98 protein-coding genes and 1 pseudogene (1 of these 99 cut by a window edge) are annotated in these 115,033 nt (G+C 71.5%); 69 read left to right on the plus strand and 30 right to left on the minus strand.

Annotated elements, in window-relative coordinates:
• Both H9Y04_RS32895 and H9Y04_RS32900 read right to left on the minus strand, forming a co-directional pair.
• Positions 1-371, minus strand: a pseudogene (locus H9Y04_RS32895) ((4Fe-4S)-binding protein); the annotation flags it as partial.
• Positions 368-1,174 carry a (Fe-S)-binding protein gene (locus H9Y04_RS32900; protein WP_187817791.1) on the minus strand — a complete coding sequence of 269 codons (807 nt, stop codon included), beginning with the start codon at positions 1,172-1,174 and terminating at the stop codon, positions 368-370. The pseudogene H9Y04_RS32895 and the gene H9Y04_RS32900, both read right to left, overlap by 4 nt.
• 121 nt (positions 1,175-1,295) lie before the next feature.
• Here H9Y04_RS32900 and H9Y04_RS32905 point away from each other — a divergent pair, with 121 nt between their 5' ends.
• The 5 genes from H9Y04_RS32905 to H9Y04_RS32925 all read left to right on the plus strand — a co-directional run bounded on the left by H9Y04_RS32905 (position 1,296) and on the right by H9Y04_RS32925 (position 5,656).
• A complete protein-coding gene (locus tag H9Y04_RS32905; RefSeq protein WP_438818183.1) occupies positions 1,296-1,667 on the plus strand; it encodes an ArsR/SmtB family transcription factor in 372 nt (123 codons plus the stop codon).
• A complete protein-coding gene (locus tag H9Y04_RS32910; RefSeq protein WP_187817792.1) occupies positions 1,660-2,313 on the plus strand; it encodes an SRPBCC family protein in 654 nt (217 codons plus the stop codon). Before H9Y04_RS32905 ends, H9Y04_RS32910 begins: the two co-directional genes overlap by 8 nt.
• Positions 2,314-2,420: 107 nt before the next feature.
• Positions 2,421-3,152 (plus strand): PIG-L deacetylase family protein, encoded by a 732-nt coding sequence (locus H9Y04_RS32915; protein WP_187817793.1) that lies wholly within the window; start codon positions 2,421-2,423, stop codon positions 3,150-3,152.
• Between the two features lie 112 nt (positions 3,153-3,264).
• Positions 3,265-4,098 carry an enoyl-CoA hydratase/isomerase family protein gene (locus H9Y04_RS32920; protein ID WP_187817794.1) on the plus strand — a complete coding sequence of 278 codons (834 nt, stop codon included), beginning with the start codon at positions 3,265-3,267 and terminating at the stop codon, positions 4,096-4,098.
• Positions 4,099-4,168: 70 nt separating this feature from the next.
• Positions 4,169-5,656 carry a GMC oxidoreductase gene (locus H9Y04_RS32925; protein WP_187817795.1) on the plus strand — a complete coding sequence of 496 codons (1,488 nt, stop codon included), beginning with the start codon at positions 4,169-4,171 and terminating at the stop codon, positions 5,654-5,656.
• A 123-nt stretch (positions 5,657-5,779) separates the two neighbouring features.
• Here H9Y04_RS32925 and H9Y04_RS32930 read toward each other — a convergent pair whose 3' ends face one another.
• On the minus strand, positions 5,780-6,565 hold the full coding sequence (locus H9Y04_RS32930) for an SDR family NAD(P)-dependent oxidoreductase (protein WP_187817796.1): 786 nt from the start codon (positions 6,563-6,565) through the stop codon (positions 5,780-5,782).
• Between the two features lie 137 nt (positions 6,566-6,702).
• On the opposite strand from H9Y04_RS32930, the gene H9Y04_RS32935 reads away from it, so the two are divergent.
• Positions 6,703-7,338, plus strand: coding sequence for a TetR/AcrR family transcriptional regulator (locus tag H9Y04_RS32935; protein ID WP_187817996.1), 636 nt, complete (start codon positions 6,703-6,705; stop codon positions 7,336-7,338).
• Between the two features lie 49 nt (positions 7,339-7,387).
• On the opposite strand, the gene H9Y04_RS32940 is transcribed toward H9Y04_RS32935, so the two are convergent.
• Both H9Y04_RS32940 and H9Y04_RS32945 read right to left on the minus strand, forming a co-directional pair.
• Positions 7,388-8,284, minus strand: a complete 897-nt coding sequence (locus H9Y04_RS32940; protein WP_187817797.1) for an SDR family oxidoreductase — start codon at positions 8,282-8,284, stop codon at positions 7,388-7,390.
• 55 nt (positions 8,285-8,339) lie between these two features.
• Positions 8,340-9,290, minus strand: a complete 951-nt coding sequence (locus tag H9Y04_RS32945) for an NAD(P)/FAD-dependent oxidoreductase (protein ID WP_187817798.1) — start codon at positions 9,288-9,290, stop codon at positions 8,340-8,342.
• Positions 9,291-9,379: 89 nt separating this feature from the next.
• On the opposite strand from H9Y04_RS32945, the gene H9Y04_RS32950 reads away from it, so the two are divergent.
• The 13 genes from H9Y04_RS32950 (at position 9,380) to H9Y04_RS33010 (ending at position 25,075) form a co-directional block, all read left to right on the plus strand.
• Complete coding sequence (locus tag H9Y04_RS32950; protein ID WP_187817799.1) at positions 9,380-9,997, plus strand: helix-turn-helix domain-containing protein; 618 nt, start codon at positions 9,380-9,382, stop codon at positions 9,995-9,997.
• A 91-nt stretch (positions 9,998-10,088) separates the two neighbouring features.
• Positions 10,089-11,057: an NADPH:quinone oxidoreductase family protein gene (locus H9Y04_RS32955; RefSeq protein ID WP_187817800.1), complete on the plus strand. Its 969-nt coding sequence runs from the start codon at positions 10,089-10,091 to the stop codon at positions 11,055-11,057.
• The gene (locus tag H9Y04_RS32960; protein WP_187817801.1) at positions 11,054-12,235 is read left to right on the plus strand and encodes an acyl-CoA dehydrogenase family protein; all 1,182 of its coding nucleotides are present in this window, start codon (positions 11,054-11,056) and stop codon (positions 12,233-12,235) included. The genes H9Y04_RS32955 and H9Y04_RS32960 overlap by 4 nt, the downstream gene beginning before the upstream one ends.
• Entirely contained in the window at positions 12,232-13,323 is a 1,092-nt protein-coding gene (locus H9Y04_RS32965; RefSeq protein WP_187817802.1) for an acyl-CoA dehydrogenase family protein, read from the plus strand. The genes H9Y04_RS32960 and H9Y04_RS32965 overlap by 4 nt, the downstream gene beginning before the upstream one ends.
• A 53-nt stretch (positions 13,324-13,376) precedes the next feature.
• Positions 13,377-16,112 (plus strand): AAA family ATPase, encoded by a 2,736-nt coding sequence (locus H9Y04_RS32970; protein ID WP_187817803.1) that lies wholly within the window; start codon positions 13,377-13,379, stop codon positions 16,110-16,112.
• A gap of 183 nt (positions 16,113-16,295) precedes the next feature.
• Positions 16,296-18,050, plus strand: coding sequence for a putative Ig domain-containing protein (locus H9Y04_RS32975; RefSeq protein ID WP_308801384.1), 1,755 nt, complete (start codon positions 16,296-16,298; stop codon positions 18,048-18,050).
• Positions 18,051-18,218: 168 nt separating this feature from the next.
• The gene (locus H9Y04_RS32980) at positions 18,219-19,820 is read left to right on the plus strand and encodes an ABC transporter substrate-binding protein (protein ID WP_187817805.1); all 1,602 of its coding nucleotides are present in this window, start codon (positions 18,219-18,221) and stop codon (positions 19,818-19,820) included.
• 23 nt (positions 19,821-19,843) lie between these two features.
• Positions 19,844-20,809, plus strand: a complete 966-nt coding sequence (locus H9Y04_RS32985) for an ABC transporter permease (protein ID WP_187817998.1) — start codon at positions 19,844-19,846, stop codon at positions 20,807-20,809.
• Positions 20,802-21,677, plus strand: coding sequence for an ABC transporter permease (locus H9Y04_RS32990; RefSeq protein WP_187817806.1), 876 nt, complete (start codon positions 20,802-20,804; stop codon positions 21,675-21,677). Before H9Y04_RS32985 ends, H9Y04_RS32990 begins: the two co-directional genes overlap by 8 nt.
• A gap of 62 nt (positions 21,678-21,739) precedes the next feature.
• Positions 21,740-22,789 (plus strand): ABC transporter ATP-binding protein, encoded by a 1,050-nt coding sequence (locus tag H9Y04_RS32995; RefSeq protein ID WP_187817997.1) that lies wholly within the window; start codon positions 21,740-21,742, stop codon positions 22,787-22,789.
• The gene (locus H9Y04_RS33000) at positions 22,782-23,438 is read left to right on the plus strand and encodes an ABC transporter ATP-binding protein (RefSeq protein WP_187817807.1); all 657 of its coding nucleotides are present in this window, start codon (positions 22,782-22,784) and stop codon (positions 23,436-23,438) included. Before H9Y04_RS32995 ends, H9Y04_RS33000 begins: the two co-directional genes overlap by 8 nt.
• 423 nt (positions 23,439-23,861) lie before the next feature.
• Positions 23,862-24,725: a phosphatidylinositol-specific phospholipase C/glycerophosphodiester phosphodiesterase family protein gene (locus tag H9Y04_RS33005; RefSeq protein ID WP_187817808.1), complete on the plus strand. Its 864-nt coding sequence runs from the start codon at positions 23,862-23,864 to the stop codon at positions 24,723-24,725.
• 155 nt (positions 24,726-24,880) lie between these two features.
• Positions 24,881-25,075: a hypothetical protein gene (locus tag H9Y04_RS33010; protein ID WP_165334980.1), complete on the plus strand. Its 195-nt coding sequence runs from the start codon at positions 24,881-24,883 to the stop codon at positions 25,073-25,075.
• 9 nt (positions 25,076-25,084) lie between these two features.
• Here the strand turns inward: H9Y04_RS33010 and H9Y04_RS33015 are convergent, their stop codons facing one another.
• Positions 25,085-25,444, minus strand: a complete 360-nt coding sequence (locus H9Y04_RS33015; RefSeq protein WP_187817809.1) for a DUF779 domain-containing protein — start codon at positions 25,442-25,444, stop codon at positions 25,085-25,087.
• Positions 25,445-25,698: 254 nt separating this feature from the next.
• Here H9Y04_RS33015 and H9Y04_RS33020 point away from each other — a divergent pair, with 254 nt between their 5' ends.
• From H9Y04_RS33020 to H9Y04_RS33035, 4 genes are all read left to right on the plus strand, one after another.
• Positions 25,699-27,018 (plus strand): hypothetical protein, encoded by a 1,320-nt coding sequence (locus tag H9Y04_RS33020; RefSeq protein WP_187817810.1) that lies wholly within the window; start codon positions 25,699-25,701, stop codon positions 27,016-27,018.
• Positions 27,019-27,082: 64 nt separating this feature from the next.
• Positions 27,083-28,309: an AAA family ATPase gene (locus H9Y04_RS33025; RefSeq protein ID WP_187817811.1), complete on the plus strand. Its 1,227-nt coding sequence runs from the start codon at positions 27,083-27,085 to the stop codon at positions 28,307-28,309.
• Positions 28,306-29,535, plus strand: coding sequence for a vWA domain-containing protein (locus H9Y04_RS33030; RefSeq protein WP_187817812.1), 1,230 nt, complete (start codon positions 28,306-28,308; stop codon positions 29,533-29,535). The genes H9Y04_RS33025 and H9Y04_RS33030 overlap by 4 nt, the downstream gene beginning before the upstream one ends.
• An 80-nt stretch (positions 29,536-29,615) precedes the next feature.
• Entirely contained in the window at positions 29,616-30,554 is a 939-nt protein-coding gene (locus H9Y04_RS33035; protein WP_187817813.1) for a GNAT family N-acetyltransferase, read from the plus strand.
• 32 nt (positions 30,555-30,586) lie between these two features.
• Here the strand turns inward: H9Y04_RS33035 and ppk2 are convergent, their stop codons facing one another.
• The 3 genes from ppk2 to H9Y04_RS33050 all read right to left on the minus strand — a co-directional run bounded on the left by ppk2 (position 30,587) and on the right by H9Y04_RS33050 (position 35,074).
• Positions 30,587-31,390, minus strand: coding sequence for a polyphosphate kinase 2 (gene ppk2 / locus H9Y04_RS33040; protein WP_187817814.1), 804 nt, complete (start codon positions 31,388-31,390; stop codon positions 30,587-30,589).
• 94 nt (positions 31,391-31,484) lie between these two features.
• A complete protein-coding gene (locus H9Y04_RS33045; RefSeq protein ID WP_187817815.1) occupies positions 31,485-33,326 on the minus strand; it encodes an ABC transporter ATP-binding protein in 1,842 nt (613 codons plus the stop codon).
• Complete coding sequence (locus tag H9Y04_RS33050; protein WP_187817816.1) at positions 33,323-35,074, minus strand: ABC transporter ATP-binding protein; 1,752 nt, start codon at positions 35,072-35,074, stop codon at positions 33,323-33,325. Before H9Y04_RS33050 ends, H9Y04_RS33045 begins: the two co-directional genes overlap by 4 nt.
• Positions 35,075-35,338: 264 nt before the next feature.
• On the opposite strand from H9Y04_RS33050, the gene H9Y04_RS33055 reads away from it, so the two are divergent.
• The 3 genes from H9Y04_RS33055 to H9Y04_RS33065 all read left to right on the plus strand — a co-directional run bounded on the left by H9Y04_RS33055 (position 35,339) and on the right by H9Y04_RS33065 (position 38,705).
• Complete coding sequence (locus tag H9Y04_RS33055; protein ID WP_187817817.1) at positions 35,339-36,604, plus strand: amidohydrolase family protein; 1,266 nt, start codon at positions 35,339-35,341, stop codon at positions 36,602-36,604.
• Between the two features lie 44 nt (positions 36,605-36,648).
• Entirely contained in the window at positions 36,649-37,983 is a 1,335-nt protein-coding gene (locus H9Y04_RS33060) for an amidohydrolase family protein (protein ID WP_187817818.1), read from the plus strand.
• A 62-nt stretch (positions 37,984-38,045) separates the two neighbouring features.
• Positions 38,046-38,705, plus strand: coding sequence for an ATP-dependent endonuclease (locus H9Y04_RS33065; RefSeq protein WP_187817819.1), 660 nt, complete (start codon positions 38,046-38,048; stop codon positions 38,703-38,705).
• A gap of 21 nt (positions 38,706-38,726) precedes the next feature.
• On the opposite strand, the gene H9Y04_RS33070 is transcribed toward H9Y04_RS33065, so the two are convergent.
• Positions 38,727-39,593 carry an endonuclease/exonuclease/phosphatase family protein gene (locus H9Y04_RS33070; protein ID WP_187817820.1) on the minus strand — a complete coding sequence of 289 codons (867 nt, stop codon included), beginning with the start codon at positions 39,591-39,593 and terminating at the stop codon, positions 38,727-38,729.
• Positions 39,594-39,959: 366 nt separating this feature from the next.
• Between H9Y04_RS33070 and H9Y04_RS33075 the strand changes: the two genes are divergently transcribed.
• From H9Y04_RS33075 to xdhC, 3 genes are read left to right on the plus strand one after another with little or no spacing between them, the layout of a single operon-like run.
• Positions 39,960-41,423: a xanthine dehydrogenase small subunit gene (locus H9Y04_RS33075; RefSeq protein WP_187817821.1), complete on the plus strand. Its 1,464-nt coding sequence runs from the start codon at positions 39,960-39,962 to the stop codon at positions 41,421-41,423.
• Positions 41,420-43,792: a xanthine dehydrogenase molybdopterin binding subunit gene (xdhB, locus tag H9Y04_RS33080; RefSeq protein ID WP_187817822.1), complete on the plus strand. Its 2,373-nt coding sequence runs from the start codon at positions 41,420-41,422 to the stop codon at positions 43,790-43,792. The genes H9Y04_RS33075 and xdhB overlap by 4 nt, the downstream gene beginning before the upstream one ends.
• 1 nt (position 43,793) lies before the next feature.
• Entirely contained in the window at positions 43,794-44,606 is an 813-nt protein-coding gene (gene xdhC / locus H9Y04_RS33085) for a xanthine dehydrogenase accessory protein XdhC (protein WP_187817823.1), read from the plus strand.
• 171 nt (positions 44,607-44,777) lie between these two features.
• On the opposite strand, the gene H9Y04_RS33090 is transcribed toward xdhC, so the two are convergent.
• Positions 44,778-45,938: an MFS transporter gene (locus H9Y04_RS33090; protein WP_187817999.1), complete on the minus strand. Its 1,161-nt coding sequence runs from the start codon at positions 45,936-45,938 to the stop codon at positions 44,778-44,780.
• A 339-nt stretch (positions 45,939-46,277) separates the two neighbouring features.
• On the opposite strand from H9Y04_RS33090, the gene H9Y04_RS33095 reads away from it, so the two are divergent.
• The 7 genes from H9Y04_RS33095 (at position 46,278) to H9Y04_RS33125 (ending at position 56,213) form a co-directional block, all read left to right on the plus strand.
• A complete protein-coding gene (locus H9Y04_RS33095) occupies positions 46,278-49,958 on the plus strand; it encodes a nitrate reductase subunit alpha (RefSeq protein ID WP_187817824.1) in 3,681 nt (1,226 codons plus the stop codon).
• Positions 49,958-51,652: a nitrate reductase subunit beta gene (gene narH / locus H9Y04_RS33100; protein ID WP_187817825.1), complete on the plus strand. Its 1,695-nt coding sequence runs from the start codon at positions 49,958-49,960 to the stop codon at positions 51,650-51,652. The genes H9Y04_RS33095 and narH overlap by 1 nt, the downstream gene beginning before the upstream one ends.
• Complete coding sequence (narJ, locus tag H9Y04_RS33105) at positions 51,649-52,278, plus strand: nitrate reductase molybdenum cofactor assembly chaperone (RefSeq protein WP_187817826.1); 630 nt, start codon at positions 51,649-51,651, stop codon at positions 52,276-52,278. The genes narH and narJ overlap by 4 nt, the downstream gene beginning before the upstream one ends.
• Positions 52,275-53,096 carry a respiratory nitrate reductase subunit gamma gene (narI, locus tag H9Y04_RS33110; RefSeq protein WP_187817827.1) on the plus strand — a complete coding sequence of 274 codons (822 nt, stop codon included), beginning with the start codon at positions 52,275-52,277 and terminating at the stop codon, positions 53,094-53,096. The genes narJ and narI overlap by 4 nt, the downstream gene beginning before the upstream one ends.
• Entirely contained in the window at positions 53,069-54,064 is a 996-nt protein-coding gene (locus tag H9Y04_RS33115; protein WP_187817828.1) for an Acg family FMN-binding oxidoreductase, read from the plus strand. The genes narI and H9Y04_RS33115 overlap by 28 nt, the downstream gene beginning before the upstream one ends.
• Before the next feature lie 194 nt (positions 54,065-54,258).
• On the plus strand, positions 54,259-55,233 hold the full coding sequence (locus H9Y04_RS33120) for an Acg family FMN-binding oxidoreductase (RefSeq protein WP_187817829.1): 975 nt from the start codon (positions 54,259-54,261) through the stop codon (positions 55,231-55,233).
• 173 nt (positions 55,234-55,406) lie between these two features.
• A complete protein-coding gene (locus H9Y04_RS33125; RefSeq protein WP_187817830.1) occupies positions 55,407-56,213 on the plus strand; it encodes a universal stress protein in 807 nt (268 codons plus the stop codon).
• A gap of 57 nt (positions 56,214-56,270) precedes the next feature.
• Here H9Y04_RS33125 and fabV read toward each other — a convergent pair whose 3' ends face one another.
• The 5 genes from fabV to H9Y04_RS33150 all read right to left on the minus strand — a co-directional run bounded on the left by fabV (position 56,271) and on the right by H9Y04_RS33150 (position 62,837).
• A complete protein-coding gene (gene fabV, locus H9Y04_RS33130) occupies positions 56,271-57,470 on the minus strand; it encodes an enoyl-[acyl-carrier-protein] reductase FabV (protein WP_187817831.1) in 1,200 nt (399 codons plus the stop codon).
• Between the two features lie 183 nt (positions 57,471-57,653).
• Positions 57,654-60,068 (minus strand): glycoside hydrolase family 65 protein, encoded by a 2,415-nt coding sequence (locus tag H9Y04_RS33135; protein WP_187817832.1) that lies wholly within the window; start codon positions 60,066-60,068, stop codon positions 57,654-57,656.
• Entirely contained in the window at positions 60,065-60,808 is a 744-nt protein-coding gene (locus tag H9Y04_RS33140; protein WP_187817833.1) for an HAD family hydrolase, read from the minus strand. Before H9Y04_RS33140 ends, H9Y04_RS33135 begins: the two co-directional genes overlap by 4 nt.
• A 54-nt stretch (positions 60,809-60,862) precedes the next feature.
• On the minus strand, positions 60,863-61,768 hold the full coding sequence (locus H9Y04_RS33145) for a universal stress protein (RefSeq protein WP_187817834.1): 906 nt from the start codon (positions 61,766-61,768) through the stop codon (positions 60,863-60,865).
• 16 nt (positions 61,769-61,784) lie between these two features.
• On the minus strand, positions 61,785-62,837 hold the full coding sequence (locus H9Y04_RS33150) for an Acg family FMN-binding oxidoreductase (protein WP_236071795.1): 1,053 nt from the start codon (positions 62,835-62,837) through the stop codon (positions 61,785-61,787).
• A gap of 194 nt (positions 62,838-63,031) precedes the next feature.
• Between H9Y04_RS33150 and H9Y04_RS33155 the strand changes: the two genes are divergently transcribed.
• From H9Y04_RS33155 to H9Y04_RS33170, 4 genes are all read left to right on the plus strand, one after another.
• Positions 63,032-63,532, plus strand: coding sequence for a universal stress protein (locus tag H9Y04_RS33155; protein WP_187817835.1), 501 nt, complete (start codon positions 63,032-63,034; stop codon positions 63,530-63,532).
• Positions 63,533-63,652: 120 nt separating this feature from the next.
• Positions 63,653-63,790 carry a hypothetical protein gene (locus tag H9Y04_RS33160; RefSeq protein ID WP_187817836.1) on the plus strand — a complete coding sequence of 46 codons (138 nt, stop codon included), beginning with the start codon at positions 63,653-63,655 and terminating at the stop codon, positions 63,788-63,790.
• 161 nt (positions 63,791-63,951) lie between these two features.
• The gene (locus H9Y04_RS33165; RefSeq protein ID WP_187817837.1) at positions 63,952-64,827 is read left to right on the plus strand and encodes a universal stress protein; all 876 of its coding nucleotides are present in this window, start codon (positions 63,952-63,954) and stop codon (positions 64,825-64,827) included.
• A 138-nt stretch (positions 64,828-64,965) separates the two neighbouring features.
• On the plus strand, positions 64,966-65,391 hold the full coding sequence (locus H9Y04_RS33170) for an Hsp20/alpha crystallin family protein (protein WP_187817838.1): 426 nt from the start codon (positions 64,966-64,968) through the stop codon (positions 65,389-65,391).
• A 156-nt stretch (positions 65,392-65,547) separates the two neighbouring features.
• On the opposite strand, the gene H9Y04_RS33175 is transcribed toward H9Y04_RS33170, so the two are convergent.
• The 4 genes from H9Y04_RS33175 to H9Y04_RS33190 form a co-directional block, all read right to left on the minus strand.
• The gene (locus tag H9Y04_RS33175; protein ID WP_187817839.1) at positions 65,548-65,997 is read right to left on the minus strand and encodes a cyclic nucleotide-binding domain-containing protein; all 450 of its coding nucleotides are present in this window, start codon (positions 65,995-65,997) and stop codon (positions 65,548-65,550) included.
• A gap of 64 nt (positions 65,998-66,061) precedes the next feature.
• Positions 66,062-66,649 carry an Rv1733c family protein gene (locus H9Y04_RS33180; protein ID WP_187817840.1) on the minus strand — a complete coding sequence of 196 codons (588 nt, stop codon included), beginning with the start codon at positions 66,647-66,649 and terminating at the stop codon, positions 66,062-66,064.
• Positions 66,650-66,655: 6 nt separating this feature from the next.
• On the minus strand, positions 66,656-67,174 hold the full coding sequence (locus H9Y04_RS33185; protein WP_187817841.1) for a flavodoxin domain-containing protein: 519 nt from the start codon (positions 67,172-67,174) through the stop codon (positions 66,656-66,658).
• A gap of 57 nt (positions 67,175-67,231) precedes the next feature.
• The gene (locus H9Y04_RS33190) at positions 67,232-67,957 is read right to left on the minus strand and encodes a CBS domain-containing protein (protein WP_187817842.1); all 726 of its coding nucleotides are present in this window, start codon (positions 67,955-67,957) and stop codon (positions 67,232-67,234) included.
• A gap of 446 nt (positions 67,958-68,403) precedes the next feature.
• Between H9Y04_RS33190 and H9Y04_RS33195 the strand changes: the two genes are divergently transcribed.
• The 3 genes from H9Y04_RS33195 to H9Y04_RS33205 all read left to right on the plus strand — a co-directional run bounded on the left by H9Y04_RS33195 (position 68,404) and on the right by H9Y04_RS33205 (position 70,262).
• On the plus strand, positions 68,404-68,613 hold the full coding sequence (locus H9Y04_RS33195) for a hypothetical protein (RefSeq protein WP_187817843.1): 210 nt from the start codon (positions 68,404-68,406) through the stop codon (positions 68,611-68,613).
• A 254-nt stretch (positions 68,614-68,867) separates the two neighbouring features.
• Positions 68,868-69,860 (plus strand): serine/threonine-protein kinase, encoded by a 993-nt coding sequence (locus tag H9Y04_RS33200; protein WP_187817844.1) that lies wholly within the window; start codon positions 68,868-68,870, stop codon positions 69,858-69,860.
• A 9-nt stretch (positions 69,861-69,869) separates the two neighbouring features.
• On the plus strand, positions 69,870-70,262 hold the full coding sequence (locus H9Y04_RS33205) for a roadblock/LC7 domain-containing protein (RefSeq protein WP_187817845.1): 393 nt from the start codon (positions 69,870-69,872) through the stop codon (positions 70,260-70,262).
• Between the two features lie 87 nt (positions 70,263-70,349).
• On the opposite strand, the gene H9Y04_RS33210 is transcribed toward H9Y04_RS33205, so the two are convergent.
• The 6 genes from H9Y04_RS33210 to H9Y04_RS33235 form a co-directional block, all read right to left on the minus strand.
• Positions 70,350-70,724 carry a hypothetical protein gene (locus H9Y04_RS33210; RefSeq protein WP_187817846.1) on the minus strand — a complete coding sequence of 125 codons (375 nt, stop codon included), beginning with the start codon at positions 70,722-70,724 and terminating at the stop codon, positions 70,350-70,352.
• Positions 70,725-70,774: 50 nt separating this feature from the next.
• A complete protein-coding gene (locus tag H9Y04_RS33215; protein WP_187817847.1) occupies positions 70,775-71,173 on the minus strand; it encodes a roadblock/LC7 domain-containing protein in 399 nt (132 codons plus the stop codon).
• A 76-nt stretch (positions 71,174-71,249) separates the two neighbouring features.
• Complete coding sequence (locus tag H9Y04_RS33220) at positions 71,250-72,062, minus strand: transcriptional regulator (RefSeq protein WP_187817848.1); 813 nt, start codon at positions 72,060-72,062, stop codon at positions 71,250-71,252.
• Positions 72,059-72,469, minus strand: coding sequence for a hypothetical protein (locus H9Y04_RS33225; RefSeq protein ID WP_187817849.1), 411 nt, complete (start codon positions 72,467-72,469; stop codon positions 72,059-72,061). Before H9Y04_RS33225 ends, H9Y04_RS33220 begins: the two co-directional genes overlap by 4 nt.
• A gap of 377 nt (positions 72,470-72,846) precedes the next feature.
• Positions 72,847-73,692, minus strand: a complete 846-nt coding sequence (locus H9Y04_RS33230; RefSeq protein ID WP_308801402.1) for an RNA-binding protein — start codon at positions 73,690-73,692, stop codon at positions 72,847-72,849.
• Between the two features lie 129 nt (positions 73,693-73,821).
• On the minus strand, positions 73,822-74,691 hold the full coding sequence (locus H9Y04_RS33235) for a hypothetical protein (RefSeq protein ID WP_187817851.1): 870 nt from the start codon (positions 74,689-74,691) through the stop codon (positions 73,822-73,824).
• A gap of 493 nt (positions 74,692-75,184) precedes the next feature.
• Between H9Y04_RS33235 and H9Y04_RS33240 the strand changes: the two genes are divergently transcribed.
• From H9Y04_RS33240 to H9Y04_RS33345, 22 genes are all read left to right on the plus strand, one after another.
• Positions 75,185-75,955 carry a class I SAM-dependent methyltransferase gene (locus H9Y04_RS33240; protein ID WP_187817852.1) on the plus strand — a complete coding sequence of 257 codons (771 nt, stop codon included), beginning with the start codon at positions 75,185-75,187 and terminating at the stop codon, positions 75,953-75,955.
• 523 nt (positions 75,956-76,478) lie between these two features.
• A complete protein-coding gene (locus tag H9Y04_RS33245; RefSeq protein ID WP_308801404.1) occupies positions 76,479-77,906 on the plus strand; it encodes a sugar transferase in 1,428 nt (475 codons plus the stop codon).
• Positions 77,907-77,995: 89 nt separating this feature from the next.
• On the plus strand, positions 77,996-79,312 hold the full coding sequence (locus H9Y04_RS33250) for a nucleotide sugar dehydrogenase (protein ID WP_187817854.1): 1,317 nt from the start codon (positions 77,996-77,998) through the stop codon (positions 79,310-79,312).
• Positions 79,302-80,564: a glycosyltransferase family 4 protein gene (locus tag H9Y04_RS33255; RefSeq protein ID WP_187817855.1), complete on the plus strand. Its 1,263-nt coding sequence runs from the start codon at positions 79,302-79,304 to the stop codon at positions 80,562-80,564. Before H9Y04_RS33250 ends, H9Y04_RS33255 begins: the two co-directional genes overlap by 11 nt.
• Positions 80,561-81,904 (plus strand): Wzz/FepE/Etk N-terminal domain-containing protein, encoded by a 1,344-nt coding sequence (locus H9Y04_RS33260; RefSeq protein ID WP_187817856.1) that lies wholly within the window; start codon positions 80,561-80,563, stop codon positions 81,902-81,904. The genes H9Y04_RS33255 and H9Y04_RS33260 overlap by 4 nt, the downstream gene beginning before the upstream one ends.
• Positions 81,901-83,424: a Wzz/FepE/Etk N-terminal domain-containing protein gene (locus H9Y04_RS33265; protein WP_187817857.1), complete on the plus strand. Its 1,524-nt coding sequence runs from the start codon at positions 81,901-81,903 to the stop codon at positions 83,422-83,424. Before H9Y04_RS33260 ends, H9Y04_RS33265 begins: the two co-directional genes overlap by 4 nt.
• Before the next feature lie 3 nt (positions 83,425-83,427).
• Positions 83,428-85,350 carry an asparagine synthase (glutamine-hydrolyzing) gene (gene asnB / locus H9Y04_RS33270; protein WP_187817858.1) on the plus strand — a complete coding sequence of 641 codons (1,923 nt, stop codon included), beginning with the start codon at positions 83,428-83,430 and terminating at the stop codon, positions 85,348-85,350.
• Between the two features lie 19 nt (positions 85,351-85,369).
• A complete protein-coding gene (locus tag H9Y04_RS33275; RefSeq protein WP_187817859.1) occupies positions 85,370-87,547 on the plus strand; it encodes a bi-domain-containing oxidoreductase in 2,178 nt (725 codons plus the stop codon).
• Positions 87,544-89,505 carry a heparinase II/III family protein gene (locus H9Y04_RS33280; protein WP_187817860.1) on the plus strand — a complete coding sequence of 654 codons (1,962 nt, stop codon included), beginning with the start codon at positions 87,544-87,546 and terminating at the stop codon, positions 89,503-89,505. Before H9Y04_RS33275 ends, H9Y04_RS33280 begins: the two co-directional genes overlap by 4 nt.
• 12 nt (positions 89,506-89,517) lie before the next feature.
• Complete coding sequence (locus H9Y04_RS33285; RefSeq protein WP_187817861.1) at positions 89,518-91,062, plus strand: right-handed parallel beta-helix repeat-containing protein; 1,545 nt, start codon at positions 89,518-89,520, stop codon at positions 91,060-91,062.
• Between the two features lies 1 nt (position 91,063).
• A complete protein-coding gene (locus H9Y04_RS33290; protein ID WP_187817862.1) occupies positions 91,064-92,302 on the plus strand; it encodes an O-antigen ligase family protein in 1,239 nt (412 codons plus the stop codon).
• A gap of 2 nt (positions 92,303-92,304) precedes the next feature.
• Positions 92,305-93,501 (plus strand): glycosyltransferase, encoded by a 1,197-nt coding sequence (locus tag H9Y04_RS33295; protein WP_187818001.1) that lies wholly within the window; start codon positions 92,305-92,307, stop codon positions 93,499-93,501.
• Positions 93,502-94,737: a class I SAM-dependent methyltransferase gene (locus H9Y04_RS33300; protein ID WP_187817863.1), complete on the plus strand. Its 1,236-nt coding sequence runs from the start codon at positions 93,502-93,504 to the stop codon at positions 94,735-94,737.
• A gap of 30 nt (positions 94,738-94,767) precedes the next feature.
• Positions 94,768-95,562, plus strand: coding sequence for a glycosyltransferase family protein (locus H9Y04_RS33305; protein WP_187817864.1), 795 nt, complete (start codon positions 94,768-94,770; stop codon positions 95,560-95,562).
• Positions 95,559-96,227: a PIG-L deacetylase family protein gene (locus H9Y04_RS33310; protein ID WP_187817865.1), complete on the plus strand. Its 669-nt coding sequence runs from the start codon at positions 95,559-95,561 to the stop codon at positions 96,225-96,227. Before H9Y04_RS33305 ends, H9Y04_RS33310 begins: the two co-directional genes overlap by 4 nt.
• 3 nt (positions 96,228-96,230) lie before the next feature.
• Positions 96,231-97,256: an NAD-dependent epimerase/dehydratase family protein gene (locus H9Y04_RS33315; protein WP_187817866.1), complete on the plus strand. Its 1,026-nt coding sequence runs from the start codon at positions 96,231-96,233 to the stop codon at positions 97,254-97,256.
• Positions 97,253-98,533: a DUF4910 domain-containing protein gene (locus H9Y04_RS33320; RefSeq protein ID WP_187817867.1), complete on the plus strand. Its 1,281-nt coding sequence runs from the start codon at positions 97,253-97,255 to the stop codon at positions 98,531-98,533. Before H9Y04_RS33315 ends, H9Y04_RS33320 begins: the two co-directional genes overlap by 4 nt.
• Positions 98,530-99,858, plus strand: a complete 1,329-nt coding sequence (locus H9Y04_RS33325; RefSeq protein ID WP_187817868.1) for an MATE family efflux transporter — start codon at positions 98,530-98,532, stop codon at positions 99,856-99,858. Before H9Y04_RS33320 ends, H9Y04_RS33325 begins: the two co-directional genes overlap by 4 nt.
• On the plus strand, positions 99,855-100,799 hold the full coding sequence (locus H9Y04_RS33330; protein WP_187817869.1) for a glycosyltransferase family 2 protein: 945 nt from the start codon (positions 99,855-99,857) through the stop codon (positions 100,797-100,799). Before H9Y04_RS33325 ends, H9Y04_RS33330 begins: the two co-directional genes overlap by 4 nt.
• The gene (locus H9Y04_RS33335) at positions 100,796-102,013 is read left to right on the plus strand and encodes a polysaccharide pyruvyl transferase family protein (RefSeq protein ID WP_187817870.1); all 1,218 of its coding nucleotides are present in this window, start codon (positions 100,796-100,798) and stop codon (positions 102,011-102,013) included. The genes H9Y04_RS33330 and H9Y04_RS33335 overlap by 4 nt, the downstream gene beginning before the upstream one ends.
• On the plus strand, positions 102,010-102,603 hold the full coding sequence (gene rfbC, locus H9Y04_RS33340) for a dTDP-4-dehydrorhamnose 3,5-epimerase (protein WP_187817871.1): 594 nt from the start codon (positions 102,010-102,012) through the stop codon (positions 102,601-102,603). Before H9Y04_RS33335 ends, rfbC begins: the two co-directional genes overlap by 4 nt.
• A gap of 7 nt (positions 102,604-102,610) precedes the next feature.
• Positions 102,611-103,936: a glutamate-1-semialdehyde 2,1-aminomutase gene (locus tag H9Y04_RS33345; protein WP_187817872.1), complete on the plus strand. Its 1,326-nt coding sequence runs from the start codon at positions 102,611-102,613 to the stop codon at positions 103,934-103,936.
• 27 nt (positions 103,937-103,963) lie between these two features.
• On the opposite strand, the gene H9Y04_RS33350 is transcribed toward H9Y04_RS33345, so the two are convergent.
• From H9Y04_RS33350 to H9Y04_RS33360, 3 genes are all read right to left on the minus strand, one after another.
• Positions 103,964-104,644: a phosphatase PAP2 family protein gene (locus H9Y04_RS33350; protein ID WP_308801413.1), complete on the minus strand. Its 681-nt coding sequence runs from the start codon at positions 104,642-104,644 to the stop codon at positions 103,964-103,966.
• A gap of 129 nt (positions 104,645-104,773) precedes the next feature.
• On the minus strand, positions 104,774-105,181 hold the full coding sequence (locus H9Y04_RS33355) for a DUF2795 domain-containing protein (protein ID WP_187817873.1): 408 nt from the start codon (positions 105,179-105,181) through the stop codon (positions 104,774-104,776).
• 73 nt (positions 105,182-105,254) lie between these two features.
• On the minus strand, positions 105,255-106,172 hold the full coding sequence (locus H9Y04_RS33360; protein ID WP_187817874.1) for a LysR family transcriptional regulator: 918 nt from the start codon (positions 106,170-106,172) through the stop codon (positions 105,255-105,257).
• An 84-nt stretch (positions 106,173-106,256) separates the two neighbouring features.
• On the opposite strand from H9Y04_RS33360, the gene H9Y04_RS33365 reads away from it, so the two are divergent.
• Positions 106,257-107,489, plus strand: a complete 1,233-nt coding sequence (locus tag H9Y04_RS33365) for an MFS transporter (protein WP_187817875.1) — start codon at positions 106,257-106,259, stop codon at positions 107,487-107,489.
• Positions 107,490-107,532: 43 nt separating this feature from the next.
• A complete protein-coding gene (locus H9Y04_RS33370) occupies positions 107,533-108,348 on the plus strand; it encodes an LLM class flavin-dependent oxidoreductase (protein ID WP_187817876.1) in 816 nt (271 codons plus the stop codon).
• 43 nt (positions 108,349-108,391) lie between these two features.
• On the opposite strand, the gene H9Y04_RS33375 is transcribed toward H9Y04_RS33370, so the two are convergent.
• Positions 108,392-112,729 carry a discoidin domain-containing protein gene (locus tag H9Y04_RS33375; RefSeq protein ID WP_187817877.1) on the minus strand — a complete coding sequence of 1,446 codons (4,338 nt, stop codon included), beginning with the start codon at positions 112,727-112,729 and terminating at the stop codon, positions 108,392-108,394.
• Between the two features lie 231 nt (positions 112,730-112,960).
• Between H9Y04_RS33375 and H9Y04_RS33380 the strand changes: the two genes are divergently transcribed.
• A complete protein-coding gene (locus H9Y04_RS33380) occupies positions 112,961-113,521 on the plus strand; it encodes a PadR family transcriptional regulator (protein ID WP_187817878.1) in 561 nt (186 codons plus the stop codon).
• Positions 113,522-113,614: 93 nt separating this feature from the next.
• Positions 113,615-115,033 carry the 5' portion of an acyl-CoA dehydrogenase family protein gene (locus H9Y04_RS33385; RefSeq protein WP_187817879.1) on the plus strand. The gene runs 306 nt beyond the window's last position, so 1,419 of the gene's 1,725 nt are visible here — the first part of the coding sequence; it begins with the start codon at positions 113,615-113,617; its stop codon lies off the right edge, out of view.

Raw genomic sequence — 115,033 nt, forward strand, 5'->3', positions numbered from 1 at the left:
TTGAGGCCGATCTCCTGGGTGGCCATCGACTTGACCTTGACGACCTCACGCTCACCCGTGGCGCGCACGAGGTCCGTCACGATCCGGTTGGCTTCGTCCGCATCCGTGGCCCAGTGCACGGTGCCGCCCGCCGCGGTGACGGCGGCCTCCAACTGCACGAGGTAGGCGTCGAGATGGCGCAGCGTGTGGTCCTTGATCTGTTTGCCGGCCTCGCGCAGTTCGGCCCAGTCGTCGAGTTCGGCCACCGCCTTCGCCCGCTTGTCGCGGATGGTGTGCGTGGCGTGCCGGAGATTCGCCCGGAGCGTTCGGTCCGCGACCGCCTCGTGCGCGGCCTCGGGAAAGGCCGGCATGCCGACGAAGGTCCCGCTCATGCCGCATTCCCCTCGGTCTCGGCTGCGATTTCGGTTGTGTCGTCGTTTTCGGTCGCGCCGTCGTATTCGGTGCGCGCCAGGATCTCCGCGATATGCACAGGTCTGATCTCCGTACGCAGCCGGGTCATCGTGCCGCCGATGTGCATCAGGCAGGAGTTGTCCGCCGCGCAGAGGCGGTCGGCGCCCGTGGACTCGGCGTTGCGGACCTTGTCCAGGCCCATGGCCGCCGACACATCGGGGTTCTTCACGGCGAAGGTGCCGCCGAAGCCGCAGCACTCCTCGGCGCCGGGCAGCTCCACCAGCTCCAGTCCCTTGACCGCTTCCAGCAGCCTGCGCGGGCGGTCGCCCAGGCCGAGCGAGCGAAGGCCGTGGCAGGTCGGGTGGTACGTCACCTTGTGCGGGTAGTACGCGCCCACGTCGACCACACCGAGCACATCGATCAAGAACTCGGTGAGTTCGTAGGTCTTGGGGATCACCGGGGCCAGGACCCGCGACAGTTCCCCGCCCCGGCCCTCCGCCGCGGCCCGCTCGCCGAGCCGTGGATACAGCTCGCGGACCATCGCCGCGCACGAGCCGGACGGCGTGACGATCGCCTCGTAGGAGCCGAAGACATCGGAGTAATGCCGGGCCAACGGCTCGGCCTGATGGCGATAGCCCGTGTTGTAGTGAGCCTGCCCGCAACAGGTCTGCGCCATCGGGAAATCCACCTCGACGCCCAGTCTGGTCAGGAGTTTGACCACATCCCGGCCGGTATCGGGATAGAGCGTGTCGTTGACGCACGTCAGGAACAGAGCGACACGCATCGCGACTCCTCATCGGTCGGTCATCGGATGGATGCAGCGTACGCGCCGACCCGCCGCTCCGGGAGGCTCGATGCTTTATAGGAGTTGACTTATATAAGCGGTGGGTGGCAGCCTGAGGGCCGTGCACGCTTTCGATGTTCTGGGCGACCCGGTCCGGCGCCGCATCCTGGAGCTGCTCGCCGAGGGCGAGCGGAGCTCGGGCGAGGTGACGGCCTCCATCCGTGAGGAGTTCGGCATCTCGCAGCCCGCTGTGTCCCAGCATCTGCGGGTGCTGCGCGAGAGTGGATTCACCACCGTGCGTGCCGAAGGAACGCGGCGCCTGTACGCCGTGGACACGGGTCCGCTCCAGGAAGTGGACGCCTGGCTCGAGCGCTTCCGGGGCTTCTGGGAGCAGCGGCTCGATGCGCTCGGCACCGAACTCGCGCGGGGTAAGCGGGCCAGGCGACGATCCGGGCAACGGGACAGCAAATCGAGGGAGAGCTCCGATGAATGAAATCGCCGACCGTATCAACGCCATGCGGCGCGCTGTACGGGATGCCGACACCCCCAAGGGGCGGGGTCGCGCGATCGTGCTCAGCCGGGTCTACGACGCCGGAATCGAGGACGTATGGGAGGCGTGCACCGATCCGGAGCGCGTCGGCCGCTGGTTCCTGCCCGTGACAGGGGAGTTGAAGCCGGGCGGCTCCTATCAGCTGGAGGGCAACGCGGGCGGGGAGATCCTGCGCTGCGAGCAGCCGCGGCTGCTGAGGGTGAGCTGGATCTACGGCCCGCAGCAGGAGGACGGCTTCAGCGAGGTCGAAGTCCGGCTCACGCCCGAGGGCGAGGACCGTACGCGGTTCGAGCTGGAGCACATCGCGATCGTGCCGGCGGAGTTCTGGGACCAGTTCGGGCCCGGGGCCACCGGTGTCGGCTGGGATCTCGGTCTCGTGGGCCTGGAGATGTTCCTCGCGCAGGGCGCGTCCTTCGACCGGGCCGAGGCCCAGGCATGGAGCGAATCGGCCGAGGCGGGCGAGCTGATGACGGCCAGCAGCGAGGCCTGGCGCCTGGCGAACGTGGCGTACGGGGAATCGGCGGAGGTCGCGGACGCGATGGCGCAGGCGACGACGCGGTTCTACGTCCCCGGGCCGGACGGCGGCTGACGGGCGCGGCGACTCGGTCGGGCGCCGGTTTGCGATGCCGGCCCGGGGCCGCGATACCGGCCGTATGGCCTATCCCCTTGTCGGTGGCGGCCGTTAGATTTGCGGGCATGACCGAACAGCTCACTCCCATGCCCGAGGACTGGCAGCGCGCACTCGCCGTTGTCGCCCACCCCGACGACCTGGAGTACGGCTGTGCCGGAGCCGTCGCCGGCTGGACGGACGGCGGCCGGGAGGTCGTCTATCTGCTCGCGTCCCGCGGCGAGGCCGGGATCGACACCCTCGAGCCGGAGAAGTGCGCCCCGCTGCGTGAGCAGGAGCAGTTGGCCAGCGCCGCCGTCGTGGGCGTCGGCACGGTGGAGTTCCTCGACCATGCCGACGGTGTCATCGAATACGGCACCGCACTGCGCCGCGACATCGCCGCCGCGATCCGCCGTCACAAGCCCGAGCTGGTGATCACCCTCAACCACCGGGAGAGCTTCGGCGGGCGTTTCCTCAACTCGGCCGACCACCGGGCCGTGGGTCAGGCGGCCATCGACGCCGTCGCGGACGCGGGCAACCGCTGGATCTTCCCCGAGCTGGTGAAGGAGGGCCTCGCCCCGTGGAACGGGGTGCGGTGGATCGCCATCGCCGGTTCCGAGCGGGCCACGCACGCGGTCGACGCCGGGCCCGGGTTCGAGCGCTCGGTGCGCTCGTTGCTCGAACACCGTGCGTACATCGAGGCGTTGACGGACGAGGACCCCGAGGCGTACGTGCGCGGATTCCTGACCATGACCAGCGAGATGAACGCAGAGCGGTTCGGCGGCAAGCCCGCGGTGGCGTTCGAGGTCTTCGCGCTCTGAGCCGGCGCCCGCTGCGGAGAGCTGCAGAGCGCGGCCCCTTGAGAGCACCCCCTTCAAAGCACAGCCCCCGCCCCCTACTCTGACGCGACGTCAGAAACGGTAGGGGGCGCGGATGATCGACACCACCGGTACGGAGATCGCCGAGGGCGAGGAGCGGCTGCGCCTCGACATAGAGGACGGACTCGGCATCCTCACGCTCTGCCGCCCGGACAAGCTCAACGCCTGGAGCTGGGAGTCGACCCGCCAGCTCGGCCTGTTCGCCGACCGGATCCGCTTCGACGACTCCATCAGGGCGGTCCTGCTGCGCGCGGAAGGCCGGGCCTTCTGCGCGGGCATCGATGTCACCGCGCCCGGCGGAGCGATCACCGGACGGTCGGGAGCCGAACGCACCCGCAACTACTACGAGGGCATCCGCTGGGTGCACGAGCGGATGCGCGTCTTCGCCGGTCTGCCCCAGCCGGTCGTCGCCGCCGTCCAGGGCTACTGCCTGGGCTTCGGCTTCGAGCTCGCACTGATGGCGGACATCCGCGTGGCCGCGGACGACGCGGTGTTCGCGCTGCCCGAGGCGCAGATCGGCGTGGCGGTGGACGCGGGCGGCGATCTGCGGATCGCCAGGGATGCGGGCGCAGGCTGGGCCAAGTTCCTCGCGCTGACAGGCCGGCGGATCGACGCGGCCACGGCGGAGCGGCTGCGGCTGCTCCAAATGGTCACCCCGGTGCAGGATTTGGAGAAGACGGCTCGGTCGCTCGCCGCGGAGATCGCGGCCAATGCGCCGCTCGCCGTGCAGGGCATCAAGCGCGATATCGACCTCTTCGCGGACGCGGGCCTGACCGAGGCCCTCGAACGCACGGCCTTCGCGGCCGCCCTCACGCTCACCTCGGAGGACTCGCGGGAGGGATACACGGCGAAGGCGGCGCGGCGGGCCGCCGAGTTCGAGGGGAAATAGACCAGATTTGTTACCTTTCGTCCGCATCCGTGGCCCTGCTACCGGGGCCGCCCGACTCCGGAGCGGACCAATGTCATCTGCCTCTCTACGTCCGTACGGACGCCGCGAACTCTTCGGTCTGGCGGCGGGCGGCACCCTCGCCGGACTCGCCGCGGCCGTGCTCCCCGCATCGGACCGCGCGGCCGCCGCGACCGCACGCCGGACCCACTTCCGCGCCGTCGTCATCGGCTCCGGCTTCGGTGGCGCGGTGGCGGCGCTGCGGCTGGGGCAGGCCGGGGTGGACACGCTGGTCCTGGAGCGGGGGACCGACGGCGGGCCCGGGCCCGACGGGGGAGTCGAGCACCATCTGGAGTCGGGTCTCGACATGCTCGCCGGCGTGACGGTCGGCGGTGGCTCGGTCGGCTACTTCGGCATCACCGTGGCACCCCAGCGCCCCTACTTCGAGCGCCTGTACCCGAAGGGCCTGCGCTACGACGAGCTCGCCCGCACATGGTTCCCGCTCGCCCGCCGTATGCTCCGCGCCTCCGCGATGCCGCGCGACATCTACGACGCGGCCCCGTACACGCATGTGCGCTCCTGGGACACCCGGGTGCGGCGCGCGGGATTCACCCCGTACGGACTCGGCGCGGCTTTCAACTGGCAGGCGGTACGCGACGAACTCGACGGCCGTACCCGCTCCGTGGTGACCGCCGGCGATCCGGTCGGCGCCACCACCACGGGGGCCAAACTGACCCTGCGCCAGACCTATCTGCCTGCCGCGCTCGCCACCGGCCGGGTGCAACTGCGCGCCCGTCACGAGGTCGTCGGCATCACCCGCTCCCGGCGGGGCTACGAGCTCCAGGTGCGCCGGCTCGCCCCGGACGGCGGCGTGCTCGCCACCGAGGCCGTCACCTGCGAGCTCCTGTTCCTCGCGGCCGGCACCCTCGGGACCAACCGGCTGCTCGTGGCCGCCCGCGAGACCGGTGCGCTGCCCGAACTGCCCGCCGGGATCGGCAGCGGATTCGGGGACAACGGCGACCAGTTCACCGGCTGCGTCATCCCCGTCGCGCAGTCAGGGCCCACGCAGGGCGCGCCGATCGCCTCGATGACGCGGCTGCACGACGAGTTCGAGCTGCCGCTCCTCCTCGAATGCGGCCACTTCCCGCCCGCCGGTGACCGGGCTCTGTCGGTGTCGTTCGCGATGACGGTCGACACGGACCACCGCGGCACCTTCCGCTACGACCCGGCCACGCGAGCGGTCCGGCTGACCGACTGGTCCACGGAGAAGACCGCGGCGGCCCGTCGCTCCGCCCTCGCCGCCACGGCCCGGATCGCCGAGGCGACCCCGGGCTGTGTCCCGCTGCCGGACCTCTCGCCGCTGCTGCCCACGGCCCACCCGCTCGGTGGCTGCGAGATCGGCCGGGTCACCGACCTGGAGGGCCGGGTGCGCGGGATGAAGGGCCTGTACGTCATGGACTCGACCCTGCTCCCCGGCAACGCGGCCGGCGCCAACCCGTCGCTCACGATCACGGCTCTCGCCGAACGGGCGCTGGCGGGCATCGTCCGCGCGGGTGGCTGAGGGATCTCCCGTAACGCTCCTTGCGGAGCCGCCCCGGCGCTGACCGCAAGCCCCGTATTGCCTTGCCGCTCAAGCGGCGATGTCGGCTCAAGCGGCGATGTCGATTCAATCTGTGATGCCGGTTCAGGCTGCGATGCCGGCTTCGGGCCGGAGTGCGGGACCGAGCAGCAGCCCGCCGTCCAGGACGAACTCCGCGCCCGTGGCGAAAGCCGCGTCCCGGGAGGTGATGAAGAGCAACAGGCGGGTGATCTCCGAGGGTTCGGCGAGGCGGGGGATGGCGAAGGGGTCGGGCGAGTAGAAGTCGGCGATGGGTGCCTGGCCCGCGACCGTGGGTTCGTTGATCAGCGGTGTGGAGACGACGCCGGGGTGGATGGAGTTGACCCGGATGTTGTCCCGCCCCAGCTCCAGCGCGGCCGTCTTGGTCAGGCCGCGTACGGCCCACTTGCTGGCGGTGTAGGGGGCGTAGCAGGCCGTGCCGCCGTGGGCCATGGTCGAGGCGATGTTGACGATGGTGCCGCCACCGCCCCTGCGCATGGACGGAACCACGGCCCTGATGCCGAGGAACTGGCCGGTGACGTTGACGCCGAAGGTGTGCTCCCAGGTGCGGAGTTCGGTGTGCTCGATGGGGGCCGCCGGGTTCTGGACGCCCGCGTTGTTCACCAGGATGGTGACCGGCCCGAAGTGGTCCTCGACTTCTTGTATCGCCGCCGCCCAGTCGTCCTCGCTGGTGACATCCAGGTGGACGGACAGCGCCCTGCTGCCGAGCCGGGCGGCGAGATCTGCGCAGGCGTCGTCGCGGCCGGCGACGACGACATTCGCCCCCTCGTCGTGGTAGCCCCGCACATGGCTGCTTCCCATGCCCCCGCTGCCGCCTGTGACGAGGACGGTCTGACCCTCGAAACGTCCCATGACGCATCCTTCCTGGACTGATAATGATGGTGAGCTGAGTGACTCACCTCTTCACTCAAGGTAGGAGCAGGGGTGGAGGTGAGTCAAGTGACTCACCTCGCCGTGAGAGGCATACTGGGGGTATGACGGGACAGGGAGTGACGGCACAGCCGTCGGAGTACCACCGGCGCGTGGCGGCGCAGAAGCGGACGGCCATCGTCGAGGCGGCGACGAAGCTGTTCCTCGACTCCGGCTACGACGGCACTTCGCTGGCCCGCATCGCCGAGGCTGCCGGAGTGTCGCGTGCGACGCTGTTCAAGCAGTTCGCCACGAAGGCGGCCCTGTTCGAGGCGATCGTCACCGAACACTGGAAGGCCGACGACGAGGCCCCCCTCCCCGAGCCGGGGAACCTCCGCGCAGGGCTCGAGGCCATCGGGCGCCGATACGTGGCGCTGCTCACCCGGCCCGGCATGGCCGCCCTCTTCCGCATCGTCATCGCCGAGGTGCCCCGCTTCCCGGAGCTCGGCGAGACCCAGTTCAAGCTCGGCAAGATGCCCTACTTCGAATCGGTCCGCCGCTACCTGGCAGCGGAGAACGCCGCTGGTACGGCACGACTCGACGATGCGGAGATGGCGGCGACCCAATTCCTGGGAATGATCTCCAACTATGTGTTCTGGCCGCGGATGCTGCTCGCACACTGGGAGCCCGACGACGCTGCCGTCGCCGACGCGGTCGACCAAGCGGTGCTGACCATGCTCGCGCGATACGGAGTGCCCGGGAGCCGGGGCGCCTGAGACAGCCCTCGGGCGCCGGTGAGCACATGCCAGGCGCCGACGAACACCGCTAGCTTCCGTCGAACGGTCCGCGCCCCAACTGCTCCCGTATCGGCACCACTTCAGGCGTCACGAGGTCGCGGCGCTGCCAGTTCGCGCCGTCCACCACCAGTGTGTGTCCGCTGATGAAGCGGGCGTACGGCGAGGCCAGGAAGGTCGCCGCCCAGCCGAGTTCACGGGGCGCGCCCACCCGCAGCGCGGGCTGGCGGACGTCCGCGGCGCGCACGCGGTCGAGGTTCGCGCGGATGTCGGCCGTCATGTCCTCGTGCGGCATGAGGCCGGGCACCAGGCCGTTGACCTGGATTCCGTACGGCCCCCACTCGACGGCCAGGGTCTCGACCAGGTTCTTCACGCCGGCCTTCGCCGCCGCGCTGTGTGCGTAGCCGGGGCCGCCGGTCCAGGCGTAGGAGGCGCCGACGTTGACGATCGAGCCCGGTGTGCGGGCGCCGAGGTGGCGGCGGCCGAACTCGCGGGACATGAAGTACGTGCCGTTGAGGGTGATGTCGACGACTGTGCGCCAGGCGTTCGGGGACATGTCCTCGGCGGGGACCGGAAAGTTGGCGGCGGCGTTGTTGATGAGGACCTGGGGCAGGCCGTAGGCGTCCTCGGCGAGGTCGAAGACCTCGGCGATGCGGTCCGGGTCGCGGATGTCGCACTCGGCGGTCAGCACGCGACCGCCGAGTGCGGAGAGGTGGTGCTCGGCCGCCTTGAGGTGCTCCTGCTTGCGGCCGGCGATCACCAAGTCGGCGCCCAGGCGGGCGAATTCGGTGGCGATGGCCTTTCCCAGGCCGGTGCCGCCCCCGGTGACCAGGACGGCTACGCCGTCGTACGTCCCTGGGGGCAGGGCGCCGGCACCGGGTGGGGGCGGGGCGGGGAGGCCGGGGGTGGGCGCGTCGTCGTCCGTCATGGCGCATCGATACACCTGGGGCGTGCAATGTTCCATAGGCGGCCGGGTGGTCGGCTCAGGCGCCTCGGTCGGCCAGATCGTCGAAGACCAGCTCCGCGTTGATGAGGGTGGCTGCTCGGTAGCCGGCGCTCGCCGAGTTGACGACCATCTCCGCAGGTCCCATCGCATTGCCCACGATCCAGACGCCGGGGATGCCGCTGCGGCCCACCTCGTCGACGGCGGGGAACGGGCCGAACGGGGTCTGGTTGAGGGCGTCGCCCGTCAGGTCGGGGAGCATGTCGGTGCGGGGGACGGGGCGGGTCGCCGTGAAGAGCACGTCCCGGGCGAAGAACTCGCCGCTTGCCAGGCGTACGCCCGTCAACCGGTCGTTCTCGACGACGACTTCGGCCACCTCGCCGGACACCACCCGTACGCCCGCGGCCTTCAGCTGCTGCCACTGTTCGTCGGGCAGCTCGGTGACCTGGTGCAGGAAGAGCGTCACGTCCTTGGACCACTGGGTGACGAGCAGCGCCTGGTGGGCGCCCATCTCGGGGCGTGCGATCACTCCGAAGGCCCGGCCGCGCACCTCGTAACCATGGCAGTAAGGGCAGTGCAGGACGTCATGGCCCCAGCGGGCCGCCAGACCGGGGATGTCCGGGAGCTCGTCGACCAGGCCGGTGGCGATCACCACGCGCCGTGCGTGCACCACGGTGCCGTCGGCGAGCGTCACATCGACCTCGCCCCCGGTGTCCGGCGCGACCTTCTCCACCCGTGCGGAGACGATCTCACCGCCGTACGACTCCACTTCGGAGCGTCCGATCTCGAGGAACTCGGCGGGCGGCATCCCGTCCCGGGACAGATAGCCGTGCATGTGGGCGGCGGGGGCGTTGCGCGGTTCGCCCGCGTCGATCACGAGGACGCTGCGCAGGCTGCGCCCCAGGCCGAGGGCCGCGCTCAGGCCCGCCGTACCGCCCCCGACGACCACCACGTCGTACGACTGCCGCTGTGCCTCGGTGCTTCGGGTCATCTTGACCACCTCCGCTGCAAGCGTGCGGGGAGTACGGCAGAATGGGCAAGTGTTGTTGCTGTAATGGCAAAGGGTGAGAGGAGGCGGCGATGCCGGAGCACTCCGAGGGCGAAGGCGCCGAGGAGATGGACGTGGTGCTTGCCGAGGTGGGGGCGCGGCTGCGGAGTATTCGCAAGGAGCGGGGGGCCACCCTGGCCGGTCTCTCCGAGAGCACCGGGATCTCCGTGAGTACGTTGTCGCGGCTCGAATCGGGCCACCGCAAACCGAGCCTCGAACTGCTGCTTCCCATCGCCCGTGCGCACCAGGTGCCGCTCGACGAACTCGTCGGCGCCCCCGAGGTCGGCGATCCGCGGGTGCGCTCGAAGCCGATCGTGCGGCACAACCGGACGCATCTGTCGCTCGGGGGCCAGCCCGGCGGGCTCCAGGCGTACAAGGTCATCATCGAGGCGCCCGACCCCAAGCACGAGCACGCCGAACAGCGCACGCACGAGGGCTACGAGTGGCTGTACATCATCTCCGGCAAGCTGCGCCTGAAGCTGGCCCATCACGATGTGGTGCTCGGACCGGGTGAGGCGGCCGAGTTCGATACGCGGGTGCCGCACTGGTTCGACGCGGTGGACGGTCCCGTGGAGATGCTCAGCCTGTTCGGGCCGCAGGGCGAGCGGATGCATGTCCGGGCCAAACCGAAGCGGGCTTCGCAGGACTGACGTGGAAAGTACTCGCCGGGCCGTTCCCAGGGGGCAAGCGACCGCTTAGTATGCGCGGGAGACTTGTTCACCCCCTCTGTGGAGGCCCCGCATGCAGGCATGGCGAGTGCACGAGACCGGTGAGCCGGGCGAGGTGATGCGGCTCGACGAGGTGGCCACGCCCACCCCCGGCGAGGGGCAGCTGCTCGTCAAGGTGCGGGCCGCCAACATCAACTTCCCGGATGCGCTGCTTTGCCGGGGCCAGTACCAGGTCCGGCCGCCGCTGCCGTTCACGCCCGGCGTCGAGATATGCGCCGAGACCGAGGACGGCCGCCGGATCATCGCCAACCCTGCGCTGCCGTACGGCGGTTTCGCCGAATACGCCCTCGTGGACAAGGCCGCGGTGCTGCCCGCCCCCGATGCCCTCGACGACGCCGAGGCCGCGGCGCTGCACATCGGCTACCAGACCGGCTGGTTCGGACTGCACCGCCGGGCCCGTATCCAGGCGGGCGAGACGCTGCTCGTGCACGCCGCCGCCGGTGGTGTCGGCAGCGCGGCCGTACAGCTCGGCAAGGCGGCCGGTGCGCGCGTGATCGGCGTCGTCGGCGGGCCCGGCAAGGCCCGCGTCGCCGACGAGCTCGGCTGCGACGTGGTGATCGACCGGCGCAGCGAGAATGTGATCGCCGCGGTCAAGGAGGCCACCGGCGGCCGCGGCGCGGATGTGGTCTACGACCCCGTGGGCGGTGAGGCGTACGCCCAGTCGACGAAGTGCGTGGCATTCGAGGGCCGGATCCTGATCGTCGGATTCGCCAGCGGCGCGGTGCCTTCGCCCGGGCTCAACCACGCGCTCATCAAGAACTACTCGATCGTGGGCCTGCACTGGGGCCTGTACAACACCAAGGACCCGGCGGCGGTGCTCCGTTGCCACGAGCAGCTCACCGAACTGGCCGCCAAGGGTGCGATCAAGCCGCTGATCAGTGAGCGTGTGCCGCTCTCGCAGGCGGCCGCCGCGGTGCAGCGGGTCGCCGACGGGGTCACCACCGGCCGAGTGGCCGTCGTACCGGAAGGGGCGCAGGCGTGAGCGACGCAGCCGAACTGATCAGCCGTACGAAGGAGTTGCTCGCCGCGCACCCGCCGGCGACCACCGCGCGCGAGGACTTCCTCAAGGCTCGCTTCGACGCGGGGCTCGCCTGGGTGCACTATCCCGAAGGCCTCGGCGGCCTGGGCGCGCCGCGGGCGCTGCAGGCCGTCGTGGACGCCGAGCTGGAGGCCGCGGGCGCGCCCGACAACGATCCCAAGCGGATCGGCATCGGGCTCGGCATGGCGGCGCCGACGGTCCTTGCGTTCGGCACCGACGAGCAGAAGCAGCGTTTCCTCGGGCCGCTGTGGCGCGGCGAGGAGGTCTGGTGCCAGCTGTTCAGCGAGCCGGGCGCGGGCTCGGACCTCGCGGCGCTCGGCACGCGTGCCGTGCGGGACGGCGACGACTGGATCGTCACGGGCCAGAAGGTGTGGACGTCGAACGCGCACAACGCGCGCTGGGCCATCCTGATCGCCCGGACCGACCCGGACCTGCCCAAGCACCGCGGCATCACGTACTTCGTGTGCGATATGACCGACCCCGGTGTCGAGGTGCGGCCGCTGCGGCAGATCACCGGCGAGGCCGAGTTCAACGAGGTGTTCCTCACCGACGTCCGGATCCCCGACGCCCACCGGCTCGGCGAGGTCGGCGAAGGCTGGAAGGTCGCGCAGACCACGCTGATGAACGAGCGGGTCGCCATCGGCGGCATGCGCCTGCCGCGCGAGGGCGGCATGATCGGCCCGGTCGCCGCCACCTGGCGCGAGCGGCCCGAGCTGCGCACCCGCGATCTGCACCAGCGTCTGGTCCGGCTGTGGATCGAGGCCGAGGTCGCGCGGATCACCGGCGAACGCCTTCGCCAGCAGCTGGTGGCAGGGCACCCCGGGCCCGAGGGCTCCGGTATGAAGCTCACCTTCGCGCGCCTCAATCAGGAGATCAGCGGCCTGGAGGTGGAACTGCTGGGCGACGAGGGCCTGTTGTACGACGACTGGACGATGCGCCGGCCGGACACCGTGGACTTCGTGGGCCGCGACGCCGGCTACCGCTATCTGCGCTCCAAGGGCAACAGCATCGAGGGCGGCACCAGCGAGGTGCTGCTCAACATCGTGGCCGAGCGCGTCCTCGGCCTGCCTTCGGAACCGCGCACCGACAAGGACATCGCCTGGAAGGATCTGGCCCGATGAGCGATCTGCTGTACTCGGAGACCGAGGACGAGCTCCGTTCGGCGGTCCGCTCGTTGCTCACCGACCGCTGCGACGCGGCGCAGGTCATCGCCCGCGCCGAATCCGACCAACCGCACGACCACGACCTGTGGAAGACCCTTGCCGCGGACATGGGCCTCGCGGGTCTGCTCGTCCCCGAGTCCCTCGGCGGGCAGGGCGCTTCGGCCCGGGAAACGGCCGTGGTCCTGGAGGAGTTGGGCCGCTTCGTCGCGCCGGTGCCGTATCTCAGCAGCGCGGTGATCGCCACGGAGGCGCTGCTCGGCTGCGGTTCACCGGCCGCCGACGAGCTCCTCAAGGGGCTTGCCTCCGGGCGCTCCATCGGTGTGCTCGCGCTGCCCCTGTCGACGGCGCCTTCCACCTCGTACGTACAGGTCGACGAGGCGGACGGCAGGCTCACGGGCCGGATCGCGGCCGTGGCGGACGCGGCGGCGGCCGATGTGCTGCTCGTCGTCGCGGGGAGCGGGCTCTACGCGGTGGACACCACGGCCGAAGGGGTCTCGGTCAGCGCCCGGACGCCGCTGGACCTGACCCGCCCGCTGTCGGTCGTCACGCTGGAGTCGGCCCCGGGCCGTCTCCTCGCCGCGGACGCCGGTGCGGCGGTCCGCCGGGGCCTCACCGCCGGCGCGGCGCTGCTCGCATCCGAGCAACTCGGGCTCGCGGACTGGTGCTTGACGGAGACGGTCGCGTATCTGAAGACCCGCCACCAGTTCAACCGCCCGGTGGGCTCGTTCCAGTCCGTCAAGCACCGCCTTGCGGAGCTCTGGCTGGAGACGGTGCACGCCAGGGCCGCCGCCCGCAACGCGGCGGACGCGCTGGCCACGGGTTCCGAGGACGCCCCGCTCGCCGCCGCACTGGCGCAGGCGTATTGCGCGCCGGTCGCGGTGCACGCAGCGGAGGAAGCGCTGCAGATGCACGGCGGCATCGGGATGACCTGGGAGCACCCGGTGCACCTGTACCTCAAGCGCGCCAAGTCGGACGCGATCGCGCTGGGTGCGGCAGGGGTGCATCAGGAGGCGGTGGCCGAACTGGTGGATCTGCAGGCACCCTGAGCCGACGCGGCGTACCCTCCCCGTGCCGGTCGGCAGGGGGAGGGCAGCGGCGCATGGTGAGAGTGGGAACGCGGGACGAGGGCGGGCGTGCCGACCTGGCCGGGGCCGTACTGGAACGGGAAGGCACGCTGCTCGTCACCGGCCCGCCGGGCAGCGGCAAGAGCACGCTCCTCGCTGCGCTCGCCGACCGTGCGACGGCGCGGGGCGGCAGCGTCCTGCGGCTGTGCCCGCAGCCCCCGGACCGCGACGTGCCGTTCGCCGTGGTCGCCGAACTGCTCCGGACGCTGGGAGGACTCCCTTGCACGGAGCGACTCCCCGTACCGCAGCGGCAAGCCGTCGACCGTGTGCTGCGGCGGCATGAGGCGCCCTCGCAGGACGGGCCCGATCCGCTCGCCGTACGCCTCGCGCTCGGCGAGATCCTGGCGGCCGCCGCGCCCACGCTGATCGTCCTCGACAACGCCCACTGTGCGGACCCGGCCGGCGCGGGCGCCCTCGCCTGCCTCCCGTCGCTGCCGGTTGCGGTGGTCGCGGCCTGCCCCGATGCCGAGGGCAGTCCTGAATTCCTCGCCGGGGCACCGCAGTTCACGCCCGCGCCGCTCGCCGTCGACGAGGTGGCCGCGCTGCTCGCGGTCCGTGACCTGCCCGCCCGTCTCGCGGGCCGTGTGCACCGCGCGGGCGGCGGCAACCCGCGGATCACGCTGGACATCGTGCACGCGCTCGCCGCGCTGCCCGCGACTCCGCACACACTCGACGAACTCCCTTTGCCTGCGCGGGTTCGGACCATGGCCCGGCAACGGCTCGACGTCCTTCCGCCGCAGACGCGGCACGTGCTCCTGTCCGCCGCGCTCGCGGACCGGCCGACACCCGCACTGCTGCGCCGCAGCACCGGGCGCGATGTCGAGGACGAGATCCGCACGGCCACCCAGGCCGGTCTCCTCCGCGCCGACGGCGGTGAACTCCGCTTCACCGCCGAGGTGTTCGCCGCGCAGCTCCGCGACGACAGCAGCTGGGCCGACCGCTCGGCGGCGCACCGGTCCCTGACGGGCGCCGTGACCGATCCCGTCGCAGCCGCCTTCCACCGTGCCCTGGCCACCGACGACATCGACGCGGGACTCGCCGCCGACCTGGAAGGCGCCGCGCGCACGGCGCGTGCGCGCGGCGACCGGAGCCGGGCGGCCGAGCTGTCGCTCCTGGCCGCCCGCCGCACCCCGCCCGCGCCGCACGGGGATGCCCAACAGGCCGATGCCGTACGGAGATTCGTCGCCGCGGCCGTCGACGCGGGACGGGCCGGGCGGGTCGACCTCGCCCGGCGGGCCGCCGACGAGGTACTCGGTCATGCGACCGACGCGGCGGAGCGGGTCCGCTCCCTGCTCGCGATCCTCGACGCGGCCGGGCAGGCCCTGGACGACCTGGACGAGGTCTTCGCGCGGGCGACGGGCGAAGCCGCGGGCGATCCGGCCCTCCTTGCCGCCGTGGAACTGCGGCTGGCCTGGAAGGCCAATCTCTGCGACGGGGACCCTGTACGTGCCAGGGCCGCGGCCGCGCGGGCCGCGGCACTCGCCGGCCGGGGCGGGGACCCCAGGCTCGCGGCCATGGCGCTCACCATGCAGGCCCGGCTGGAGCGCATCCTCGGAGACCCCGGTGCCGAAGCCACCCTGGAGCGCGCCTTGGCCGCGCCCGTGCCACCCGAGCCCGACGGGCTGCGCAACCAGCCGCGCTACCTCCGGATCCGGCACGACCTGTTCGACGACCGGCTCGACCGGGCGCGCGACGGACTTCTCGCCTTGCTGCCGGTGGCCGAACGGTCGGGCGAGACCGAGGACTTGGTCGAGGTGCTGCGCAGTCTGGCCGAGACGGAGACCCGCGCGGGCCGGTGCGCGCCGGCTCTGCGGTACGCCGACCGCGTGCTGCGGATCACCGCCGAGGCCGGGATCTCGCCCGGACCCTCCTGGTACTCGGCCGCCTTCGCCGAAGCGGCGGGCGGCAGCTTCGAACGGGCCCGCGCCTACGCGGTCCGCGGCGCACGGGCCTCCGAGGAGGAACACGACCAGGTGTTCCTCTCCCGCAACCTCCATGTACTCGGCCTGGTCCAGCTGGTCACCGGCAGCGCGGCCGACGCCGTGGAGAACCTGCGCCGGGTGCGGGCGGCCGAGACCGCACAGCAGGTCGCCGACCCTTCCCTGCTGCGCTGGCCGGGCGATCTCGCGGAAGCGCTGGCGCTCGCCGGAAACGGCCCGCAGGCGGAGGAACTGATCGGCCAATACGGTTCCGTGGCAAGGGAGTTGGGTCGCTCCAGCGCCCTCGGCGGTCTCGACCGGGCGCGTGCGGTGCTCCTGACGCTGCGCGGAGAATCCGAACCGGCGGCAGTGCTCCTGGGGGAGACCGCGGCGCGGTTCGAAGGCCTCGGGCTGCCGCTGGAACAGGGCCGCTGCCTGTGGCTGCTCTCCCGCACCCGGCTGCGGCAGCGGCGCAGAGCCGCGGCACGGCAGGCGCTCGCCGATGCCCTCGAGCTGTTCGACGGCGCGGCCGCGCATGCCTGGTCGGAGCTGGTGCGCGAGGCGCTGGACCGGCTCGACGCGGGCGGTGTCGTACGGGCTTCGGCCGATGGACTGACCACTGCAGAGGAGCAGTTGGCGGGTGTGGTGGCCGAAGGGGCCAGCAACCGGGAGGCGGCGGCGCGGCTGCACCTGAGCGTGAAGACGGTGGAGACGATGCTCACGCGCATCTACCGCAAACTCGGGGTCCAGTCACGGGCCCAGCTGGCGGCGACGCGGGCCGTCCGGCCCTGAAGCCGCACCGGCCCCCGCCGTGTGCAAGGGATTCCTCTCATGCTCCGGGGCCGGTACGGGGAGCAGGCTGCAGTCGTGCGCCTGGCGTGTCTGCGTCAAGAACTGCGCGGCCTCCCCACGCTCGGGCGCACCCCTCCGCACGCGCCGGGCTCCACCCCGGCCCGACCCCGAGAGGATCCGCCCGTGAGCCACCGCCATGGCAGCACACGTGATCGCAGAACACGGCGCCCCCGTACGTCCGTTGCCTGGGGAGCGGCGGCCGCCGGGCTGCTCCTCACGCTCGGCGCCCTCCAGCACTCCGCCCAGGCGCAACCCGCACCGCCGAGTCCCGATCCGGCCCTTGTCGAGGCCGTCCAGCGCGATCTGGGGCTCACCCGGCAGCAGGCCGGGCAGCGGCTCGCCGGGGAAGCCGCTGCCGGCCGCACCGCGACGGCTCTGCGCGGACAGCTCGGCGATCGGCTCGCCGGACTCTGGTTCGACGCCGAAACCGGCCGGCTCGTCGCCGCCGTGACCGATGCCGCCGACGCCGACGCGGTGCGCGCGGCGGGAGCCGGTGTCCATATGGCCGAGCACTCCGCCGCCGAACTCGACGCCGTAGCCCGCCAGATCACCCGGCTCGTCGGCAACGGCAAGGAGGGTGTGCGCAGTTGGGGCGTCGACGTGCGCGCCAATCAGGTCCGGGTGGAGGTGGGCAAGGGCGCGGACGCGCGGTTCCTGAAGACCCTCGGCGTCTTCGGGGACAGGGTGCGCGTGGAGACCGGGGCCGACACCCCGCGCCAGCAGGGCGGCGAGGTGGCCGGCGGCGAGAAGTGGGTGCCCGGCAGCGAGAGTCCCTGCTCCATCGGCTTCTCGGTGACCCGCTCCGGCGGCGCGAAGGCCTTCGTGACCGCCGGGCACTGCGCCAATGACGCCAACCAGCCCGCGTACGGCAAGGACGGCACCCGGCTCGGCACTTCCAACAAGGGCGGCACCGGCAGCTACAACAACCGCGAGGGCGACTTCGGCATCGTCGACGTCGACCAGGCCGGCTGGAGTCTGAGCGGCAGGGTCGAGGGCTACGGCCAGGCCGACGTCACGCTCACGGGCTCGCAGGAGGCCGTCGTGGGCACCCTGGTCTGCCGCTCGGGCCAGACCAGCCAGTACCGCTGCGGGGAAGTGACGCAGGTGAACCAGTCCGTGGACTACGGCAACGTCGTCATCGACGGCCTGTCGTACACCGACGCATGCTCGGCCGGCGGCGACTCCGGCGGCTCGTACGTCACCGCCTCGGGCGGCAAGGCAGTCGGCATCCACTCCGGGGGCGGCAGCAACACCTGCGGCAGCTCCGGGGAGACCTTCACGATCTTCCAGCCGGTGAACGAGGCGCTGAGCAAGTTCTCCGCCGCCCTCGTCACGGGCGCCCCGCAGCCCGGCGAGGTGACCGTCGCGGCCGTCTCCGACCGGCACACCGCGGTCGGGCAGCGGGCCGAGGTCGCGAACAGCGCCGAGGGCGGTACGGCCCCGTACACCTGGAGCGCCGGCGGTCTGCCCGCCGGGCTCGCCATCGACAGGTCCACCGGCACGATCTCCGGTGCGGCGAGCGCGGAAGGGGTCTCGAAGGTGACGGTCACGGCGACCGACAGCGCCGGCAAGTCCGGCTCCACGAGCTTCACCTGGACCGTCGGCGACACGGGTGGCGGTGAGCTGTCGCTGCAGAACCCGGGCGGCCAGACCGCCTATCTCGGCAAGCCGGTCGACCTCCAGGTCGTCGCGTCCGGCGGCACCGGCACCCGTACCTTCACGGCCGTCGGTCTGCCGGCCGGTCTGAGCATCGACCGCGCGTCGGGTCGTATCACCGGAGCGCCCACGCGGTGGGGCTCGACCACCAGCCGGATCACGGTGACCGACGGGGCGGGCCGAAGCGCGTCCGCGGACGTCACCTGGTTCATCTTCTTCTGACCGTCTGCTCCGTCCGGCCAGCTGATCCCTCTGATCCGTCGGGGCCAGCTCATCCAGCGGATCCGGACCGCGCCCGCCGTACGGCCCGCAGTACTGACCCACCTCTTACATGCGGCATACTTGCGAACCGTTCGCAATAACTGTCGATCTTGAACAGGGGTGTGGGGCATGAGGGCCGCAGCGATACGGGGAGCGGGCGCACTGGCGGCGACCGCCGTACTGGCGGTCGCCGCCTCGGCCTGTTCGGCGCCGGCCGAGGGCGGTTCCGGCATCGCCGGCGCCGGGGACTCGGCCGTCGTCGGGATCGCGTACGAGCCCGACACGCTCAGCCCGCTGCTCGGCTACGGCAAGGACGGCAACGCCAAGGTCTACGACGGCCTGCTCACGCACGACGCGGACATGAAGCTCAAGCCCGCGCTCGCGGCCGAGCTGCCGAAGAAGAGCGCCGACGGGCTCACGTACACCTTCAAGCTGCGCGACGGGGTCGAGTTCAGCGACGGCAAGCCGTTCACGGCCAAGGACGTCGTCTACACGTACGAGACGATCCTCGACGAGAAGACCAACAACGCGTACAAGAGCGAGCTCGACGCCCTGAAGAGCGTCGAGGCCAAGGGGGACGACGAGGTCGTCTTCACGCTCAAGTACCCGTACGCGCCCTTCGCCGAGCGCACCGTGCAGGCCATCGCGCCCGAGCACATCGGCGCCGAGCAGGACGTGAACACCGGCGACCTCACGACCAAGCCCGTCGGCACCGGGCCGTACACGCTGGTGAAGTGGTCCAAGGGCGAGAAGCTCACCTTCAAGGCCAACCCCCGCTACTGGGGCGGCGAGCCGAAGGTCAAGAACTTCACCATGGCCGTCATCAAGGACGACGACGTGCGCGCCACCCGGCTGCGCAGCGGTGACCTCGACGGCGCGATCCTGCCGCCGAACCTCGCCGAGACCTTCAAGAACGACAGCGGCCGCAAGACCTACGAGGCGACCAGCTTCGACTACCGCGTCGTGACGCTGCCGACCGGCAACAAGGTCGCGGGCGACACGGACATCCGCCGCGCCCTCGACGTCGCCGTGGACCGCAAGGCCATGGTCGACGCGATCCTCGACGGCGCCGGCAAGGAGGCCTACGGGCCCGTGCCGACGGACAGCGAGTGGTTCACGAAGGGCACCGAACGCGCCCATGACCTGAAGCGGGCCGAGAAGATCCTCGACGAGGCCGGCTGGAAGAAGGGCTCCGACGGGATCCGCGAGAAGGACGGCGTCCGTGCCTCCTTCCCGCTCTGGTACGTCTCCGGCGACAAGCTCCGCCAGGACCACGCCCTCGCCTACGCCTCCGACGCCAAGAAGGCCGGTGTCGAGATCAAGGTGCAGGCCGGCACCTGGGAGGTCATCCAGCCGCGGATGGACCGCGACGCGGTGCTCGCCGGCGGCGGCGCGCCCGCCGACCCCGACTTCGACCAGTACGCGATGCTCCACTCGAAGTTCGTCGGCGGCAACGACTTCAACAACATGGGCGACTACGACAACCCGGCCGTCGACAAGGCGCTCAAGGAAGGCCGTACGACCGACGACGCGGCCGGGCGGAAGGCCGCGTACGACACCGTCCAGCGCGAGCTGGTGAAGGACCCCGGCTACACCTTCCTCACCCACATCGACCACGTGTACGTCGTGAACGACACGTTCGGGCAGCTCAGCACCCAGGTCGAGCCGCACGACCACGGCTTCGCGACCGGTCCCTGGTGGAACGTCGAGGACTGGCAGCCGAAGAAGTGACCTCCCGTATCCCCTGGGCGCCGATGGCGCGCATGGCGGGGCGGCGGGCGCTGTTCGCCGTCCCCGTCCTGCTCGCCGTCACGTTCGGCGTGTTCGCCATCGCCGCCGCCTCGCCCTTCGACCCCGTGAAGGCCTACGCCGGTACGGGCGGCCTGACGGCCTCCGAGCAGACCCTTGACCAGCTGCGCGCCAACCTCGGCGTCGACCAGCCGCTGATCACGCGCTGGTGGGACTGGCTGACCGGCGCGCTCGGCGGTGACTTCGGCGAATCGATGGTGATGCGCCAGCCCGTCGGGCAGGTGATCGGGGAACGGCTCGGCTGGTCCGTCCTGCTCGCCGCGACCGCGTTCCTGCTCGCCATCCTCATCGGGACGACGCTCGGTGTGCTCGCCGCGCGCCGCCCCGGCGGCTGGCTCGACCGCGCCGTCACCTCCCTCGCGTACGGACTCGAGGCCGCCCCGCCGTTCTGGCTCGGGCTGCTCGCGGTGTGGTTCTTCGCCCTGAAGCTCGGGGTCCTTCCGGCCGGCGGTCTCACCGACACCGGCTCGACCGTGGTCAGCGCGGGACAGGTGGCCACTCATCTGGTGCTGCCCGCCTGCGTCCTTGCCGTATCGCAGCTGCCGTGGTTCGTCCTGTACGTACGGCAGAGCGTCGGCGACGCCCTGGAGGAGGACCCCGTACGCGGGGCGCGTGCGCGCGGACTCGCCGAGCGGACCGTGCTGCTCGGGCACGCGTTGCGCTCCGGACTCCTTCCGGTGCTCACGCTGATCGGGTCGCGGGTGCCCGAACTCATCACCGGGGCGCTCCTGGTGGAGACCGTCTTCAGCTGGCCCGGAATCGCCGCCGCCACCGTCGAGGCGGCGACCTCCGTGGACTTCCCGCTGCTCGCCGCGCTCACCGTGCTCGCCACGGCCGCGGTGCTGCTCGGCAATCTCGTCGCGGACCTGCTCTACGGGCTCGCCGATCCGAGGGTGGGTTTCGATGGCTGAGATCACTGAGCCCGCTTGGCGGGCACGGGGTGTGCGCCGTCGCTCCACCCGCACCTGGCGTATCCGCACCTCCGCGGTGATCACGCTTGCCGTGGGGCTCGCCGTGCTGCTCGTGCCGCCGCTCGTGCAGCTCGACGAGCAGGCCGTGGACCTCGCCGCCAAGCTGCAACCGCCGTCCCTCGCCCACCCGTTCGGCACCGACGACGTGGGCCGTGACCTGCTCCTGCGCTGTGTCTACGGGCTGCGGGTCTCGCTGCTCGTCGGACTGGTCGCGGCGGTCGTGGCCACCGTGATCGGGACCGCCGTCGGTGCGGCCGCAGGCGCCTTCGGAGGGCGCGTCGACCGGCTGGTGATGCGGCTCGTCGACCTGTTCTCCTCCGTGCCGCACCTGCTGCTCGGGATCTTCATCGTGGCGATGTTCCGGCCCGGGGTCTGGCCCGTGGTGATCTCGGTGGCGCTGACGCACTGGCTGTCGACGGCCCGTATCGTGCGCGCCGAAGTCCTCTCGCTGCGCGCGCGTCCGTATGTCGACGCGGCGATCTCCGGCGGCGCCTCGCGCGTGCGGGTGGCGGTGCGGCATCTGCTTCCGGGCGTCCTTCCGCAGGCCGGACTCGCGGCCGTCCTGATGGTGCCGCACGCCGTCTGGCACGAGTCCGCGCTGTCCTTCCTCGGCCTCGGACTGCCCACCCACCAGGCCAGTCTCGGCACCCTCGTCCAGTCCGCGCGCGGCTCGCTGCTCGCGGGGGACTGGTGGCCGACGCTCTTCCCCGGCCTGTTCATCATCGTGCCGACCCTCGCGATCGCGGGGCTCGCGGGCGCGTGGCGGGAGCGGCTGAATCCGCGCCGGCGATCGGAGTTGATGCTGTGACCACGTCCGAGGCGGGGGCCCCGCCTGTGCTCGATGTACGAGGGCTTTCGGTGCGCTTCCGGATGCGCGGCGGGCGGTACATCCGGGCCGTCACCGACGCCCGCTTCAGCCTGGCCGCCGGTGAACGGCTCGCGCTCGTGGGGGAGTCGGGGTGCGGCAAGTCCGTGCTCGCCTCCGCGCTGCTCGGACTGCTGCCCGAGAACGCCGAGACGGCGGGGTCCGCGGTCCTGAGCGACGAGACGGATCTGCTCGCCGCCGACGAACGGACCCTCGCGCGCGCGATACGGGGCCGCAAGGTCGGGCTCGTCCCGCAGTCGCCCGCGGCGCACCTCACGCCCGTGCGGACGGTCAGCTCCCAACTGGAGGAGACCGTACGGGAGTTGCTGCGCACGCCTCGGTCTTCGCTGCGCGCGGCGGCCGAAGAGGCGGCCGAGCGGGCCGCCTTTCCCGTGGACCACCTCGACCGCCACCCGCACGAGCTGTCCGGCGGACTCGCCCAGCGCGCGGCCACCGCGCTCGCCCTGATCGGCGATGCCCCGCTGCTGCTTGCCGACGAGCCCACCACCGGACTCGACCGCGACCTCGTCGAGCGCACCGTCGACGAACTCGCCCGGCACACCGGCGCGTCCCGCGCCCTCCTGATGATCACGCACGATCTGGCGGCGGCCGAGCGGATCGCCGACCGGATCGCCGTGATGTACGCGGGCCGGATCGTCGAGATCGCCGACGCCGAGGACTTCTTCGGCACCCGCGGCCCCCGCCACCCGTACGCCCGGGGTCTGCTGGACGCCCTGCCCGAGCGGAACTTCATCCCCATCCCCGGGACGCCGCCCGAGCTGGGGGCGCTGCCCGAAGGGTGCGCGTACGCCGAGCGGTGCCCGCGGGCGAGCTCGGAGTGCGGGGCGCAGCCGGTGCTTGTGGGTGGGGTGGCCTGCCATCACTCGGAGGCTGGCGTCGGTGCCGCGGGGGCTGAGGGCGGTGCGGCGGGGGCTGACGGCGGTGTGGCGGAGGCTGACGGCGGTGCGGCGGGGGCTGCCGTCGGCGCCGCGGAGTCCAGGGAGCCCAGGGAGCCCAGGGAGCCTATGGAGTCCATGGAGGCCGGACATGCTTGAGCTGGACGCGATCACCGCCGGGTATGAGCGCGGCAAGCCCGTCATCGCCGGTATTTCCCTGACCGTGCAGCCCGGCGAGTCCGTCGGACTCCTGGGCCCCAGCGGCTGCGGCAAGTCCACCCTCGCCCGGGTCGCGGCGCTCCTGCACCGCCCCGACGCCGGACGCGTCGTGATCGACGGGACGGAGGCGGGCGGCTGGCGCCACCGCGCGCCGCGTGCGCAGCGGACGGCCTTCGGCGTGGTCTTCCAGCAGCCCAGGCTGTCCGCCGATCCGCGCCTCACGCTCGCCGATCTGATCGCCGAGCCGCTGCGGGCGAACGGGCGGTCCGGTGAACCAGCGGACAAGGTGCGGGAGTTCGCCGCACGCGTCGGCCTCACCGAGGACCTCCTCGGCCGCCGCCCGCACGAGGTCAGCGACGGCCAGCTGCAACGTGCCTGCGTGGCGCGCGCGTTGATCCTCCGCCCGCGCTGGCTCGTCTGCGACGAGATGACCGCGATGCTGGACGCCTCCACCACGGCCGCCCTCGTCCACGCCGTGGAGTCCTACCGCACCGAAACCGGCGCGGGCCTCCTCGCCGTGGGCCACGACCGCGTCCTCCTGAACCGCTGGTGTGACCGGACGGTCGACTGGTCCACGCTGGCGTCCTGAGTTCGACGCTCATCGCATGTCGGTCCGCTCGGGCATGATCGGCTCCTACCGGACTGTGCGATGGGGTGGTGTGACGTGGACGGGTGGCGGACCGATCTGGCGTTCGAGACGTGCAGGGCCTTGGTGGAGGGGGCCGAGCTGTCCTCGTTCGTGGGCGGGCCGCATGACGTGCGACATGCGGACAGCCGCCGCGCTCGCGATCCCGTTCTCGGCTGGGTCTGCCTGCCCACGGAGGCGCTCGCCCGATTCCTCTCGCGCCGAGGCAGAACGGCAGGCTGAGCGTCTGTTCCCGAACTGGCGCGAGGAGCTCGGCCTCGGCGCCCGCGAAGGGAAGGTTCGGCCAACTCCCGGCAACGTACTGCCCTTTGAGCCGGACCTGACCGCATACTCGGTCCCGCCCGTACACCGTTCCGGGAGGCAGACATGGCCCTGCACGTCACCCGCCGCACCGCCGTCACCACGTTCGCCGCCGCTGCCGTGGGGGCGGTCGCCGTTCCCTCGTCCGCGGGGGCGACCGGCGGACGGCCGCACAGAAAGCCGCTGCGGCGCGTCCACGCGCACAACGACTATCTGCACACCCGTCCGCTGCTCGACGCACTCGACCACCGCTTCACCAGCGTCGAGGCGGACATCTTCCTCGTGAACGGCGAACTTCTCGTCGCCCACGACCCGGTGGACCTCGACCCGGCCCGCACCCTCGCCTCGCTGTATCTCGAGCCGCTCGCCGAGCGGGTGCGCAGGAACCACGGGTCCGTGTACCGCGGACACCGGCGCCCGGTGCAGCTGCTCATCGACATCAAGGCCGACGGGGTGGCCACGTACGCGGAGCTGCACCGCCAACTGCACCGCTACCGGCACCTGTTCACCACGTACGCGCACGGGAAGGTGCGTCCGGGCGCCGTCACCGCGGTGATCTCCGGGGACCGGTCCGCGCGGGCGCCGATGGAGGCGCAGCAGGTGCGGTACGCGTTCTACGACGGCCGGCTCGCCGACCTCGGGGGGCCCGCGCCCGCCTCGCTCATCCCGCTCATCAGCGACAACTGGAACAACCACTTCACCTGGCGCGGCGCGGGACCGATGCCCACCGCCGAACGGGACAAGCTGCACCAGATCGTCGCCACCGCGCACAGCAGGGGGCAGCGCGTGCGCTTCTGGGCCACGCCCGATCTGCCCGGACCTGAGCGCGGGGCCGTCTGGCTCGAGCTGATCGCCGCCGACGCCGACCACCTCAACACCGATGATCTGGTCGCGCTCGAAGCCTTCCTGGACGCCTACGACCGGCGCTGAACCGGCTCCTGCCGAGGTCCCTGGGTGACCGTCACTCCCCGTCAACACACGTTCGGAGGACATGTCAGTCGGCCGGACGGCGCCCGCGTCACGCGACACTTGCGGCGAAAACGCCGCGGAGTTGACGTGGCGCAGGCGCGTAGGGAGTCCGGACGATGGCCATTTCGGTGTCAGTTGTACTGCTGCTGCTCATCCTCGCGATCGTGTTCCTGCGCAACGGTGCGCTGAAGATCACGCACGCCCTGGTCTGTGTCCTGCTCGGCTTCTATCTCGCCAGCACGAGCATGGCGCCGACCATCCAGAACGGGCTCACGGCCACCGCGAACATCGTGAGCAACCTCAACCCCTGACACTGCCGGTCAGGTGCCGAGCATCCGGGACCTGATCAGGAACCGGACTCCTTCCGGCGCCTCGAGTGAGAACCCGCCGCCCCGGCCCGCGACCACATCCACGATCAGCCGGGTGTGCTTCCACGCCTCGTACTGGCTCTTGGACATCCAGAACCCGATCGGCTCGTCCACCTTCTCGACGGCGAGCGAGGCGAGCAGCACATCGGAGTCGCCGGTGCGGAACTCGCCGGCCGGGTAGCACATCGGCGAACTGCCGTCACAGCAGCCGCCGGACTGGTGGAACATCAGCGGACCGTGCGTCGCACTCAGCTTCTGCAACAGCTCGGTGGCCGCGGGGGTGAGCTCCACCCGGGGAGCTTCCGTGGTCATGGGGGCCTCCTTCGGCCTGCGTCCGGCACTCCTGCGCCTTCGTCCGGAGTTCCTGAGCTTTCGTCGTGTGTCCGTGGCGACGGGCGTGCTCACCGCCTCAGTCTTGCCGCTGCTGCCCCGACTGGCCATGCGCGGCCCGGAGTTAATTCGCTGTCGCCCCGGCGGAGGCTGTGGCTATGCTCGGCGACGATGACGACCTACGCAGCTCACACAGTGGGCAGATGGGAGGTCCGGTCGTCGCAAGGTGAGTGCTGATGCTCCCTGCGACCGAGGCCCGGACCTCAGCCGCGACCGGCGACGACCGGCTCGCGCTCTGGCTGCGCGTGCGCGAGTTCGCCGTGCCGCCCACCATGATCGACACCGCCACCGTCCGCCGCGAGGCCGGGGACTGGGCGGGTGCCTGCGCCGCGGCACGGGTCGATGTCGATCTCGATCCGCGCGACCTCGCCCGTACGTACGGGGATGAGCTCGCGCGGCGACTCCGCAGCGATCTGCGGTACTTCGCGCCCGACCTGCTGCGCTGGCACATGCCGCGCGTCGGTCCCGACGGACTGCTGCGGCCCGGCGTCACGAGTGCGCTCGCGCGCTACGAGACGGGGGATCCGCGCCGTCCGCTCCACCTGGTGGTGCGGACGCCGCCCGCGTGGGCCGACGCCGGGCAGCGGATCAGTCTCACCGTGTGGGACGGGGCGCTGTCGGGCGGGCCCGCGCATCCGCATCCACGGCCCAGTCCGCGCTTCCGCTTCGATCTGCACCGGCATCTGTGGGATGCGCGCAGGGCGGGGGAGTTGGCGGAGCGGGCCGGCAGCGGCGGGTGCGCACCGGACGCGGAGCCGCACTGGGCCGTGGACCGCTGGGCCGTCGAGGCGCGGCTCGTGCGCGAGGCGGAAGGTCTTGCGCCCGACGGCCTTGCCGGTGTCCGGGTGGGCGGCGGGCGGTGCCTCGCGTTCGACACCCGCGAGGGGTGCGTCGTGCAGGCTTCGGGTCACTTCCCGCTGCTGCCCGACGCGGCCACCTGGGTGCCCCCCGACCGTGAACTCCTGCGGGCCGGACTGATCGACGGGGACCGGCTGCATCCGCTGGTGGCCGAGGCGCTGGGCGTACGGGCTCCCCAGTCCGCTGCCGTACGGGAGTCCGCGGGGCACACGCACCTCGTCGACTGCCGTGGGGAACGCCATCGCGTCGCGCTCGTCGACGGAGTCCTCTCACCCCTCGACCACGAACCCGCCGAGATCCACCGGGAGTCCCTGCTCGCGGCGCTCGGCGGGCCACCGATGCCCTGTCTGCAGGTCATCGACGAGGCCCACCGCGATCCCGTATCCCTCCCCGGCATCCGCGAACGGCTGGCGCACGGCGACTACACCGGAGCCCTCGACGTCGTCGAGGACCTGCTCGGGCGTGACGCCCGCCTGGGCGAAGGGCCGCTCCGTGACGCCCTGGAGACGGCGGTGAGCCGGCGCATCGACCACGGCCTCTACCGGTCGGGGCTCGGCGAGCCGGGCGGGTCCGGCACCAAGGTCCTCAAGAAGCCCAGGTCCGTGCGCAGTCACCCGCGCCAGGCGCCGGCCCGCTGAAACACGATGTCGCGCCTGCGCAGCACATCAGTAGCCACTCCACACAAACGAAAGGTGATCACACTTGGACACTGCCGTCAGCACCCCTCAACTCGACGTCGCCGAGGACCTGTTGGGCCTCCTGCGCGCCACCACCACCGAACCCCGCACCGACACCCAGCTCGAAGCGCTCACCCTCGCGGTCGCCGCCGACCTGCCCGTGCTGCTCTGGGGCGAGCCGGGCATCGGCAAGACGGCCGCGCTCACTCAGCTCGCCGAGGCCCTCGAACTCCCTCTGACCACCGTGATCGCGAGCGTGCACGAGCCCTCCGACTTCGCCGGGCTGCCCATCATCGGCGAGGATCCCGCGCGCCAGGGTGTGCCGATGGCGCCGCCGGACTGGGCCGTACGGCTTGTACGGGCCGGCAAGGGGCTCCTGTTCCTCGACGAGCTGTCCACCGCGGCGCCCGCCGTGCAGGCCGCACTGTTGCGGGTGGTCCTCGAACGGCGCATCGGAGCCCTGCAGTTGCCGCCCGGCGTACGGATCGTGGCGGCGGCCAACCCCCGCTCCTCGGCCGCCGACGGCTGGGAGCTGAGCGCACCGCTCGCCAACCGGTTCGTCCATCTGCAGTGGGCGCACGAGCAGGACGTCGTCGTCCGCGGCCTCGGCGGCACCTGGCCGCGCGCCACCCTGCCGAAGCTGGATCCCCGGCGTCTTGCGGAGTCCGTGGACTTCGCGCGCCGCGCCGTCTGCGGGCTGCTCGCGGCGCGCGCCGCCCTGGTGCACCAGCTGCCGGGCAACGAGACCCGGCGTGGCGGTGCCTGGCCCTCGCCGCGCAGCTGGGACATGACCCTGCGCCTGGTCGCCTTCGCGACGGCCGCCGACGCATCCCGCGAGGTGCTCTCGCTGCTCGTCCGGGGAGCCGTCGGCGACGGGCCCGGGTTCGAACTCCTCGCCAGTCTGGACCGGATGGACCTGCCCGACCCCGAAGACCTGCTCGCCGATCCGGCGGCGGCCGAGCTGCCCGACCGCGGCGATCTGCGTCAGGCGGTGCTCGACTCGGTGGTCGCGGCGGTCAGGGCACGACCGGAACGGGAGCGCTGGGACGCGGCCTGGAAGCTGCTCGTGCGCGCCCTGGAGACGGGAGCGCCCGACCTGGTGGTCGTACCGGCCAGTACCCTGGCTTCGCTGCGGCGCGAGGACTGGGACGTGCCGGACGCCATCGAGCAACTGGCCGGGGTGGTCACCGTGGCACGCAACGCCGATCAGGCGGCGGCGCGGGTCAAGTCGACCGCGGGGGTGGGGCGTTGACGGCGGATCCGCTTGTCCTCGACACCGAGAAGCTCTACGCCGCGCGCCTGCAGGCGGTCCGCGCCCGCCCGTATCTCGCGACCGCGCTCTTCGCGCTGCACGTCGTCGAGTCCCGTCAGGTCCCCACCATGGGCGTCGACCGGCACTGGCGCTGCTATGCGTCGCCTGCCTTCGTGGAGCGCACCCCGGTCGAGGATCTGGCCTCGGTGTGGGTGCACGAGGTCTCGCACCTGCTGCGCGACCACCACCGGCGCAGCGACCGGTACGCCCGCAAGCACGGGCTGAGCGGCGGTGCCGAACGGCTGCGGATGAACATCGCTGCGGACTGCGAGATCAACGACGACGCGTTCGGCAACGGGCTCAAGGTCCCCCAGGGAGCGGTGCACCCGAACGTGCTGGGTCTGGACAACGGCCGCCTCATGGAGGAGTACCTGGGGCAGTTCCGCCTCAGCAGGTTCACCGAGGCGTACGCCTGGCTGGACTGCGGCAGCGGAGCCGACGGAAGCGAACGGCCCTGGGACCTGGGGCCCGACGGCGCCCACGGGCTGAGCGAACAGGAGCGTGAGCTCGTACGGTTCCGGGTCGCGCAGGGGATCACGGGCCGGCCGGGCCGGGCGTCCGCCGCCTGGAAGCGGTGGGCCGAGGAGGCCTTCCAGACGCCGCAGCCATGGCGGGAGCTGCTCGGCGCCGCGATCCGCTCGGCCGCGTCCGCACCGGGGGTGGGGGAGGACTACACGTACGGCAGACCCGCCCGGCGTTCGGCGAGCCTGCCCGGGATCATCCTGCCGAGCCTGCGCCGCAGGCCGCCGCGGGTGAGCGTCGTGATCGACACCTCCGCCTCGGTCAGCGACGCCGAACTCGGCGCCGCGCTCATCGAAGTCGCCGCGATCTCCCAGACGGTGGGCGGCCGCCGCGACCTGGTCACCGTGGTGCCCTGCGACTCGGCCGCGCATCTGGTCCACCCGCTGTGCCGCGGTGAGGGCATCCCGCTGCTCGGCGGCGGCGGTACGGATCTGCGGGCGGGCTTCGCGAAGGCGCTGCGCGCCAAGGCGCGCCCCGATGTGATCGTCGCGCTCACCGACGGCCAGACCCCGTGGCCCAAGGAGCGCCCTCCGGCCCGTACCGTCGTCGGTCTCTTCCCTCGTGCGCCCCTGTACGACGAGGAGAACCCGGACTATGTACCGGATCCGGTGCCGGACTGGGCGAGGGTGGTGGAGATCGGGTAGGGGCGGGCCGGGGGTTGCGGCGGGTGCGGCCCGGAAAAACTGCGTTGCGCGAGCTCCGCGCCAACCCCGACAGTGGCTCCATGACGACGCTCACTGTGCGACCGGCAACGTACGACGACGCCGAGGCCGTGTGCACGCTGCTCAACGATGTCGACGAGATCGAGAGCGGCCGTCGCGAGACGGGCGTGACCGAGATCCTCGCCGACTGGAAGCACCCCGAGGTGGATCTCGCACGGGACTCCTGGCTCCTGTTCGAGGGCGAACGGCTCGTCGGCTACGGCCTGTTGTGGGACGAGTCGGCCGGCGAGCGGATCGACATCGACCTCTATCTGCTGCCGGGCCGCACCGACGGCGCCCGTACGCTCCTGGAGCGGATGGAGGTCCGCGCCGTCGAGTGCGCGGCCCGCAACGGCGCCCGGCGGGCGGTCGTGCACCAGGGTCTGCACATCTCGACGAATGTGGACACCGCGGTGCTGCACGAGCGCGGCTGGCGGACCGTGCGCCGCTATCACGTCATGGAGCGCCCGCTCAGCGCCGACACCGACCGTCTGCCTCGGGCGCCGGAGGGGGTCTGTCTGCGCCCCTGCCGCACCGAGGACGACCGCCGGCGCGCGCATGCGCTGCTCCAGGAGGCGTTCACCGACCACTACGACTTCCACCCGCGGACGTACGAGCAGTGGCTGCACGACATCGACGCGGAGAACGTCGACTGGTCACTTGTGTGGATCGCCCGGATCGAGGGCCAGGGCGACGTCGCGATCCTGCGTACCCGCAACGACCGCGCCACCATGGGCTGGATCGGCAACCTCGGCGTGGTCGACGCGGCCCGCGGCCGGGGCCTCGGCGGCTATCTGCTGCGCTACGCCTTCGCGTACTACGCGGCCCTCGGACGCGACACGATCGGCCTCGGCGTCGACACGGACAACAGCTCCGGCGCCCTCGCCCTGTACGAACGCCACGGCATGACGCTCGACTCCGCCGTGGACACCTGGGAGCTGATCCTGCCCGTGCGCGGCTGATCCGCTGAACTCCCTCCAGTGAAATGGGCAGTTCAGAGATTCGCCGTGTGATCCGGGACGTACATCTGCAGATCGCGCGGCGGCCGCTGGTAGCCGGTCGACGGCGGCCGCTTCGGCAGTTCGAGCACGGGCGGTGGTACGTCGCGGTACGGCAGAGTGCTGAGCAGGTGGGCGATCGTGTTCAGGCGTGCCCGCCGCTTGTCGTCGCTGCCGACCACGTACCAGGGCGCTTCCGGGATGTCCGTGTGCACGAGCATCTCGTCCTTGGCCCGTGAGTACGCCTCCCAGCGCGTGATCGACTCCAGGTCCATCGGCGACAGCTTCCAGCGGCGCAGCGGATCCTCGAGGCGGCGCCGGAAGCGCTCCTGCTGTTCGGTGTCGCTCACGGAGAACCAGTACTTGCGCAGCAGGATCCCGTCCTCCACGAGCAGCCGCTCGAAGATCGGGCACTGGTGCAGGAAGCGCTGGTACTCCTGCTTGGTGCAGTAGCCCATCACATGCTCCACGCCGGCGCGGTTGTACCAGCTGCGGTCGAACAGGACGATCTCCCCGGCGGCCGGCAGATGCTCGACGTACCGCTGGAAGTACCACTGGGTGCTCTGGCGTTCGGTCGGCTTCGGCAGCGCCGCGATCCGGGCGACGCGGGGGTTGAGATGCTCGGCGACCCGCTTGATCGTGCCGCCCTTGCCCGCCGCGTCGCGCCCTTCGAAGACGACGACGAGCCGGGCGCCCTCGGCCCGCACCCACTCCTGCACCTTCACCAACTCGGTCTGCAGGCGCAGGAGTTCCTTCTCGTACGTCTTGCGCGGCAGCGGCGCCGCTTTCTCCTTGGACACGTCCAACCCCGCCCCCGACTTCGGCACGGCCGCCCGCGTCGGGCGCCGAACAGCACGCTACAGGCGCACGCCCCCGCTCACACCTGTGTGTGGTCTAGGCCGACTCCCGCGTTCCCGACCATGCGGCCCAGAGCCGCGCGTACGGGCCGCCCGCGTCCTTGAGCTGCTCGTGCGGTCCCGACTCCACGACGCGTCCGTGCTCCATCACGACGACCCGGTCCGCCGTCGCGGCCTGGGTGAGGCGGTGGGCGACGATCAGTGCCGTACGGCCTTCGAGCGCGGCCCGTGAGGACTGTTCGAGCAGCCGTGCGCCGGCGCTGCCCGCCTCCGCGGTCGCCTCGTCCAGGACGGCGATCAGCGGGTCCGCCAACACCAGGCGGGCGAGCGCCAGTTGCTGCGCCTTCGCCGCGTCCAGGCTGTGCGCACCCTCGCCGACCACCGTGTCCAGGCCGTCGGGAAGAGCTTCGGCCCAGGTGAGGGCCTCGACCGTGGAGAGCGCAGCGCGCAGCTCCTCATCCGTCGCGTCGGGCTTGGCGAGCCGCAGATCCTCGGCGAGCGTGCCCGCGAACACATGCAGCTCCTGCGATACGAGGACAGCGCCGGGCCGGCCGTTCGCACCGGCCGGCATCGTGACCTCCCCGCGCGTCGGGCGCTGCACACCGGCCAGGATGCGGGCCAGCGTGGATTTACCCGCGCCACTGGTGCCGACCAGGGCCACATGCTCGCCCTCGTGCAGATCGAGATCGACGTCGTGCAGCACGGGCGAGGCCTCGCCGTACGCGTGCGAGATGCCGCGCACATGCACGAACGCGTCCTCGCTGCGCCCCGTGGCCGGACCGTCCGTCTCGTCCGGCAGATCGGTCACCCCGACGAGGCGGGCCAGGCCCGCGGTCGCCGACTGGGCGTCGTCGAGCAGCACCAGGGCCGCGTTGATGGGACCGAAGAGATTGTGGAAGTAGAGCGCGGCCGCCGTCGCCGTACCGATCGAGACGGTGTCCTCGCGCACCAGGACCAGACCCGCGAACAGCACACCCACCAGGCCGATGTACTCGCCGATGTGCAGCCGCCCGTAGAAACCGAGGACGAGGCGCACCCCGCGCTTGCTGAGCTCGACCGCCGCATGCGAGCGCTTCTCGACACGCTGCGTGTGGTCGTCCTCCAGGAGATGGCCGCGCACCGTGTCGGCGCCGCCGATGGTCTCCAGGAGCTGTTGCTGCTGTGCGCCGGTCGCGATGCGCTGCTGCGCGTACAGCGGGACCGCCTTGCGCACGTACCAGCGCGCGGTCCAGGCCTGCACCGGCACGGCGAGCAGCGCGGCTACCAGGAAGCGCCAGTCGAGCACCGCGAGCGCGATCAGCGTGAGGACGATCGTCAGGGTGGCGCGGGCGAGTTCGGGCAGCGCGGACCGCACGGCCTCGGACACCCGGGACACATCCCCCGTGACGCGGGCCGTCAGATCGCCGGAACCTGCACGCTCGATACGGTCGGCGGGCAGGGCGAGCGCCCGTTCGACGAACCGTTCTCGCAGCCGCGCGAGCACCGACTCGCCGAGCCTTGCCACCATCCCCAGACCGAGCGCGGTCGAGGCGCCCTGCACCAGGGCGACCACCACGAGCAGGACGACGGGCAGGGTCAGCACGCCGGTCGACACGGAGCCGCGGCGCGCGCCTTCGGCGACGAGGTCCACGATCCGGCCGAGCAGCGGCTGCATGAGCAGGCCGACACCGGTCGCGGCCACCAGGACCAGAGCCGAGCGAACCGCGAGGCCCCGGTCGGGGCGCAGGAGTTCCAGGGCGGCGGCGCGCGTACGGCGGCCGGTCGCCACAGGCAGCAGCTCGGCGGCGGAGGCCGCGTGCGCGGCGCTCTCGCCATCCGTTTCGGGCTGCCCGTTCTGTTCGTCCCGGGCGGTCTTCTTGAGATCCGGCGTGGTGGTCATGCCAGTACCGCCGTCCGGTAGCGAGGGCTGCGTTGGACAAGTTCTTCGTGGCGGGCCTCGTCGGCGATCCGTCCGCCGTCGATCAGGACCACGCGGTCGGCGACGGCGAGGAGCGCCGGGCTGCTGGTGACGAGGACGGTCGTACGGCCCCGTCGCACCTCGCGGATCCCGGAGGCGATACGGGCCTCGGTGGCCGCGTCGATCGCGGTGGTCGGGTCGTGCACGACGAGCACCTCGCGGTCGGCGGCGAGCGCACGGGCGAGCGCCACGCGCTGGCGCTGGCCGCCGGAGAGCGAACGGCCACGCTCGCCGACGGGAGCGTTCATGCCGCCGGGCACGGAGGCGGCGACCTCGTCGGCCGCGGCGGCGGCCGTCGCGGCCTCGTGGGCGGCGCCTCCGGCGGCGGTGATGTTCTCCTCGATCGACCCGGTGAACAGGTCGGCCGCGTGCTCGGCGACGAGGATCCGCGAGCGCAGCTCACGCGGCGACAGGGCGGTGAAGGGGACGCCGTGCAGAGCGAGGCGCCCCTGGTCGGGGTCGGTGTGGCGGGCCAGGCAGCGGACGAGTGTGTCGGCGTGCGCGGGGTCGGTGACGACGACGCCGAGGAACTCGCCGGGGGAGACGGTGAGTTCGAGGTCCTGGAGGCCCCCGTGGGTGAGGGCGGTGAGGCTGAGGGCGGCGGCGGGCTCGTCGGCGGGGGCGCCCTGCGCGGGGATCTCGGCGTGGTCGGCTGTGCCGCCCGGGGCCGGGAGAACCTCGCCCCCGGCGGTGTCGGCGATGCCGCCCGGTGCCGAGAGCACCTCGCCGACCCGTCCCGCCGAGGCCCGCGACCGTGCCACGTCCGCGGCCACCCAGGCCACGGTGTGCAGCGGTCCCGGCAGGAACAGGGCGAGGCCCACCGCGGCCACCAGCTCGCCGAGCCCGATCGCGTCGGTGAGGACGAGATGACCGCCGACGAGCGCGACCAGGGCGATGAAGATTCCGGTGAGGGCCTGCATCATGCCGGTCTGTACGGCCTCGGCCCGCGCCGCCCGCACCGTCGCGTCCAGCGCGGCCCGGCTGGTGTGCCGGTACCGCTCGGAAGCCGCGCGCTGGGCGCCGAGGCCCTGGAGCACCCGTACACCCGCGACGAGGTCGGCAGCGACGCCCGACGCATGGGCGGCGCGCTCCTGCTCGGCATGACTGCGGTGTTCCAGGGGGCGGGCCAGAAGCTGGCCGAGTCCCATCAGGACCGGAGTGCCGAGCAGGATCAGGAGGCCCAGCGGAACGGAGGCGCGAAGCAGCAGCACCGCGCCCGCCGCCAGACCGACGACCGCGCCGAAGCCGATCGGCAGGGAGAACGTGACGCCGCCGGCCCGCCGCGCGTCCTCGGTGGTGACGGAGACCAGGGCGCCGGGCGGCCGGCCGCGCTCGGCGCCGCCGTACGGATCGAGCACGCGGCGGATCAGGCGCATCCGCAGGGTGTGCCCCGCGTGCTCCTTGGCGTACTCGGCCGTGCGCGCGCCCAGCTGGAAGCCGCCGGACAGGAAGACATAGACAACCGCGAGGATCAGCGCCCACCGGCCGAACGAGGCGAGGTCCGGCTCGACGATGGCGCGGTCCACGAAGAACCCGATGAGGACGGGGATCAGCGCCTCGCCGATCTGGTGCGAGGCATTGAGCGCACAGGCCGCGATCACGCGGCGCCGCTCGCCCTTGATCACTGTGCGCAGCACTTCACGCCCGTCGCGCCGCGCGGCGTCCCGCATGTCTCTCTCCCCACCAGGCCGTTTCCCAAGCCAGGTAAGGCTAACTTGACCGGCCTCGGGGAGGGAGAGTGGTCGGCGGGTCCGTGATCGGTCGACCAGTCCGGCGCAGTTTGTATACCACTTGGCCGGTGACATTGGCCGCGCATCGGTCGAATGTGCAGCTGTGATGAGGATTTCGATGCGTCGCGGTTACACCCTTGATCGGGTTCTTCGATTTGGTATACAAAAATTGAGTCGCGTCCCCGACCTTCCCAGGAGCCCCCGATGTGCGTGGAAGCCGCCCCGCCGCCCTCCAGCCGGATGACCCGTCGCGGGGTGCTCGCCGCGGCCGCTGCCCTCGCCGGCACCGCGGCGGCGGTGACCCCGGCCGCGGCCGCGTCGACGGGCGGCGGTTCCCCCCGCGGTGGCGACCTCGTCGTCGAAGGCGGCACGCTGCTCGACCCGGCCACGGGTGAGGTCACCGAGGACGCCGTGGTGGTCATCGAGAACGGGACCGTCCGAGCGGCCGGTGCCCGCCGCGACATCACCGTGCCTTCGGGTGCGCAGGTAGTCGAGGCCCACGGGAAGTGGATCCTGCCGGGGCTCGTGGACGCCCATATCCACCTCAACACCGCCACCGAGGCGCGCGACGCCGTACGGCAGGGCGCGACCAGCGCCCGCAGCGGTTCGACCAACTTCTACCAGGACATCGCGGTACGGGAGCTGGCCCGCCAGGCGCCCGCCCTGGCACCCCGCCTGAAGGCGGCGGGCGTCTTCGTCACGCCCGACCTCGGCGACACGGTGCTCGCCGACCCGGACCTGACCGGGCTCGCCCGCCTGAAGGACGGGGTGCGCTCCGCCGAGGCGCTGCGCCGCGTCATCGAGGTGAATCTCGCCCGCGGCGCCGACGTGATCAAGACCCGGGTCAACGAGCGCGCCGGACTGCCCGAGCAGGACCCGCTCGCCCAGGTCTACTCGTACGAGCAGCTGCGGGAGATCGTCACCGCGGCGCGTCGCGGCGGCAAGGGCGTGCTGTGCCACAGCTATGCCGAGCAGGGCTGCCACGACGCGGTGACCGCCGGCATCCGCTCCCTCGAACACGGCGTGTTCGTCGGCGAACGCACCCTCGCCGAAATGCGCCGCAGGGGTACGTACTTCACGCCCACCCTCTCCGCGATCGCGGGCCTGGCCGAGTCCTCGGACCCGGTGCTCGCCGAGCGCGGCCGCACCTATCTGCCGGTACTCAAGCGGGCCGTGCTCGCCGCGCACGAGCGGGGTGTGCCGCTGGCCGCGGGCACCGACTCGTCGGGCGGCAGGGTCAAGCCCATCGGCCGCGAGATCGAGCTGATGCACTCCGCGGGCCTGTCCCCGCTCGACGCGATCCGTACCGCCACGACCGGCGCGGCCCGGCTGCTCGGCCTCGAGCGCACGGTGGGCCGGCTCGCGCGGGGCTTCGCCGGCGACGTGGTGATCGCCGACGGCGATCCGCTGGCCGACGTGACCGTGCTCAAGCAGCCGGTCCGGGTGGTACGGGCGGGCATCGCGCTCTGAGCGGCCCACCCGCCTTCTTTGCACCTCTCTACTCAAGGAGCCCGATGAACCCCTCGCCCACCTCTGCCGTCTCGCGCCGCAACGTCCTCGCCGGCGCGGCCGCCCTCGCGGGATCCGCCACGGTGGCCGGCGCCGCGGCCGTACCCGCACAGGCCGCCGGGCGCGCAGGCGCACAGGACGGCCACGGCGGCCACGACGGCAGCACGGTCGTCTTCCGCGACGTCCGCCCGTTCGGCACCGGCAAGTCCGTGGACCTCGTCGTCGAGAACGGCAAGATCTCCGGCAAGCCCGCGCCGCGCGGCGCCAAGGTCGTCGAGGGCCGCGGCCGCGCCGTGCTGCCCTCGCTGATCGACGCGCACATCCACCCCGACAAGACCACCTGGGGCGGCTCGTGGGTCACGCGCAAGCCGGCGAGCGGGATCGCCGAGTACGTCGCGCAGGACGTGGAGCTGTACAAGAGCCAGACCCGTTCGCTCGCCGAGCGCGCGTACGGACTGATGAGCCACGCCGTGACCCGCGGCACCCGCGGCATGCGCGCACACGCGGATGTCGCCCCCGCGTACGGCCTCGAAGGAGTCGAAGGGCTGCGATCCGCGCGTGAGCGGCTCCGGCACGCGCTCGACGTGCAAATCGTCGGCTTCCCGCAGCACGGCGTGATCCGTACGCCGGGCACCGTCGAACTCCTGGAGGAGGCCGCGCGCACCGGCGCCGTCGACTTCATCGGCGGAATCGACCCGGGCGGCTTCGACCAGGCTCCCGTGGAACAGCTCGACGTGGTCTTCGGTATCGCGGACCGGCACGGCGTCGGCCTCGACATCCATCTGCACGACCGCGGCGAGCGGGGCCTGGCGGCGCTGCGCGGCATCATCGAGCGCACCCGCGCGCTCTCCCTGCAGAACAAGGTCACCGTCAGCCATGTCTTCTGCCTGCCCGAGCTCGACGACCGTCAACTCGGAGTCTTCGGCGAGCAGTTGGGAGAGCTCGGTATCTCCCTGACCACCGTGGCCCCGTCCGCCCAGCAGGTGCTGCCGATCAAGAAGCTGCGGGAGTACGGGGTGCACGTCGGCCTCGGCTCCGACGGCATCCGGGACTCGTGGAGCCCGTTCGGCAACGCGGACATGTTCGACCGCGCCCACAAGATGGGCTGGGTCACCGACGTACGCCTCGACGACGAGCTGACCGAGTGCTTCACCGCGGCCGCCGACGGCGGCGCCGACGTCATGGGTCTGCCGCACGCCGACCTCGCCCCCGGCGCCCCGGCCGACTTCGTCGTACTGCGTGCCGAGTGCGTTCCGCAGGTGGTCGTCGACACCCCGGCCCGTGAACTCGTCGTGCACGGCGGCGTGATCGTGGCGCGGGACGGCGAGCTCGTCCGCTAGCCCTCGTACCGGCAGGGAAATTGCCTTGCCACCTCCGGTGATCGCCCTGCGAGACTGACCTCATGGACGACATGGGGAAGTTCCGCCGGGCGGTCACCGAGTGGGCCGCGCGCCGGACGGGGGCGGCGCAGTCCGCGGTGGAGGCCGCGGAGCTGACGGCCCGCATCGGTGTGCGCACCGTCGTCCTGGTCGAGGGGGACAGCGATGTGCGCGCCCTCGACGCCCTCGCGGCCCGGCGCGGCCGTGACCTCGCCGCGGAGGCCGTCGCGGTGCTGCCGCTCGGCGGCGCGACGAACATCGGGCACTTCCTCAGGGTGTGCGGGCCCAAGGGCCTGGGCTTCACCCCCGTCGGCCTGTGCGACGTCGGCGAGATGGGGCACTTCCAACGGGCCCTGGAGCGCGAGGGTTTCGGCGCCGCGCACTCCCGCGAGGACCTGGAATCCCTCGGCTACTACATCTGCGACGCGGACCTGGAGGACGAGCTGATCCGCGCGCTCGGACCCCTCGGCGTCGAGCAAGTCATCGCGTCCGAGGACGAGTTGCGCCCCTTCCGCACCTTCCAGAACCAGCCCTTCCAGCGCCCGCGCACCATAGAGCAGCAGCTGCGCCGCTTCATGGGCACCCACGCCGGACGCAAGGCCCAGTACGCCAAGGCCATGGTGGAGTCCCTCGACCTCGACCGCACCCCGCGCCCGCTGGAGCGCCTGCTCGCGCGCGTGTAGCCCAGGTGCTCGGCCCGGCTCCTAGCGCGTGGTGTGCGGCCGGTTCAGGTCCACGTCCGCGTGCACGAGGTCGTGGTCCGACCATGCGGACCGGTGCACGCCCTGGTCGACCGGTGCGATGCCCCGTACGAAGGTGTAGTCGAACTTGCTCATCCAGTCCGTCGTCGTCTCGCACTGCCCCTCGGAGGCCGACGGGTGGCACTGCGGGTCGCCGTCCTCGGCCAGCTTCCACATCGCGTCGAGCTCGGGCGAGGACGGCACGGCGTTGAAGTCGCCCAGGACGATGGCCCGTTCATGCGGGGCGACGGCCTTGGCGAGCACGGCAGCCTGCTGCGCGCGGACCTCCGCCTGCTGGCGCTGCGCGAGATGCGTGGCGAACACCCGGACCGGCTTGCCGCCCACCTCGGTGGTGACCGCCATGTACCCGCGGTCCTCGGAACCGCCGTCGGGATACTCGACCCGCACCCTGTCCGTCATCGGGGCCGCCGACAGAATCGCCTGACCGTAGCCGCCCGGGTCCCAGGGGGCGCCGCCGCAGCGGTTCCAGCTGGTCAGGACCGAGCCGTACTCGACGTGGTACTTCAGCCCGTGCAGATACTCGAGGTGGTCCCTGATCGCCTCGACATCCCTTACGCAGGCTTCCTGCAGGGCGACCACCTGCGGCGCGAACCGCGCGATGTCGGCCGCGCGCCCGACGTTGAACCCGCTGTCATTGCACGGATTGCAGATGTTCCAGGTCGCGATGCGGTTCGGCACGATGTCGCGCACGGCGTCGGGAGACAGCGGCTTCTGGGCGAGTGTGCCTCCCGGAGCGCTCGGGCCGACCACTGCCGCACACACGAGCACCACGGCCGCCGCGAGCCAGCGCACGCCTGTTCCGCTCACCATCGCCTCCCGTAAGGAGATGCCGGGCTTCCTCCGACGCCTCTCGTACAAGGCTATGCGACCGGCCCGCTCTTGACCGGTGCGGCCCACACCTACTACTTTCCGTTCCTCACTGACCTACGAGCAACGCGAAGGAGGCGACCCGCGGATGAACACCTGCTCCGCTCTCGGTCGCCTCGCCCAGTGCTTCGGCTGGCTGCCGGGTCAGATCGCCCACGGCTGCTGAATCAGCCGCTTTTTCCCTTTGCTCCGGTATGCCCTGAGTGCATGCCGTTCTGCGCCCACCCCTCGTGAGCGGGCCCGAGACGCGTCCACCGCTCGTGCGCGGCGCGTCCACCCACAGAAGACCCACTGGAATTGGCGAACTCGATGAAGCGACCGACCATCACGGTCAACGGGACAGAAACCCCGATCGCCCCGGCCGCACCCCACACCACGGCCCTCGACCTGCTGCGCGAGCGCGGCCTGACCGGGACGAAGGAGGGCTGCGCCGAAGGCGAGTGCGGCGCCTGTTCCGTCCTGGTGGCGCGCCCCGGCGTGGACAAGCCCACCGACTGGGTGGCCGTCAACGCCTGCCTCGTGCCGGCCGCGGCGCTCGACGGCCAGGAGGTCATCACCTCCGAAGGCCTCGCCACGGCCGGCGCCCCCGGCACCCCGGCCGCCCTGCACCCCGTACAGGAGGAGATGGCGTCCCGCGGCGGCTCCCAGTGCGGCTACTGCACCCCGGGTTTTGTGTGCAGCATGGCCGCCGAGTACTACCGGCCCGGCCGCTGCGAGCACGCACCGGGCGAAGCCGAGGCCGACGCCGAGCACGGTCCGAACGGCTTCGACCTGCACGCCCTGAGCGGCAACCTGTGCCGGTGCACCGGCTACCGCCCGATCCGTGACGCCGCGTACGCCGTCGGCGCGCCCGCCGACGAAGACCCGCTCGCCCGGCGCCGCGAGCAGGCACCGCCCGCCCCCGTGGCCACCGAGTACGCGCAGGACGACCGGAGCTTCGTACGGAAGAACACCCTGGCCGAGACGCTGCGGCTGCTGCGGGAGCGGCCGGACGCGACCGTGGTCGCGGGTTCCACCGACTGGGGCGTGGAGGTGAACATCCGCTCCCGCAGGGCGGATTGCGTCATCGCCGTCGACCGGCTGCCCGAACTGCGCGAGCTGCACGTCACCGACGACCGCATCGAGCTCGGCGCCGCGCTGACCCTCACCGAGATCGAGCGCAGGCTCGACTGCGAAGTGCCGCTGCTCGCCGAGCTGTTCCCGCAGTTCGCCTCCCGTCTCATCCGCAACGGAGCCACCCTCGGCGGCAACCTCGGCACCGGTTCGCCGATCGGTGACAGCCCGCCGGTCCTGCTCGCCCTGGAGGCGACGCTGCTGCTCGCCGACGCCGACGGCGAGCGCGAGGTACCGCTCGCCGACTACTTCACGGGCTACCGGCAGAGCGTGCGCCGCCCCGGCGAACTCATCCGGGCCGTCCGCATCCCGCGGCCCCTGTCGCCCGTCACCGCCTTCCACAAGATCGCCAAGCGGCGGTTCGACGACATCTCCAGCGTCGCGGTCGCCTTCGCGCTCGACGTCGAGGACGGTGTCGTACGCAAGGCGCGCATCGGACTCGGCGGAGTGGCCGCCACCCCGATCCGCGCGCTCGCCACCGAGGCCGCACTCGAAGGCCTGCCCTGGACGGCCGACACCGTCGACGCCGCCGCCCGCGTCCTGCGCGGCGAGGGCACGCCGATGGACGACCACCGCGCCAGCGCCCTCTACCGCAGCGCGATGCTCGGCCAGAGCCTGAAGAAGCTGTACGCACAGACCACGGAGGCCGCGCAGTCATGAGCCATCTGTCCGAGCGCCCCGAGAAGGCCGTCGTCGGTGCGTCGATGCCGCACGAGAGCGCCTACCAGCACGTCACCGGCACCGCGCTCTACACCGACGACCTGGTGCACCGCACCAAGGACGTCCTGCACGCCTACCCCGTTCAGGTCATGAAGACCCACGGCCGGATCACCGCGCTGCGCACCGCGCCCGCCCTCGAAGTGCCCGGTGTCGTACGGGTGTTGACCGGCGCGGACGTTCCCGGTGTCAACGACGCCGGCATGAAGCACGACGAGCCGCTGTTCCCGGACACGGTCATGTTCCACGGCCACGCCGTCGCCTGGGTCCTCGGCGAGACCCTGGAGGCCGCCCGGCTCGGCGCGGCAGCCGTCGAGGTCGAACTCGACGAACTGCCCTCCGTGATCACCCTGGACGAGGCGATCGCCGCCGGAAGCTTCCACGGCGCACGCCCCGTGATGGTGACCGGCGACATCGACGCGGGCTTCGCGGACTCCGCACACGTCTTCAGCGGGGAGTTCCAGTTCTCCGACCAGGAGCACTTCTACCTGGAGACACACGCTGCCCTCGCCTACGTCGACGAGGCCGAGCAGATCTTCGTGCAGAGCAGCACCCAGCACCCCTCCGAGACCCAGGAGATCGTCGCGCACGTCCTCGGCCTGCACAGCCACGAGGTGACCGTGCAGTGTCTGCGGATGGGCGGCGGCTTCGGCGGCAAGGAGATGCAGCCGCACGGCTTCGCGGCGATCGCCGCGCTCGGCGCGAGGCTCACCGGCCGTCCGGTCCGCCTGCGCCTGAACCGCACCCAGGACCTCACCATGTCCGGCAAGCGGCACGGCTTCCACGCCCAGTGGAAGATCGGCTTCGACACGGAAGGCCGTATCCAGGCCCTCGACGCCACGCTGACCTCGGACGGCGGCTGGAGCCTCGACCTGTCCGAACCGGTCACGGCCCGCGCGCTGTGCCACATCGACAACACGTACTGGATCCCCCATGCCCGTGTCGCCGGCCGGATCGCCAAGACCAACAAGGTCTCCAACACCGCCTTCCGCGGCTTCGGCGGACCCCAGGGCATGCTCGTGATCGAGGACATCATGGGCCGCTGCGCCCCGCTGCTCGGCCTCGACCCGACGGAGCTGCGCGAGCGGAACTTCTACCGCCCGGGCCAGGGCCAGACCACCCCGTACGGGCAGACCGTCACCCAGCCCGAGCGGATCTCCGTGGTCTGGGACAAGGTCAAGGAGAACGCGGGCTTCGAGGAGCGCCGGCGCGAGATCGCCGCGTTCAACGCGGCGCATCCGCACACCAAGCGAGGCCTCGCCCTCACCGGCATCAAGTTCGGCATCTCCTTCAACCTCACCGCCTTCAACCAGGGCGGCGCCCTCGTCCTGATCTACAAGGACGGCTCCGTCCTGATCAACCACGGCGGCACCGAGATGGGCCAGGGCCTGCACACCAAGATGCTCCAGGTCGCCGCCACCACCCTCGGTATCCCCCTGCACAAGGTCAGGCTCGCCCCGACCCGTACCGACAAGGTGCCCAACACCTCCGCCACCGCCGCCAGTTCGGGTGCGGACCTGAACGGCGCCGCGGTCAAGAACGCCTGTGAGCAGCTGCGGGAGCGGCTCCTCCAGGTGGCCGCGAGTCAGCTCGGATCGAACGCCTCCGATGTGCGGATCGTCGAGGGCGTCGCCCGCACCCTGGGCAGCGACAAGGAGCTCGCCTGGGACGATCTGGTGCGCACCGCGTACTTCCAGCGGGTGCAGCTGTCGGCGGCCGGGTTCTACCGGACCGAGGGCCTGCACTGGGACGCCCAGGCGTTCCAGGGCTCGCCGTTCAAGTACTTCTCCTACGGTGCAGCTGCGGCCGAGGTGGAGGTGGACGGTTTCACCGGCGCGTACCGGATCCGGCGCGTGGACATCGTGCACGACGTCGGCGACAGCCTCTCGCCGATGATCGACATCGGCCAGGTCGAGGGCGGGTTCGTGCAGGGCGCGGGCTGGCTGACCCTGGAGGACATGCGCTGGGACGCCGGCGACGGGCCGGGCCGCGGGCGGCTGCTCACGCAGGCGGCGAGCACGTACAAGCTGCCGAGCTTCTCGGAGATGCCCGAGGAGTTCCACGTCACTCTTCTGGAGAACGCCACCGAGGAGGGTGCGGTCTACGGCTCGAAGGCGGTGGGGGAGCCGCCGCTGATGCTGGCGTTCTGCGTGCGTGAGGCGCTGCGGCATGCGGCGGCCGCGTTCGGGCCCGACGGTGCCGAGGTGGAACTCGCCTCGCCCGCCACGCCGGAGGCGGTGTATTGGGCGGTCGAGAGCGCCCGTCTGAGCGGATCGACCGCTCTCGACGCCGAACTGGTCACCGGTGCCTGACATGACGTGGATCGCCGCGGTCACGCGGTTGCGGGAACGCCGGGAGCCCGGCGTGCTCGTGACCGTGGCGACCGTGCGCGGCCACGCTCCGCGCGAGGCCGGCGCGAAGCTCGTGGTGGGGGAGCGGGAGACCTGGGGCTCGATCGGCGGCGGCAATGTGGAGGCCGTGTCGATCGACCGGGCAAGGGAGTTGGTCGCCTCGGGCGCCGCGGAGCCCGAGCTGATGGACTTCGCGCTCAACGACAAGGTCACCAACCGGCACGGTGTGCAGTGCTGCGGCGGCACCGTCCAGGTGCTTTTCGAACCCCTGCCGGTGGTACGGGCCGTGGCGGTCTTCGGCGTCGGGCACGTGGGGCTCGAACTGGCCCGCATCCTGGCCCGTCAGGACCTCGACCTGCACCTGATCGACAGCCGTGCCGAGCTGCTCGCCGAGGAACGGCTCGGCGTCCTGGCGGACTCGGTGGCACGGGTGCACGTCCATCACACCCCGCTGCTTCCCGAGGAGGTGCTCGCCGAACTGCCGCCCGGCACCCATGTCTTGATCATGACGCATGACCACGCCGAGGACGCCGCGTTGTGCGACGCCGCTCTGCGGACCGGGCATCTCGGTACCGTCGGGCTGATCGGCTCGGCCGCCAAGTGGGCGCGCTTCCGCAAGCGCCTGTCCACCGAGGGCGGCCACGACGACACCGCCATCGACCGCATCAAGACCCCGATCGGCCTCGCCGACATCGGCGGCAAGGACCCGGCGACGATCGCGGTGAGCGTGGCGGCGGATCTGCTGCGCACGTTCGAGGGGGCGGGCGGCGGGTGATGCGCTGCTGACGGCGGCGGTGCGTCACCTGGTGGCGTACCGCCGCCGTCACTTTTCGTTGTGCCGCGTCACGTGGTGGCGTACCGCGGTTGCTCCCCGTTGTGCCGCGTCACGTGGTGGCGTACCGCGGTTGCTCCTGTTCGTGCCGTGCCACCTGGTGGCGTACCGCGCCTACTCCCCGCCGTGCCCAGCCACCCGCCTGCGTACCGCGGTCACGGTGAAGACCAGGGACGCGGCGGCGGTCGCGGACAGGAGCAGGAAACCGGTCGTGTAGTCCTGGGCGGCGCTGTACGCGGCGCCCATCACCAGTGGCGGGAAGAATCCGCCCAGACCGCCCGCCGCGCCCACGAGGCCCGTCACCGCGCCCACCTGCTCGGCCGGCACGAGCCGGGCGACGAGCGCGAAGACCGCGCCGGTGGCGGCGCCCAGAGCCGTGGCCATGCCGAGGAACGCGAGCGTGCCCAGCGGGTTGAGGTCCGGCTCCAGGGCCGCGAGCAGCGCCAGCGCGGTCACGGCCGCGTAGGAGCACGCAAGCACCGGTACGGGGTGCACGCGGTCCGAGAGCCAGCCGCCGACCGGCCGCATCGCGACGGCGAGCAGTACGAACCCGGCGGTGCGCAGGGCTGCGTCGGAGCGGCCGAGTCCGTGGGCGTTCGTGAGGTAGGTGGGCAGGTAGACGCTGAAGGCGACGAAACCGCCGAAGGCCACCGCGTACAGGAACGAGAGGTGCCGCGTGGCCGGCAGGCGGAGCGTGGCCAGGCTGCGCGCCCACAGCGATCCGGTGGTGACGGCCCGGCCCGGGCGGTCCCGCAGCAGCACATGAGCGCCCACGGCGTACGCGGCCAGCGCCACGGCCACCACGTCGAAGGGGAAGCTGCGGCCCACCGCGTCCGACAGCTGCACCGTGGTGAAGGCGGAGACGGCGGTACCGCCCATGCCGATGCCGAAGATCCCCAGCGCGAGGCCGCGTCGCTCGGGCGGATACCAGGAGTTGACGAAGGGCACGCCGATCGCGAACGTCGTGCCGCCCAGGCCCAGGAAGAAGCCGCCGGCCAGGACCTCGGGCAGCGAATCGGCGACATGGCCGAGATACAGCACCGGAAGGATGGTCAGCGCCGCGACGAGCGGGAACATCCGGCGCGCGCCCAGACGGTCCGTCAGCGCGCCCACGGGGATCCGGCCGAGCGAGCCGACGACGACCGGCACGGCCACGATCAGCGACTGCTGGAACGACGTGAGGTCCAGTTCCTTGCGGAGCGTCGACCCGAGCGGTGAGAGCAGCGCCCAGGCCCAGAACGTCACGGTGAAGCCGGCGGTGGCCAGGGCCAGCATGCGGACCTGCCCAGCGGTGGCCGGTGGTGTGGCGGGCGGCGATGCGGGACCCGAGACCAGGGACATGGCGGTGCTCCTTCCTGGATGCACGGCCATGCTCGGGTAACGGATCAGGGCCCGGCAGGGGCCGAGCGGGGGCGAGAGGGCGGGACCATCGGGCCCAACCGCGGGACTGACCGGGCCAATTGCGGCGCCGGACGACGATGTGGGCTTGAACGAGGGCTGTGCGGACCCGTGGGTGCGAGTAGCTTCGCCAACCGGGTACCCCGTGTCAGGCGCGCGGCGCCGGCCGCCGCCGCGCCGTGCCAATCCGGCCCATGCAGCTTTGAGGTGTCGCTCGTGGCAGACAGCACACAATTCCCCACCGGTTCCGGACACTCGGCGGCTGACGCACTCCTGCGCGCCGGAAGGTTCTTCACGCCCGGCGAAGTGTCCGACGACGGACGGGCGTTGTTCCGCGAGGGCGGACGCGAGGGCGATGTCTTCTACCGGGACCGGTGGAGCCACGACAAGGTGGTGCGCTCCACGCACGGCGTGAACTGCACCGGTTCGTGCTCGTGGAAGGTGTACGTCAAGGACGGGATCATCACCTGGGAGAGCCAGGAGACCGACTATCCGTCGGTCGGCCCCGACTCGCCCGAGTACGAGCCGCGAGGCTGCCCCCGGGGCGCCGCGTTCTCCTGGTACACCTACTCGCCGACCCGAATCCGTTTCCCCTACGCGCGCGGGGTGTTGGTCGAGCAGTACCGCGAGGCCAAGCGGCGGCTCGGCGATCCGGTGCTCGCCTGGGCCGACATCCAGAGCGACCCCGAAAGGCGCCGCGCCTACCAGCGGGCGCGCGGCAAGGGCGGGCACGTACGGGTGCGCTGGGACGAGGCCGTCGAGATGATCGCCGCCGCGCATGTGCACACGATCAGGGCCTGGGGCCCCGACCGGATCGCCGGGTTCTCGCCGATCCCGGCGATGTCGATGGTGTCGCACGCGGTCGGGTCCCGCTTCGTCGAGCTCGTCGGCGGCTGCATGACCTCGTTCTACGACTGGTACGCCGACCTGCCCGTCGCCTCACCCCAGGTCTTCGGCGACCAGACCGACGTGCCCGAGTCGGGCGACTGGTGGAACGCTGCGTATCTGCTGATGTGGGGCTCGAACGTCCCCGTGACCCGGACCCCCGACGCGCACTGGATGGCCGAGGCCCGCTACAAGGGCCAGAAGGTGGTCGTGGTCTCCCCGGACTACGCGGACAACACCAAGTTCGCCGACGAGTGGCTGCCCGCGCAGCCGGGCACGGACGGCGCCCTGGCGATGGCCATGGGCCAGGTGATCCTGCGCGAGTGCTTCGTCGAGCGCCGCGTGCCGTTCTTCGTCGATTACGTACGCCAGTACACGGACCTGCCGTTCCTGGTCACCCTGGCGGAACGCGAAGGGGGCTTCGTGCCGGGCAAGTTCCTGCGCGCGTGCGACCTCGGGGACACGGTGGAGGGCGCCGAGTGGAAGACGGTGCTGCTCGACGGGCGGACCGGTGAACCTGTTGTGCCGAAGGGCACGATGGGGGAGCGCTGGACGGAGTCCGGCAAGGGGCGGTGGAACCTCGAACTCGGCGATATCAGCCCGCAGTTGACGCTGTACGGAGAGGAAGGCGCCGAACCCGTCGAAGTGCTGCTGCCGCGGTTCGACGAGCCCGAGGCGGGCGTGCTCAGGCGCGGCGTACCGACCCGGATGATCGCCGGATGCCGCGTGACCACCGTCTTCGACCTGATGCTCGCGCAGTACGGCGTGGCGCGCGACGGACTGCCCGGGCGCTGGCCCGGCGGATACGACGACGCCGAACAGCCGTACACCCCGGCCTGGCAGGAGCGGCACACCTCGGTCCCTGCCGCGACCGCCCTGCGCGTGGCCCGCGAGATGGCGGCCAACGCCGAACAGTCCGGCGGACGCACGATGATCATCATGGGGGCGGGTATCTGCCAGTGGTTCCATGGCGACACCACCTACCGTGCGATCCTCGCGCTCCTCATGCTGACCGGAGCGCTCGGCCGCAACGGCGGCGGCTGGGCCCACTACGTCGGACAGGAGAAGTGCCGCCCGGTCACCGGCTGGTCCACCCTCGCCATGGCCACGGACTGGCAGCGACCGCCTCGCCAGATGATCGGCACGGCGTACTGGTACACGCACACCGACCAGTGGCGTTACGACGGCTACCGCGCCGACGCGCTCACCTCGCCGCTCGCGCGGGGCGACCTGGCCGGGATGCACACCGCCGACACCCTGGCCCTCTCCGCGCGCCTGGGCTGGATGCCCTCGTATCCGACCTTCGACCGCAACCCCCTCGACCTGGCCGACGAAGCGGGCGGCGACGCCACCGCGTACGTCGCCGGGAAACTCGCGGCCGGCGAGCTGGGCTGGGCCTGCCAGGACCCGGACGCACCGCAGAACTGGCCGCGCGTGCTGACCCTTTGGCGGGCCAATCTGCTCGGCTCGTCGGCGAAGGGCAACGAGTACTTCCTCAAGCACCTCCTCGGCACGCACAGCACACTACGAGCCGAGGAGACGCCCCCCGACCTGCGGCCGCGGGACGTCCGCTGGCGCGAGGAGGCGCCCGAGGGAAAGCTCGACCTGCTGCTCGCGCTCGACTTCCGCATGACGAGCTCGACGCTGCTCGCGGACATCGTGCTGCCCGCGGCCACCTGGTACGAGAAGCACGATCTGTCCTCCACCGACATGCACCCCTTCGTGCACGCCTTCACCCCGGCGATCGACCCGCCCTGGGAGACCCGATCCGACTTCGACGCCTTCACCGCGATAGCCCGCCGCTTCAGCGAACTGGCCCGCGAACACCTCGGCGTGCGCCGGGACTTGGTGGCCACAGCGCTGCAGCACGACACCCCGGGTGAGACCGCCCAGCCGCTGGGAGTTGTACGGGACCGGGCGACGGCCGACGGGTTGCCGGAGCCGGGCCGCACCATGCCGCAACTGACGGTCGTGGAACGGGACTACGCGGCCATCGCCGACAAACTCGCCTCCCTCGGCCCCCTCGCCGAACGCCTCGGCCTGCCCGTCAAGGGACTCGTCCTCCACCCCGACGAGGAGGTGGAGCAACTCGGCCGCAGTGGCGGCCTGATGCTCGGCGGCGCCGGCGACGGGCGGCCCGCCCTGGACACCGACGCCAAGATGGCCGAGGCGATCCTGGCCCTGTCCGGGACCACCAACGGCCGGCTCGCCGTCCAGGGTTTCCGTACGGCGGAGCAGCGGATCGGGCGGGAGCTCGCCCATCTCGCCGAAGGCAGCGAGGAACGGCGGATCACGTTCGCCGACACCCAGGCTCGGCCCGTCCCTGTGATCACTTCGCCGGAGTGGTCGGGCAGTGAGACCGGCGGCCGCCGCTACGCCCCGTTCACCACCAACGTCGAGGAACTCAAGCCCTGGCACACCCTCACCGGGCGGATGCACTTCCTGCTCGACCACGACTGGATGCACGAGTTCGGCGAGACCCTGCCCGTGTACCGGCCGCCGCTCGACATGCAGCGGCTCTTCGGCGAACCCGCACTCGGCCCCGACGGGCAGAAACAGGTCGTCGTGCGCTACCTGACCCCGCACTCCAAGTGGTCGATCCACTCCGAGTACCAGGACAACCTCCTGATGCTCACGCTGTCGCGCGGCGGACCCACGGTGTGGATGAGCCCCGAGGACGCCGCCGCGATCGACGTGGCCGACAACGACTGGGTGGAGGCCGTGAACCGCAACGGCGTGATGGTGCTGCGCGCCGTCGTCTCGCACCGCATGCCCGCCGGCACGGTCTACGTCCACCACGCCCAGGAACGGGTGGTCAACGTGCCGGTGGCCGAGACCAACGGGAGGCGCGGCGGCATCCACAACTCCCTGACCCGGGTGCTGATCAAACCCACCCATCTGATCGGCGGCTACGCCCAGTTGTCCTTCGCCTTCAACTACCTGGGCCCGACAGGCAACCAGCGCGACGAGGTCACCGTCATCCGCCGCCGCAACCAGGAGGTGACGTACTGATGCGGGTCATGGGTCAGATCGCGATGGTGATGAACCTCGACAAATGCATCGGCTGCCACACCTGTTCCGTGACCTGCAAGCAGGCGTGGACCAACCGCAGCGGCACCGAGTACGTCTGGTTCAACAATGTGGAGACCCGCCCCGGACAGGGCTATCCACGCCGCTACCAGGACCAGGAACAGTGGCGCGGCGGCTGGGTCCGCACTCGCCGCGGACGGCTCAAACTCCGGGCGGGAGGACGGATCCGCAAGCTGCTCGGGATCTTCGCCAACCCCGTCATGCCGACCATCGACGACTACTACGAGCCCTGGACGTACGACTACGAACAGCTCACCAGCGCACCGCTCGGCGACGACTTCCCGGTGGCACGGCCCAAGTCCCTGATCTCCGGCGAGGAGATGAGCGTCGAATGGGGCGCCAACTGGGACGACAACCTCGGCGGCGGACCGGACAACGCCGAGCTCGACCCCATGGTGCAGCGCCTGCGCCAGGAAGCGGACGACAAGGTACGGTTCGCGTTCGAGCAGGCGTACATGTTCTATCTGCCGCGGATCTGCGAGCACTGCCTCAACCCGTCCTGCGTCGCCTCCTGCCCCTCCGGAGCGATGTACAAGCGCGCGGAGGACGGGATCGTCCTGGTCGACCAGGACCGCTGCCGCGGCTGGCGGCAGTGCGTGACGGGCTGCCCGTACAAGAAGGTCTACTTCAACCACCGCACCGGCAAGGCCGAGAAGTGCACGATGTGCTACCCGCGCGTCGAGGTCGGGCTGCCCACCGTCTGCTCGGAGACCTGTGTGGGGCGGCTGCGTTATCTCGGACTCGTCCTGTACGACGCGGACCGGGTCGGCGAGGCCGCGTCCGCCGAGGACGAGAAGGACCTGTACGAGGCCCAACTCGACCTGTTCCTCGACCCGTCCGACCCCGAGGTGGTCTCCGCCGCGCGGCGTGACGGGATCCCCGAGGACTGGCTGGAGGCGGCCCGCCGCTCCCCGGTGTACGCCTTGGCGAAACGCCACCGTGTCGCCTTGCCCCTTCATCCGGAGTTCCGCACCATGCCGATGGTCTGGTACATCCCGCCGCTGTCCCCGGTGGTCGACGCGCTGTCCGGGACGGGCCACGACGGCGAGGACGCGGGCAACCTCTTCGGCGCCATCGACACCCTGCGCATCCCGGTCGAGTACCTCGCGGAACTCTTCACCGCCGGGGACCCCGAACCCGTGCGGCGTGTGCTGCGCAAGCTGTCCGCGATGCGCTCGTACATGCGCGCGGTCAACCTCGGTGAGCAGCCGGACGAGGCGGTGGCCGCGAAGGCCGGTATGACCGGCGGCGAAGTCACCGAGCTGTACCGGCTGTTGGGCGTGGCGAAGTACGAGGAGCGCTACGTGATCCCCAGTGCGCATGAGGCCGACGGGCGGCGTCTGGAGGAGAGCATGTGCAGCCTCGACTTCGAGGACGGGCCAGGCATGTACGCGAGCGGGCCGTTCGGGGAGGCCTCGGGGCAGCCGATGCCGGTCTCGGTCGAGACGTTCCACGCGCTCAGGGAACGCCAGTCGAGCTCCGGGATCGCCGACCCCGGACAGCGGGGTGCACGGGTCAACCTGCTCAACTGGGACGGCAAGGGGCGCCCCGACGGGCTCTTCCCGCCGACGGCATCCGGGCACGGATCAGCGGAGAAGCCCGGGGAGACCTCATGACCAGCCCCCGCGACGCCGCCGTCATCTGCCAGGCCGCCTCCCTGCTGCTGCAGTACCCCGACGACACCGTCCGCGACCGGCTCCCGCTGGTCGCCGCTGCTGTCGCCGGCCTGCGGCCGGGGACCTCCCACACCGCACTGACCACGCTGCTCGACCACATCGCCACGGCCCCGCCCCGCCAGCTCGCCGAACACTATGTCGCCCTCCTCGACCGCCGGCGGCGCTGCTGCCTGTACCTGACCTGGTGGGCCGACGGCGAGACCCGGCGCCGAGGCCAGGCACTGGCCGACCTGAAGGCCCGCTACCGCAGGGCGGGCCTCGAGCTCGACGGGCGTGAGCTGCCCGACCACCTTCCGGTCGTCCTCGAATACGCGGCCACCGGGGACCTGGCCGACGGCCTGATGCTGCTCCAGGAGCACCGCGCCGGCCTCGAACTGCTCCGCCTCGCACTGCGCGAAGCGGGCTCGCCGTACGCGGCCGCCGTGGCCGCGGTCTGCGCCCTGCTGCCCGGCCCCTCCCCGCAGGACCGGGCCGCCGCCCGCCGCCTGGCCCGCCAGGGACCGCCGAGCGAGACCGTCGGCCTCGATCCCTATCCCGCACCCGAACCCGGGGGAGCCCGCCGATGAGCACGACCGACATCCTCCTGTGGGGCGTGCTGCCCTACGTCACGCTCGCCGTGCTGATCGGCGGCACCGTCTGGCGCTACCGCTACGACCAGTTCGGCTGGACCACCCGCTCCTCACAGCTGTACGAGTCACGGCTGCTGCGCATCGGCAGCCCCCTGTTCCACTTCGGGATCCTCGTCGTGATCGTCGGCCATGTGATCGGCCTGGTCGTCCCGGAGAGCTGGACCTCCGCGGCGGGGCTCTCCGAGGGCGCGTACCACGTGCAGGCGATCGCCCTCGGGACGGTCGCGGGCCTGTGCACCCTCGTGGGCATCGGCATCCTGATCTACCGGCGGCGCACCACCGGACCGGTGTTCATGGCCACCACCCGCAACGACAAGGCGATGTACGCCGTCCTGCTCGCCGCGCTCGTCGCGGGTCTCGCCACCACCCTGGCCGGATCCGGGGCGGTCGGTGAGCAGCACAACTACCGGGAGACGGTCTCGCCCTGGTTCCGCTCCCTGTTCGTGCTGCGGCCCGATATCGAGGCCATGGCCGAGGCGCCCTTCTCGTTCCACCTGCACACGCTCATCGGCCTGCTGCTCTTCGCCCTATGGCCCTTCACCCGCCTCGTACACGCCTTCACCGCACCCGTCGGATACCTGCTGAGGCCGTACGTCCTCTACCGCTCCCGTACGGCCGCCCCCGCGAGGACCCCTCGCCGAGGCTGGGAGGGCCGCCCGGGCGACTATCCTGAAAGCACCACGGGCGCCGGCGCACCGTACTCCGGCACCCCGGAGGGAGGCCCACGATGGCCGCGCAACCGCTCGAGACACTGACGGCCATGGCCCTGGTCACCGCCGCCACGGCCGCACCGTCGATGCACAACGCCCAGCCCTGGCGATTCCGCTTCCACACCGCCACCGGCACCTTCGAGGTACGGGCGGACCCCGAGCGCAGCATGCCGCGCACCGACCCGGACGGCCGCGCGCTCCACCTGGGCTGCGGAGCGGCCCTGTTCAACCTGCGCGTCGCAGCGGCACACAGCGGGCTGCACACCCGCACGAAAGTGCTGCCCGACCCGGCGGACCCGGAGCTCCTGGCCACCGTCCGCCTCGACGACACCACCGCACCCGACCAGGGCCTGGCCGCCCTGTTCGCCGCGGTGCACGAGCGCCACACCAGCCGGCAGCCGTTCTCGGAGAAGGAGATCCCGGCCGATGTACAGGAGCTGTTGCGCGAGGCCGCCCGCCAGGAGGGCGCACAGCTGCTCTTCGCCGAGGCCTGGCATGCGGAGACGGTTCTCGGCCTCGTCCAGGACGCCGAGGGGCGGGACACCCTCGATCCCGAACGGTTCGAGGACATCCGGCGATGGACCAGGCCCGGCAGCGGCTTCGAGGAGATCGACCCCTCCGGGGACGGCATTCCGGAGTACGCCTTCGGGCCCAGGAAGCGGTCCGGCAAGGCGCCCGTGCGTGACTTCGCCGGGCGCAGTCCGGCGGCCGGGCGCGGCTCCGACGCCTTCGAGAACATTCCGCACCTCGCGCTCCTCGGCACCCGCGAGGACCGGCCCGCCAACTGGCTGCGCGCGGGACAGGCCATGCAGCGGGTGCTGCTCCTGGCCACCCGGCAGGGCCTTGCCACCTCGCTGACCTCGCACGCGCTGGAATGGCCCGACCTGCGCCAGCTGGTCCGCGACCCCCTCTCCACCATGGGGCACGTGCACATGGTGCTGCGCCTCGGCCACGGACCGGCCGGTCCCACCACGCCCCGGCGTCCTGTGCACGAGGTGCTCGACGTCGACTGACTGCCTCCCGGGGATCTCGCGGAGGTGCCTCAACTCCCGTACGGGGAGGCCCTGGTGGGCACGTTCACGACGGGTTACGGGGCCGACCGGCGGACGGGTCGGGACCAACAGGCCCTGCCCGCCGGGCGTCCGGCGGGGTGACAGTGTCGGTTGACCCGGTACGACGCCCCGTCGGCACAGGAGGGGGGAGCGTGATGGACCAGGCCACCACCTTGGACGCAGCGACCCTTGAGCACCTCGTCACAGCGGCCGTCGCGGCCCCTTCGATGCACAACACCCAGCCCTGGCGCTTCCGGCTCGATCCGGATTCCCTGACGATCGAGCTGCACGCGGCCACCGAGCGCAGCCTGCCGCACGAAGATCCGCACGGGCGTGCGCTGCACCTGGCGGCCGGGGCGGCCGTGTTCAACCTCCAGCTGGCCGTCGCGCACTTCGGCTGGCTGCCGGTCACCCGGTCCCTGCCGGACCCCGGACGGCCCGGCCTGCTCGCCACCGTGCGGCTGACCGAGGCCGCGCGCGCGGCGAACTCCCGCCGCAACGACCTGTACGAGGCCATCTGGCGGCGGCGCAGCAGCCGGCTGCCCTTCACCGACACCGATATACCGCTGCCGGTACGCAACGAGCTGACCGAGGCGGCGCACGCCGAAGGCTGCGCGCTCCACTTCCCTGAACCCGCCGAAGCGGCACGGGTGTTGCGGGTGACCGCGCAGGCGGAGCGCCGCAACAGGTCCGATGCCGACCGCGCGGCGGAGAGCCGGCGGTGGACGGGCGGGCACCGTGACGTCGGACTGCCCGTGGACGCGGCCGGCCCGCAGGACTCCTTCGAGCAGCTGCCGATGCGGGACTTCGGAGTCCACCGGCACCGCGGGGACCTGCCGTCCGACGCCTTCGAGCGCCGTCCGGCCCTCGCCCTCCTGACGACGGCGCACGACCGGCGCGCCGACTGGCTGCGCGCCGGACAGGCCCTGCAGCACATCCTGCTCGTGGCCACCGTCCACCAGCTGCGCAGCTCCTTGCTGCACCAGGCACTCGAGTGGCCCGACCTGCGCCTCAAACTCGCCGCCGCCCACGCCCCGTTCACCCATGCGCAGATGCTCCTGCGGCTGGGCCACGGTCCGCCCGGCACTCCCACACCGCGGCGTACGGCCCGGCATCTGCTGGCGGAGTGAACGCCCGGCGTCCCGTCGGAACGCCAGGGGCCGGTCGGCCCACCAGGCTGTCCCGGTGGGCCCGTTCCCCGCACGGCGCCGGGGGCCGACCCTGACAGGAGACCGTGCAGTGCGCGGCGCCCCGCCCGTCGTCCACGGCCGCGGGGGTATCGGAGCACCGGGGGTGAGCGGACATGGAGCCGAGGATCGTGGCCGGTTACGACGGTTCCACCCGTAGCCGGGTCGCCGCGCACTGGGCGGCCCGGGAGGCCGCGCGGCGTGAGCGGCCGCTGCACGTGGTGAGCGTGACGCGAGACGTCACGGCACCGTCCGGCGCCGACGCGGCGTCCCTCGACACCGACCCGGCGTCGCTGGTAGCGGAACTGTGCGTGGAACACCCGCAGTTGGCGATCAAGGCGGTGCACTTCACCGGTACGCCCGCGGAGACCTTCACCGCGCTCACCGCCTCGGACGCCGAGCTCCTGGTGCTCGGGACGCGCGGCGCCGGCGGCTGGGCGGGTCTGCCGGTCGGATCGGTGGCCCTGTCCGTCGCCGAGCAGGCGTTGGTGCCGGTGGTGCTGGTGCCGAGCGGGCCGCTCTGCCGGGTCACGGGAGCGGGCCTGCACGCCGTGGCCCTCGCCGTCGACCCCCACGACCCGGCCGAGGCGGCTGCGGACTTCGCCTTCGACATGGCCCGCCGGCGCCGTCACCGGCTGCGCGCGGTGCACGGCTGGTTCCCGCCCTCGCGCGAGGACGGCCGCTCCGAGTGGCTCTACGAGCGGGCCCAGTGCCTGGCCGACGCCATGCGTCCCTGGCGCCACAAGTACCCCGAGGTACGGGTGGACGAGGACATCGTCCTCGGCGCGGTCGCCCCCGCCCTCGCGCAGGTCTGCGAGCGTGCGGACCTGCTGGTCGTCGGCAGGTCCCGTACCAGACTCGGCTCCGTCGTGCGGGAGGTCGTGGCGCGGGCGCGGGGGCCTGTGGCCGTCGTGCCGTCCTGAGGGTCGGGAGCGCGCGCCTTTCGTGAACGTCCGATGGGCACAGGCGCCGTGGCGGGATCAGGAGGTGGGCCAGGGAATGTCGGTGGCCACCGCGGCGGTGTAGTCGACGCCCGGAACGGAGAATCCGTACAGGCGCTGGACTTCGGCATGGAGCCAGTCGAGGTCAGCGATACCGGCGATGGTGTCGGTCGTGGCGGCCTCCCAGCGTTCGGCGACGGCCGCCTGGACGTCTTCGGCGAGTTCCCAGGTGTCCAGGCGGACTCGGCCTTCGTCGTCCAGGACGAGCGGGGCGGCACCGGTGAGCTGGTCCCACAGGGCGGCAAGCTGACGTGCCGGTGGGACCAGCTTCTGCCCGAGGACGCCGCGCAGCAGGCCGGTGTACAGGGCGATGCCGGGGATGGCGGTGGAGGACTGGGTGACGGCAACGCCGTTGACGGAGGTCACGGCCCGCCCGCCGACCGTCTTGTCGAGCCGCTCGTTCAGGGTGCGGGCGGTGGCCTCCAGGTGAGCCTTGGCCGCGCCGATGGTGCCCTGCCGGTAGACGGCCGCGGTCAGCGGCGATCCGATGTACGACAGTGCGGCGGTGGTGAAGCCCTCGCCGAGCAGTCCCCGACCGGCCAGGCGGTCGATCCAGCGTTCCCAGTCCGCACCGCCCATGACGGCCACAGTCTGCTCGACGTCATCGCCCTCGGCCGGCCCGGTCTCGACCTCGCGCACCTCGGGAACGCCCCGGTCGTCGAAGGCAAGGGTCTTGGTGCGGTACGCCTGGCCGATCGGCTTGAGGACGGAGGCGTATGTGGTGCCGGTGTCCGGGTCGACGCGCCGTGGCGCGGCCACCGAGTAGATCAGGTGGTCCAGCCTGCCGCCGAAACGCTGCTCGATCAGGTCGGCGACCTGGTCCTTCATCGTGTCGGAGAACGCGTCGCCGTTGAGGAAGACCAGATCCCGTCCTGCGGCGCGGGCGATGTCGGCGGTGCGGTACCAGCCGGCTGTGGCGGTACGCCGTTCGGTGGCGGCCTTCTCGAAAGAGAGCATGATGCCGCGGATGCCGGCCCGCCTGAGGCCTGCGACCGTGGCCGCCAGGCCGTATCCCGCCGAAGAGCCGATGATCAGAGCCACGGGACCGTCCCCCTGCGGCACCTCGACAGCGTCGGGGCATGCCTGCCACACGTCGGCCACCAGCCGCTCGCAGCCCGCTGGGTGCGAGTCGAGGAAGAGGAAGCCCCGGTTGCGGGGCATGAGAACGCGCTCGCTCACGATGGCAGCCCTTGGGTCGACTGAGCCTGATCCGTGGTCACCTGCCGGGGGTCACCACGCCCCAGCAAGTCTGCGCCACGACGGACACCGGGAGCGGGCGTGGCCGCGGACAAGGAAACCGAATCGATCTTGGAGTGTTCCACCACTTCCAGCGCTGCCGCCACCGCGCACCGTTCGCAACCGTCAGGTGGGCAGCGACAGTTCGCAGCTGTCACCCGGCGCCACGCGGACCGCGCGGCCGGGCAGTTCGACGGTGATGGGGGAGCGGTCCGAGGCCGGTACGGAGAGGTGCAACCGACCGGGACGGATCCGCAGCCGGACACCCCAGTGGCCGCGGTAGCGGAGGGTGAACCCGTACTCGGAGAGTTCCGGCAGCGGCACGGGGTCGGCCCACAGCGCGTCTTCCCGGGTCTCCAGGCCGGTCAGCCCGCGCTGCACGAGGTCCAGCGTGCCCGCCATGGCGCCCAGGTGGATGCCCTCGCCGGTGGTGCCGCCCTGGAGATCGGCGATGTCACCGCGCAGCGCCTCCTCGACGAACCTCCAGGCCTCGCCGCGCCGTACGCGCGCGAGGACCCAGCCGTGCACGAGACCGCTGAGGGTCGAGCCGTGACTGGTGCGGGACAGGTAGTAGTCCACGGTGCGGGCCCAGGTCGCCTCGTCGAGGTGGTATCCCAACTGGCGGAAAACGTCCTGTAGTTCGGTGGGCGAGAAGAGGTAGCCGAGCATCAGCACATCCGCCTGTTTGGAGGCCTGATAGCGGTTGACGGTGTCGCCCTCCGCCTCCAGGATCCGGTCGAGGCGCCGGATGTCGTCGTACTTGTGCGTGTACAGAACCCAGTCCAGCTCCTCCAGTTCGCCGTACCCCTCGAACTGGCTGATGACCCCGGAGTGGAAGGGCACGTGCAGCAACCGTGCCGTGGTCCGCCACGACTCCAGCTCGCCGCCGTCCAGGCCGATGCGCTCGGTGAGCTCGCGGCGCCGGGGCTCCGGCAGCGCGTCCATCAGATCGAGCGTGCGCGCCAGCACCCACGCGGCGGTGACATTCGTATAGGCGTTGTCGTCCAGGCCCGGTTCGCGCGCACCCGGGTAGGCGTCGTGGTACTCGTCCGGGCCGACGACTCCCCGTATACGGAAACGGCCCAGGCTCTCGTCGTACGTGGCCGAGTCCGCCCAGAAGCGGGCGATCTGCACGAGCATCTCGGCGCCCTTGGTGTGCAGGAACTCGGTGTCCCCGGTGGCCTCGCAGTAGCGCCACACGTTGTACGCGACCGCGGAGGCGACATGGCGCTGCAGCCGGGAGTGATCGGGCAGCCAGCGTCCCGAGCGCGGATTGAGGTGCAGCAGCTGGGTCTCCTCGCGGCCGTCGCTGCCGCTCTGCCACGGGTACATGGCGCCCGCGCGTCCGGTGTCCGCGGCCGCGGTCAGGGCCCGTTCCAGCCGCCGGTGGCGGTAGCTGAGCAGCGCGCGTGAGACTTCGGGAAAGTGCAGGTTCAGGTAGGGCAGGACGAACAGTTCGTCCCAGAAGACATGTCCGCGATACGCCTCCCCGTGCAGGCCGCGCGCGGGCACCCCCACGTCGAGGTCAGCGGTGTGCGGGGAGAGCGTCTGCAGGACGTGGAACAGATGGAGCCGCAGGATGCGGCCCGCCTCGCCGGGCACGTCCAGGTCGGCCCTGCGCCACAGCTGGTCCCAGGCGGTCAGATGGGTGTCCAGGAGATCGTCGAAAGCCGGCGCGCGCTCCACGCGGTCGACGGCCGCCCGCAGCGGGTCGCTGATCGCCGGATCGCGTGAGGTGTGCAGGGCGACCGTCTTGTCCACGGTCGCCGTACGGCCGGGGGAGAGGCGCAACCGGAGCCGGTGCTGGGCCCGTTGAGCATCAGAGGGATGTGCGGCGGGCTGCCCGGTGGCGGACGTGGTGCGGGCGGCCATGCCGATACGGATGTCCGAGGAGCTGGTCCGGCAGCGCAGCCACACCGTGTCCGGTCCCGCGGTCCCGGTGTGGATCCGCGTCAGGTGCCTGCCTTCGAGGTCCCGGTAGCGCGGGACGCCGGCGTTGGTCACGGCGGCGTCGAGCGCCGACTCCACCTCCAGCGTGCCCGACCAGCCCTCCGCGGTGAACTCGGTGCGCAGGGCGGCGAGATGGGGATCCGCCATGTGCACCAGACGCACCTGCCGTACGAGAAGGACACGGCCCTCACCGTCCTCGTACCGCGTGCGGCGTTCGAGGATCCCGCCTTCCAGGTGCAGAGTGAGGCGGTGGTCGAGCACCTTCGTGGTGTCCGGTGTGAACCAAGGGCCCGCTTCCCGGGGTCCGAGGAGGCGGAAGCGCAGCGGCAGCCAGTTGGGCAGGTTGACCATGTCCTCGTTCTCGACCTGCCGTCCGCCCACCGTCGACGTCAGCCGGTTGTAGCAGCCCGCCGCGTACGTGCCCGGGTAGTGCACGTCGTCCGCGGAGCATTCCGGCAGCGCGCCACGGGTGGCGAAGCAGCCGTTGCCGAGCGTGCACAGGGCCTCGCGCAGCCGCTGCTCGGCCGGTGCGTATCCCTCGTACTCCCAGACGGCCCCGCTCGTTGCGTGCTCCCGGACGGTTCCGCTCATTCGGTCACCTCCGTGTCGAGCAGCTCTCCGAGATCCCGTACGACCAGGTCGGCGCCGTGTTCCCGCAGGGCCGCGGCCGACCGTGGCGTGTCCGCGCGGTCGACTCCGACGACCGTGCCGAACCCGCCGCGCCTGCCGGCCTCGACTCCGGCCAGGGCGTCTTCGACGATCGCGGTGCGCCCGGGCGGGGCGCCGAGGCGGCGCGCGGCTTCGAGGAAGAGCGCGGGATCGGGCTTGCCCGGCAGGCCGAGCCGTCCCGCCTCCGCTCCGTCGACCAGTACGTCGAAGAGGTCCAGCACCTTTGTACGTGTGAGGAGTTCGCGCGCGTGCCGGGAGGCCGACGCGGCGGCCAGACGGATCCCGCACCCGCGCAGGACGTGCAGGAGGCGCACGGTCCCGGGATAGGCGGGGATGCCGCCGTCGCGCATCCGCGCCACATAGCGCGCCTCCTTGTCCTCGGCCACGGTGCGCACCGCGTCCCGCGAGGTGTCGGCGCCGCGTGCGGCGAGGAAGGCCGCCGCCCCGTCCAGCCGTGACTTGCCGTCCACGTACCGGGGGTAGTCCGTCGTCACGTCGAAGGGGCCGCGCAGCGCGGGGTCCCGCGGCGGGTGCTCGTCCAGATAGCTGTCGAAGGCCGCCTTCCAGGCCGCCGCGTGCACGCGTGCCGAGTCGGTGATCACCCCGTCGGTGTCGAACACGACCGAGGTCACGTCTTTGAAGGGGGCGGGGAGCGCTGTCATGAACTCGGCCTTCCAGATCGGCGGTTGGTGCTTCGGGTGGGGCGAGCCGTACGGTCACCCGTGCTGGGGCACCACGACCACGGGGCAGGCCGCGTGGTGCAGGGCCGTATGGCCCACGTGCCCGAGCTGAAGACCGAAGTACCCGTGCCGGCGGCGGGCACCCAGGACCAGCAGATCCGCTTCCAGCGCCAGCTCCAGGAGGACCTTGCGGGCCGAACCTTCGAGGGTCAGGCGTCGCACGTCGACCTTCGGGTGGGCAGCGGTGTTCTCGTGCAGTGCGTCGGTGAGCAGGGCAGAGGCCCGCTCCGCGTGGGCGTGTGCGGAGTCCACCGTGAGCAGCGGATGGCCGGTGCTCGCGTGCGCGGGACGCCGCCAGGTGCGTACGGCCACCAGGGGGCACTGCCGCAACTCGGCCTCCTCGAAGGCGAACCGGACCGCGGCCGCACTGCTCCCTGCGTCCCCGACGCCCACGACGATCCGTGCGCCCAGGCCCTCGCGCGCCGCGCTTTCGCCGCGCACCACGACCACAGGGCCGGGCGCCCGCGCGGCCATCGCCAGGCCGACCGAACCGAGCAGCAGCTCGGCCACCGTGCCACGGCCGCGCTGCCCGACGACCAGGAGCGTCGCGTTGCGCGCCTCCCGCAGCAGAGCGGCCCGTGCCTCGTCGGGGAGGGCCACGGCGGAGACCTGCACCTTTGGGTCGCGCCGCTGGGCGCGCCGCGAAGCCGACGAGAGGATCTCTTGCGGCGGCTCCGGCCGCGGTTCACCGGGGTGGGCCGCGCCGTCGACTTCACCGGGGTGGGCCGCGCCGGCGAGTTCCCCGGAGCCATCGGCCTCCCCGAGGGACGCGTACACGAGCCGCAGCGGCAGGTCCCGGCGCCCGGCCTCGTCCACGGCCCAGTCGACCGCGGTGAGGGCGGACGGCGAGCCGTCCACGCCCACGACTATGGGGAGTTGCATGGTGCACACCGCCCTCTCAGGTGCAGCTCAGGACCTCGCGTACATCGCGGCGCGGTGTGCGCAGCGACCAGTTGGAGTGGCCCAGGCGCAGGATCATCTGCGGGACCTGGCCCGAGGCGATCAGCGTGCGCACCTGGGGGCGCAGGGCCGGGAGTTCAAGGGGCTGGGTGTGGAACGCGGCCGCGACCTTGTGCCCCGCCGCGAACAGCAGCACACGCTGCAGCGCCTGTCCGGCCCGCAGCCAGTCCTGTGGCATGTCGTGCGGGGTGTTCAGGAGCACCATCAGACCGGTGCGGCTGGGCCACTCCCCGGGCAGACCGCCGAAGGGCCTGCCGTGGGTCCAGCCGCTGAAGTCCCGCCCCGCCAGGAGCGTGGCATCGGGATCGAAGGGGCCCGCTTCCACGGGCACACCGTCACGGCGGCTGTCGTGCGGCGGCCGGGTCCAGCGGGCCAGCTCCGTGACGTAGAGGGGATCGTTGCGCTGGCACGTCTCGGCTTCGCGGACGAGATCGGCAAGACGCAGCTGCTCCCGGCGGTCGCCGAGCGGGTAGAACTCGGCGCCCTCGGCTCGTGCATGCCCGCGCAGAGCGTCCAGGAGCGTGGCCGGCAGCGGCGTGGCCTGGAACGGGCCGCGATAGGTGTGCCGTGCCCGCATCGCCCGGTGCATCACCTGTTCCTCGGCGGTGGCCGCGGCATGCGCGCCCCAGGTCACCCGCGCGAGCAGACCGGGCCGCCCCGGATCGGGACAGACGCGGACCACCGGACGGAAACCCAGCTGCCGCATCGCAAGCCGCAGATTGAACAGCGCCGCACCACAACTGATGGTCAGCTCACGGGCGTTCGGGTCGATCGCCCCCAGCCTGCGGGTGGCATCCGCGTACAGCGAGATCTCCCCGTCCCGGCAAGTGAAGATCCAGGGCTGGCTGTTGTGCAGCGAAGGCGCGGTGACGGCCGCGGACACCACATGGAGCGCGGCGTGGTCCGCTCTTGCGGCCGATCGCGCCCGGCCGCCCGGCAGGGCACCGGCGGAGCGGCGAGGTGGTGCCGACGTGCCCTGCGGCCTGGCCATGGCGTCCTCCTGGTGTGCGTGGGTTCGCCTCGCTTTCCAGCGTGATCCGGGGGGACGAGCGCCCACAGGGGCCGGTCGTCCCCCGATGGGTACCGGTCGGCCCGGGAGCAGGCCGAAAGCCCCCTGCCGCAGGCGCGGGGCACGGCGGACCGTTGACTTGTCACTCCGTTCTCCGCCGCGCATGGGGGCAGGTCATGGACGAACTCTCGTACGGCAGCATCGTCGTGGGCGTCGACGGTTCGGCTGCCTCGCTCGCGGCTCTGCGCTGGGCCGCGGACCAGGCCGCCGCGCTGCGCAGTCCGCTGGTGGCGGTGCACGCCTGGCTGCCGACCGCACGGCTGCGCGCGCCCTACGCGCCCGCCGCCGGACTGCGCACCGCGGAGCAGGACCTGAGCCGCGCGGCCGAGACCCTGGAGGAGACGGTCGCCCGGCTCCTCAGGACCGACCGGGACGCCCGTGTGCACGCCCTGGTCGACCAAGGGCCGCCCGTGGCCGTGCTGTTGCGCCATGCACGCCACGCCCTGCTGCTCGCCCTCGGGCGCAGCCCTCGCGAGGAGGCGGCACAGCCGGCGCTCGGCGCCGTGGCGCGCGAGGTCGCACGCCGTGCGCCCTGTCCCGTGGTCACCGTGCCGGAACCGCCCCGGGAGGCCCGGCCCGGCGAACTGCCCTGGCTGCTGCCCCAGATGACGGCCTGACCCCCAAGGACCGTACGAACAGGTCCGGTCGGCCCGGGGCCCGGGGAAGAACGGCCCGCGGTGCACCGGTCGCCACAGGTGTTGGCTGGGGCCGAGGACAAAGGGAAGGGAGGGGAAATCATGGGCACGACATTGACCTTCGAGTTCTGGGAGACGTTCGTCGCGCTGCTCGGCTTCATGATGGTGGTGCTGTTCCTGCTCGTGCTGGGTGCCGAGCGGATCTACGACGACCTCCACCCGCGGAACCGCATGCGGTGACGTGCGGGTACGTGACATCCCCGGCCCGCCCGTCGCGCCGGGGATGTCACGTGTGCGCAGGTCACGGGTCCGGGCCGACAGGTCCCGGCTCAGGACCGGTCGGCCCCTGGGTGCGCACCTTCCCCACGGAGATGCTGGTGGTAGCCGAAGGGGTGGTGACGATGGTCCGACCGATCACGGTGGGTGTGAACGGCTCACGAGAGAGCCTCGCGGCGGTCGACTGGGCGGCCGAGGAAGCACTGCGCTGCGGACTGCCGCTGCGGATCGTGCACGCCTGGGAGGTACCGCCCGCCAAGGGCGACCAGGAGGCGCTGCCAGAACTGCAGGTGCCGCGCTACTGGGCCCGGAGGATCCTGCGCGGCTGCGCCGACCGTGCGGCCGAGCGCTTTCCCCAAGTGGTCCTGGACGCCGAGCAGATCAGCCGGCCGCCGGTACCGGCGCTCCTCGCGGAGTCCGGGTCGGCGGAACTCCTGGTCCTCGGCCATCAGGGCCTCGGGGGCATGGCCGCGGCCTTCGCCGGATCGGTGGGCGAGGCCGTCGTGGCCCAGGCCCGCCGCCCGGTGGTGCTGGTGCGAGCGGACGGGGACACGGCACGGGACGTGCCGCCGGGAGCCGGGAACACGGTCGCTCCACGAGGCGTCCTTGTGGCGGTGGACCCGAGCCGCGCAGGCGACGATCTGCTCGCCGTGGCCTTCGAAGCGGCCCGGCGCCGCGGTGCGTCACTGATGGTCCTGTACGCCTGGCGCCCGGCCGAGGGACACGGCGCCGCGCGCCGGAAGGCGGGCCGGCGGGAGGCGGTACAGGCGCTGGGCGCTCTGATCGACCCGTGGCGCGACAAGTACCCGACCGTGGAACTCCGGGCGCAGGTGGTTCAGGACAGGCCCGCGCACGCCCTGGGTGCGGCGGCGCGGGACGCTTCCCTCGTGATCGTGGGGCGCCGCATCCGGCACTCCTCCCTCGGCAGCCACACGGGCCGCGTCACGCACTGGGCGATGCACCACGTGCACTGCCCCGTCGTCGTGGTCGCGCACTCCTGACGAACTACGGCCGTCCGGCCCGCACTTCGGGCCGGACGGCCCTGTGTCGGCGGCCTCGGCCGGTGGGACGCTGGGGGAGAAGGCAGAGGAAGCGAAGGCGCAGTGCACACGAGAGCGCCACCCATGAAGGAGGGCGAGATGAGCGGCATGATCGAGCGTATGCCCGGCTGGCCGTCCACGTTCCCCGACCTGTTCGGCTGGCTCGAAGCGGGACTTCCCGGTGCGCACACGGTGCCCGGGCTGCACGGCATCCGCATCGAGGAGACGCTGACGGACGGCACGTACGTGCTGCGGGCCGAGCTGCCGGGGATCGACCCGGCGAAGGACGTCGAACTGACCGTCACCGAGGGCGTCCTGACACTCCGTGCGGAGCGCACCGCGCAGACCACGGAGAAGCACCACACCGAATTCCGGTACGGCACCTTCGCCCGCTCCGTGCGGCTGCCCGCAGGGGCGCGGGGCGACGACGCCACCGCCGACTACAAGGACGGGGTGCTGACCATCACGGTCCCGGTGCCTGAGGCGAAGAGCGGCACACGGACCATCCCGGTGCGGCACGGCTGAACGGGCCGTCCGTACGTTCCTCAGCCCGCGTGCCGGTCGGTGCCCCCGGCACGCGGGCCCTCGTATGCCCGGAACACTCGTATGCCCATGAGCCGATGCCCCCGCCGGGGTCCGAGGAAGCCGGCGGGGGCATCGGCACGAAGGCCACGGCGGCGGTCACCGTGGTTCGCCGCTGCCGTGCGGCGCGTACAGGTCGAGCAGCCGTACCCGGGCGCTGTGCAGCCGGTGCGCAAGCACCTGCCCCACCCAGTGCCCGACCGCACGGCCGAGTTCGGGGTCGTCGTCGCACATCAGACGGACCGCGGTGGCATCGAATTCGTAGGCGCGCACCGGGCTCGCGGCCTCCGCGCCCAGGTGCCACACGCAGGGCGGGAACAGCCAGGACCAGCCGACCAGTTCGCCGAAGCCGAGCGTCTCGATCACCGCGGGGCGGCGGCCGGGCACGTGCATGTCCAGAGCCACCGTGCCGGAGCGGACGATCCAGAACCGGTCGGCATGCCCGCCCTCGTTGAACAGCCGGGTGCCTGCCGGGAAGTTCACCTCGCGGGCGATGCGCAGAAGCCGTTCCCGGTGTGCGGCGTCGAGCGCCTTGAGTATCCGGGTCATGACGGTGCCTCCTCGTGTTCTGGCCGGCGCGGCAGGGGCCGAGTGGCCCGTGCCGCAGGCCGGTTCACCTCAAGTGCGAGCTCCATTCGGGCCCTGTGCGCGCCCATGCCCGTTCCCAGGCGGCCAGACGGACCCGCTGGAGCAGCAGGCGTACGACCAGGTGCGCAGCACCCGCCAGGAGGGCGAGCGCGACCGCGGCGAAGATCGCGGTGGTGAGCGTCCTCGACCAGACCTCGGACGTCTCCATGGGGGCGGGGGCGACGCGTTCCTGGGCGTCCACCCAGATGCGGGTGGTCTCTCCGGCGCGCAGGCCCTCCTCGACCTCGGCGGTTCCCGAGGCCGGCGAACCGTCCGCGGCCGTCCAGCGCACGGTCACCGGATACTCGGGGTGGGAGTCCATTCCGCGTACCTCCGGCGTGGATTCGGGTGCGTCACGGAGCAGTTCGGCCCGCACCGGACGCCGTTCGGCGGCCTGCGCGGCGGCCTGGTCCCGGGCGGACACGTACATGCTGTGTCCCGCCGCCCACGCGGCGGCGGGCACGCCGCACACCAGGAGGGCGCCGAGCACCAGTGCGGACCATGTCTGGACGACGTCGCTGCGCCGCCGCAGCTCGTTGCGCCGCCGGCGCCGGCCGCGTACCTGAGAAGGCATCGCCCCTCACCCCTGTCCGGACGGCGCTGCCATGGCCTGCAGGTCCGCCGCGATGTGTGCCGCCCACTCCTCGATCCGCGCGAAGTCGCGGAAGTCGCCGCCGCGCCCGGAGTTGAGGATCATCCGGGCCACAGGCCCCTTCGCCCCTTCGGCCAACCGGCCTCCGAACGTGGCGTGCTCCCGTGCGTCGATCCGCCCCAGGATCCGCAGGACGCCCGGCACCGGCGGCAGTTCCTGCTCGGCGGCCGAGGAGTCGAGCGGGCCGCTGCTGAACAGCCACACGGGCAGCCGGCTCAGGGCCTGGCGGTTGTGCCGCACGAAGCGGCGTGCGTCGCGGTGCCAGCGGCCCGCGTAGAGTGCGCCGCCGATCACCACCGCGTCGTACGAGGTGAGTTGAGTGATCTCGCGAGCGGGCCTGGCGGCCGCGGTGAAGTTCTCCTTGCGCAGGACCTCGGCGATCGTCTCGGCGATCTCCGCGGTCGAGTGGTTCGTGGTGCCGTACGCGATGAGCACGGTGGCCGTCATGGCTCCGAGCCTCCTTTCGCAGGTCGCGCGGCCGGACACCCGCCCGGCCGCGGGCGGTCAGAGCTTGCGCAGCCAGTCGTCGGCGATGCCGTGCAGCGCCTGCTCGGAGGGCTGCAGCCGGGAGTCGTCGAGGCGGTAGGTGAGCTTGTCCACCACGGACACCACCCCGTCCACCTGGCCGGTCATCCGGACGGCGATGGGGATTTCGCTGCTGCGCTCCAGCTGTCCGCTGAGCGTCACGACACCGTCCTCGACCTCGACGTCGACCATCCGCGGCGTCAGCCACAGCGCGCCGATCAGCACCTCGGTGATGACCTCGCGGCGCAGGTCCTCGTCGCTCCTGGAGAACACCTGGAGCAGATCGCGCCGGGTGACGATGCCGGTGAGGCGGTCGTTCTCGTCGACCACCGGCAGCCGCTCGACCCGGTGGGCCGTCATGATCCGGGCGGCCTGGGTGATGGTGTCGCCGGCGTGCACGGTCACGGCCGGACGGGACATCAGCTGTCCGGCCGTACGGGCCCGTGCCTTCGCCTGCCGGATCCGGCGGGACGGTGTCGACAGGAGCCGCTGCCAGGGCCGTTCGTGGCCGAACGGATCCTCGGCCTGGCGGAGCATGAGGTCCGTCTCGGAGATCACCCCGGTGACCTTGCGGTCCTTGTCCACCACGGGCAGCCCGCTGATCCGGTGCTCGTTCAGCAGGCGCGCCACTTCCTTGAAGGGGGTGTCGGGGCCCACGTGCACGACGTCGCCGGTCATCACCGAGCCGACCTTGCTGTGCTTCATGACCGTTCTCCTCTCACGGGTGTACGTCCCGCGCCGGGGAGCGGGACTGTGCCGGTGCGGGCACGCCGCTTGCCGGCATGCCTGGAGGCCGGGGCCCGCCGGGCCCGCGCGGCCTTGTCCGTCACTCACAGCGTCCGCCGCGGCGCGCGGCACGCCCAGGGACTGCCCGGCACCGCGTCAGGGGCCGTTCGGCCCCGAAAACGGGGCGGTCGGACCCGGGGGAGCGTCCAACTACGCATATCCAGTTATGTACGGGAGAGTTCGGCTGGTCCTGATCTGCCGCCTATGATCACCAAACTCCCCCTTGAGGGGATCAAGGCGAAACCATCGGCCGCCACCTGCCGCCTCCGCCCGGCATCCAGCCGCCGCCGCTGTGGGGCGACGAGAGCCGGCTGCGCGAGCTCTTCGGCGACCGTGTCACCCAACTGACTGTCACCCCGCGGGACATGGTGTTCCGGTTCGGCTCTGCGGCCGGATTCGCCGACCTCTTCCGCGCCAAGTACGGCCCCACGCTCAAGGCGTTCGAAGCGCTCGGCGAGAACGGCAAGGCGCTGTGCGAGGACATGGTCGCCCTGGCCGACGAGTACAACACGGCCACCGACGGCACCCTGAAGGTGCCGTCCCGCTATGTGGAGGTCATCGCCGTCGCCGCGTGAAGCCCTCGCCCTCGGTGGCGGCTGTGGAATGGTCGTCTCCGTCACCGAGGTGCCGTATCCGGTCGTAAGGGAAAGCCGCCGGGCAGGCGAATTCTCTTTCAGTCACCTTGCGCCGATCCCTTTCGCATGCCCGGAAATCACTGATAGAAAGTCCCCTTCGCGGCGCATTTCTCCTGCGCATTCGACGCCATCCGCCTGCGTGCCGGCCGAAGGGATTCATGACTGCCTTCCGCGGTGTACATGAACCGGTTTCGGTGAATGCACTGGCCCGAGCTCTGGCGTGCTGCGAGGGGGACTCCTTCACCGGTGTCGTACGGGTGTCGGGCCGGCCCGGCGGTGTGCTGCGGCTGCGCCATGGACGGGTGGTGAGCGCCCGCAGTCCGGGCGCGCCCGACCTGGAGACCCTGCTGCTGCGTTCCGGGCGGGTGGCACGGCAGGACTGGCCGCCGGCCGTCCCCGAGGAGCGCCGGCTCGGCCGCCTGGTCGGTCAAGGGGTCATCGGTGCAGGCGAGTTGCGCGGTCTTGGCATGCTGGCGCTCCGCGACGCCGCCTTCGCGATGGCCGCGGGGGAAGTGGACGGGTGGGCGGCCGCGCTCGGTGCCCCGCAGGCGGAGCCGGACCCGGTTGGTGCCGAGGAGTGTCCCACTGCTCTCGTACGGGAAGCCGCGCGGCGTCTGGCCGCGCTGGAGCGTCTGCCCGGAGCCGTCGCTCCGTACCGCGAGGCGCTGCTCGCCGACCCCGGGGCCACCGGGGCGGAGGCCGTCCGCACGGGCGCGGGCCGGGAGATCCTCGCCCTGGCCGACGGGCGGCTGACCGCGCGGGACATCGCGTTCCGCACCGGACGCGGGCTGTACGCGATCACCGTCGAGGCCTCGCGGCTGCTGGCCCAGGGGCTGTTGGTCCGTGTTCCACCCCCTGCGTGCGCCCCCCGATCTCATGGGTCCGACGCGACGGCGTCGCTGAGTCGACGCCGTACACAGGCCGAGCCCGTCGCCGCCCGCGTCCGCGAGGCCGAAGCCCTGCCGCGTCGCAGCCCGGGCATCAGCGGCAGGACCGCACATCTCGGCGAGCGGAATTCCACGGTGTGCTGGCAGGGAATTGTCCTGCGTGCAGGGAAAATTGTCGCCGCCGGCAAGGATGTCGCGGACGAGGAAATCGATGTGCGCCGAGGGGGTACGGAGTCGCGGACAGAGCCCAATGAATCGCGTCCAGAACAGAACGACAGAAATTCGCAGTCCGACAAGTGAGGTCACCGGATGAATCAGCAGAAGCTGGTCGACGAAATGCAGCACATTAGAGAGGAGCTGACCGGAATCACCGACACCGCGGTGGCCGCTGTCGACGGACTGCTCATTGCGGCCGACGCCGGACGGAGCATCGACACCGAAGGGCTCGCCGCCATCGCCGCCGCGGGCCTTGGTGTGGCACGGCGCACCGTCGCGGCGACGGAGCGCGGCGAACTCCACCGCATGGTGGCGTACGGCAGTCAGGGCTGTGCCGCCGTGTACCCGGTGGGGGACATCGCCTTGTTCGTGGTCCTCGGCGACGAGGGCCTGGATCTGGATCTGCTGCACGAGGAGTTTCCGCCGGTCCTGGAAAGGATCGGCGCGATCCTGACGGATGAGCAGGAGCCGGACGAACAACCGTGAGCAAGCCCGGCGAACGGCGGTGATCCCACTCGGCGAGGGCGGTGCCGCGACTGCGGCACCGCCCCCTGTTACCCGTAAGCAACCGGGTCAGACGTCCAGTTCGCCTTCGATGCGCTTGAGCTGGTGGCGGGCCATCGCGAGGTTGGAACGTTCCTTGTCCAGGGCCAGATAGAGGAACAGGCCGCTGTTGTTACGGGACTTGAGCAGGCGGATGAGGTGGTACTGGCTGCCCAGGGTGATCAGGATGTCCTCGATCTCGTCCTTGAGGCCGAGCATCTCCATGGTGCGCACCTTGGCGCGGACCACATCGGTGTTGCCGGCCGCCGCCACGGACAGGTCGAGTTCTTTGCTGCCGCCGAGGGTGCCGAGCGCCATGCCGCTGCTGTAGTCGACCAGGGCTGCCCCCAGAGCACCTTCGATCCCTGTCATCGCTTCTTTGAGGGCCGTCTCGGTGTTGATCATCGGAGCTGCACTTCCTTTGCGTCGGTTCGTGGAACGTGGATTGGGAGCGTTCATGGGCAGGTCTTCTCCAGTCGTTCGGGCGCGCCGTCGAGGAGTTCGGCGATCCGGGACCCGGACCAGCCGGCCTCCAGGCGGAGCCGGCCGATGTGCGCGCCGGGCTCGGTCACGAGCAGCAGCACGGCCGAGTCGCCCGCCGTGCACGCCGCCAGCCATCCCTCTTCGCCGCGGACCAGGAACTCCCGTACACCGCCGAGTGCGGCGGCCTCGGCGAGGCGGCGGGCCGACGTGAGGGAGTCGGCGGTACGTGAGCCGGCTCGCGGGACCGGCCCGGCCGTGAAGTCCTCGGCCAGGACCTTTCCGTCGGCGTCGACGACAAGTGCCCCGGTGAGCCGTGGCACGGCGGCGCGCAGCCGCCCCAGCTCACTGCTCAACTCGGCCTGTGCCGCCATCACTTGGTTCCTCTCGGCTCGGCGTCGCGAGATACGTCTCATGGGGGCGCCCCGGACACTGCGGGCAGGTGTGGCTTCACAGACAGGCCTCCAAGGCGTCGCGTACGCGCTGCAGCAGAGCGATGTCGGGCGACTCGAACCCGTCCGGTGCCCGGCTGCGCGCGGCCGGAGAACGGCCCGTACGGGCGGCGGTCGGCTGCCTCGCCCGTGGCCCCGGCGGCTCCACCAGACCCGCAATGGCGAGGCGGCGCACTTCGACGAGGACGTGGAACGCCGGGCGGCCGAGGGCACGCGCCAGCTCGGCCGGGGTGCGGACACCGTCCGCGAGGTCGAGCAGGGCCCGTAGCCGCGACGGCACCGGACGGTCGGGCCCGGGTGTCCGTCGCAGCACCGGCTGCGTGTCCATCGCGGCCCCCGGCCACAGGGACGCGAGCAGCCGCCGGCGGCGTGCCGTCTCGGCCAGGACGCGGTCGGCCGGCACCGACAGCGCGAGCCCGCCCTCGGGGGCCACCCCGTGCCGGAAACGGGCCGCACCGCCGCCCGGGGCGAGCGCGAAGCAGGCCGCGTCGAACAGGGCCGTGTGGCGGCAGAGTTCGAGTGCGCCGTCGGCCAGCCGGCCGTCCTTGACCAGCAGGGCGGCCGCGCGGCCGCTGTCCCCGCCGCACCGCTCCAGCGCCTCGGCCCACTGGGCTTCCGTCAGCCGTCCGGCACCGACGACGAGCCGGCCGAGCGGGGTGGCTGCCTCGCTCTCGGCATGCACCACGCGGCCGTCCACCAGGTACAGGAGACCGCCGGCGCGCTCGAGTACGCCGCCTGCTCCCTCCTCCGCCAGGCGCAGCAACATCGAGGCGCGGGTGGGCAGTTCGGGTATCGCGGCCGCCGGGCTCATCTCGCCCCCGTCGCCGCGTACGGCTGGGCGAGCTCCTCGGCCAGGGCCCGCAGCCGGCGACGTGCCAGGGCGAGGTTGCCGGACTCGCGGTCGAGCCAGAGGTGCAGGAGGACGCCGCCTTCGAGGGCTTCGGGGACGAAACAGATCAGGTGGTAGGCCGAGCCGGTGGTGACGATGACGTCCTCGACGGTCGTGGGCTCGCCGCCGTCGTGGGCCGCGCAGAACGCGGCCGACTCCCGGACGAGCCGGGCCAGTTCCGCCGTGTCGGCCGCGGTCGCGTCGACCCCCGCCGGCCAGGCCTCGCCCGCCGAGTCGAGGACGAAGCCGCAGGTCCAGTCGACGATGGTGGCGCCGCGTGCGCCGTGCACGCTCATGGCCTCCACGAGCGTCATGTCGATCCCCGGCACGCTCGCCCCCTCCCCGCACCGTCCGACGGCGCTGCAGTGTGCCTGCGTGACGAGGAGGCTAGGCAGGAACGGGCGACCGAATCCGCCGTTGGCACATTCCAGAGGAAATTGCCGGGCTGCGACTACGGGCTGTTCACTCACGTTCGATTCGTGACTGATTTTCGGCGAACGGTAGACCGATGTTCCACTTCCGGCCAGGCCGGTCACGCCACCGCACGGTTGGCCTGACGCACGTCCCGGCGCCCGGCCACCAGCGCGCGCCCCGAGTGGGCGGAGCGTTGTGCTGCACGGCAAGTGCCTCGGTCATGTACCGGTGGGCGCGAATGCGGTGGGGTCCGTCTGCCGCCTACTGGTTGTCGCGACCCGGCGTGTGCGGATCACCACCTGGCGCGTAGCACGCCGTCGCTGTCGGGCAGGGCAGCGCACAGAAGCGGGTGGCGTTCGTCGACGTACACCGGCAGGGCGCAGGCGGCCCGGGCGCCGGCCACCAGCTCGTTGAGCTCTCGGTACTCGGTCTCGTCGACGACCACGTGTCCGATCGTCCCGTCCCGGGTCTCCCACACGAACTCCACGGAGCCCTCCTCCGGCAATGCGGCGAGGACAGCGGCGACATCGGAGTTCAGGTCGGGCCAGACGGTCAGCAGGGCGCGCGGGCCGAGACCGGTACGCACCGCATCGAGGTTCTCCCGTGTGAGGCGGTGGAACCGTGTCGCATTGCGGAGGTAGCTCTCCTCGAGGAGCAGTGCCTTCCGTGAAGCGAGCGCGCTGCGCACGCGTGCCCAGAACTCCTCGTCTGCCGCCTCCGTCACGTCCGGTTCCTCCAGCTCCGCCGCATACGGGGAGGCCGTCATCGGCTCCGGGAAGAGGCCGAGTTCCCTTGTCCGGGCCACGGCGTCCGCACACGGCTTGTCGGTGCCCACGTACACGTACTGATCCCACCCGACATGCACGGTGAACACGTCCCCCACCTCCAGGCGACACCAGGCACCCGCGTCGCGGAGCATGGCCCGGACCAGCTCAAGCGCGACGGGAAGGGAGACCTCGGCCCCGTCGTGGTAGCCCGACAGGCCGGGCGCGAAGAGCCCGGCGAGGCCGTGGCCTCCCTCCGGCCCCTGCGTGCCGAAGTGGACGTGACCGGTGACTGCGGGCTCGCGGATCTCCAGCCGATCGATGCCCGAGGCCTCCGCGAAGGCGGCGATCGCCGCGAGGTAAGCGGCTTCCACGGGCCCATGGTCACTGAGTGTCTGTTCGGCACCTGTGTAGTGGCCGTGTTCGTCACGGTCGGCGGGGTCGTACTTGGTGATCCGGTGTACGAAGGACGGCGGCACGTGGCTCCTCTCCGGGGCGGGGCATCAGCCGGCGAGGTCGAACACGCTCCAGGACGTGAACGGCTCCGGCTGGACGAAGATCCTGCTGCCTCGGGCGACAACGCGCCGACGGCCGGGGGCGGTCCCGTCGGGCTGGGTGAGCAGGGCGACGTCCGTGGGTTCTACCGATGTTTCCATGATCTCTCCGTAGGCGAGCCGGTCCCACTGCCCGCGGTAGCCGCCGTAGAAGACGACCCGCTCACCGTGGACGGCTACCGCACGAGCGCCCCTGGTCACGCGGTTTGCCCAGACCCTGACGGGACGAGCGGTGCGGTCGGGGCGTATCTCGACGAGCGGGAAGTCCGTGTAGGGGCACGCCCAGGCGGCCTTGCCCGACACGTTCAGGGCATAGCAGTCGAAGAGGCCGGGGATGTGGGCACCGTCGGACGTCCAGGCGAGTTCACCCGTTCCGCTCCAGCGGCGGATTCCCAGCGGGTTCTCGTCGAAGTGCCCGACCCAGATATGGCCGGACTCGTCCATGAGCAGGTGCTCGATGGCGTCCCCGACGGAGAAGGACGCCGTCTCCCGGCCCAGCGTGTCGAAGACCTGGACCTGGTGCGCGTCCTCGTTCCGACGGGCACGGGACGCGGCCACGACGAATCCGCCGTCGGGCAGGCGGTCCAGGTGCGGCCAGCGGGCCCGTACGGCGCTCAGTTCGGTGCGTTCGGCATTGCCGCTCGCATCGACGGAGACGACCGTCGCGTCGAAGGGCAGGGCATCGGCGCCACGCTGAGGAGCGCTTTCGGAGATGAGCCAATGCGCGGTGCCGAAAACGTCGACGGTGCTGGTCAGGACATGGCGGTCGTGGTGCGCCCGGGGGAGGTGGGCGTAGGGAACGAGGGCGGTCTTCTGCATGGGCGGGCTCTCCTGAGTGGGTGGTCGGTAACGGCCGTCGGACGCTGTGGCGAGCAACGAGCGGTGGCGCGCGAGCGGAGGAGAGCGCAGCGGCGGACAGCGGTGCGGCCGAGTGCAGAGAGGCAGACAGCAGTGCGGCCGAGTGCAGAGAGGCAGACAGCAGTGCGGCTGAGTGCAGAGAGGCAGACAGCAGTGCGGCCGAGTGCAGAGAGGCAGACAGCAGTGCGGCTGAGAGCTGTGCGGCCGAAAGCAGAGCAGGGCGCCTACGCGGCATGGCCCTTTCTGGTGGTCATGCCGTGATCCTTGTCGACATCCGCCCCAGGGGCAAACGAATTCACCGGCGTCCTGTGCCGAGCAGCCCGATTCCACCACCCCGCAAGAGCGTGAAATCAGCCGAAGTTGGCGTTCGTCGGGAATGCCCCGTTCCGTTGTGTCCCCGGTTCTATGCTTTCGGGCACTGAGCGCGGGGGACGACGACCTGGGGGGTTGCCTGATGCGGGCAGCGGGGAAGGGCACTTCGGCACTGAAGGCGGGGGTCAGGCGGGTCCTGGCGCGGACCGGCTTCGACATCGTGCGGAGCACGAACAACCGGGGCGGAGTCGACGACTTCATCCCCTTCGAGGCCACGATGCGGGCCGCACGGTCCGCCGGCCTGCCGGTCGGTGACTACATCGACGAAGTCATGAACAAGACGCCCGGCGCGACGGCGGCCACCATCGACGAACTGCGCGGGTTCGGCGTCTTCGACGCGAAGCCCGAGGTGGTCCTCGAGATCGGCCCCGGCTCCGGCCGGTATCTGGAGCGCACGCTCAAGGAGTGCGCGCCCGGGCGCTATGAGATCTACGAGACGGCCGCGCCCTGGGCCGACTATCTCGTACGGACCTTCGGGGTGGTCGCCCGCCCGACCGCGGGCAGCAGCCTCGCCCCGACGCCGGACGCGAGCGTGGATCTCGTGCAGGCGCACAAGGTCTTCAACACGCTGACCTTCCTCGCCACCGCGCGCTACTTCTTCGAAATGGCCCGGGTCACGCGCCCCGGTGGCCGGATCGTCTTCGATGTCATGACGGAGGCCTGCCTCGGCCCGGACGCGATGCGCGCCTGGGCGACCGAAGGCGGCGACGGACATGACTCCTATCCGGCCGCTATGCCCCGGCATACCTGCGTGGAACTCTTCGCGACGCTCGGGTGCACGCTGGACGGCAGCTTCCTCGCGCCGATGGGAGTCGGCTCCACCGAGGTACTTGTATTCGCCAAGGGCACTTGATCTTCACAATTGCACGCGGTGCGTCCGTCGCCGCAGGTGGCGCGACGTGGGTACATCAACTCCGCCTGATCATGCGGGAGTTGAGGCGTGTGCAGAGCTTCAAAACTTGACCACAAATTACACACATCCCCCTCTCCAGGGCGGCGTCAATGGTCTAGATTGACGCATCACATGCCGGGACACGAGGCGACAAATCGTGATCTATGGGTCCGCTGCCACGGACCTCCCGGCAGGGGGCGATCAATTCAGGGGTCCGGCAAGGGCCTTGGGTGTGGGGAGCATCCGGAATTTCGACCGCACCACGCCTGAGGGCGGAGGTGCGGGTCGGTGTGGGAGGCGGGGGCCTTCCAAGGGGAGCGACAGGGCGGGAGGCGGGGGCCTCCTGGGGGGAGGAACCGTGTTGAGCAAGCGCGTCGAACCCACTGGCGACCCGGGCGGGACCGTACAGCAAGGGGACGCACATCAAGGGGACGCACCGCAGGGCGACTTAGTCCGCCCGTTCTCACCGGCACGCGGGCGGCCGGTGAACGGGGCGACCACACGGCCCGCAAGCGAATGGGAACAGCGCTACCGGCGCACCGTGATCACCGGCGACACCCTGGCCACGGCCTTCGTCGTCGCGGCGATCGGCGGCTTCTTCGGGGTACGGGACGCCGCCGACTGGCATGAGAAGTGGACCATTCTCGCCTTCGGCACCGAACTGCTCGTCCTCGGCGCCTTGATGTCGAGCCGGGCCTGGACCCCGGTGGTGCTCGGCCAGGGGGCCGAGGAGTTCCGCCGCCTCGGCCGCGCCCTGTTCATGGCGGCCGTCGTGCTCTCGCTCGGCGGGATCGCCGTCAGCTCGCGCAACATCAAGCTCTGGATCTTCGTCGCCATTCCGGCGATCGCCCTCGTGACCGTCACCGTGCGGTATCTGCTGCGGCGATGGCTGCACCGCCGGCGTACGGAAGGCCACTGCCTGCGGCCGGTGCTCGCCGCCGGCAGCCCCGACACCGTGCGCGATCTGATCGCCCGCTCCCGCAAGTTCCCGCACCTCGGCTGGCGCGTGGACGCCGTGTGCACGGCCGACGGACGCGGCATCGACGGCGACGAGGTGGACGGCGTACCGGTGGTGGGGCAGCTGACCGATGTCGCCAAGCATGTGCACGGCGACGGCTACCGGGTCGTCGCGGTCACCCCCGACCCGTACTGGTCGCCGGACCGGCTGCAGCGCCTGGCCTGGAACCTCGAAGGCAGCGACGCCGAAATGGTCGTGGCCCCGGTCCTGATGGAGGTGGCGGGGCCCAGGCTGCATGTCGACGCCGTTCTGGGGATACCGCTGCTCCGGGTCACCATGCCCGCCTTCACGGGCGGCCGCCGCGTGGTCAAGGAGATCGTCGACCGCCTCGGCGCGGCCGCGCTCGTCCTGCTCTTCGCGCCGCTGATGGTGCTCGTCGGACTGCTCGTCCTGCTCGACAGCCCGGGCGGGGTGGTCTACCGCCAGCGCAGGGTCGGCAAGGAAGGCCGCGAGTTCACCATCTTCAAGTTCCGCACCATGGTCCACGGGGCCCACGGCGCACGCGCCGAGCTCGCCGAACGCGACGAGGGTGCGGGCCTGCTCTTCAAGATGCGCAGGGATCCGCGGGTGACCCGGGTGGGAGCGGTCCTTCGCCGCTACTCGATCGACGAACTCCCGCAGCTGTTCAACGTACTGACCGGTTCCATGTCGCTCGTCGGCCCCCGGCCGCCGCTGCCCGAGGAGTCCGCCGAGTACGGCCCGGACATCCGGCGCCGGCTGCTCGTGAAGCCCGGGCTCACCGGCCTGTGGCAGATCAGCGGCCGCAGCGACCTGCCGTGGGACGAGGCCGTACGCCTCGATCTGCGCTACGTGGAGGACTGGTCGCTCGCGCTGGACGCGGTGATCTTGTGGAAGACGCTGCGTGCGGTGCTGCAGGGGCAGGGGGCGTACTGACGCGCCAGGGGAGGCGCGCCGCCGGTGCACGGAAACGCGGGAGCTGGGGCGGTACAGGCTCGAAGGCCTGACAGGGGGAGGAACGCGAAATGAGAGTCAGCGTCTTGGGGCTCGGCTATGTGGGCTGCGTATCGGCCGCCTGCCTGGCCGGTCAGGGGCACGAGGTCATCGGCGTCGACGTCAACCAGGCGAAGGTCGACCTGGTCAACGCAGGCAAGGCGCCCGTGGTCGAGGAGCGCATCGGCGAGCTCACCGCCGAGGTCGTGGGCACGGGAGCGCTGCGCGCCACCGCCGACGTGCGCGAGGCGATCCTCGGCAGCGAGGTGTCCCTCGTCTGCGTGGGCACGCCGTCGGAGCCCAACGGCAGCCTGTGCACGACCTACTTGGAGCGCGTGACCGAGCAGATCGGCGCCGCGATCGCCGAGAAGGGCACGCGGCACACCGTCGTCTTCCGCAGCACCATGCTGCCGGGAACCTGCGCCGACCTGCTCGTCCCGATCCTGGAGAAGTTCGCCGGCGGCACGGCGGGCGTGGACTTCGGGGTCGCGGTCAACCCGGAGTTCCTGCGCGAGGGCACCAGCGTGCGGGACTTCTTCGACCCGCCGAAGACCGTCATCGGCGAACTCGACCCGGCGAGCGGCGATGTGGTCGCGGCGCTGTACGAGGGGCTGCCCGGCGAGGTGTTCCGGGTGCCCGTGCCGGCGGCCGAGGCGATCAAGTACGCGGACAACGCGTTCCACGGACTGAAGATCGGCTTTGCGAACGAATTCGCCGCCATATGCCAGGCGCTCGGTGTGGATCCGCACCAGGTGATGGATGTCTTCCTGGCCGACCGCAAGCTCAACATCAGCCCCGCGTATCTGCGACCGGGCTTCGCCTTCGGCGGCTCCTGCTTACCGAAGGACCTGCGCAGCCTCGTGCACGCCGCGCGGCGCGCGGATGTCTCGGTGCCGATCCTGTCCCACGTGCTGCCGTCGAACTCCGACCACTTGCAGCGCGCGGTGCAGCTGGTCGAGCGCACCGGGAAGCGGCGCGCGGGCCTGTTCGGCCTCTCCTTCAAACCCGGCACCGACGACCTGCGCGAGAGCCCGCTCGTGGAGCTCGCCGAGCGGCTCATCGGCAAGGGGTACGACCTGAAGATCTACGACGCGAACGTGAGCCTTTCCCGGCTGCTCGGGGCCAACCGCGAGTACATCGAGACCCGGCTGCCGCATATCGCGCAGCTGCTCGTGAACTCCGTCGACGAGGTCATCGAACACGCCGAGGTGTGCCTGGTGGGCACGAAGGACCCGGCGGTGCTCTCCGCACTGCCCCATGGCGAAGGCCCGTTGATCATCGATCTCGTCCGCCTTCCCGACGCCGAGACACGCAGGACCGAAACGGGGTACGCAGGCCTTGTCTGGTAAGACGACGGGCGGTGCCGGCCCCACCCGGCGCGCTTTGATCCTGGTGGAAAACCTGTCGGTGCCCTTCGACCGGCGGGTGTGGCAGGAATGCACGACGCTGCGCGACGCGGGCTGGGAGGTGCATGTCATCTGCCCCCGCGGCGAGAAACGCGACACCGAACCCGAAGCACTGATCGACGGCATACGGATCCACCGCTACCCGCTGCGCGCCGCCACCGGAGGACCGGCCGGCTACCTGCGGGAGTACGGCACGGCGCTCTGGCACACGGTCCGGCTCGCCCGCAAGGTCGGCCCGGTCGACGTGGTGCACGCCTGCAATCCGCCCGACCTGCTGTTCCTGCCGGCCCTGTGGCTGAAGCGGCGCGGGGCACGGTTCGTGTTCGACCAGCACGACCTCGTACCCGAGCTGTACCTCTCGCGGTTCGACCGCGGCAAGGACCTGCTCTACCGCGCCGTGTGCGCCCTGGAGCGTCGCACCTACCGGGCCGCCGACATCGTGCTCGCCACGAACGAGAGCTACCGGGACGTGGCGGTGAGCCGCGGCGGACGGCGGCCGCAGGACGTGTTCGTGGTGCGCAGCGCACCCGACACCGCCCGGTTCCAACCCGTCGCGCCCGAACCGGAGTTGAAGCGCGGCAAGCCGCATCTCCTGTGCTACCTCGGCGTGATGGGACCGCAGGACGGCGTGGACTACGCGCTGCGGGCGCTCGCGAAACTGCGCGACGAGCTCGGGCGCACCGACTGGCACGCCGTGTTCGTCGGCGGCGGGGACACCTTCGACGCGATGGTGCGCCTCTCCCACGAGCTCGGGCTCGACGACCAGGTCCAGTTCACGGGACGGATACCCGACGCCGATCTGGCGCGCTATCTGTCCACCGCGGACGTCTGCCTGTCGCCCGACCCGCACAACCCGCTCAACGACGTGTCGACCATGAACAAGGTCCTCGAATACATGGTCATGGGCCGGCCGATGGTCTCCTTCGACCTCAAGGAGGCGCGCGTCTCCGCCGGTGACGCCGCCGTCTACGCGCCCGCCAACGACGAGGCCGAGTTCGCCAAGGGCATCGCGCTGCTGCTCGACGACCCCGCACTGCGGGACCGGATGGGCAAAGCCGGCCAGGAACGCATCGGTGGGCGGCTCTCCTGGCGCCATTCGCAGGAGTCGCTGCTCGCCGCGTACGAAGCCGCCTGCCGTGACCACGTACCGGTGGCGGCCCGGGCGCCCCGCACACGGAGGAGGCCGCTCCGTTGAGCGACGACACGATCCGCCTGGCCACGATCGGGCGGATGATCAATCGGCGGTGGCGTCTGCTCACGGCCCTCGCCCTGGTGGGCGCGCTCGTCGGCCTGGGCATCTCGCTGGTCTTCCCGCCGCGCTACACGACCTCGGCCTTCGTGCTGCTCTCGGGGCAGTGGGAGGAACGCGAACTCCTGACCCAGGTCGAGATCGCCACCAGCTCGGTGGTGGTCGACCGCGCGGCCCGCAAGCTCGGCGACACGGGACTGAAGGACCGGGTGAGCGCCAAGGCCGCCGAAGGGAACATCATCGAGATCTCGGGCACGGACGACACCCCCGAGGGCGCGCAGCGCCTGGCCGACCTGCTCGCCGACGAGTACGTGGCGTTCGCCGCGCGGCTCGCGGGCGACACCACCGACTCCGACCCGGCCCTGCGGCCCGACGCCCTGAAGAAACTGGTCGTGAAGACCAGCCGCCGGATCACCGAACTGGCCGAGGCCGCCGATCCCGGGCAGAGCGTGGAGAGCGTGCAGGGCCGCACCGAACTGGAGAAGCTGCGCACCGCGCTGCAGGAGGCGGTGGAGAAGCTGCAGGAGGTCGACCCGGCGCTCAACCGGGCCAACATGGTCGTCATGGGCCCGGCGGCACGCCCCGCCGGTGAAGCGCCCCCCACCCGGTCCCAACTCGTCCTCGGCGGCGCGCTGTTGTTCGTTGTGTGCGCGGTGATCGGGCATCTCGCCGCGGCCCGGATGAGCCGAAGGCTCCGTACGGAACCGGAGATCGCCGCGGCGCTCGGCTCGGCGTCCCTGGGGTCGGTGGACGTGCCCGGCGGCCGCGCCGCGCCGGCACCGCTCGACGGCGGCACGCGCGCCCGGATACGACGGCTGCTCGGTGTCGACACCCGGTGGGACACCCCGACGCTGCAGGCGTCCGGCGGCGAGGGCAGCCGGCGGATCCGTTACGGACGGGTGTGCGCCCGGCTGCAGGAGCAACTGCCGCTGACCAGCGGTCCGTTGCTCGTGATCGCCCTGGACGACGACGGCGTGGGGCGCGTGGCCGCCGAACGGCTCGCGGCCGAGGCCGGAGGCGATCCGGCCCTGGAGGTCGTGGTGGTGTCCGGGGAGCGGCCCCTGGTACCGGACCACACCACCGAGTCCGGCGCGCTCGTCGTGCTCGGCGCGGGCAGCCGCACCGCCGCGGAACTCACCGCCGTCGCCGACGCCTGCACGGACGCCGGACACGGGCTGCTCGGGTTCGTCCTCGCCGGCACGGTCGTCTCCCGTGCGTCCGGAGGTCCTTCGGAAGGCCGCGTGCCCGCGATGGCCGGCGGCGACCCGAGGGGAGGCGCGGCATGAGCACGAACGTGACTCCGGACGCCCCGCACGCCACCCCGCTGCTCGACCTGCAGGCCCTCGTGGTCGCCGTCCGCAGGCGCCGCCGCTTCTGGTGCATCGTGGCCCTGCTCGGTCTGCTCGCCGGTGCGGCGGTCGCGGTGTTCCTGCCGCCGCCGCCCACCGCCGTGAGCACGGTCCTCGTCGCGCACGAGGCGGACCAGCCCAACGATCCCGGCACGCTGATCCGTACCGATGCCGCGCTGCTCAAGACCACCAGGATCGCCGGTCAGGCCCTGAAGTCGCTGGGTTCCGCGGAGCGACCGGAAGACTTCATGCAGGACTTCGAGGGCACCGGGCTGACCAACAACCTGCTGCAGATCACGGTGAAGGGCGACAGCGACGCGGACGCGGTCGCGCGGGCGAAGGCGCTCTCCGAGGCCTTCGTCGCCGACCATGTGCGGCGTCTGCAGGAGGCGGCGGAAGCCGAGGCCAAGGCGCTGCTCGTCCAGCGCGACCAGATGCGCGACGACCTCGCCGAGGTCAACGCGGAGATCGGCGACGGAACGCCGGAGGCCGACCCGGAGACCGGCCCCGGGGCCTCGGCGAACCTGGAGTCGCTCTTCGCCCGCAGGGCCGAACTCACCTCCCGTATCGCCGACTTCGACCAGCGCGCCGAAGAGGCCCGCATGGGCGCGCCGCGGCTCATCGCGGGGACGCAGATCGTGGACGCCGCGCGGGCCGTGGAGCACTCGCTGCGCAAGTCCGCGGCCACCAACGCCGGGATCGGCCTGGTCCTCGGGCTCGTGCTCGGACTCGCCCTCGCCGCCGTCGGCTCGGTGGTGGCGGACCGTCCCCTGCTGCGCCGGGCGATCGCCGCCGACCTCGGTGCGTCCGTCCTTGCGGAACTGCCGCGCCGCAGGCCGGTGTTGTGGCGCCGGCACCGGGACCGTGTGGCACGCGAACGGCTCACGGTGTCCCTGGCCCGCACCGTACGCGGCTCCGCCGAGCCGCTGTCGCTGCTCGAACTGGGCTGTGCCCGGCCGACGAGCACCATCGCCCTGGACCTCGCCGCGGAGCTGGCGGGGGAGCGGCCGGTGGCGGTGCTCGACGGTCTGCCCGGCCGGCAGCTGGCCGGGCGGCAGCCGAAGACGGATGCCGTACGCGTGGTCAGCGGCGCGGACGCCGTGCCGCATGAACTCCCCCTCGGCGTCGGCTCGTTGGCGCCCGGCACCGCATGGACCGACCTCCAGTACCTCGGCACCCGCACGGTGCTCGTCGTACGGGCGGGGCACGCCCGCGCCGCCTGGCTGCACACCGTGGCCAGGCAGCTCGCCGACCAGCGCATCGAGGTGCTCGGCGTGGTCCTCATCGACCCCGACCCGCGCGACCGCACCGACGGCACGCTCTGGGACGGGCGCCAGACCGCGCTGCGCGGCCAGAGCGAACGGCTCGCCCGGCTGAACGGTACGGCCAGGCCACACAAGGAGCCGCTGCCCGTACCGGCCGCGCGCGCCGCGGACAGCGACGAGGAAGGCCGGTAGGTCATGTGCGGCATAGCAGGCACGTATCGATGGCCGGACGGGAAGCTGGTGACCGACCGGCTCACCGAGGTCCTCGCGCACCGCGGCCCGGACGGGGCCGGCCGGTACGGCCACCCCGTCGGCGACGGCGAAGTACAGCTGGGCCACCGCCGCCTGGCCATCATCGACCTCTCCGACACCGGCGCCCAGCCGATGGCGAAGGACGGGCTCGTCCTCACGTACAACGGCGAGCTCTACAACGCACCGCAGTTGCGCACCGAGCTGGAGTCGGCGGGTGTGCGCTTCCGCGGCACCTCCGACACCGAAGTGGTGCTCGAAGCCTGGCGGCGCTGGGGGACGGACTGTCTGCCGCGGCTGCGCGGCATGTTCGCGCTCGGCATCTTCGACGAGCGCACCGGTGAACTGGTGCTCGCCCGCGACCAGTTGGGCATCAAACCGCTGTTCCTGCTGCGCCGCGGGGAGGGCCTGGTGTTCGCCTCGGAGCTCAAGGCACTCGCCGCGGTCACCGGCCAGACCCTCGAAGTGGACCCTGCGGCGCTGGTGGCCTCGCTGCTCTACTACTGGGTGCCGGACTCGCGCTGCGCGTACCGCGAGGCCGAGAAGCTGCCGCCGGGCAGCTGGCTGCGCTGCCGCCCCGACGGCCGGGTGGAGCGCGGCCGCTACTGGAATCTGCGGGACGTGGCCGCCGAGGCGCGCCACAGCGCACCGCCGGACCTGGCCGCCGTCGTCGAGGAGTCCACCCGGCAGCACCTCCTTGCCGACGTCCCGGTGGCGACCTTCCTCTCCGGTGGCCTCGACTCCAGCTATCTGACCGCGCTCGCGGCCCGCCACCGGCCCGGCATCTCCGCCTACACGATCGGATTCCGCGCCGAGGACGCCAAGTTCGAGGCGATGCCCGACGATCTGAAGTACGCGCGGCAGGTGGCGGCGCGGTTCGGCGTCGATCTGCACGAGATCGAGATCGCGCCGAACGTGCTCGACCTGCTGCCCGAGATGACCTACCACCTGGACGAGCCGATCGGCGATCCGGCCGCCATCAACACGTATCTGATCTGCACGGCGGCCCGCGAGGCCGGGGTGAAGGTGCTGCTTTCCGGGATGGGCGCCGACGAGCTGTTCGCCGGCTACCGCAAGCACCTCGCCAACCTGATCGCGCTGCGCTACCAGCGCGTCCCGCGGCCGCTGCGGCGCGGGGTGCACGCGGCCGTGGACCGGCTGCCGGTGGCAGGGGCGCGCCGCGGGTACCGGTCGGTGCGGTTCGCGAAACGGTTCCTGTCGTTCGCCGAACTGCCGGAGGAGACGGCGTTCCGGCGCAGCTACACCATGTACGACCAGGAAGAACTGCTCGCCCTGATCGACCCGGACCTCGCGGCCACGGTCGACGACGTGATCGGCGAGCACACCGAGGTCTACGAGGACAACGAGCTCGACGACTTCGTGAACCGTATGTGCCTGGGCGACGCCCGGATGTTACTGCCGGGGCTGAACCTCGCGTACACCGACCGCTCCAGCATGGCCGCGTCCACCGAGGTCCGGGTGCCGTACGTGGACGTCGAGGTGGTCAAGGCGGCCTTCGCGTTCCCCGGGGAACGGAAGATCGCCGGGCGGCAGGGCAAGGCCGTGCTCAAGGAGGCGGCCGCCACTGTCCTGCCGCGGGAGATCGTCTACCGGCCCAAGGGCCTGTTCAGCGCCCCGCTGCGGGCCTGGATGAGCCGGGACCTCGCGCCCCTGGTCCGCGAGGTGATCAACGACGGCGAGCTGGTGCGCTCCGGCTTCCTGCGACGTGACGCACTGCGGCGGATGGTGGCCGAGGACGCCGCCGGGCAGCGCGATTTCTCCAAGCATCTGTGGCACGTACTGACCCTCGAGTACTGGTATCGCGGCGCGACCTCTGGGTCCCACCCGAGCACTCGGTCAACGGCATAGGAATCTCAGAGGAGTTCGGGTGAAACAGGTTGTACAGAACTACAAGAGCGGCGAGCTCGCCCTGCTCGACGTACCGGCGCCGGGGTGCAAGCCGGGCGGTGTCCTGGTGCGCACCGCCTACTCGCTGATCTCCACCGGGACCGAGCTGATGAAGGTCTCCGAGGCCGGTATGTCGATGGTGGGCAAGGCCCGCTCACGCCCCGACCAGGTGGCCAAGGTGCTGCAGAGCGTGGCCACCAACGGGGTGCCCGCCACGTACCGCAAGGTGATGGGCAAGCTGGACTCGTACACGCCGCTCGGCTACTCGCTGTGCGGGGTCGTCGAGCAGGTCGGCGCCGGGGTGGACGACGTCAAGGTGGGCGATGTCGTGGCCTGCGCGGGCAACGAGCACGCCCTGCACGCCGAGGTGAACTGGGTCCCCAAGAACCTGTACGCCAAGGTCCCGGACGGTCTCGCGCCCCAGCACGCGGCCTTCGGCACGGTCGGCTCGATCGCGCTGCAGGGCGTACGGCAGGGCGAGCCGCAGCTGGGCGAATCGGCTCTGGTCGTGGGTCTCGGTCTGATCGGCCAGCTGGTGGTGCAGCTGCTCACGGCCGCGGGTGTACGGGTGGTGGGAGCCGATCCCGACCCGGTGCGCTGCGAACTCGCCGAGCGGCTTGGCGCGGTGGCCTGCGGCGACCCCGGATCGCCGGCCGTGGAGGCCGCCGTCGCCGAGCTCACCGAGGGGTACGGCGTGGACCAGGTGTATCTGGCCGCGGGCGGCGACAGCAATCAACCCGTGGAGCTGGCCGCCAAGTTGAGCCGCGACCGCGGCCGCGTCGTCGACATCGGCAAATGCCGGCTCGACCTGCCGTGGAACGCGTACTACGAGAAGGAACTCGACGTCCGCTTCTCGCGCTCCTACGGCCCCGGCCGTTACGACCCGGAGTACGAACTCGAAGGCCGGGACTATCCGATCGGCTACGTGCGCTGGACCGAGCGCCGCAACCTCGCCTGCTTCCTCGACCTCGTGGCCCGCGGCCGCGTCGATGTGGAGCCCCTCGTCTCGCACATCGCCGCCTTCGACGAGGCCGTCGAGACGTATCAGAGCCTCAAGGACGGCGGTCTCAAGGCGGTGGCGGTGCTGTTCCGCTACCCCTCGCATCAGCAGGAGACCGAGCCCGCGAAGGTGACCGTCCCTGGCGTCACCACCCCGCCGAAGACGGTCAAGGGCACCCGGTCGCCGGTGCGCCTCGCCTTCGTCGGCGCCGGCAACTACGCCACCTCGATGCTGCTGCCCCACCTTGCCGGGCGTGACGCCGTCGCCCTGTCGACCGTGGTCACCACGACGGCGCTGTCCGGGGCCAACGCGCAGAAGAAGTTCGGCTTCGACCGGGCCACCACCGACCTCGACGCCGCACTCGGTGACAAGGCGATCGACGCCGTATTCGTGGTCACCCGGCACAGCTCGCACGCCGCCCTGACCCGCCAGGCGCTCCAGGCAGGCAAGTCCGTGTTCGTGGAGAAGCCCCTGGCCCTCACCGAGGACGAGCTGGCGAGCGTCCTCGCGACGGTGGAGGAGTCCGGCAACGACCGGCTGCAGGTGGGCTTCAACCGCCGCTTCGCACCGCTGCTCCAGGAGGCCAGGAAGCAGTTCGGCACACGGACCGGCCCCGCGAGCCTGCGCTACCTGGTCAACGCGGGCCGTCTGGACCACGGCAGCTGGTACCTGAGGCAGGGCACCGAGGGCACCCGGTTCGCCGGTGAGGGCGGCCACTTCATCGACACCGCGAGCTGGCTGCTCGGCGCCGACCCCGTCTCGGTCTACGCCACGGGCACCGCGGGCAACGAGGACCTGCAGATCGTCCTCGGCTACCCGGACGGGTCCACCGCCACCATCAGCTACGTCACCACCGGTGCGCCCGGCTATCCCAAGGAGACCCTCGACCTGGTCGCGGACGGCAAGGTGCTGCGGCTCGACGACTTCGTGCGCGCCACGGTGTACGACGGCCGCCGCAAGCGGTGGGTGAGCTCGCGGCTGCCGAAGGCCAGGGACAAGGGACAGAACGCCCAACTGGCCGCATTCGTCAAGGCCGTTCGGACCGGCGGACCGATGCCCGTATCCCTGGAGTCGCTGGCCGCCACCACAGCCGCCACCCTCGCCGTCGGCACCAGCCTGGCCGCCGGTGCGCCCATCACGCTGGCGGGGTCACGATGAGCATGAGCGCGGGCTGGTACCTGCGGCGCCTGTCCCGGATGGCGCCGCGGGAGATCGGCGGCCGGGTCGGTGACGCGGTCCGCCGGCGCCGGTGGCGGTCGACGCCGCCCGACTGCCCGGACGTGACGGGCGCCCGGTTCACCGCCGTGCTGCCCGAGAACGTGCTCGCCGCGGTGCCGCCGGACGCCGTGAAGCGCCTGGTCGCCGAGGCGGACCGGCTGATGGCCGGGCACGTCGAGTACTTCGGCGTGGTCCGCGACGATCTGACCGACCCGGACTGGTGGTACGACCCAAAGACCGGGCGCCGCGCACCGTGGGGCTATGCCTTCGGACTGCCGTACCGCGACGAGGAAGCGGTCGGCGACATCAAGCAGATCTGGGAGCTGTCGCGGCACCAGTACCTCACCGTGCTCGCCGCCGCGTACGCGCTCACCGGGAACGAGCGGTACGCCGAGCGCGTGGCCGAGCATCTGCGGTCCTGGTGGGCGTCCAACGCTCCGTTACGCGGTGTGCACTGGATCAGCGGGATCGAGCTGGGCATCCGGCTCCTGTCCTGGGTGTGGATCCGCCGGCTCCTCGACGGCTGGGAGGGCGCGGCCGCCCTGTTCGAGGACAACCCGGTGGCGCGGCACCAGATCTGGCACCACCAGCGGTGGCTCGCAGCCTTCCCGAGCCGGGGCTCCTCGGCGAACAACCACATCGTCGCGGAGGCCGCCGGTCAGTTCGCCGCATCCTGCGCGTTCGCCTGGTTCCCCTCGTCGGAGCGCTGGCGCGAAGACTCGCTGCGCAGTCTCGACCGGCATCTGCGCAGCAACACCTTCCTTTCCGGCCTCAACCGAGAACTCGCCACCGAGTACCACGGCCTGGTCCTCGAACTGGGACTGGCCGCCCTGGCCGAGGCGGACGCCGCCGACGTGCCGGTCCCCGCGACCCTCAAGCTGGTCCTGCTGCGGATGGCCGACGCCCTCGCGGCCGTCGTGGACACCCGGCTGCGGCCACCGCGCCAGGGCGACGCGGACGACGGACACGGACTGATCGTGGACGGCACGGGCACCGACCGCTGGGGCTCGCTGCTCGCCACCGGGGAAGCCGTGTTCGGACGGCTCGACTGGTGGCCGGAGGCCGGCGTGAAGGACGTGCGCACTCCGCTGCTCGCCGCGCTCATCAAGCCCGCGGACCTTTCCGTACGCCGCCCCGCGGACCGGCCGGACCACTTCGCCGACGCGGGCCTCACCCTCCTTCGCTCCCCGCGATCGGCGGGCGCGGGCAGCGAGATCTGGTGCCGCTGCGACGGCGGACCACACGGCTTCCTGTCGATCGCGGCGCATGCCCACGCGGACGCGCTGTCCGTGGAGGTGCGCCACGACGGCGTCGACATCCTCGCCGACCCGGGCACGTACTGCTATCACGGGCAGCCGGAGTGGCGGCAGTACTTCCGCTCGACCCTCGGCCACAACACCGTGCAGGTGGGCGGTGCCGACCAGTCCGTCTCGGGCGGGCCCTTCCTCTGGACCAGGCAGGCCGAGACCAGGGTCCTGACCGCCGAGACCTCCGGTGAGGGACTGGCCCGTTGGTCCGCGGAACACGACGGCTACCAGGAGACCGTGCACCGCCGGAGCGTCGAACTGACCCACGCGAGGGGTGAGTTGCAGGTGAAGGACGAGGTCCGAGGCCCACGATGTGACGTGCACCTGGCATTCCACCTCGGCCCCGAGGTCTCGGCGCACCTGGTGGACAGCCGCGCCGAGCTCACCTGGACGCGGGACGGCGAGACCCGCTCCGCCGTGCTCGACCTGCCGGGACGGCTGTCCTGGCGGGCGCACCGCGGCGAGACCCAGCCGCCGCTCGGCTGGTACTCCGCCGGCTTCGGCCGCAAGGAACCCGCCACGGTGCTCATCGGCACCGGGATCGCCGACGGCGTGACGGAGTTCGTCACCGTGCTCAGGTTCGAGAACTAGGAGGGAGGGCGCATGGAGATCAACAGACGGCTGGGGGTCCGGGTGACGGCACCCCTCGCGCTCGCCCTCCTTGTCATGGCCGGATGCACGGGCTCACCGGACACACCGGCGAAGCCGGGCGACGACGCGCCCTCGACGTCCGGGAAGCCGTCCTCGGCCGTCGCCCGCATATGCGCCAATCCCGCACCCGGCCCGGCCGAGGCGCCGAAGGGTGCCGTCGTCGTCGACCCCGGCGTGGTCGGGGACCTCGCGGCGAAGACCGAGAAGAGCCCGCCGAACACCACGTTCTGGCTGCGCCCCGGCACACACACCCTCGAACCCGACCGCTATGCCCAGGTCTTCCCCAAGAAGGGAAACCGCTACATCGGCGCCCCCGGCGCGATCGTCGACGGCCGCAGGGTCAACCAGTACGCGTTCAGCGGCGAGGCACCCGATGTCACCCTCAGCCATCTGACCGTGCGGGGATTCGTCCCGCCGCACGACCAGGGCGTGGTGAACCACGACTCGGCCGACGGCTGGGTGATCGAGCACAACACGATCAAGGAGAACGACGGCGCGGGCCTGATGGCCGGTGCGCACCAGGTGGTCCGCGCCAACTGCCTGCGCGAGAACGGTCAGTACGGCATGAACGCGTACAAGTCCGGTGACTCCATCAAGGACCTGGTCGTCGAGGGCAACGAGATCACGGGCAACAACACCGCCGACTGGGAGCGCAAGAAGCCGGGCTGCGGCTGCACCGGGGGCATCAAGTTCTGGGCGGTCGACGGAGCCGACATCCGCGGCAACTGGGTGCACGGCAACCGGGGGACCGGCCTGTGGGCGGACACCAACAACAACGACTTCCGTATCGAAGGCAATGTCATCGACGGCAACGACGGTGCCGCGCTGATCTACGAGACCAGCTACAACGCGGTCATCCGCGACAACACGATCCGCCGCAACAACTGGGTCGAGGGCCGCAGAGGCGCCGACCGCGACGACAACTTCCCGTTCGCCACCGTGTACTTGTCCGAGTCCGGCGGCGAACCGCGGATCAAGGCCCGTACGGACCGGCTCGAGGTCTACCGGAACGTCCTGGAGAACAACTGGTCCGGGATCACCCTGTGGGAGAACGCCGACCGGTTCTGCAACAGCCCAGCCAACACCTCCTCCGGCGACTGCACCCTGCTCGTACGGAAGGTCGACCGCTGCGCGCAGCCCGCGATCGCCAAGCCTCCGCTGTACGAGGACTGCCGCTGGAAGACCCAGCGCGTGGACATCCACGGCAACGAGTTCGTGCTCGACCCGGCCGTCGTCAAGTGCAAGAAGGCGCTGTGCGGCCGGATGGCGGTGCTCGCCAACTACGGCACGTACCCCGACTGGTCGCCGTACAAGGGCGACTCGGTGGCCCAGGCGATCACGCTGCGGCAGGACAACCGCTGGTACGACAACGTCTACCGCGGACCGTGGACCTTCACCGCCCACGACCCCAGCCGGACGCTCACCGTCAAGCAGTGGCAGGGCACGACCTACCGGCAGGACCAGGGCAGCACCTTCCGGCCGCGGGCGGGTGGTTGAGATGCACAGCGAGTCGGGCACGCCGAAGCTCGTCGGAGTGGCCTGGGGGCTGCTGATCCTCAACACCCTCGGTTCCGCAGGGGCGCAGACCATCATTCCGCTGCCCCGCTCGCTCATCCAGATGGTCACCATGGGCGCGCTGGTGATGGCCTTCGCGCTGGCGGTCGCGGTCAATCCGCGGCTGCGGATCCGGCCGAGCGCCCTGCTGCTCCTGCTCACCCTGCTTCTCGTGCCGAGCGTGATCGCCAGCGCGCACCTGGAGGCCGGGTTCGGCGCGCTGTTCCGCTGCGGGCGCTTCGCGCTGTTCGTCGCCACGCTGTGGCTGCTCAGCCGCTGGTGGGACGGCGGCCTGACCTTCGTGCGCAGCCATATCCGGATGTACTTCGCGGTGCTCGGCTCGGTGGCCGCCGGTCTGCTGCTCTCGCCCGGCGCGGCGCTGCCCGACCTGTACGGGGGCCGCCTGGTCGGCGCGCTGTGGCCGCTCACCCCGCCGCAGATCGGCCAGTACGCCGCGGTCATCATCGGGCTCACGGTGCTGCTGCTCATGGGCCGGCGCACCGACAAGGCGAGTGCGGCGGTGATCATCGTGCCGTCCCTGCTGCTGCTCGCCCTGACGCACACCAGGACGGCCACGATCGGGCTGCTCGTCGGCCTGCTGGTGGCGATCGGCTCGCTGGTCATGACCAGCGCCGCCGCCCGCCGGTTCTTCGCCTGGGCGGTCCTGGTCGCCGCGGTGGCCGCCGTCGGATTCGGGTCCCTGCTGCAGGCGTGGTTCCTGCGCGGCCAGACCCAGGAGTACTTCACCAGTCTCACCGGCCGCGCGAAGGTCTGGGACGCCCTGCTCGCGGCGCCCCGCACGACCTCGGAGCAGCTGTTCGGAGTGGGCCTGGGCGACAAGTCGTACGGCGGCCTGCCGATCGACAACAGCTGGCTCGCCGTCTACCACGAGCAGGGTCTGACCGGGATCGTCCTGGTGTCGGCGTTCATCGCCGTCCTCGGCGGTGTGGCCCTGCTGCGGCCGCCGTCCCTGTCCAGGGCCTGCGCCCTCTTCCTCATCAGCTACTGCGCGATCGCCTCGTACACGGAAGCGGGCCTGGGCGACGCCTCGCCCTATCTGCTCCATCTGGCGCTGGCCGCCTCGCTGTTGGCGACGCCGCACGAGACCCCGGCCGCGATCCCCCCGGTCGACATCCCCAGGCGGCGCGTCCCGCGCTGGGCCCGCGGTACGGAGGTGAGGTGAGCATGCACATCCTCGTGGTGCACAACCGCTATGCGTCGGCGCAGCCGAGCGGTGAGAACAAGGTCGTCGACCAGGAGGTGGCGCTCCTTCGCGAGGCCGGCCACCGGGTCGACCTGTTCGAACGCCGCAGCGACGACATCGGCGCGCTTTCGCTGCCCGGCAAGGTGGCCGTGCCGCTCCTCGTGCCGTGGAACCCCGGTGTCCGCAAGGAACTCGCCGCGCGCCTGCGGGCCGAGCGGCCGGACGTCGTGCATATCCACAACGTCTTCCCGCTCCTGTCGCCCGCGGTCATCGCCGCCTGCGCCGACGCGGGCGTGCCCGCCGTCGCGACCCTGCACAACTACACCCAGGTCTGCGTACCCGGCACTCTGCAGCGCGCGGGCCGGCCCTGCACCGAGTGCGTCGGCTCCTCGCCGCTGCCGGCCGTCCGGCACGGCTGCTACCGCGACTCGCGCCTCGCGACCGTGCCGCTCGCGGTCAGCATGGCGGTCAACCGGCGGCGCTGGTGGACCGGCGTCGAGCGGTTCTTCTGCATCTCCGCGGCGCAGCGCGATGTGCTCGTACGGGCCGGTGTGCCGCGCCAACTCGTGGTCGTGAAGCATAACTTCGTGCCCGACCCGGGGGTCGTCCGCACCGGCGACGGCGAGCACCTGCTCTACCTCGGGCGGCTCGCCGAGGCCAAGGGCGTACGGCTGCTCATGGCCGCCTGGGACGAGATCGCCGCGGTCGGCGGGGTGGGCGTACCGCTGGTGATCGCCGGGACCGGGCCCCTGGAACGCGAGGTGCGCGCGTGGGCCGAGGGTCGCGACGACGTCCGCTACGCGGGTCTGTACGACACGGAGCAGTGCCGCAGCGCCCTCGCGCGGGCCGTCGCCGTGGTGGCGCCGTCGACCTGGCTGGAGGCCTTCGGCCTGGTGGTCGTGGAGGCGATGGCGGCCGGGGTGCCGGCCGTCGCGGCAGGTCACGGCGCGTTCGCTGAACTGGTCGAGGACGGGGAGACCGGGCTGCTCCACCGCCCCGGCGACGCCGCCTCGCTCGCGTCCTGCCTGCGCCGGATCACGGCCGATCCGGTCCGCAACGCGGAGCTGGGCCAGGCGGCCCGGCGCCGCTACGAAAAGGGCTTCAGCCCGTCCGTCGGGCTCGAGCGCCTGACGGACGAATACCGCACCGTCACACAGGTCACACATGGGGGGCAGTAGATGACACGATGCCGACTCTGCAGCTCGGCGGCGCTCGCGAGCGTCGTCGATCTCGGGGCGACTCCGCCCTGCGAGAGCTTCCTCGCCGCGGATCAACTGGACCTGCCGGAGCCCGCGTTCCCGCTGCACCTGCGAGTCTGCACGGAGTGCTGGCTGGCACAGATCCCGCCGCTGATCACCCCCGAGGAGACCTTCAAGGAGTACGCGTACTTCTCGTCGTACTCGACCTCCTGGGTGGAGCACGCGCGCGCCTTCGTCGCGGACGCCGTGCAGCGGGTGGGGATGCCCGAGGACGGCTTCGTCGTCGAAGTCGCCAGCAACGACGGCTATTTGCTGCGGCATGTGGTGGACCGGGGGATCCGCTGCCTGGGCATCGAACCGTCGGTCAACGTCGGCGCCGCGGCCCGCGAGGCGGGCGTGCCCACGCTCACCGAGTTCCTCAGCCCGGAGACGGGGGCGGCCGTCCGAGCGGAGCACGGGCCCGCCCAACTGGTCGTCGCCAACAACGTGTACGCGCACATCCCCGACGTCATCGGCTTCTCCCAGGGCCTGCGCGCCCTGGTCGCCGACGACGGCTGGGTCTCCATCGAGGTGCAGCATCTGCTGACCCTGATCGAGGAGAACCAGTACGACACGATCTACCACGAGCACTTCCAGTACTACACGGTCGCCTCCGCGATCCGGGCCCTCGCCAGCGGCGGACTGGCCCTCGTGGACGTCGAGTTGCTGCCGACGCACGGCGGCTCCATCCGGCTGTGGGCCCGGCCCGCGGAAGCCGCCGGTGAACCGAGCCGCCGCGTGGCCGACGTACTGGACCGGGAGAAGGCCGCCGGACTGCAGGAGCTGTCCGGGTACACCCAGTTCTCCTCCCGCGTGGCCAAGGTCCGCCGCGACCTCCTCAAGTTCCTGATCGAAGCGGCCGAACGCGGCGAGACCGTCGTCGGCTACGGCGCCCCGGGCAAGGGCAACACCCTGCTCAACCACTGCGGCATCCGGCCCGACCTGCTCGCGTACACGGTCGACCGGAACCCGTACAAGCACGGCAGGTTTACCCCCGGCACCCGGATCCCGATCCTGGCGCCCGAGCAGATCGCCGCCGACCGGCCCGACTACGTGCTCGTCCTGCCGTGGAACCTGCGCACCGAACTGGCCGAGCAGCTGTCCTACGTCCACGAGTGGGGCGGCCGCCTGGTCTTCCCCATCCCGGAACTGAGCATCGTCGATGCCGAGTCCTGACACCGATCGCAGCATGAAGGAGGTCGCAGCATGAAGGTCGTTCTGTTCTGCGGCGGTTACGGGATGCGGATGCGCAGCGGAGCCGCCGACGACATACCCAAGCCCATGGCGATGGTCGGTCCGCGCCCCCTCATCTGGCATGTCATGCGCTACTACGCGCACTTCGGGCACAAGGAGTTCATCCTCTGCCTCGGCTACGGAGCCCACCACATCAAGGACTTCTTCCTCCATTACGAGGAGACGACGTCCAACGACTTCGTGCTGCGCGGCGGGCAGACCGAGCTGCTCTCCACCGATATCGCCGACTGGACGATCACCTTCGCCCAGACCGGCGTCGAGTCCCCGATCGGGGAGCGCCTGCGCCGGGTGCGCCACCACCTCGACGGCGACGAGATGTTCCTCGCCAACTACGCCGACGTCCTCACCGACGCCCCGCTGCCGCAGATGATCGACTCGTTCTCGCGGCGCGACGCCGGTGCCTCGATGATGGTCGTGCCGCCGCAGTCCTCGTTCCACTGCGTCGACCTGGGCGAGGACGGCCTGGTGGGCGGCATCACCGCCGTCAGCGAACTGCCGCTGTGGGAGAACGGCGGCTACTTCGTGCTCCGCCAAGAGGTCTTCGACCACATCCCCGAAGGCGGCGACCTCGTCGCCGACGGCTGCGCCCAACTCGCGAAGCGGGGAAGGCTCGTGGCGCACCAGCACCGTGGCTTCTGGAAGCCCACCGACACCGTGAAGGAACGGGCCGCGCTCGACGCCGCCTACGCGCGTGGCGAGCGGCCCTGGGCCCTGTGGGAACGGGACACCGCGCAGGTGAGCGCATGATCCGCCTCGGGTCCGGGTCCCGTATGGAACGGATCGTCGCGGTGGGCGCCCACTGCGACGACATCGCCATCGGCGCCGGCGGCACCCTCCTGACCCTGTGCCGCGCCCACCCGGGCATCCGCGTGGACGCCCTGGTGCTCTCCGGCGGCGGCAGCGAACGCGAGCAGGAGGAGCGGGCCGCGCTCGAAGCGTTCTGCCCCGGCGCCGAACTGCGCCTGAACATCCTCAAGTTGCCCGACGGGCGGATGCCCGCCCACTGGGAGGAGGCGAAGGCCGCCGTCGAGGAGCTGCGCGAGCAGACCGACCCCGAGCTCGTCCTCGCACCCCGCACGGACGACGCACACCAGGACCACCGCGGCCTGGCGCAGCTGATGACCACCGCCTTCCGCGACCACCTCGTGCTCGGCTACGAGATCGCCAAATGGGACGGCGACCTCGGCCGCCCGGTGGCGTACCAGCCGCTGACCGCGCTGACCGCCGAGGAGAAGGTGCGGCTCCTGCACGAGCACTACCCCTCGCAGCTGCACCGGTCCTGGTTCGACCGCGAGGCCTTTCTCGGGCTCGCCCGGATCCGCGGCATCGAATGCCATACGCGCTACGCCGAGGCCTTCGCCGTCACCAAACTCACGCTCGACCTGGGCGCCGCTTCCACTCTGGGGGACTGAACCTTGCGCGTACTGCTCACCGGACACCAGGGCTACCTGGGCACCGTGATGGCCCCGGTGCTCACCGCCGCCGGACACGACGTGGTCGGCCTCGACTCCGGCCTGTTCGCCGACTGCGTCCTCGGCCCGCCGCCCGCGGACCTCACGGGCCACCGCGTCGACCTGCGCGACCTCACCGCCGAACACGTCGCAGGCGTGGACGCCGTGATCCACCTGGCCGCACTCTCCAACGACCCCCTCGGCTCCCTCGCGCCCGAACTCACCTACGACATCAACCACCACGCGTCCGTACGCCTCGCTCAGCTGGCCCGCGACGCCGGAGCGAGCCGCTTCCTGTACGCGTCCACCTGCTCGGTCTACGGAGCCGCGGGCGGCGAGGACCTGGTGGGCGAGGACGCACCCCTGCGCCCCGTCACCCCCTACGCCGAGTCCAAGGTCCGCGTCGAGGACGACCTGCACGCACTCGCCGACGACGACTTCAGCCCCGTCTACCTGCGCAACGCCACCGCCTTCGGCTACTCGCCCCGGCTGCGCGCCGACATCGTGCTCAACAACCTCGTGGGCCACGCACTCCTGTCCGGCGAGGTGCTCGTCCTCTCCGACGGCACACCCTGGCGTCCCCTCGTGCACGCCGCCGACATCGCCCGCGCCTTCACGGCCGCGCTCACCGCGCCTCGAGAAGCCGTGCACGACCGGGCGTTCAACATCGGCAGCGAGATCAACAACGTCACCGTCGCCGAGATCGCCGAACAGGTCGCCGCGGCCGTACCCGGTTCCAAGGTCGTCATCACCGGTGAGAACGGCGCCGACCCGCGCTCGTACCGCGTGGACTTCTCCCGCTTCCGCGCCGCGATCCCCGGCTTCGACTGCGAGTGGACCGTGAAGCAGGGAGCCGTCGAACTCGCCGACGCCTACCGCGAGTTCGGCCTCACCCGCGAGGACTTCGACCAGCGCTTCACGCGCCTCGCCGTGCTGCGCGCCGCCTCCGAAGCGGGCACGGTCGACGACACCCTGCGGCGGCGCCGATGACCGGATCGGGCCTCGGCCGGGAGATGTACGCCCTGGTGGAGCGGCTGTACCCGCTCTGCCGGAGCATCACGGGCGACGGCGTACGGGCCACCTTGGACATCGTCGGCGAGTACGTGCCGCTGGAGATCCACGAGGTGCCGACCGGGACCCAGGTCCTGGACTGGACGGTGCCGCAGGAGTGGAACATCCGCGACGCGTACATCGCCGACGCCACCGGCCGCCGCGTCGTCGACTTCGCCGCGTCGAGCCTGCACGTGCTCGGCTACAGCGTGCCCGTCGCGGCCACCATGCCCCTGGCCGAGCTCCGCCCGCATCTGCACACCCTGCCCGACCACCCCGACTGGGTTCCGTACCGCACCAGTTACTACCGTCCGACCTGGGGATTCTGTCTCTCCCAGAACACCCTGGACGCCCTGCCCGAAGGCGACTACGAGGTCCGCATCGACTCCACCCTCGCCGACGGGCACCTCACCTACGCCGAGCACGTCGTCCCGGGTGAGGTCCCGGACGAGGTGATCGTCTCCAGCCACGTCTGCCACCCGTCGCTCGCCAACGACAACCTCGCCGGCATCGCGGTCGCCACCCACCTGGCCCGCGCCCTGGCCGAGCAGAACCCGTACTACACCTACCGGTTCATCTACGCGCCCGGCACCATCGGCGCCCTCACCTGGCTGGCCCGCAACGCGGACCGCATCGACCGGATCAAGCACGGGCTCGTCCTCGCCTGCGCCGGCGACCCCGGACAGCTCACGTACAAGAAGAGCCGGCGCGGCGACGCGGAGATCGACCGCGTCATGCGCCACGTCCTCGCGGCATCCGAACGACCGCACCACATCAAGGAGTTCACCCCCTACGGCTACGACGAACGGCAGTACTGCTCACCCGGTTTCGACCTCGGCGTGGGCTCGCTCAGCCGCACCCCGTACGCCGGCTACCCCGAGTACCACACCTCGGCCGACAACCTCGACTTCGTCTCGCCCGACGCCATGGCCGACACCCTCGCCCTGTGCCGCGAGGCCTTCGCCCTGCTCGACCGCAACCGCAGCTACCTCAACCTCAGCCCGTACGGCGAACCGCAGCTGGGCAGACGCGGCCTCTACGACGCACTCGGCGGACGCAGCGACACCCAGGAGGCCCAGCTGGCGATGCTCTGGGTGCTCAGCCTCTCCGACGGCAAGCACAGCCTCCTCGACGTGGCCGAACGGGCGGACCTGCCGTTCGACACGGTCGCCCTCGCGGCCCGCGCCCTGCGCGACGCCGGACTGATCAAGGCATGACGCCGATGGCCACCGAGGGACAGAAGACGGTGACGGCCTCCATGGCCGGGGCCCGGCACGCCCGGCCCACCGCCGCGCGGGCCGTACTGGGCCGGCTGTCCTGGGGGCTCGCCGACCAGGCGGCCTCCAGCCTCACCAACTTCGCCGTGGGCATCTATGTGGCCCGCTCCCTCGGCCTGGTCGCCTTCGGTGTATTCGGCCTGGTCTGGGTGACGTACGGGGTCGTGCTCAACGTCTCCCGCGGACTGGCCACCGACCCGCTCGTCGTGCGCTTCAGCGGCGTCACGGACGCCGCTTGGCGCGGCGCCGTGGCCCGCTCCTCCGGTACGGCGCTCTGCGTCGGCGGCGCGATCGGCGCGCTCTGCCTGAGCGTCGGCCTGGCGGTCGGCGGCCGTGTGGGACCCCCCTTCGCCTGCCTCGGCGTCATGCTCCCGGCGCTGCTGCTCCAGGACGCCTGGCGCTACTCGTTCTTCGCCGCGGGCAAGGGACGCAAGGCCTTCGTCAACGACCTCGTCTGGGGCATCGGCCTCATCCCCGCCATGGTGCTCGCCGCCCGCGTCGGCACCGTCGCCGCCTTCGTGCTCGCCTGGGGCGCGTCCGCCGCCGTCGCCGCCGTCTACGGCTGCTTCCAGTCCGGCATCCTGCCCCGCCCGACCGGAGCCCGCGGCTGGCTCAAGGACCAGCGCGACCTCGGCTACCGCTTCCTCGTCGAGAACGTCAGCCTCAGCGGCGCCGTCCAGCTGCGCGCGTACGGACTCGGCGTCATCGTCGGCGTCGGCGCGGTGGGCGTGATCCGCGGCGCCGAACTGCTCCTCGGCCCGTTCCTCGCCCTGCTCATGGGCCTGTCCCTGGTCACCGTCGCCGAGGCGGCCCGGGTCCTGCGCCAGGCCTCCCACCGCCTCGCCAAGTTCTGCCTGCTGCTCAGCCTCGGCCAGGCCGCCGCCGCACTCCTGTGGGGCGGCGCCCTGCTCCTGCTCCCGGACCGGGCCGGCGAACTGGTCCTCGGTGACGTCTGGAGCGCCGCATCGGCGCTCATCGTGCCGGTCACGCTCGGCGTCGTCGGCTCCGGCCTCGGCACCGGCGCCGCGTCCGGGCTGCGCGCACTCGGCGCCGCCCGGCGCAGCCTGCGCTGCCAACTGTTCGCCTCCGCCTGCTACATCGGCGCCGGCCTCGGCGGCGCGGCCGTGGCCGGAACGGCCGGCTCGGCCTGGGGAGTCGCCGCCGCCACGGTCTCCAGCTCGGCCGTGTGGTGGCTCCAACTCCGCGCCGCTCTGAACGAGCACCACCAACCCCCCAATGAAGCGAGTGAAGCGAGGACACCATGACCGACCATCCCCGGCTGAGCATCGGGCTGCCCGTGTACAACGGGGAGGAGTATCTGCCCGAAGCCCTCGACGCCCTGCTCGGGCAGACCTACGAGGACTTCGAGCTCGTCATCTCCGACAACGCCTCGACCGACCGGACCCAGGAGATCTGCGACAAGTACGCCGCGCGCGATCCCCGTATCCGGTACATCCGGCTGCCACGGAACATAGGTGCCGCGCCGAACCACAACTACGTGTTCACCGAATGCCGCGGCGAACTCTTCAAATGGGCCTCGCACGACGACCTGTACGCCCGGGATCTCCTCCAGCGCTGCGTCGAGGCGCTCGACGAGCGGCCGGACGTGGTACTCGCCCACTCCGGGCAGGCGGTCATCGACGAGGACGGCAAGGTGAAGGTCCCGTACGACTACGGGCTCGCCACCGACTCGCCGTCCGCGCCCGAGCGGTTCCGCAGCATGCTGTTCGAACCCGGCGGCGACGACTTCTACGGGGTGATGCGCGCCGACGTGCTGCGCAAGGTGAAGCCGCACGACAGCTACCACCACGCGGACCGCACGTTCGTCGCCGAGATCACCCTGCACGGGCCCTTCCACCAGGTGCCCGAGCTGCTCTACTTCCGCCGCGACCACCCCACGCGCGCCGAGCGCGCGAACCCGTCGAAGCGCTCACGCTGCGTCAACCTCGACCCGCGGCGCGCCGGAACGCTGCACCCGACGCCCCGGCTGCTCGCCGAGTACGTGTGGGGTTTCGCGTCGGCGATCCGCCGGGCGCCGCTGTCGCGGGCCGAACGGCGGGCGTGCTACCGGCACTTGGCCACGTGGCTGGCCAGCCGGGTCCGGCCGGGCGCCGGCGAGCGGGTCGAGGACCGTACGGTCGACCCGGCGCTGCTCACCGTGTCGGTGGACGCCCTGGTCGCCGGGCGTGAGGGCAGGCGGGCGTGAGGGCCCCGCGGGTCGGGGTGTTCGGTCTCCTCGGCTCAGGCAACCTTGGCAACGACGGCTCGCTCGAGGCCGTGCTCGGCTACCTGCGCGCCGAGCATCCGGGGGCCGCGGTCGATGCGCTGTGCGGCGGACCGGAGATCGTCAAGTCCCGGTACGGGATTCCCGCCACCCGGCTGCACTGGTACAGCGGCGAGTACCGGACCGCCTCACGGGCGGGTGCGATCGCGGCGAAGGGCCTGGGGAAGCTGGTCGACGTCTTCCGGACCGCGGCCTGGGTGCGTCGGCACGATGTGGTGATCGTGCCGGGGATGGGTGTCCTGGAGGCCACGCTGCCGCTGCGGCCCTGGGGGTTCCCGTACTCCCTGTTCCTGCTCTGCGGCACGGGCCGCCTGCTGCGTACGCGGGTCGCCCTGGTCGGTGTCGGCGCCGACGTGATCCGCGACCGTCCCACGCGGGCGCTGATCCGCTGGTCGGCACGGCTGGCCGCGCACCGTTCGTACCGCGACACGCTGTCCCGTGACGCGATGCGCACGATGGGGGTGGACACCGCACGCGACCAGGTCTGTCCGGATCTCGCCTTCGCCCTGCCGACCCCCGCGGCGAGCGGGCCATCGGACGGCGCGGGCCTGGTGTGCGTCGGCGTCATGGACTTCCACGGCAGCAACGACGACCGCGCCAGGGCCGAGGAGATCCACCGGCGTTATCTCGACGGGACCACCCGCTTCGTCCGCGCCCTCGTGGCGGACGGCCGGCCGGTCCGGCTGCTCACCGGCGACTCCTGCGACGCGCCGGTCGTGGCCTCGATCATCGAAGCGGTGGACTCACCGCTGGTCACCGCGTCCGTGGCGGGCTCGCTCGAGGACCTGATGAAGGAGACGGCGGCCGCCGACGCGGTGGTGGCGACCCGCTATCACAACCTGGTCTGCGCCCTGAAGACCGGAACGCCGACGCTCGCGCTGAGTTATGCGGCCAAGAGTGATGCGCTCATGGAGCGGATGGGGCTCGGCGCGTACTGCCACCCGGCCCGTGAGGTCGACGCCGACCGGCTGCTCGAACAGTTCCGTGAGCTGGAGAAACAGGCGGGGGAGCTGCGGCAGGTGCTCGCCGAGCGAAATCTCGCGGCGCAGGCCCAACTCGAGGACCAGTTCGCGGCGTTGACCAGGACATTGTTCAAGAAGGCCGTAGGGAAGACCGCATCGCAGGAGGTCTCATGAAGGCGATCGAAGTCGCGGCCGTCGCCGGGGTTCACCTGTTCGAGTCCACGCCGTACGCGGATGAACGAGGCTTCTTCTGCCGTACGTTCGACGCGGACGTGGTCCGTTCGGTGGGCCTCGACCCGGACGCGTTCGTCCAGGACAGCCTGTCCCGCTCGGTCCGCGGTGTGCTGCGGGGGCTGCATCTGCGTTCGGGCGCGGGCGAGGCCAAGCTGGTGCGCTGCTCGTACGGGAGGATCTTCGACGTCGTCGTGGATCTGCGGCCCGAGTCGCCCACGTATCTGAGCCGGGGCATCTTCGAACTCTCCGACGACACCCAGACCACCCTGTACATCCCGGCCGGCTGCGCGCACGGCTTCCAGGCGCTGAGCGAGATCGCCGATGTCTCGTACCGGATCGACCGGCCGCACGATCCCTCCGAGGACGTGACGATCGCCTACGACGATCCGGAGCTCGCGATCCCCTGGCCGTTGCCGGTCAGCTCGATGTCCGAACGCGACCGGCAGGCGCCGAGCCTGGCCGAGGTCCTGAAGAACGTCCTGTCGCACCCCATCCCGTCGCACAACGTCCCGCCGCACGAAGAGAGTTGAGAGCACCGTGGACACGGAAAAGCCCTCCCTGCCCCGCTCGCGGCAGGCCAACGCACGGCTGCACGCCCTGATCCCCGGCGGCGCTCACACCTACGCCAAGGGCGAGGACCAGTACCCCGAGGACCTGGCCCCGGTGATCAGCCACGGCCGCGGCGCCCATGTGTGGGACGTCGACGGCAACCGCTACATCGAGTACGGCTCGGGGCTGCGCGCGGTCAGCCTCGGGCATGCCCATCCACGGGTGACGGAGGCCGCGCGGCGGGAACTCGACCGTGGCGCCAACTTCGCCCGGCCGTCGGTCATCGAGGTGGAGGCCGCGGAACGCTTCCTCGCCACGGTGCCGACCGCCGAGATGGTGAAGTTCGCCAAGAACGGCTCCGACGTCACCACCGCCGCGGTACGTCTCGCCCGGGCCGTCACGGGGCGGGCGCGGGTGGCGCTCTGTGGCGACCATCCGTTCTTCTCGGTCGACGACTGGTTCATCGGTACGACGCCGATGGCGGCCGGCATCCCGGCGTCGACCTCCGAGCTCACCGTGGCGTTCCCGTATGGGGACTTGGCGGCCACTGAGGAGCTGCTGCTGCGGTATGAGGGCGAGATCGCCTGCCTGATCCTGGAGCCGGCTGGCCACGCCGAGCCTCCGCCCGGCTATCTGGAGGGCCTGCGCGCCCTGGCCGACCGGCACGGCTGCCTGTTGGTCTTCGACGAGATGATTACCGGATTCCGCTGGTCGGAGGCGGGCGCCCAGGGTTTGTACGGGGTCGTGCCAGACCTCTCCACCTTCGGCAAGGCGCTCGGCAACGGCTTCGCCGTCTCCGCGCTCGCCGGGCGCCGCGAGCTGATGGAGTGGGGCGGGCTGCGGCACTCCGGCGACCGGGTGTTCCTGCTGTCGACCACGCATGGCGCGGAAACGCACTCCCTGGCAGCCGCGATGGCCGTGCAGACGACGTACGCGGAGGAAGGGGTCACCGCTCAACTGCACGCACTGGGGGAGCGGTTGGCGGCCGGGGTACGGGCGGCGGCCGACGGCATGGGCGTCGGGGACCATGTCCTCGTCCGGGGCCGGGCCAGCAATCTGGTGTTCGCCACGCTCGACGAGCACGGCCGGCCGTCCCAGGAGTACCGCACCCTGTTCCTGCGCCGGCTCCTGACCGGCGGTGTGCTCGCGCCGTCGTTCGTGGTGAGCAGCGCGCTGAGCGAGGCCGACATCGACCGGACCGTGGAGGTGGTCGGCCAGGCATGTGCCGTCTACCGCAAGGCACTTGACGCAGGCGATCCCGCGCCGTGGATGGGCGGCCGGGCGGTGAAGCCCGTGTTCCGGCAGCGGGTGTGACGCCCCTGCCCGTCGGAGGGTGTGACGTCAACGAGGCGGCCGCAGCAGGTAGCCGGAGATCCGGTCCACCAGCCAAGCGGTCGCCGGCACCACCGCGAGCGCGGTGCACCAGCCGCCGAGCACATCGGTCGGGTAGTGGGCGCCGAGCGCGACCTGCGCCCAGCCCATCGCCGCGCCGACGACCAGCGCCACCGCGAGGACGAGCGACAGTCCGGCCGCCCTGCCGAGCCCCAGGAGGGCGGCCGCGACCAGCGTCACCGCGAGAGCGACCGCGGTGACGAAGGCGGTGTGGCCGCTCGGATAGGACAGATTGCCCGGGCCGTGAATGGTGCGCCCCACAAGGGACTTGAGCACCGTGCACGTCACCACGGTCAGTCCCGCGCCGCCGACGACGAGCACGGCCGCGCGCGGGCGCCGCAGCACCAGGCAGACCCCGACGGCGGCCAGGGCGAGGAGCGCGGCTCCGACGGGTTCGCCCAGGAAGTCCGTGGCCAGGGCGACATCGCGCCAGGCCCCTCGCACGCTGTCCTCCGTCGGCGCGATCAGCCATCGGTCCACCCGGCCGGGATCGCCCTCGCCGGCGAACAGCACACCGAGCGCCACGACGGTCACCGCGGCGACCGTCGCGATCAGCCCGAGCCCTGCGCGCAGGACTGCGGGCGCCGAAGGGCCGCCGTCCACGCCGGCACGACGTGCGGTATCCAACACGAGCCCCCCGTTGCCCCTGTGCACCCCAACTCGACCATGTGGAAGGCGAGTTGGCCGGTCCCCTCGTCACCCTAACCAGCGGGCGCGTACACCGAGGGGCTTTTCTTGCCCTACGTCACGTTTCTTCCGTCACGCGGGCCCATCGCCCCGGCCGAGCGCCTGGAGCATCTCGCGTACGGTGCCGTACTTCCGGTCGGCGGGGAGCTGGCCGGCGATGTCGATGAGCCGGTCCGGCGCATGCGTCTCGCGCAGCATGCCGACGACCTGCCCGCGGTCGGCGGGGAAGACGCTGCGCCCCAGATGCTGGGCCAGCTCGGTGCGCAGCTCCACGTCCTCGGGGGTCATCCCCGGCGGGGTGGAACCCCTGGTCTCCGTATGCGGAGACCGGTCCGTGCGCGGCTGGTCCTCGCCGGACGGCTGGAGGTCGAACTCCTCCCAGGCCCGCGTGGAGTGCCCGCCCTTGAGCTCGCCCTGCATCCGCTTCTTGATCTCGTCGTCGCGCAGCGGTCCTGTCTTGTTGCGTCCGTGCTCGCTCATGATTCACCTCAGCATTGCCAGTCGGTGCGCTCGCCGGGTAGCCAGGTCCGGTGCTCCTGAAACGGGCGGGATCTCAGGGGCGGCGCTGCGCCCTTCGGTGCATCTGCGTCATCAGGTCGCGGGCCGTCTCGACGGCGATGTCGACGGCCCGCGTCACCAGGGGCGACCGGTCGCGCCCGGCCGGCCAGTACAGGTACCAGGTGGTGGCCGGCGAGGGGCGCAGCGGATGGACGGTGAGCCGTTCGTCGGACCAGACGTCGGACCGGTGCAGGGCGAGCGCGGGCATCACCGCCGAGCCGATGCCCGCCCGCACCATGGAGAGAACGGCCTCGTGGCCGCCGGTGCGGAAGACGATCCGCGGCCGCGCGCCGCCCTCGGCGAGGGCGCGCTCGAGCCGCTTCTGGTGCGGGGTGGGAGGCCAGGCGACCAGCGGAGTCTCATCGAGCCGCTTCACCGGCACCGGGCCCGCGGGAAAGGTCCCGGCCGCGGCCACCAGGAGATACGGCTCTTCGAGCAGCTCGATGTGTTCGACGTCGCCCGCGATCCGGTCGTAGTGGAACAAGAGGTCCCGCCGGTCGGCCCCTGGGTCGGCCGGATCCACATCCGACAGGCGGATGTCGCAGCCGGGGTGCTCGTCGAGGAGCCGGCGTACGACGCCGGGCAGGATCAGGTTGGTCGCCGCCTGGAACGTGCCGATGTCGATCCGTCCGCCGCCCGCGCGGAAGCGGTCGACCGCGTCGCCCAACGCCTCGGCCTTCGCGAGCAGTTCGCGCCCGTGCGTCAGAACCACCTCGCCCAGTGCGGTGATCCGCACGGGCTTCGGGCCGCCGGGCCGGTCGAAGACGGCACCCCCGACGGCCTTCTCCAGCGCCGCGACCTGCTGGCTCACCGACGACTGGGTGTACCCGAGCCGGACGGCCGCCCGCCCGAACGTGCCCTCCTCGGCGATCGCGGCCATGGTGCGCAGGTGGCGGAGCTCGACTTCGGTCATGGCCTCATAGTATTGGCACAGGCGATGGAATCGATCGGAAACAATCGCTTTTCATGATGCTCCGGCGCTCCTACGGTCGAAGACATGACCACCTACGCGACAGCCGCAGCCACCACCGTGACCCGCACCAGGCTCGACCTGCCCCAGCTCGTGTGGGCCCTGGCGGCCACCCACTTCGTCAGCCGGGCCGGCAGCGTCGTCCAGTCGTTCCTCGTGCTGTACCTGACGCAGGAACAGGGCCTGACGCCGACAGCGGCGGGTGCGGTCGTCGCGGCCGTGGGCATCGGCGGCATCGGCTCCCAGCTGATCGGCGGCTGGCTGTGCGACCGCATCGGCCGGCGCAACACCATGCTCGCGGGCTTCCTGGGCACCACGATCGCGATCGCCGCGCTCGGCTCCGCCGGCTCACTGCCCACCATCTGGGCGTCGGCCGTCGGACTAGGACTGGTGGCGGACCTGTTCCGCCCCGCCGGTGCCGCCGCGGTCGCCGACCTGCCGGCCGAGCAGCGGATACGGGCCTTCGGTCTGCTGTTCTGGGCCGCCAACCTCGGCTTCTCCCTCGCCACGGTCACCGCGGGCGTGCTGGCCCGGCACGGTTACGGGCTCCTGTTCTGGCTCAACGCCGTGGCGGCGGTGCTCGCGGCGCTGATCGTGCGGCGCCGGATACCGGAGACCCGCCCGCCCGCGGGCGAACGGGCCCGGCGCGCCCTGCTCCCGGTACTGCGCCGCGACCGCCTGATGATCGCGATGACGCTGCTCAACGTCGCGTACTTCACGCTCTTCCTGCAGACCTTCGCGACCCTGCCGCTCATGATGACGGCGGACGGCCACGGCCCGGCGGCGTACGGCGCGATCCTGGCGCTGAACGGCATCGTCATCGTCCTGGGCCAGCCCCTGGCGGTACGGCTGCTCGCGGGCCGCGACCCGGGTGCGGTCCTCGCCGCCTCGGCGCTCCTGGTCGGCGCGGGCGCCGGTGCGGGTGCCGTGACGCACAGCGGCACGGGATACGCCCTGTCGGTTCTGGTCTGGACACTCGGGCAGATCGGCATGGCCGTCATGTACGGCGGCACCTTCGCCTCGCTGGCCCCGGCGGATCTGCGCGGCCGGTACATGGGCGTGGCTTCCGCGACCTGGAGCGTCGGGGCAGTGTTCGGCCCGCTGGCCGGCACCGCGCTCCTCAACCTGGGCGGCCGGGGAACGCTGGGTGCGGTGTGCGTGATCGCCGGACTCGCCCTGTTCGGCGCCCAGTTGGCGCTCCGGCCGGCGCTGCGGCGACGTATGACAGCACAAGCCGAACCTTCTCCGTCCGACAGTTGAGAACGCACGACCTGCCACTCACACCGCTGAAAGGAATGCGCTCATGAAGGACATACGGTCCGCACTCTGGCTGCCGCTCTTCGACGACCTCGCCGACCCGCGGGTGGTCGCCCAGCTGGCCGCCGAAGCGGAAGAGGCCGGGTGGGACGCCTGTTTCGTCTGGGACCACCTGGCCTGGCGGGCGCCGGTCCAGCAGGCGGGCGACCCCTGGATCACCCTGGCCGCCGTGGCGCACGCGACCGAGCGGCTGCGGATCGGCCCCATGGTGTCGGCCCTCGCCCGCCGTCGCCCGGCCAAGGTCGCCCGCGAGACCGCGGCGCTCGACCGGCTCGGCGACGGACGGCTCACCCTGGGAGTCGGCATCGGATCCGACCGTTTCGCCGGTGAACTGTCCAAGACCGGCGAGGAGTTGGACGACCGGGTGCGGGCCCGCATGCTCGACGAGTGCCTGGAGATCCTGGCCGCCGCATGGTCGGGCGAGCCGGTGCACCATCGCGGCGAGCACTACACCGTCGACGGCATGACGTTCCTGCCGCGTCCCGTACAGAAGCCCGGGGTGCCGGTGTGGGCCGCCGGATTCCCCGGCAACCTCCGGCCGATCCGCCGCGCCGCCCGCCTCGACGGCTTCTTCCCGGTGAATCTGGAGCACCCGGACCAGCTGGCCGAGGCCGTCGGCATCGTCACCGAGCTGCGCGAGGGCGACATGTCCTCGTACGACATCGCCGTCGCCCTGCCGCCCGGCACCGACCCCGCACCGTACGCGGAGGCCGGTGCGACCTGGTGGCTCACCGACATCGACCCCGGTGCGCCGCTCGACCTGGTGCGCGGCGTCGTCCGCGACGGTCCGGCGGGCCGCTGAAGCAGCCCGCCGGACCGCTGAAGCAGCCCGCCGGACCGCTCGCTCAGGGCTGGATATCGATGGTGAAGGTGGACGTGGTGTTCCTGATGTCCTCCGCGTTGTCGCTCATCTTGAGGTTGTGGAAGGTGACTTCACCGACGGCCGGACCCTGGCCGGCCTCCGGCATCTCGTTGGCCCAGAGACCGAAGCCCGACTTGTGGTCGTACGCGTCGCCGCTCTTGCGGGCTCCCGTGATGGTGATGTCCCGCAGGACGGTGTCCTTGATCGGGAACTTGGGCTGACCGCCCACGTACTGCGTCTGGAACATGATTCCGCTGTACGTCGGGTCGGTGATGTCCACGTTGTTGATGCGGATGCCCTGGAACACCTTCGAGGCGGAGAACAGCCAGATGCCGGGGAAGGTCTGACCGTTCCAGAAGTGCCCGCCGGCCCGTTCGATCGAGATGTTCTCGAGCGTGGTGGGTTCGGTGCCGAAGCCGTTCATCGGGTAGCCGAAGTCCAGCGAGCTGACCGTGATGCCGGAGTAGACAAGCGTGTCGGCGATCCGGATGTTGCGGAAGGTGTTGTTGTAGCCGCCGTAGACGGCGATGCCCGCCGCGCGCCACGTCAGGGTCGTGGTCAGGTTCTCGTAGACGTTGTTCTTCATGTCCGCACCGCCCGCGTCGATCGCCGAGAACAGCGCGAAGCTGTCGTCGCCGGTGGCCCGTGCGTCGTTGTTGGACACGAGGTTGTCCGTGGAGCCGTTGGTCATGTTGACCCCGTCGGCGAACATGTTGCGGATCCGGGAGTTCTTGATGGTCATCCGGTCCGTGTTGGCGCCCCAGTACAGGCACACCATGTGCTCGTTCCAGATGTTGTCGATGGTGATGTCGGCGACGTTCTGGAAGTCGAACACCTTGCCCGGACCGTCGATCCGGGTGGTGTAGTTGCCGAAGTACGCGAATCCGCTGAAGGAGGAGCCGTTGGCGCTCGCTTCGGCGCGGAAGCCGATGTCGGTGTTCTCCTGGGACTTCGGGGCATGGAAGCGCGTGAACCAGGGCCCGGCACCGACGACCTGGATCTTCTTGCCGTACACCTGGAACTTGCCGCCGGTCTCGTAGTCGCCGGGCGGCAGGTAGACCCCCTTGAGCGTGTTGGTGGTGTCCATGCGGACCTTGTCCAGGGCGTTCTGCACGTCCTGGTGCGAGAAGCCGGCCGGCACGGTGTAGGTCGCCGGGTCCGGGTTGGCCTGTGGCGCCACCTGCTCCAGGTCGACGAAGTCGATCGCGTACTGCGAGGTGTTGGCGCTGTCCTTCTGCAGCCGGATCTTGCTGCCGGCCTTCACCGTCTCGCCGAGCAGGATGTGCGCCTCGTCGTAGATGTGCCGGGCCGGACCCGCGCTCGGGGAGTTGCCGGGCGAGGCCTCGGCCCCGTACAGCCAGGCGTACTTGGAGGTGAGGTCGAGCGCCTTGCGGAAGGTGCCGTCGACGTACACGTTCAAGGTGGCGTTCGTGCCGCCACCGCCCTGGGCGTCCGGGATGGAGAAGCGGGTGACGAGGGTGTTGGTGTCCTGCTCGGCGGTGAACTCCACCGAGGCGCCGGTCGAGTTGAGCGTGACCGCCTTGCGGCCCGAGGCCTCACCGGCCAGGTCGCCGATGGTGCGGTTGGGGCCCACGACCTGCGCGCCGCCGCCGAGCGTCCCGTCCTCGGCCTCGTACGTGTCGTACGGCATATCGGCACCGCGGCCGACGAACAGCGGTTTGGTGCTGGTGTTGTTCTCGCGCTTGACCGGCAGCTCGTTGGCGTCGGCGGCGATCACCGTCTTCACGGTGTACTTGCCGTCGGCGGCCGTCCAGCTGCCGAGCGTGACCGGTCCGGTGGTGTCACCGGCGCCGATGGTGCCCGTATACGGCTTGCTGAAGGTCTTCACGGTGTCGCCCTGGGCGTTCTGCACTGTGAGCGTGATGCCGTGGTCGCCGGACGCGGAGGCCTGGCTGCCCTGGTTCTTGATGGCCGCGCTGAAGGTGACCTCCTTGCCGGCCGAGGGCGCCGACGGCGACCAGCTCACCGGTGAGGCCACCAGGTCGGAGGACTGAACCGGCTTGACCACCAGGGGACTTGCCGCGGTGAAGGAGTTGTTGGCCTCGTTCTCCTCGATGACGGTGTTTTTCTCGTCGACGACGGCGCTCAGCGGGTAGGAGCCCGCGTCCTGCGGATCGACGGTGGTGGTGACCGTGGCGGACTGACCCGCACCGAGCGCCGCCACCGGCTTCGTGGCCACCGGCTCGCCGCCGAGCGCGAACGCCACCTCGCTCGCGCCGGAGGCCTCGGCACCCCGGTTGTGCACGGTAGCGGTCAGCGTCAGCTGGTCCGTCTCCACCGGCGCGGCCGGTGCGTACGTCAGCTGGGTGATCTCCAGGTCGGGGTTGGGCGCGGGAGTGCCGATGACCTCGAACTCGGCGACCTGGCCGGCCGTTGCCCCGCTGTTCGCGGTGAACTGCAGCCGCACGTCGGCGACGCGCCCCGAGACGGGGATCGTGATGGTGTTCCGGTTGCCGGACGGGCTGAAGGTGTACTCCTTCTCCGCCGCGAGCGAGGTGAAGCCCGTGGCCCCCTGCTCCCGGCCGAGCACTTCCACCTTCTGCGTCCGTGTGCTCCAGCCCGCGTCCGGGTTCAGCTTGACCACGACCGCGTCGACATCGGCGTTCGCGCCGAGCTTCACGGTCAGCGTGTTCGGATAGCTGCCGGCCGCGCCCTCCCAATAGGTGGAGGTCTGGCCGTCGTTGGCGTTCGCGGCGACATACGTGTGGATCACCGAGGACGCGTTGATCGGCTTGCCCACCGCGAGATTGGAGCCCTCGACGGTGCCCGGACGCGTCACGGTGTTGCTGAACGCGGAGACGTTCCCGGCGGCGTCACGGGCGCGCACCGCGTACGCGACCGTCTCACCGGCGGCCCGCTGGTCGGTGTGCGTCGTGACATCCCCGGTGACCGACTTCAGGAGCTTGCCGTCCGCGTACACGTCGTACGCCGTGACCTTCACGTTGTCCGTCGAGGCGCCCCAGGTCAGCTTGACCTCGCCTGCCGACGGCTGGGTGTACGCGAGGTTCGAGGGCGCGGTCGGCGCCTGGGTGTCGCCCGTGTCCGCCCTGCGTGTTACGGAGTTGCTGTTCGGCGAGATGCTCCCCGCCGCGTCGCGGGCGCGCACGTAGTACGTGACGGTGGCGTCCGCCGGCTGGGTGTCGGTGTAGGTGCGCACACCGCCGTCCACCGTGCTGCGCAGCTCGCCGTTCGCATATACGTCGTACGCGCTCACGCCGGTGTTGTCGGTGGCCGCGTCCCAGGTCAGCTTGATCTGGCCGGGGGAGGGCTCGGTGAAGGCGAGGTTCGCGGGGGCGGTGGGCGCCTGGGTGTCGCCGCCGGCCGGACCGTAGATCTCCAGCTCCGACAACTGCCCTGCGGGCTGGCTGTCGTTGGCGGAGATGACCACCCGCACATAGCGCGTGGTGGTCGTGTCGAAGGTGAGCGTCGCGGTGTGCCCGGTGGCCGTCGAGAAGGGATAGGCCTTGGCCGCGCTCAGATCGGTGAAGTCCGTGCCGTTCTCGCTGCCCTGGATCTTCAAGGTCTGCGTGCGGGCACCCCAGGCCTCGGGCACGCGCAGCACCACCTCGTTCACGCGGACCGACGAGCCGAGGTCGGCCTGGATCCACTGGGGCAGCTTGTTGTTCTCGCTCTCCCAGTAACTGGCGCGGTTGCCGTCGTTGGCGTTCGCCGCCACGTAGGTCTCGGCGTGGCTGCTCGCCTTCAGGGTCCTGCCGGCGGCCAGATTGCCGGAGGTCTCCTCGGCGGCGAACACCTGCAGCTCGGCCAACTGGGCTGCGGGCCAGCCGGTGTTGGCGGTGATCTGCACCCGTACGAACCGGGTCTGCGCGGCGGGGAAGCCGACCGTCACCGTGTTGCCGCTGCCCGGTGCGAAGGAGCGCGCGGCGGAAGCGGCCAGCGTGCTGAACCCGGTGCCGTCCTGACTGCCCTGGACGGCGAGCGTCTGCGAACGGGCCTCCCAGGCGGGCGGCAGCTTCAGGACCACCTCGTCCACCCGGACGGTGCGGCCGAGATCGACCTGAACCCACTGCGGGAAGTCGCTGCCCGCGCTCTCCCAGTACGTCCCGGAATTGCCGTCGGTGACGTTGCCCGCGGCGTAACCGCCCTTGGCGCTGCCGGCCGCGGCGGGCTTGCCCAAGGCGAGGTCGGGCCCGCCGGCCGCCATGGCGCCGAAGCCGGGCAGGCCCAGCAGGAGCAGTGCGGCGACAAGGCCCGCGGCGAGGGCCCGCCAGGTACGCGGGGAGTGCGGTCCTCGCTCACGTCGAGGTGGCGCGGCTGGTGCGGATCTGAACCGAATCATGGATCCCGTAGCCCCTTTACTCGTGTCTGATTGATAATTGCCCTCGCTTTGCAGGAGAGTTGCAGAGAAATGTCATCCTGACTACAGGCTGGACGGAACTGGACGCACTGGTGCCTCCGGCACGCAGGTGCCTCAGGCGCCCCGGCTCCGCGCTGCAGGCGCAAGGTGAGCCGCGTCTCACCGGGCCGGACCAGGCTTGCTATGCAACGAGGTGCATAGCAAGATCGGGGCATGGCGCTCGACCACGCGATCCTCGTGTCCCTCCTCGAAAAGCCCGGGTCCGGCTACGAACTGGCCCGGCGCTTCGAGCGGTCGATCGGATACTTCTGGACCGCCACCCACCAGCAGATCTACCGCGTGCTCAAGCGCATGGAGGGCGACGGCTGGGTCGATGTCCGCGACGTGGCGCAGCAGGGGCGACCGGACAAGAAGGAGTACTCCGTAGCCGAGGCCGGACGGGTCGCGCTGTCCGCGTGGCTGGCCGCGCCAATCGAGCCCGAGAGCGTCCGGCACGATCTCGCCGTCAAGATCCGCGGGGCCGCGTTCGACGATCCCGCGTCCCTGATCGGCGAGGTCCGCCGGCACCGGCAGGTGCACACGGAGCGCCTGGCCCACTACCTCGCGGGCGAGAAGCGTGACTTCGGGGAGCCGTCGGACCGGGACGAGCCGCTCCACGCCGAACGGGAGCTCCAGCACGTCGTGCTGCGCGGCGGCATCGCGTACGAGCGGATGATGATCACCTGGCTCGACGACGTCCTCGGCACGCTGGCCCGGTTCGAGACCGGCCGCTGAACTCGCCGTCACCCACGGGCGGTCGCTGTCCTCGCCCCCCTCTGATCCTCACCCTCACCCTCACCTTTACCTGAGCCGGAAAGGCGGACCCTCATGGCCGACCCGCTGCTGTTCAACCCGGGGACCTACGACCCCACGCACTTCGACCCGGAGACGCGCCGGCTGCTGCGCGCCACCGTCGACTGGTTCGAGGCCCGCGGCAAGCGCCGGATCATCGAGGACTACCGGACCCGCGCCTGGCTCGGTGACTTCCTCGCCTTCGCCGCCGAGGAGAAGCTCTTCGCGACCTTCCTCACGCCGACCTCCGCCGCAGGCGCGGACCAGGACGACAAGCGCTGGGACACCGCCCGTATCGCCGCGCTCAACGAGATCCTCGGCTTCTACGGCCTCGACTACTGGTACGCCTGGCAGGTCACGATCCTCGGCCTCGGCCCCGTATGGCAGAGCGAGAACCCCGAGGCGCGGGCCCGCGCCGCCGAACTCCTCGACCAGGGCGAGGTGTTCGCCTTCGGCCTGTCCGAAAAGGCGCACGGCGCCGACATCTACTCCACCGACATGCTCCTGGAGCCCGACGGCCAGGGCGGCTTCCGCGCCACCGGGTCCAAGTACTACATCGGCAACGGCAACGCCGCAGGCCTCGTCTCCGTCTTCGGCCGCCGCACCGACGTCGAGGGCCCCGACGGCTATGTCTTCTTCGCCGCCGACAGCCGCCACGCCCAGTACGAACTGGTCAAGAACGTCGTCGACTCCTCCAAGTACGTCAGCGAGTTCCGCCTCCAGGATTACCCGGTGGCCGCCGCGGACGTGCTGCACACCGGCCGCGCCGCCTTCGACGCCGCCCTGAACACCGTCAACGTCGGCAAGTTCAATCTCTGCACCGCGTCCATCGGCATCTGCGAGCACGCGATGTACGAGGCCGTCACGCACGCGCAGAACCGCATCCTGTACGGCCGTCCCGTCACCGCCTTCCCGCACGTGCGGCGCGAGTTGGCCGACGCGTACGTGCGCCTGGTCGGCATGAAGCTCTTCAGCGACCGCGCCGTGGACTACTTCCGCACCGCGGGACCCGACGACCGGCGCTACCTCCTCTTCAACCCGATGACGAAGATGAAGGTGACCACCGAGGGCGAGAAGGTCATCGACCTCATGTGGGACGTCATCGCCGCCAAGGGCTTCGAGAAGGACAACTACTTCGCCCAGGCCGCCGTGGAGATCCGCGGACTGCCCAAGCTGGAGGGCACGGTCCACGTCAACCTGGCCCTGATCCTCAAGTTCATGCGCAACCACCTGCTCGACCCGGTCGCGTACGAGCCCGTCCCCACCCGCCTCGACGCGGCCGACGACACCTTCCTCTTCGCGCAGGGCCCGGCCCGCGGCCTCGGCTCGGTGCGCTTCCACGACTGGCGTCCGGCCTACGACACGTACGGCCACCTGGCGAACGTCGCCCGCTTCCGCGAACAGGCCGACGCGCTCTGCGAGTTCGTCCGCACGGCAGCCCCCGACGAGCAGCAG

This window comes from Streptomyces polyasparticus (genome assembly GCF_014493765.1).
In the GTDB taxonomy this organism is placed as follows: Bacteria; Actinomycetota; Actinomycetes; order Streptomycetales; family Streptomycetaceae; genus Streptomyces; species Streptomyces polyasparticus.

Coding starts and splice junctions, on each gene's coding strand:
- H9Y04_RS32900 (WP_187817791.1), bottom strand. CDS start 1,174: ATGCGTGTCGCTCTGTTCCTGACGTGCGTCAACGACACGCTCTATCCC.
- H9Y04_RS32910 (WP_187817792.1), top strand. CDS start 1,660: ATGAATGAAATCGCCGACCGTATCAACGCCATGCGGCGCGCTGTACGG.
- H9Y04_RS32915 (WP_187817793.1), top strand. CDS start 2,421: ATGACCGAACAGCTCACTCCCATGCCCGAGGACTGGCAGCGCGCACTC.
- H9Y04_RS32920 (WP_187817794.1), top strand. CDS start 3,265: ATGATCGACACCACCGGTACGGAGATCGCCGAGGGCGAGGAGCGGCTG.
- H9Y04_RS32925 (WP_187817795.1), top strand. CDS start 4,169: ATGTCATCTGCCTCTCTACGTCCGTACGGACGCCGCGAACTCTTCGGT.
- H9Y04_RS32930 (WP_187817796.1), bottom strand. CDS start 6,565: ATGGGACGTTTCGAGGGTCAGACCGTCCTCGTCACAGGCGGCAGCGGG.
- H9Y04_RS32940 (WP_187817797.1), bottom strand. CDS start 8,284: ATGACGGACGACGACGCGCCCACCCCCGGCCTCCCCGCCCCGCCCCCA.
- H9Y04_RS32945 (WP_187817798.1), bottom strand. CDS start 9,290: ATGACCCGAAGCACCGAGGCACAGCGGCAGTCGTACGACGTGGTGGTC.
- H9Y04_RS32950 (WP_187817799.1), top strand. CDS start 9,380: ATGCCGGAGCACTCCGAGGGCGAAGGCGCCGAGGAGATGGACGTGGTG.
- H9Y04_RS32955 (WP_187817800.1), top strand. CDS start 10,089: ATGCAGGCATGGCGAGTGCACGAGACCGGTGAGCCGGGCGAGGTGATG.
- H9Y04_RS32965 (WP_187817802.1), top strand. CDS start 12,232: ATGAGCGATCTGCTGTACTCGGAGACCGAGGACGAGCTCCGTTCGGCG.
- H9Y04_RS32970 (WP_187817803.1), top strand. CDS start 13,377: ATGGTGAGAGTGGGAACGCGGGACGAGGGCGGGCGTGCCGACCTGGCC.
- H9Y04_RS32980 (WP_187817805.1), top strand. CDS start 18,219: ATGAGGGCCGCAGCGATACGGGGAGCGGGCGCACTGGCGGCGACCGCC.
- H9Y04_RS32985 (WP_187817998.1), top strand. CDS start 19,844: ATGGCGCGCATGGCGGGGCGGCGGGCGCTGTTCGCCGTCCCCGTCCTG.
- H9Y04_RS32990 (WP_187817806.1), top strand. CDS start 20,802: ATGGCTGAGATCACTGAGCCCGCTTGGCGGGCACGGGGTGTGCGCCGT.
- H9Y04_RS32995 (WP_187817997.1), top strand. CDS start 21,740: ATGCGCGGCGGGCGGTACATCCGGGCCGTCACCGACGCCCGCTTCAGC.
- H9Y04_RS33000 (WP_187817807.1), top strand. CDS start 22,782: ATGCTTGAGCTGGACGCGATCACCGCCGGGTATGAGCGCGGCAAGCCC.
- H9Y04_RS33005 (WP_187817808.1), top strand. CDS start 23,862: ATGGCCCTGCACGTCACCCGCCGCACCGCCGTCACCACGTTCGCCGCC.
- H9Y04_RS33010 (WP_165334980.1), top strand. CDS start 24,881: ATGGCCATTTCGGTGTCAGTTGTACTGCTGCTGCTCATCCTCGCGATC.
- H9Y04_RS33015 (WP_187817809.1), bottom strand. CDS start 25,444: ATGACCACGGAAGCTCCCCGGGTGGAGCTCACCCCCGCGGCCACCGAG.
- H9Y04_RS33020 (WP_187817810.1), top strand. CDS start 25,699: ATGCTCCCTGCGACCGAGGCCCGGACCTCAGCCGCGACCGGCGACGAC.
- H9Y04_RS33035 (WP_187817813.1), top strand. CDS start 29,616: ATGACGACGCTCACTGTGCGACCGGCAACGTACGACGACGCCGAGGCC.
- H9Y04_RS33045 (WP_187817815.1), bottom strand. CDS start 33,326: ATGACCACCACGCCGGATCTCAAGAAGACCGCCCGGGACGAACAGAAC.
- H9Y04_RS33050 (WP_187817816.1), bottom strand. CDS start 35,074: ATGCGGGACGCCGCGCGGCGCGACGGGCGTGAAGTGCTGCGCACAGTG.
- H9Y04_RS33055 (WP_187817817.1), top strand. CDS start 35,339: ATGTGCGTGGAAGCCGCCCCGCCGCCCTCCAGCCGGATGACCCGTCGC.
- H9Y04_RS33060 (WP_187817818.1), top strand. CDS start 36,649: ATGAACCCCTCGCCCACCTCTGCCGTCTCGCGCCGCAACGTCCTCGCC.
- H9Y04_RS33065 (WP_187817819.1), top strand. CDS start 38,046: ATGGACGACATGGGGAAGTTCCGCCGGGCGGTCACCGAGTGGGCCGCG.
- H9Y04_RS33070 (WP_187817820.1), bottom strand. CDS start 39,593: ATGGTGAGCGGAACAGGCGTGCGCTGGCTCGCGGCGGCCGTGGTGCTC.
- H9Y04_RS33075 (WP_187817821.1), top strand. CDS start 39,960: ATGAAGCGACCGACCATCACGGTCAACGGGACAGAAACCCCGATCGCC.
- xdhB (WP_187817822.1), top strand. CDS start 41,420: ATGAGCCATCTGTCCGAGCGCCCCGAGAAGGCCGTCGTCGGTGCGTCG.
- xdhC (WP_187817823.1), top strand. CDS start 43,794: ATGACGTGGATCGCCGCGGTCACGCGGTTGCGGGAACGCCGGGAGCCC.
- H9Y04_RS33090 (WP_187817999.1), bottom strand. CDS start 45,938: ATGCTGGCCCTGGCCACCGCCGGCTTCACCGTGACGTTCTGGGCCTGG.
- narH (WP_187817825.1), top strand. CDS start 49,958: ATGCGGGTCATGGGTCAGATCGCGATGGTGATGAACCTCGACAAATGC.
- narJ (WP_187817826.1), top strand. CDS start 51,649: ATGACCAGCCCCCGCGACGCCGCCGTCATCTGCCAGGCCGCCTCCCTG.
- narI (WP_187817827.1), top strand. CDS start 52,275: ATGAGCACGACCGACATCCTCCTGTGGGGCGTGCTGCCCTACGTCACG.
- H9Y04_RS33115 (WP_187817828.1), top strand. CDS start 53,069: ATGGCCGCGCAACCGCTCGAGACACTGACGGCCATGGCCCTGGTCACC.
- H9Y04_RS33120 (WP_187817829.1), top strand. CDS start 54,259: ATGGACCAGGCCACCACCTTGGACGCAGCGACCCTTGAGCACCTCGTC.
- H9Y04_RS33125 (WP_187817830.1), top strand. CDS start 55,407: ATGGAGCCGAGGATCGTGGCCGGTTACGACGGTTCCACCCGTAGCCGG.
- H9Y04_RS33135 (WP_187817832.1), bottom strand. CDS start 60,068: ATGAGCGGAACCGTCCGGGAGCACGCAACGAGCGGGGCCGTCTGGGAG.
- H9Y04_RS33140 (WP_187817833.1), bottom strand. CDS start 60,808: ATGACAGCGCTCCCCGCCCCCTTCAAAGACGTGACCTCGGTCGTGTTC.
- H9Y04_RS33145 (WP_187817834.1), bottom strand. CDS start 61,768: ATGCAACTCCCCATAGTCGTGGGCGTGGACGGCTCGCCGTCCGCCCTC.
- H9Y04_RS33150 (WP_236071795.1), bottom strand. CDS start 62,837: ATGGCCAGGCCGCAGGGCACGTCGGCACCACCTCGCCGCTCCGCCGGT.
- H9Y04_RS33155 (WP_187817835.1), top strand. CDS start 63,032: ATGGACGAACTCTCGTACGGCAGCATCGTCGTGGGCGTCGACGGTTCG.
- H9Y04_RS33160 (WP_187817836.1), top strand. CDS start 63,653: ATGGGCACGACATTGACCTTCGAGTTCTGGGAGACGTTCGTCGCGCTG.
- H9Y04_RS33165 (WP_187817837.1), top strand. CDS start 63,952: ATGGTCCGACCGATCACGGTGGGTGTGAACGGCTCACGAGAGAGCCTC.
- H9Y04_RS33170 (WP_187817838.1), top strand. CDS start 64,966: ATGAGCGGCATGATCGAGCGTATGCCCGGCTGGCCGTCCACGTTCCCC.
- H9Y04_RS33175 (WP_187817839.1), bottom strand. CDS start 65,997: ATGACCCGGATACTCAAGGCGCTCGACGCCGCACACCGGGAACGGCTT.
- H9Y04_RS33180 (WP_187817840.1), bottom strand. CDS start 66,649: ATGCCTTCTCAGGTACGCGGCCGGCGCCGGCGGCGCAACGAGCTGCGG.
- H9Y04_RS33185 (WP_187817841.1), bottom strand. CDS start 67,174: ATGACGGCCACCGTGCTCATCGCGTACGGCACCACGAACCACTCGACC.
- H9Y04_RS33190 (WP_187817842.1), bottom strand. CDS start 67,957: ATGAAGCACAGCAAGGTCGGCTCGGTGATGACCGGCGACGTCGTGCAC.
- H9Y04_RS33195 (WP_187817843.1), top strand. CDS start 68,404: ATGGTGTTCCGGTTCGGCTCTGCGGCCGGATTCGCCGACCTCTTCCGC.
- H9Y04_RS33205 (WP_187817845.1), top strand. CDS start 69,870: ATGAATCAGCAGAAGCTGGTCGACGAAATGCAGCACATTAGAGAGGAG.
- H9Y04_RS33210 (WP_187817846.1), bottom strand. CDS start 70,724: ATGATCAACACCGAGACGGCCCTCAAAGAAGCGATGACAGGGATCGAA.
- H9Y04_RS33215 (WP_187817847.1), bottom strand. CDS start 71,173: ATGGCGGCACAGGCCGAGTTGAGCAGTGAGCTGGGGCGGCTGCGCGCC.
- H9Y04_RS33220 (WP_187817848.1), bottom strand. CDS start 72,062: ATGAGCCCGGCGGCCGCGATACCCGAACTGCCCACCCGCGCCTCGATG.
- H9Y04_RS33235 (WP_187817851.1), bottom strand. CDS start 74,691: ATGCAGAAGACCGCCCTCGTTCCCTACGCCCACCTCCCCCGGGCGCAC.
- H9Y04_RS33240 (WP_187817852.1), top strand. CDS start 75,185: ATGCGGGCAGCGGGGAAGGGCACTTCGGCACTGAAGGCGGGGGTCAGG.
- H9Y04_RS33250 (WP_187817854.1), top strand. CDS start 77,996: ATGAGAGTCAGCGTCTTGGGGCTCGGCTATGTGGGCTGCGTATCGGCC.
- H9Y04_RS33265 (WP_187817857.1), top strand. CDS start 81,901: ATGAGCACGAACGTGACTCCGGACGCCCCGCACGCCACCCCGCTGCTC.
- asnB (WP_187817858.1), top strand. CDS start 83,428: ATGTGCGGCATAGCAGGCACGTATCGATGGCCGGACGGGAAGCTGGTG.
- H9Y04_RS33280 (WP_187817860.1), top strand. CDS start 87,544: ATGAGCATGAGCGCGGGCTGGTACCTGCGGCGCCTGTCCCGGATGGCG.
- H9Y04_RS33285 (WP_187817861.1), top strand. CDS start 89,518: ATGGAGATCAACAGACGGCTGGGGGTCCGGGTGACGGCACCCCTCGCG.
- H9Y04_RS33290 (WP_187817862.1), top strand. CDS start 91,064: ATGCACAGCGAGTCGGGCACGCCGAAGCTCGTCGGAGTGGCCTGGGGG.
- H9Y04_RS33295 (WP_187818001.1), top strand. CDS start 92,305: ATGCACATCCTCGTGGTGCACAACCGCTATGCGTCGGCGCAGCCGAGC.
- H9Y04_RS33300 (WP_187817863.1), top strand. CDS start 93,502: ATGACACGATGCCGACTCTGCAGCTCGGCGGCGCTCGCGAGCGTCGTC.
- H9Y04_RS33305 (WP_187817864.1), top strand. CDS start 94,768: ATGAAGGTCGTTCTGTTCTGCGGCGGTTACGGGATGCGGATGCGCAGC.
- H9Y04_RS33310 (WP_187817865.1), top strand. CDS start 95,559: ATGATCCGCCTCGGGTCCGGGTCCCGTATGGAACGGATCGTCGCGGTG.
- H9Y04_RS33320 (WP_187817867.1), top strand. CDS start 97,253: ATGACCGGATCGGGCCTCGGCCGGGAGATGTACGCCCTGGTGGAGCGG.
- H9Y04_RS33325 (WP_187817868.1), top strand. CDS start 98,530: ATGACGCCGATGGCCACCGAGGGACAGAAGACGGTGACGGCCTCCATG.
- H9Y04_RS33330 (WP_187817869.1), top strand. CDS start 99,855: ATGACCGACCATCCCCGGCTGAGCATCGGGCTGCCCGTGTACAACGGG.
- rfbC (WP_187817871.1), top strand. CDS start 102,010: ATGAAGGCGATCGAAGTCGCGGCCGTCGCCGGGGTTCACCTGTTCGAG.
- H9Y04_RS33355 (WP_187817873.1), bottom strand. CDS start 105,181: ATGAGCGAGCACGGACGCAACAAGACAGGACCGCTGCGCGACGACGAG.
- H9Y04_RS33360 (WP_187817874.1), bottom strand. CDS start 106,172: ATGACCGAAGTCGAGCTCCGCCACCTGCGCACCATGGCCGCGATCGCC.
- H9Y04_RS33365 (WP_187817875.1), top strand. CDS start 106,257: ATGACCACCTACGCGACAGCCGCAGCCACCACCGTGACCCGCACCAGG.
- H9Y04_RS33370 (WP_187817876.1), top strand. CDS start 107,533: ATGAAGGACATACGGTCCGCACTCTGGCTGCCGCTCTTCGACGACCTC.
- H9Y04_RS33375 (WP_187817877.1), bottom strand. CDS start 112,729: ATGATTCGGTTCAGATCCGCACCAGCCGCGCCACCTCGACGTGAGCGA.
- H9Y04_RS33380 (WP_187817878.1), top strand. CDS start 112,961: ATGGCGCTCGACCACGCGATCCTCGTGTCCCTCCTCGAAAAGCCCGGG.